Raw genomic sequence first — 112,079 nt, forward strand, 5'->3', positions numbered from 1 at the left:
ATCCGCTCCTCTCGGTCGCGGCCCTCGGCGGCACGGTCGCCGAGCAGGGCGGCCAGGCGCTCACGGCCGAAGACCTCGCGCGGCTCGCGATGGCTCCCGGATCGTCGTCGCTCGAGAAGCACGCCGACGGTACCGCGATCGACGCCGGCGGACTCGTGCCCGACGTGAACCGCACCAACAGCTGGGTGCAGTCCATCGAGCAGGTCGATCCGCTCGAGATGCTCGAGGTGCAGCTGGCCAACACGACGGCGCCGTTCCTGCTCATCAGTCGTCTGCGTGCGTCGATGGCGGCATCCGATTCGCACCGCAAGTATGTGGTGAACGTGTCGGCCATGGAGGGGCAGTTCTCCCGCCGCTACAAGGGTCCGGGGCACCCGCACACGAACATGGCCAAGGCCGCGCTCAACATGCTCACCCGCACCAGCGCCGGCGAGATGCTCGAGAAGGACGGCATCCTCATGACGGCCGTCGACACCGGATGGATCACCGACGAGCGCCCGCACCACACGAAGGTGCGCCTGGCCGAAGAGGGGTTCCACGCCCCGCTCGACCTCGTCGACGGTGCCGCCCGCGTGTACGACCCGATCGTGCGCGGCGAGGCCGGCGAAGATGTGCACGGCGTGTTCCTGAAGGACTACGAGCCCAGCCCCTGGTGAGGTGCGCGGCTCGCGTCTCGCGGGTCATCCGTCGGGAGTTCCCACGGATGTCGGGCGGAAACTCGGTCTTCCGACCTGCATCCGTAAATTTTCCCGACAAACGGTTCGACTGAGGGGCGGCGAAGCTGCGGCCCAGTGCGGATGCCGCGTCAGTGTGCGCGCTCGGCGAGGTTGGCGGATGCCCAGCGGCCGAGCTGGTCGAGGATGGGCAGCAGCCCCTCGCCGCTGGAGGTGAGGGCATACGACACCGTGATCGGCGGCCCGGCGTCGACCGTGCGTGCGACGAGACCGGCGTCGGAGAGTTCTGCCAGGCGGTCGGAGAGCACGGTGTCGCTGATGCCGGCGACGGAGCGGCGCAGGGCGACGAAGGTCGAAGGGCCGCCGCCGAGTGACGAGACGATCATGCCGTTCCACCGTTTGCCGAGCACGCTGAAGGCCAGTGTGACGGCGGCGTCGCACACCTGACGTTCTTCTTCGACCTCGGCCATGCACACATCCTACCCGTGCTACGTTAACCGGTGTCGCTAATAAAAACCTAGCGACTACGAAAACGAGAGGTAGGCCCATGTCCCTGTTCCGCCTGGATGCCAGCATCCTTCCCGCGTCGTCCGCCAGCCGCGCGCTCGCCGACCTCGTCGAGGCCGAGTGGACCGCGTCCCACCCCGACTCGACCGTCACCCGCCGCGACCTGGCGAGCGACCCCGTGCCCGCGACCGCCTGGGCGGATGCCGTCACCGGCGGCTTCGTCGACGAGGCCCAGCGCACCCCCGCGCAGAACGATGCCCGTGCGCTCGCGACCTCGTTCGCCGACGAGCTGATCGGCGCCGACGCCCTGCTGTTCGCCGTGCCGCTGTACAACTACGGCGTCTCGCAGCACTTCAAGACCTGGTTCGACCTGGCCTACACCGACCCGCGCATCGACCCGACGGGCACCGCGCTGAACGGCAAGCCCGCGACGCTCGTCACCGTGCTCGGCGGCAACTACGCAGAGGGCTCGCCCAAGGAGGGCTGGGACCACTCGACCGGCTGGCTGCGCCGCGTGCTCGAAGACGTCTGGGGCCTCGACCTGCGCGTCGTGCAGCGTCCCTTCACCCTCGTCGGCGTGAACCCGGCGCTCGACGCGTTCACCGACACGGCGCGCGAGCTCAAGGAGAACGCCGAGGCCGACGCCCGCACCTTCGGCCGCGAGCTCGCCGCGACGCGCGACCCCCGCGTGGCCTGACCCGGCCAGGGTCCGGCATCCGCCGGTCGCAGCATCCGTCCGGTCCGGCCCCCGTCCACTTGTCGGGAGAATGTCCGGATGTCGGACCGGAAACCGCGTTCCGGTCCGACATCCGTGAAAAGTCCCGACAGATGAACGGCGGGACGGCGGGGCGCCCGAACCGCCGGAACCGCCGTCGGTCAGGCGGGAGGCGCCGCCGGGTACGGATGCGGCAGCCACACCGTCACGATCAGACCGCCGTCCGGGCGCGGGGTGAGCACCAGGGTGCCTCCGTGCGCCTGGGTGATGCGGTCGACGATCGCGAGGCCCAGTCCCGCCCCGGCATGGTCATCGCCACGGGTGCGCTCGGCGCCGCGCTGGAACGGCTCGACGAGGGTCGCCACGAGAGGCGCCGGCAGCACCTCGCCGGTGTTCTCGACCACCAGCGCTACCGCCTGCGGCATCGAGTGCGTGCGCACGGCCACAGCCCCTCCGGCGGGCAGGTTGTGCACGATCGCGTTGAGCACGAGGTTCGTGACCAACTGCGGCAGCAGCGCCGCCGACCCGAGTACCGGCGCGGGTGCACCGCCCACCTCGACGGCCACTCCTCGGCGGTCGGCGAGCGGCAGCAGCGCCTCCACCGCCCCTTCGGCGAGCAGGGAGAGGTCGACGATCTCGCGCGGGAACGTCCTGCGGTCGGCGCGGCTCAGGAGCAACAGGGCCTCGGTGAGCTCGATCGCCCGGGTGTTCACCTCACGCAGGCGGGCGATCAGGGCGTCGACATCGCGGTCCGGGTCGGCTTCGGCGACCTCGAGCAGGGTCTGCGAGATCGCGAGCGGGGTCCGCAGCTCGTGCGAGGCGTTCGCGGCGAACCGCTGCTGCTCGGCGACGTGCGCCTCGAGCTGCTCGAGCATCGAGTCGAAGACGTCGGCCAGGTCGCGGAACTCGTCGCGGGGGCCGGCGAGCGACACGCGGTGTGACAGGGATCCCTGCGCGGCGAGCCGGGCGGCGTCGCCGATGCGGTCGAGCGGCGCCAGCATCCGTCCGGCCAGCAGCCACCCGGCGCCGAGGCCGAATGCGAGCAGCACCAGCATGACCATCGAGGCCACCGGCACGAACGCCCGGCTGAGGTCGCCGCGGTTGGGGAAGAAGTCGACGGTGTCCGGCACGTAGCGCAGCAGGAACAACCCGACCGCGGCGAGGAGCAGACCGCCGGACACCACCACGATCACCGCGTAGCTCAGCGTGAGCTTGAGGCGGGCGCTCATCCCGCGGCGCCTAGGCATCGGCATCCGTCCCGATCCGGTACCCGACACCCGGCACCGTGAGGATCAGCCACGGCTCGCCCAGGCGCTTGCGCAGCGACGACACCGTGATGCGCACGGCATTCGTGAACGGGTCGGCGTTCTCGTCCCAGGCCCGCTCCAGCAGCTCTTCGGCGCTGACCACCCCGCCCTCCGCGTCGACCAGCACCTCCAGCACGGCGAACTGCTTTCGGGTAAGCGCGACGTAGCGGTCGTCGCGGTACACCTCGCGGCGGAACGGGTCCAACCGCAGCCCGGCGACCTCGAGCACCGGCGGGCGGCTGCGCTGACGGCGGCGGTCGAGGGCGCGCAGGCGCAGCACCAGTTCCCGCAGCTCGAACGGCTTGGTGAGGTAGTCGTCGGCGCCGATCTCGAAGCCGCTCGCCTTGTCGTCGAGCCGGTCGGCGGCGGTGAGCATCAGGATCGGGATGCCGCTGCCGGAGGCCACGATCCACCGGGCGATGTCGTCGCCCGACGGGCCGGGCACGTCGCGGTCGAGCACGGCGATGTCGTAGGAGTTGATGCTCAGCAGCTCGAGCGCGGCGTCGCCGTCGCCGGCGATGTCGGCCGCGATCGCCTCCAGGCGCAGCCCATCACGGACCGCCTCGGCGAGGTAGGGCTCGTCCTCGACGATCAGCACACGCATGGCTGAGATCCTACGCAGTGCGGCATATCGGGAGCATATGGAAAAGCGCATACGCCCTCGCAACCGGCGTGCTTCTTCACTGGAAGCATGAACACCCGCACCACCTCCCGCTCCCCACGAATGCGCCGTCGTCGGCTCGCCGTCACCGCTGCCGCCCTCGCTCTCGCCGTGATCGTCGCGTTCGCTGTGCAGCAGTCGCTGTCCGTGGCCTTCGCCGATGCCGCCCGCCCCGGCACCCTCCCCGTGCCGACCGACCGGCCCGCCGAGGGCGGAACCGCCGGCACCGGCACCGGCTCGGTCATCACCCCGAGCGAGGCCGACGGCGTGATCCGCGACGGCGACCAGCCCACGGTGTTCGACGTCGACCGGGTCGCGGTCGGCAACCTCGACCCCGCCCTGCTCGCGGCTCTGCAGCGTGCCGCATCGGATGCCGAAGGCGACGGCGTCACGTTCCGTGTGAACAGCGGATGGCGCACCCCGGCGCTGCAGGAGCGGATGCTGCAGGACGCGATCGTCCAGTACGGCTCGGAGGCCGAGGCCCGGCGCTGGGTGGCCACGGCCGAGACCTCGGAGCATGTGACCGGTGATGCCGTCGACCTCGGCCCGCTGCCCGCGCTCGACTGGCTCACACAGCGGGGGTGGCGCTACGGGCTCTGCCAGATCTACGCCAACGAGACCTGGCACTACGAACTGCGTCCGGATGCCGTCGACGAGGGCTGCCCCGAGATGCTCGCCGACCCGACCGTCGACCCGAGGACGAAGCGATGACCACTCTGCTCACCCCCGAGCGCGTGACGCTCTCGCGCCTGCACGCGCCGACCCTGCAGACGATCCCGGATGCCGTCGCCGAGAACCTGCGGCGGGTACGGGCCGCGACGACCGCCCGCATCATGGCCGTGGTGAAGGCAGATGGCTACGGGCACGGAGCCGTCACCGTCGCGCGGGCCGCGGTCGATGCCGGTGCCGACTGGCTCGGGGTGACGGATGTGGCCGAGGCCGTCGCCCTCCGCGACGCCGGGCTCACGGTGCCGATCCTCTCCTGGTTGAACCCCTCCGGCGTCGACGCTGCCGCCGCAGCCGAGCACCGCGTCGACATCGCGGTCGGCTCGATCGAAGAGCTGCGGCAGCTGATCGCGGATGCCGCGGATCCGGTGCGCGTGCACCTGCAGCTCGACACGGGCATGGCTCGTGGGGGCTCGCCGCTGGAGGAGTGGCCGGAGTTGCTCCGGCTGGCGCGCACGGGGCGGGGGCGGGTGGAGGTCGTCGGGGTCATGGGGCATCTGCCGCGGGCGGACGAGGCCGATCCTGCAGCGAACGCGGCGGCGGTACTGCGTCTGCGGCAGGGGAGGGACGCCGTGCTGCGCGCGGGTTTCGGCCCGGTGCTCGTGCATCTCGCCGCGACCTCCGGTGCGCTGACCGATCCGGCGACGCACTTCGACCTGGTGCGGGTCGGCGCGGGGCTGGTCGGGGTCGACCCCTCCGAGACCACCGTCCTCGCCGGGGCGTCGCGGTGGACCGCGCCCGTGGTGCACAGCGCACTCGTGCCGGCGGGGACCGCGGTCGGCTACGGCGGTGCGCACACCACCGACCGCGAGACTCATCTGAGCGTGGTCGGGGTCGGGTACGCCGACGGCATTCCGCGCGAGCTGGCAGCCGGCGCCGGGGTGGAGATCGCGGGGACGCGGCATCCGATCGTGGGGAGGGTCTCGATGGACCAGATCGTCGTCGACACGGGAGCGGTGCTGTTCCCGCGCGGAGCGGTCGCGACCGTGTTCGGGCCCGAGGGCGGAGCCGTGCCGTCGGTGCAGGAGTGGGCGCGGTGGGCGGGCAGCATCCCGCACACGATCGTGACCGGCATCGGCGCACGAGTTCAGAGGAGCGTGGCATGACGACGAAGGTGCTGGTCATCGGGGGCGGACAGAACCCCGAGCACGAGGTCTCCCTGGCTTCCGCGGCGGCGGTGGCCGCGGCGCTGCGGATGGGCGATCACGACGTGACGACCGTGACGATCGACCGCGACGGGATCTGGCGCGTGGAGGGACGGCCGAACGGGGGATCGGCGGCCGAGTCGCTCGCGCTCGCACTGCCGCTGCTCACACGCACGGACGTGGTGTTCCCGGCCGTGCACGGCGCTCTCGGGGAGGACGGCGCGCTCGCGGCGCTGTGTGCGCTCGCCGGAGTGCGGGTGGTCGGATCGGGGCTGCGGGCGGGAGCCATCGGCATGGACAAGTGGACGACCAAGCTCGTCGCGGATGCCGTGGGTCTCGGCACCGCCCGCGGCCGACTCGTCGCCGCCGACGACATCGGTGACGTGGAGTTCGAGGGGGAGGTCGTCGTCAAGCCGGTGTCGGCCGGTTCGAGTCACGGTGTCGGCCTCGTCACGGAGGAGGGGCAGCTGCTCGCGGCGCTGCGGGAGGCGGCGCGCTTCGACCGGCGCGTCCTCGTCGAGGAGGTCGTGCGGGGGCGCGAGGTCGACGTGGCGGTGCTGCGCGAGAAGGGTGGCATCCGGTGGGCGGCGCCGCCGCTGGAGATCCACGCGACCGGGCTGTTCGACACGGCAACGAAGTACGACGGCAGCGCGCGGTTCACGGTGCCGGCGCAGCTGGATGCCGCCGAGACGGCCGCGCTCAAGCGGGCGGCGATCGCCGTGTTCGATGCCCTCGGGTGCGACGGCGTCGCGCGCATGGACTTCTTCCTCACCGAGCGGGGGCCGGTGCTGAACGAGGTCAACACGATGCCGGGGCTCACCGCCGCCTCGCAGGTGCCGCGGATGTTCGCCGCGGCGGGTGTGACCTACGTCGACCTGGTCTCGCGACTCGTGCGCGCGGCCTCGTGACCGCGCCCGCGCCCCGGGTCGGATGGCCGGATGTCGCGAAGGGCATCTGCATCCTGCTCGTCGTGCTCTGGCACGTGGTCACGAAGGTCGTGGTCGGCATCCCCGGCGCCGGAGCGGTGACGGATGCCTGGGTGATGCTCAACGCCCAGCTCCTGCCGCTGCGCATCCCGCTGTTCTTCCTGGTCTCCGGGATGTTCGCGGCGCGGGCGGTGCTCGCCGGGGACGGTGCCTCCTGGCGACGTCGGGCCGGCCGGCTCGCGCTGCTCTACCTCGTCTGGGTGCTGATCCAGACGGCCGTGCTCGCGCTCGCACCGGAGTTCGACACGGCGCGGGCGACCAGCGGGTGGGAGCTGCTCGCGCAGCTCACCATCAGTCCGACGAACCTCTGGTACCTGCTCGCGCTCGCCGTGTATCTCGCGGTCGGGCGGCTGACGCGCGGGCTCCCGACCGCCGCCGTGCTGTCGGTGGCGTTCGCGATCGCCGCCGTCGCCGGGGCGGGTCTCCTTCCCGATCTCGGCAACCTGTGGCAGCTGGTGCAGAACCTGTTCTTCTTCCTCATCGGGCTGCGGCTGCGGGCGATCATCGAACGCTTCGCGGCGAGGAGCGGGGTCGGTGTGCTGCTCGCGCTCGCCGCCGGGTACGCGGGGGCACTCGTCGTCGTCTCCGTGCTCGGCATCCGCCTCGTGCCCGGAACCTGGCCACTGCTCTGCCTCGTCGCGGTGGCATTCGGGGTGTCGCTCAGCGTGCTCATCGACCGGCATGTCGAGGTCGTCGCGCGGCCGCTGCGGTGGATCGGCCGACGGACCCTGCCGATCTATGTGCTGCACATGATGCCGCTCGCGCTGATCGATGCGGGGCTGGATGCTGCGGGGTGGCGGACGACGCCGGTGCTCGAGACCGTCGGACCTCTTGTGCTGACGGCGGTGGTGATCGCCGTGTGCCTGGCGGTTCACGCGCTGCTGGTGCGCATCGGACTCGGGGCACTGTTCGATCCGCTGCGGGTGACCGATCGGCTCACGACCCGCGTCCGGCGATGACCCCCTCGACAACCGCGGGGCGACGGCGGACCATGGAGTCATGGCGGCCTTCACAGCGGACAACGCATTCAGCGGTTTCAGCGTCGACGACATCGACGCGGCGAAAGAGTTCTACGGCACGACCCTCGGCCTCGACGTCGAGGTCAACGCGATGGGGTTCCTCGACCTGCGGCTGCCGAGCGGCGGGTCGATCCTCGTGTACGCGAAGCCGAACCACACGCCCGCGAGCTTCACGATCCTGAACTTCCCGGTCGCGGATGTCGACGCCGCGGTGGACGAGCTCATCGCGCGCGGCGTGCAGACCAAGATCTACAGCGACGAGGAGTTCCCCTCCGATGCGCGCGGCATCGTCCGCGGCAACGGACAGGGCCCGGACATCGCGTGGTTTCGCGACCCGGCCGGGAACGTGCTCGCGGTCATGCAGGCCTGACGCGGAGTCGGACGACGCGGGGCAGCCGCTCCAGCGTCTCCCTCCGATGCGAGGCGACGAGCAGTGTGCCGTCGAACTCCGCGAGCACGTCCGAGATCCGCGCCTCGGTGTCGGGGTCGAGGCTCGCGGTGACCTCATCGACGACGAGGATCCGCGGGTCCCGTACCAGCGCTCTGGCGAGGGCCAGCCGTGCACGCTGCCCCCCGGAGAGGCGGACTCCGTGCTCGCCGATCCGGTCGTCGAGCCCGATGCCGTCGTCGACGCCCACCCGCGCGAGGGCTTCCTGGAGAACGGTGTCCTCGCGGTACTCTGTGCCGCGGAGCAGATTGTCCCTGACTGTCCCGTAGAACAGTCGCGCATCCTGCTCCACGAAAGCGACGGCGCGGCGGAGATCCTCGTCGGCGATCTCGGGAAGCGGATGCCGACCGCCGTCGGTGTCGACCAGGGAGATGCTGCCGGACGAGGGATCCCAGAGGCGCGCGGCCAGGGCGATCACCGTGCTCTTACCGGCACCTGATGCTCCGGCGAGACCGACGTGCTCTCCCGGAGTGACCTCCATCGACCAGTCACGCAGCGCGTCCGTCTCGTCGTCGTACGAGAAGGAGACCGCGTCGAAGCGGATGCCGAGCGGACCGTGCGGGAGCGGGTGCGGCTCGAGGGCCATCGTCACGACGGCCGGACGGGTGAGCGCCGCTGTCACGCGCCGGGCACTCGCGGTGAGCGGGTGCAGCTCGGTGAGGGTGTGGCTCGCCTCGCCGATGGCGGCCACTCCCGCGATGCCGAGGGCGATGACGGCGGGAAGCATCCCGGCGATCTGCGGGCTCGGCGTGCGCGCATCGGCTCCTCCGCTCGCGACGACGGCCGCCAGCAGGATTCCGATGACGACCGCGGTGAGCACGAGTTCGCGGGCGCCGTCGACGGCCTCGCCGAGCAGCGCTCTGCGGAGCGAGGTGCGGGCGGCGCGACGCGTGCGGGCCACCGTGTCGCGCACGATCCTCGCCCGCAGTCCGTAGGCGAGGATCTCGCGCATCGCACCGAGTGCGTCGACCATACGCTCCGCCTGCTCTTCGCGCTCCGCCTGTTCCGCGGCCCCGAGTCGGCGTACCGGACGGGCGCCCCACAGCGCGGTGGACGCGACGAGCGCGCCGCCGAGCAGGACGACCGCCGACGCGGTGGGCATGACCCACGCGGTTCCGATCAGGGCGACGAGGAACAGCGTGAGCGAGGCGCCGATCTGGGCGATGGTGTGGGCATAGAAGAACTCCAGCTTCTCGATGTCGGTCATCGCCACGGAGGCCGCGCGACCGGAGTGCTCTCGCCGACGACCGGGGACACTCCGGGCGTACGCGTCGAAGAGCGCCCCGCGAAGCCGTGCGAGAACCCGGTACGCGAGCGCATGCGACACGTCCATCTCCCGCCACGTGAGCACGGCGCGCAGCAGCACCAGCACCACGAGCCCCGCCCACCATGCCGCGGTCGGCCAGACGCCGAGCGCGACGGCCTCGCCGACCCCGAGTGCCGACAGCACCGCGATGGCGGCCAGTGCCAACGTGCTCGTCGTGCTGAGCACGTAGATTCCGGCGATCCGCCGCCACTCGGGCCGCAGTGGGGGGAGGAGGGCGGTGAACACAGCCGTGGTCCCTGAAGCCGTCACGTCCGTACCTCCTGCAGCATCCCGGCATCGAGTCGGCGCACCGACGTCACGCGCTCGAGAGCTTCGGTCCGGTGGCTGATCATGAGGACGATCCGCTCCGCGGCGACCCGCTCCAGCGTCTCCGCGACCGTCTGCGCTCCGCGGTCGTCGAGTGCGCTCGTCGGCTCGTCGACCAGGAGCACGGGTCGCTGCGCCAGGAACGCCCTGGCCAGTGCCAGCCGCTGCCGCTGCCCGCCGGAGAGGCTCGTCCCGGCCTCGGAGACCGGAGCGTCGAAGCCACCGGGTATCGCGCGGATCTCGGCCAGGATGCCGGCGGCGGCGCACGCGGCCTCCACCTCGCGGTCGTCGGCTCCGACGAGGTTCACGTTCTGCCGGATGGTCCCCGAGAAGAGCACGGGCCGCTGCGAGACCACGGCGATGTCGCTCGCTCGCAGCGGGAGCCCGTCCAGGTCGATCGTGCCCGTGGTGGGCGTGAGGAATCCGAGCAGGAGATCGAACAGGGTCGACTTGCCCGATCCCGACGCACCGACGATCGCATGCACCGCGCCCACCTCCACCTGGAGGTCGATGCCGAGCAGCACGTCGTGGTCGGCGCCCGGGTAGCGATACGTGAGGTTCGACACCCGCAGCACCCGGGGGGTGGTTGCGACGCCGGAGACCTCGCTCATCGCGCCGGCGTCCGCATCCGCATCTGCATCTGCACGCGATCCGCGGGGGCCGAACGCGCCCAGTGCGACGAGACCCGGCACGGCGGTCAGGCCGAGGAACCCCGCGTGCCAGTGCCGCGAGAGGTCACGCACGGGTCGGAACGCCTCGGACGACAGCAGCAGGATCGCGTAGACCTCGCCCCGGGGCGCGGCGCCGGTCATCACATCCCAGACCGCCACGAAGACGGCCGCGAGGTACCCGGCCTGCACGGCGAAGTCGGTCACGGCGGTCGTCGCCAGAGACGATCGCATCACCCGCTCGGTCGCGCGCCGCAGGGCCTCCGACCGCTCGCGCAGCCGCTCGCGCGTCCCGGTGACATCGCCCAGGGTGCGTAGCGTGGCCATGCCGCGCAACGACTCGAGCAGGTCATCGCCGAGTGCCTCATAGGTGTCCCAGTGGTCTACGCCACGACCTGCGAGCATCCGCTGCCACGCCATCGGGCCGAGCACGGCCACGAGAATCCCGACCGTCACGCAGGCGGCCGCCGGCAGCGAGGCAGCAGCCAGCAGTCCGACAGCCGCCACGCTGCCGAGCGCCAGCAGCACGACCGCGGGGACGTACTTCGACACGTACGCGTCGGTGCCGTCGATCCCCTCTCCCAGAGTCGCCTGCACCGACCCGTCGCGCACCGCGGGGTCGTGCAGCCGGGCGGGCGTGAGCGCCGTGGTGATCGCCCGACCGCGAAGATGCTCACGCACTCGGCCGCCCAGCGCGGCGGCAGAGCCCGCCTTCGCCAGTGACAGGAGGATGCGGATGACGCTCACGGCGAGGATCACCGCCCCGCCGAGGAGCGCTGTGCGCACATCGCCGCCGACGAAAGCCGCCAGCGACACCGCCAGTGCTCCGGCCTGCACGAGATGGGTGGCGAAGACGAGAAGGAGCAGGACGGTGCTTGCGGCCAACTCGCGGGGGAAGGCTCGGGCCTCTCGCCACAGCTCGGGCACGATCATCACGGCGGGCCTCCGGCGGGTGGATGTTCAGGGACGACTTCGACCCTAGATGATAACGATTCTCAATATCTACTAGCATGCTGCTCATGCCTCCTTCGTCCTCCGCCGCGCTCGCCGGCGACCTCGACCGTGCATCACCGCCCGCGCCGGTCGCGCGGAGCAGCCGTCCTTCGCGGCAGTCGTGGTCGACCGTCGCGCCGACGACCCTGGTTCTCGCGCTGATCGCCGCGATCCTTCTCGTGCTCGTCGTCTCCGCCGCGACCGGGCCGGTCGCCGTGAGCGTGGACGAGGCCGCGCGCATCGTGATCGGACACCTCGTTCCTGGGATGCCGTGGATGTCGGACGGCAGTCTGTCGACGCTGCAGGACCAGGCGGTGTGGCAGTTCCGCCTGCCCCGTGCCCTCCTCGCCGGGCTCGCCGGTGCCGGACTCGCGCTGGCCGGGGCGATCATGCAGGTCGTCGTCCGCAACCCGCTCGCCGAGCCCTACATCCTCGGTGTCTCCTCGGGGGCGAGCGTCGGTGCCGTGCTCGTCATCGTCTCCGGAGGGGTCGCCCTCGCCGGACTCACGATGAGCGGTGCCGCCTTCCTCGGAGCCGTGGTCGCGTGCATCCTCGTGGCCCTCCTCGCCCGGCGCCGAGGGGAACTCTCCCCGACCAGGATGATCCTCGCCGGGGTGGCTCTCGGATCACTCCTGAGCGCGGTGACCAGCTACCTCACCATCACCACCGACGCGCAGAACGTCGTGAGCGTGATGTTCTTCCTGCTCGGAAGCGTGTCGGCGGCGACCATGTCGTCGCTGTTGATCCCGACGATCGCGCTCATCATCGCCGGCGTCGCGGTGTTCGGCCTCGCTCGGCAGATGAACGCGCTCCTCGCCGGCGACGAGTCGGCACTCGCGGTCGGCGTGCGCACGACGCGGCTGCGTGCGCTGCTCCTCGTCATCGCGTCGCTGCTCACCGGGGCGATCGTCGCTGTGAGCGGAGGGATCGGCTTCGTCGGGCTCGTCGTGCCGCACGTCGCTCGGATCCTCGTCGGCTCGGAACACCGTCGGATGCTCCCGATCACCGTTCTCGCGGGGATGCTCTTCCTGATGGTCGCTGACCTGCTGGCGCGCACGGTGGCGGCCCCGTCGGAGATCCCCCTCGGCATCCTGACCGCATTCGTCGGCGCACCGTTCTTCCTGTGGCTGATGCGCCGAGGCGGCGAGAAGGCAGGGATCGACCGATGACCATCGCCTTCCACGGCGTCGACGTCGCGCGCGGGAACCGAACGGTGCTCCACGGGGTCGACCTGACGATCGGCATCGGCAGGATCGTCGGTCTCGTCGGCCCCAACGGCAGCGGCAAGTCGACTCTGCTGCGGACGCTCTTCTCCGGACGACGGCCCCTGCGCGGACACGTCACCGTCGACGGCGCCGACGTGGCGGGGTTCGCTCCGAGGGCGCTGGCCCGGACCGTCTCGGTGATGCTGCAGGACGCGCCGTCCGAGTTCGACCTCACGGTGCGCGAGACCGTGCTCGTCGGCCGCGCCCCGCATCGTCCACCGTTCACGCGTGATTCGCCCGACGACCATCGCATCGTCGATGAGTCCCTCCGTGCGGCGGATGTCGCCGACCTCGGCGACCGGCTGATGCGTCAGCTCTCCGGCGGGCAGCGGCAGCGGGTGATGCTGGCGCGGGCTCTCGCGCAGGACGGCGAGATCCTCATCCTCGACGAGCCGACCAACCACCTCGACATCGCCCACCAGCTCGACCTGATGCGCGTCGTCTCCGGCCTGGGAAAAACGGTGGTCGCCGCGCTGCACGACCTGAACATCGCGGCGTCGTTCTGCGATGACATCGCCGTGCTCGACGAGGGGCGGCTGGTCGCCTTCGGGGCGGCGGACACCGTGCTGACCCCGGAGCTGGTGAGCGACGTGTTCCGCGTGACCGCCCGCGTTGCGCGCGAAGAGGGCACCGGCGCCCGTGCAATGACATTCCACCCCCGAACCCCCTTCGACGGGACCCGCCCGTCGGCATCACCGAGGAGAACCGAATGACATCCCGAAATCGATCCGCCCGCATTCTCGTGACGGCGCTCGGAGGGGCGACCCTCCTCGGCCTGACCGGCTGCGGCGCAGGCGTCACCGCGGCCGCGCCCACGCAATCGGCGGATACGGCCGTCACGATCGAGAACTGCGGACGGAGCGTCGTCGTGCCGGAGCCTCCGTCCGCCGTGGTCGGACTGCACCCGTCGCAGACCGAGCTGCTGCTGCGCCTCGGCCTGGCGGATCGTCTCGTCGGGCAGGCGCAGGCGACCGTGCAGGCCTTGCCGGACGACGTCGCCGCCCTCGCGGAAGGGATCCCGGTGCTCGGCGCCGACACCCCGCCGAACCGCGAGACCCTGCTCGCCGCCGAGCCCGACTTCGTGTACTCGCCGACGACCTACGAGTTCACCGCGGAGCAGGGCTTCGCGAGCCTCGAGCAGCTCGAAGAGGCGGGGGTCGCCGCCTACGTCGCCACCGGCGGCTGCTTCGATCGGCGCATGGAGGGAACCGTCGACGACCTCTTCGTCGACCTCGAGAACCTCGGCGCGATCTTCGACGTCGAGCAGGAGGCTGCGGCGCTCATCGAGGACGCGGAGGCCGACCTCGCCGAGGTCGATGCGGCTGTCGAGGAGGTCGACGAGCGGCTGCGCGTGGCGCAGGTGTACGTCGACGGCACGACTCTGACCGCGATCGGCGCGGGCATCGAGTACGACATCCTGCGGCGTGCGGGCGCCGAGGCCGTGTTCACCCCGGAGGACCCGGCCTTCGCCGACTTCTTCGCCGCCGAGATCACCCCGGAGGCGCTCGCGGCCGCGGCCCCGGACGCACTCGTCTTCGCCGCGACCGACCCCGCGCACGAGGCCGCCGCGCGCGCGTACCTCACTGCGACGTTCCCGGATATGCCGGCGGTGCAGGAGGAGCGGCTGATCGCCATCTCCACCTCGGACACCTTTCCCGGCACGCTCGGGAACATCTCGGTCGTCCACCGGATCGCGCAGGCGCTGTACCCCGACGCCTTCGCCTGAGCGCCGTGCGGGGGCCCGGACCTTGCGCGCGATGCGTGCGGTCCGGGCCATCGTGCGTCGGGGGCTCTTCGCCCTCGGGCGGGGAGTTCCGGATCGGGAGGAGATTCTCGCGCGAAGCATCCGCCCGCACAGGAGGTCTCCGCCCCAGGCGTTCGCGGGCCGCGGAGCGCTACAGCCGGTCGACGCCTGTCACGGTGACGACGGCCTGACCCGCTTCGTCGGATGCGGCGAGGTCGATCGTCGCGGTGATACCCCAGTCGTGGTCGCCGGCGGGGTCGTCGAAGATCTGTCGCGCGGTCCACGAGGTGGTGCTCTCGGTGAGGATCAGCAGCTTCGAGCTGCGTGCGTCTGCGCCGGTGAGGATCTCGTCGTGGTCGTCGTAGTAGCCGTCGAGCGCGTCCGACCAGGCATCGGCGCCGAAGCCGGGATCGAGTTCGGCGAGGGCGGTCACGTCTTCTCCCGCCGCGAGCTGCACGCGGCGGAACAGCTCGTTGCGCACCAGGATGCGGAAGGCGCGGATGTTGCTCGTGAGGCGCTTCGGCGCGGGCGGGACGATCGGCTCGTCGGGGGCGTGCGGATCGAAGCGGCCGTTGTCGACCCCGGCGATCAGCTCCTCCCACTCGTCGAGCAGGCTGGAGTCGACCTGGCGGACGAGCTCGCCGAGCCACTCGATGAGGTCGCGCAGGTCCTCGTCCTTGAACTCTTCCGGGATGGTCTGGGATGCCGCACGGTAGGCGTCGGAGAGGTAGCGCAGGACCACGCCCTCGGAGCGGGCGATCTTGTAGTAGGCGACATATTCCCCGAACGACATGGCCCGCTCGTACATGTCGCGTACGACCGACTTGGGGTGCAGTTCGAAGTCGCGGATCCACGGCTGAGCGGCGCTGAACGTCTCGAACGCGGCCGTCAGCAGCTCGTCGAGCGGCTTCGGATACGTGATCTGCTCGAGCAGCTCCATCCGCTCGTCGTACTCGATGCCCTCCGACTTCATCGCGGCGACCGCCTCACCGCGGGCGAGGAACTCCTGCTGACTGAGCACGGCACGCGGATCGTCGAGCGTGGCCTCGACGATCGAGATCATGTCGAGCGCGTAGGAGCGGGTGCCCGTGCCGGCGGCCGGATCGGGATCGAGCAGCTCGAACGCCGCGAGAGCGAACGGCGACAGCGGCTGGTTGAGCGCGAAGTTCGGCTGCAGGTCGACCGTCAGGCGGATGTCGCCCTCCGGAGTCTTCTCGACGATGCCGGATTCGCGGAGCGTGCGGTAGATGCCGATGGCTCGGAGCGCGAGCTCGCGCTGCCGTTTCCGCGGTTCGTGGTTGTCGTATACGAGCGCGCGCATATTCGCGAAGACGTCGCCACCACGGGCGATCACGTTCAGCATCATGGCGCTCGTGATCTGCATGTGCGAGGTCAGGGTCTCCGGCACCGCGTCGATAAGCTTGCGGAACGACGGCTCGCCCCACGAGACGAAGCCGTCTGGCGCCTTCTTGCGCACGATCTTGCGCTTCTTCTTCGGGTCGTCGCCGGCCTTCTTGACCGCGGCGACGTTCTCGCTCTCGTGCTCAGGGGCTTGGGCGACCACGGTGCCGGCGGTGTCGTATCCCGCTCGTCCTGCACGTCCGGCGATCTGATGGAACTCGCGGGCGTTCAGCTGCCGCATCCGCGTGCCGTCGAACTTGGTGAGCGCAGTGAGCAGCACCGTGCGGATCGGCACGTTGATGCCGACGCCGAGGGTGTCGGTGCCGCAGATCACGCGCAGCAGTCCGCGTTGGGCGAGCTGCTCGACCAGGCGACGGTACTTCGGCAGCATCCCCGCGTGGTGCACGCCGATCCCGGCGCGGAGGAAGCGTGAGAGTGTCTTGCCGAATGCGGTCGTGAAGCGGAACCCGGCGATCAGCGCCGCGATCTCGTCCCGCTGCTCGCGCGTGGCGACCTTCGTGCTCGACAGCGCCTGCGCACGCTCCATCGCCGCCGCCTGCGAGAAGTGCACGACGTAGATCGGCGCCTGCCCGGTGTTCAGCAGGTCGTCGATGGTCTCGTGGATCGGGCTCGTCTCGTAGAAGAAGTGCAGAGGGACAGGACGCTCGACGCCGGTCACGGTCGCCGTCTCACGACCGGTGCGGCGGGTGAGGTCGGCGGCGAGCTCGGTGACGTCGCCGAGGGTCGCCGACATCAGGATGAACTGCGCCTGGGGCAGCTCGAGCAGCGGAACCTGCCACGCCCACCCGCGGTCGGGGTCGGCGTAGAAGTGGAACTCGTCCATCACGACCTGCCCGACGTCGGCATCCGTGCCCTGACGCAACGAGAGGTTGGCGAGGATCTCGGCGGTGCAGCAGATGATCGGGGCATCGGCGTTGACCGAGGAATCACCCGTGACCATGCCGACGTTCTCGGCGCCGAACACATCGACCAGTGCGAAGAACTTCTCGCTCACCAGGGCTTTGATGGGAGCGGTGTAGTAGCTGCGGCGTCCGGCGACGAGGGCGGCGAAGTGCGCGCCGATCGCCACGAGCGACTTGCCGGTGCCCGTGGGCGTCGAGAGGATCAGGTTGTTGCCGGAGACGATCTCGATGACCGCCTCGTCCTGCGCGGGATAGAGGCTGATGCCGGTCGACTCCGCCCACTCGACGAAGGCGAGGTAGACGGCATCCGGATCCGCGGCGTCCGGAACGAGGGCGGGATCGAGCCGCGGAGAGGAAGTCATGGTCCCTCGATCATCCCATCCGCGAGGACGGGTCAGACCGGTTCAGACTGCGGTGGCGGCGCGCAGGGCGATGCGGATCATGTCGCCGAAGGTCTGCTCGCGCTCCTGCGCCGTGGTCTCCTCGCCCGTGACGATGTGGTCGCTGACCGTGCAGATGGCGAGTGCGCGCCGACCGTAGTAGGCCGCGAGGGTGTAGAGCCCGGCCGCCTCCATCTCGACGCCCAGGATGCCGTGCTGCACGAACGGCTCCGTGAGCTCGGGGCGGGTGCTGTAGAACTGGTCGCTCGAGAACAGCTGCCCGACGTGCACGGTCGACTCGAGGTCTTCCGCCTCGCTCGCCTCCACGGCCGCGCGCAGGAGCCCGAAGTCCGCGACCGCCGCGTAGTCGAGTCCGTGGAAGCGCACGCGGTTGATGCCTGAATCCGTGGATGCGCCGTTGGCGATGATGATGTCGCGCACCTTGACGCGCTCGGTCAGCGCCCCGCACGACCCGACCCGCACGATCGTCTGCACGTCGTAGGAGTCGAACAGCTCGTTGGCGTAGATCGCCATCGACGGCTGGCCCATGCCGGAACCCTGCACCGAGATGCGGTGCCCCTCCCACGTGCCGGTGAAGCCCAGCATGCCGCGCGTCTCGGTGTACAGCTCGGCGTTCTCGAGGAACGTCTCGGCGATCCACTTCGCTCGCAGCGGGTCGCCGGGAAACAGGACGATGGGGGCGATCTGGCCGGGCTCAGCGGCGATGTGCGTGCTCATCGCCCCAGCGTAGCCAGCGACCCCATGCCTCAGCCGGGGGTTCCGGCGAGCCCGAGCGCGGTGATGAGCTCGTACGCCGCCGAGCGCGCCTGCACGATCACGGTGCCGACCTGGACTCCGGCCGCCGACACCGACAGGAGCAACTGGCCGTAGGGCGCCAGGACGAAGCTGAGCAACGAGAGCTGGCTCTGACCGATCGACACCGACACGACGGCCGACAGGCTCGGTTCGGTTCCCCCGGAGATGATCTCGGCCTCGGCCCTGGCTACGCCGAACAGCGAACCGTTGATCGCCGCCAGCCGCTCTCCCGTCTCGTCCCGTGCGCCGACGGAGGCGATGTGCAGGCCGTCGGCGGTCGAGAGGACAGCCGTCGTCAGCTCCGGGAAGCGCTCTTGGAGATGACGCAGTCGGGTGAGAGCGGCCTGGCTCACCACGCTCGACCAGAGCTCCCAGTGCGCCGCGATCTCCGGATGCATGAGCACGGGGTCGCCACCGTAGGTCGCGTCGTGCCGATGTGCAGCGTCGTGGGAGAGAGGGGGGTGGTCTGTTCGGTTGTGTGTGTTCACGACTCTTCTTCCGGAAGATCAAGGGCCACGCAGGCGACTCGCATCACGCTGTCGCGATCGCGCGCGTCGGCGACATGAACGCGGTTCGGGGGGATGCCGTATCGCGCCAGGACCTCGGTGAGCTCCTGGCGCACCGTGGGCAGCGCCTCTTCCTCACAGTGGCTCACCGCGATGACCATTCGCTGGCCGTCGCCGGCGAACCGCGGAATCCATGTGGCGGCATCGGCGGCGAGGTGTGGCCGGTCGGCACGAAGCCAGAGCAGGATGCGCGTGTCTGCCGTCGAGGATCTGCGGCGGGCGGGAGCGAAGCGGTCTTGCCCGGGAACCCCGATGAGCGTGACGGCGATCTCGGGCGTGGGTTTCCACGCGCCGTAGTCGAGGCCCACCGTGGTGGTGGTCTTCTCGCCGTCGCCGCACTCCGCCGATCCGGCCGAGATGGGAACGTCGGTGTCGACCGGCGGGACGTCACTCAGTGCCCGGACAGCCGTCGTCTTCCCCGCCCCGACCGGCCCGGCGAAGATGAGCCGGTAACGGTTCGGCAGATTCACGTGCCGCCAGCGTGCCCGCCGCATCGGCGTCTCCGCCGACGCGGCACGCACCCACGAGATCTCCTCGAGGCCGTCGCTGCGCGCGGCCTCCCTGGTCAAGCGTTCAGAGCCGCCACATGGCGGTTCACGGCAGAACGGAGAAGGGCGAGGTTCGTCGCCTGGCGGTCGGCGGCGAGATAGATGAACATCTCGGGCGTGATCATCTTGAGCAGGTGGAGCTGCGTGTCGAGCGTGAGCAGCATGTCCTCGAAGGTCGCGTCGAGGCCGAGCGCCTCGATCGTGCGCATCTTGTTCTTGACGATCTCGCTGTTGTAGGCGCTCGCCACGTCGAGGTCGAAGTCCGGTCGGACCGAGCTCGAGGCGAGCGGCATCCCGGACTCCAGATCGACGACGGAGGCGCCGATGAAGCCGTTGATGTCGCGCGCGATGTCGGCGATGAGTGTGTTCAGTTCGTCTTGCGTGGTCATGATGCTCCCCAGGTCGTGTCGCGCGCGGCAGAGACCGCCCCATGCGATCACCCCAGAGCCCCCGCGACTCATAAAGTGTATAACGTTACTTGCTCAAATGCGGAATCGGGGCAAGACACGCCTGCCGTCACCGAGGCGGATGCCGGGTCAAGCGAGTTCCGAAGGAGATCTCGCGCAATGAAGGAGTGGATCCCGGATGCTCTCCTTCAGAGCGTGAGATCTCCTTCGCGCCAGGTGGGTGGCAGCACGCTGCAACCCTGAACGCGCTCAGCCCTCGCGGCGCCGCACGAGCTCGCCGATCCACAGTGGCGCGAACGGCGAGGTGCAGCCGGGCGCGGTGGGGTAGTCCGCGAGGACCTGCAGGCGCTCCCCGATCTCCAGCGCCCTCGCGCGGTACTCCGGGTGGAAGATGCCGATGTTGGCGAGGGTCTCGTTCATCGCCCACTGCAGACGCGACGGCGCATCCTTCATATCCCGCTCGATGAGGTCGAGCAGGTGCGGCAGGTCCAGGCCGTCCGCGTCCTTCATCACGCGCACGGTCGTGAGCGACCAGGCGGCCGCGGCCACCGTGGGGTCGGCGTCGTCGAACCAACGCAGCCGCAGCTCTTCCGCGAGCGGCGTCTTCTTGGCGACGTAGTTCACGAACCAGTCGTTGACCTTCGGCGGGCGGGTCTCGCGCAGCATGGCGTCGAGTTCGTCGGCGCTGAAGTCGCGGGGGCGGCAGATCAGCAGGGCCAGCAGTCGCGCCGGGGTCTCGCCGGTCGCCCAGAGCTCTTCCGCGAGCGGCTGGTCGGTCTTGATCCGCTTCGCGAGCGCGCGCATCCGGCTGAGGTTGATGCCGTGGTCGTCGCCGCGCTTCTCGTTGGCGGCGCGCATCTTCGGATCTTCCAGTGCGGCGAGCTCGCCCAGGGCCTCCGCGACGGTCATGTCGGACATGCCACCAGCGTAGGCGGAGTCGGTCAGTCCTCGTCGAGTAGTTCGCCCCGGATCCGGCGGAGGTCTTCCATGAGCGAGCCGATCAGGATCCAGTGCTGCGATGACGGCGGTCGGATCACGAGTGGGGCGGTGAGCGCGGGGATCGCGGACGTCATCGTGTCGGGTTCGGGCGACGCCTCGGCGACCTGCACGGCCAGGCGCACATCGTGCCCGGCGCGCCGCAGCTGCTCGGCGATCGCGGTGACGGCGGGCTCTTCGCCGATCGTGTCGTCGTAGTGGTCGAAGTATGCACGGGTCATGCCGATCGTCTGGGTCACGATGGGCGACAGACGCTCGAGCAGCTCCCGCATCTCCTGCAGCTCGGTGCGGTGGGTCGAGCGCCGCGGGTTCAGGGTGAGCGACTCCTCGCCCGCGGCGATGGAGGCGTCGGCGGCATCCTTCATCGGACGCAGCAGCCGCACCTCCAGCATCAGCTCCTGGAGCTGTGCGGCCGTCTGCGGCTCCGGCAGCGCGACGGCCAGGCGGTCGAGGCTGGCGGCGAGCTCCCGCCCGAGCAGTCCGACATCGCGCCGAGCGGGGGCGACCAGCACCGGAGGCACGATCAGCGCGTTCACGACGATGCCGATCGCCACCCCGATCAAGGTCTCCACGATGCGCGCGAACGCATACTCCGGGCTCGACGATCCGAGCGCCAGCACGAGCATCGCCGAGATCGCGACCTGGTTGCCGGTGCCGGGGGAGGCCCGGAAGATCCACGCGACCAGCATCGCGACGACGATCGCGAGCAGCACGATCCAGCTCGGCGACCCCAGCAGCAGGCCGAGTGCGACGGCGATCACGACGCCGGCGATCACACCGATGCTGCGCTCGAGCGCCTTCGACAGTGACTGGTTCACGCTGGGCTGCACGACCAGGAGCGCGGCGATCGCGGCGAACACCGGCAGCTGCGCGGGGAACACCCATCCGGCGATGAGCCACGCGGCGATCGTCGCCGCGGCCGACTTCACGACCTGCAGCAGCGGAGAGCGCTGGGAGGCGCGGATCGCGGCGGGGATGCGCATGCCCTCAACGGTAGTGCCGTGGTGTCGCGGATGATCGTCGTCCGGCGATGCGGATGTCAACCCCGTCGCCGATCCTCGCCGTTCCGGGCTGAATGGAGGAACACGAACGACGAGAAGTGAGGAGCATCACATGGTGCAGATCATCGAGACCATCGACGTCGACGTCCCCGTGCGCACGGCGTACAACCAGTGGACGCAGTTCGAGAGCTTCCCGAAGTTCCTCGACGAGGTCGAGTCGATCACTCAGATCGACGACACGCACACGCATTGGAAGGTGAAGGTCGGCGGCGCGACCCGCGAGTTCGACGCCGAGATCACCGAGCAGCACCCGGATGAGCGCGTCGCGTGGAACAGCACCGGCGGCGAGACCGAGCACGCCGGTGTGGTGACGTTCCACAAGCTCGACGACACGTCGACCCGCGTGACGGTGCAGTTGGACTGGGCGCCGGAGGGGCTGCTCGAGAAGCTCGGCTCCCTCGTCGGCGCCGGCGGTCACGCCGTCAAGAAGGACCTGCAGAACTTCAAGGAGTTCATCGAGGGCCGCGGCGTCGAGACCGGATCCTGGCGCGGCGACGTCGACGCCTGACGCGAATCCGACGCGAGGCCCGGATGCCGTTTCGGCATCCGGGCCTCGTCGCGTCCGAGGTCGGGTGCGCGGGATCTTCCGCGCGTCCGAGGTGCGTGCTTGCATGGGCTCATGGAGCAGGAAGAGAAGCTGCGCGGCGAGACGAGGGCCGTCTGGGCGACCGTGATCTGCTTCGTCGTCGGCACCGTCGCCGGTATCCTGCTCCTGCGTGGCGATGCGCGCCCGCTCACCGGTCCGGGGTCGTTGGCGGCGCCCGTCGCAACGATCGCCGGGATCGTCGCGGCCGCCGCATTCCTCGTGAGCACGCTGATGCACCGTCGCGCGGAGACCGGGCCGATGCCGCGCTGGCAGGCCGTGGTCTCCGGCCTCTCGACCGTCGCGCTCACCGTGGCCTTCGGCGCAGTCACGCTGATGGGTGTGCTGCTCACGGCCGAGATCCTCGCCGTCGGCCTTCAGGGGCTGCAGCTCGCGGCGGTCGGCGGTGGTCTGCTCGCAGGCGTCGCTTCGGCCGTCGGCGGTCGCTTCGCCTTCGGGGCCGGTATCGGGCTGCGCACCGCCGACCTTTCCGCGCTCCTGTTCGGATTCCTCGTGATCGGCACGCTCTTCGCCATGGTCACCTCGGCCGACCCGCGCTGGTGGGAGGAGAACTTCTCGCAGCTCGGGTCGGGATGGGCGTTCAACGGCACCCTCGTCGTGGCCGGCCTGCTGATCGCGACCGTCGGCTCGTACATCGGCCGCGACCTGCACCGGATGCTCGGCGACTCCGCTCTGCGCCGCATCGCCGTGGTGGTCGCGCTGTGGGCGGCGGCCGGTGTCGCGCTCGCGGCCGTCGGGCTGCTGCCCCTGCACCGGGTGCCCCTTCCGCACGACATCGCCGCCGTCGCGACGCTCGTCCTGTTCCTCGGGTCTGCGGCCGCGACCGTGGCCGCGATCCCGGCTCCTCCCCGCGCGCTGCTGATCACGTCTGTCGGCGTCGGCCTGCTCATCGTGGTGGCCGTCGTGCTGTGGGTCCCGTTCGGCCTGTACTCGGCCACTGCCCTCGAAGCCGTTGTCGTCGGGCTCGGACTGCTGTGGATGGCCACGCTCGTGCGGGTGCTGGCGATCCTCGTGCCGTCGCAGTCCCGCCCCTCGGCCCGGCGGTCGCCGCTGCGCGCCGAGTCGCCGCGGGCGTAGGCGTCGCGACCCCTCGCCGGCGGCATCCCTAGACGTCGGCGGCAGAAAGATAGGGAATCCGTCCGATGTCGGCGGGGTACCTCAGAGCGGAGTGTAGGGATACCGCACACCGCCGAGGAGATCCCCATGTTCGAGCACACGTTTTTCACCGAGCAGTACACCGGTTACCAGCAGGAGGAGATGGAACGCGCAGCCGCGCGGCGGCGCATGCTCATCGAGCACGCCGACCAGATCGTGCCCCGTCCCCCGGGAGCGGTGCGCCGGATGCTGACGCGCATCTTCCGGGCGGACGAGCGATCCGTGACGAGCCGCACCTCGAACCGGGCGACCACCGCGGCCACCGTCTGCGACCGGACGGCATCCCCCGCACGGTGAGCGACGCGGTCCTTCGCGCCGGGTCGCGCAGCGCCCCGAATGTCGGTCGGGGGTGGGACGATGAAACCATGCCTTCCTCCGCACCGAGCGCCGAGATGGTCGGTCGTGCAGCCGAGCTCTCCGAGGTGCGCCGCCTTTTCGAGGGCGTGCGCGAGGGCGTGCCGGCTGCCCTGCTCGTCGAGGGCGAGGCGGGGATCGGCAAGTCCCGGCTGCTGCGCGAGTTCGCTATCGAGATCGAGAACACCGCCGACGTCCATGTGGGCTGGTGCCTCGACCTCGGGGCCTCCCGCACGCCCTACGGCCCGCTCACCGGCATCCTCCGCTCGATCGTCACGCGCATGGGCATCGAACGGGTGCGCGAGTCGGTCGGTGTGGGCGTCGAGGCGCTGGGGATGTTGCTGCCTGAGCTCGTCGATGCTCCGACCGATCGCGAGCGCACCAGCCCTGAGCGGCTCCGCGACGCCATCGCCTCCCTCATCGAGGCGGCCGCCGAACGGGCTCCGCAGGTGCTCGTGGTGGAAGACCTGCACTGGGCCGACGAGTCGACGCTCGCGATCCTGTCGTTCCTCCTGCGCGCCCTCGGCCGCGGTCGCATCCTGCTGCTCCTCACCTGCCGGAGCGACGACGTGCGGCGTGGCGACGCCGTGAGCCGCTTCATCGGCGAGGCCACCCGTGCGCGCCTGCTCGAGCGCCTCACGCTCGCCCGGCTCGACGAAGCCGCGGTGCGGGAGCTGGCCGAGCAGATCACCGGTCGCCCGCTGTCCGAAGCCGCCTTCGACCGCATGCAGGAACGTGCCGAGGGCGTGCCGTTCTTCGTCGAGGAGATCGCGGGATGCGCGAACGGCTCTCTTCCCGATGGCCTCCGCGACCTGCTGCTGGCCCGGTTCGATCGTCTCGGCGACGATGCGCAGCACGTCGTCAAGGTCGCCTCCGGTGCGGAGCGCCCGCTGTCGCATCCGCTGATCACGCGCCTCGCCGATCGCCCCGAGCAGCAGCTCGACGAGGCGATCCGCGAGGCGACGCGCAGCGGCATCCTGGTCGTGGTCGACGACGACTATCGGTTCCGGCACGCCCTCCTTCGTGAAGCAGTGCACGACGATCTGCTCCCCGGTGAGCGCGCCCGGCTGCATCGCGCCTACGCCGAGTCGCTCGAGGCCCAAGGCGCGGGCAGTGACTCGGGGGATGCCGCCGCGCTCGCGTACCACTGGCAGCTCGCGCAAGACGACCGCAAGGCGCTCGTCGCCGCCGCCGATGCGATGCGCCACGCGAAGTCGCAGTACGCGTTCGCGACCGCCGCCCGCTTCGGCGAGCTCGTGCTGGAGCTGTGGCCGCTCGTCCCCGATGCTGCCGGGGCCGCGCGGATCGAGCGCCTCGATCTGCTTCTCGTCCTGGGCTCGATCCTCCGCAACGCGGGCGATGGTGAGCGGGCGCTCGCCGTCGCGAACCTCGCTCTCGCCGAGGTCGACCCCGAAACGGTGGATCCGCGTCTGCATGCGCGGCTGCTGCGCAACAAGGCGCTGTATCTGGTCAACCTCGGGCGCCTCGGGGCGATCCCGCTGCTGCAACAGGCCCTGGCCATCGCCGAGGAGCACATCGACGATGAGGCCTTCCGCGCCGAGCTGCTCAACCGTCTCGCCAGCCGCCGCATGATCGCGGGCGACCGTGAAGAGGCGATCCGTCTCGCGGACGAGGCCGAGCGCAGGGCGGCGGGCGCAGGCTCCTCCGATCAGCTGTCCGTCGCCGCGAATGTGCGCGGCGGCTCGCTCGCGCATCTGGGCGAGGTCGAGGCGGGCGTGCGCGAATACGAACGTGCACGGCAGCTCGCGACGGGCTCGGACGCCGAGATGCGCTACCGCGTCAACTACTCCGATCTGCTCACTCTGCTCGGCCGCTACCGCGAGGCCGTCGAGGTCGCCGAGGAGGGGCTGCGCCGGGCGCGCGAACTCCGCGTCGAACGCACATCGGGCTCGATCATGGCGCAGAACATGGTGGTGCCGCTGCTCGAGCTGGGGGAGATCGACCGGGTCGAAGACATGCTGTCGCGCGACTTCGTGCAGGGCACTCTGCGGGTGTTCCGCATGTACATGAGCATGACGCACGTGCGGGTGCTGGCCTGGCGCGGCCGGTCAGCCGAGGCGGCAGAGTTGCTGCAGACGTGGTTGCCCGCGTTCGAGGAGACCGGCATCTCGGAGCGGCAGATCTGGTACGACCGGGTGATGATGACGGTCGCGGTGGCCGAGAGCGCGGGCGACCTCCGCGGTGCTCTCGACACGATCCTCGAGATGCTCCGCGATGATCGGCCGGCCCTGCTGCACCAGCGGCGACTCATGCTGCAGGGCGGGGCGCTCCTCTCCGAGCTGCGGGCAGAGGGGTCCGCGGTCGCCGACGCAGCCGACGCGATTCGCACCGCCTGGCTCGCGCAGCCCGTGCAGCTGCAAGACGACGCCTGGTCGACGATCCTCCTGGCCCTGCTCGACCCGCATCCCGACTCGCTCGATGCGGCGCTGCGGTGTGCCGACGGCGATGACGTTCCGGTCACCTTCCGCGTCGTGCTCCGGCTCGAGCAGGCGCGGATGCGGGTGCAGGCGGGCGACCGCGCAACGGCGTCGACCGTGCTGGCCGAGGCGGCCGAGATCGCCGCGGCCCTGGGGCACGCGCAGCTGCAGGCCGCCGTCGCTCGTTTCGCGACCGATGCGGGGCTCGGGCTCCGCATCGATGCGGAGCCTTCCATCGGCACCGACCCGCTGACCGCGCGGGAGAAGCAGGTGCTCGAGCTCATCGCCGAGGGGCTGAGCAACCGCCAGATCGGTGAGCGACTGTTCATCAGCGTCAAGACCGTGAGCGTCCACGTGTCGGCGGTGCTGCGGAAACTCGGGGTGAGCACACGCACCGAGGCGGCACTTCTGCAGAAGAATCCGTCGCACAGTGCTGTTGGTCAGCCTGCCGTGGTAGCGTGACAATGCGCGCGTCTCGGATGTTCCGATTCGGCGTAGGCCGTGTAAACGGCTAAGTCAACAGAAAGTAGAAACACATGGCCACTGGCACTGTGAAATGGTTCAACGCGGAAAAGGGCTTCGGCTTCATCGCTCCCGATGACGGCTCGGACGACCTTTTCGCCCACTACTCGGCTATCGCCGGCTCCGGTTTCAAGGAGCTCCGCGAGAACCAGAAGGTCGAATTCGACGCTGAGCGTGGCCCCAAGGGCATGCAGGCGGCGAACATCCGCGCTCTCTGAGCGCGCGCTGACTTCCTGAAGCCGGCCGGATCCTCACGGATCCGGCCGGCTTTTTCTGTGCCCGCAACTGCGCGGGGTTCCAGGACTCGAAGTGAGGTCGCCCTAACCTCCGTGTTAGATTAGGCCAGGCTTACCAAAGGCTGGGCGCACCTCTCGCGCCGCCCCCTCACCCCGAACCCGAAGGGAACGCCTGTGCGCATCTCTCGAATCCTCGCCATCGGCGCGGCCGCTGCACTCGCCGTCGGCCTCTCCGCCTGCGCGTCCCCCGCGCCGGAATCGACCGGAACAGCCGGCGGTAACCCCGCCTCCGCGGATGCCTTCCCCGTCACGGTGGAGCACGCCTACGGCGAGACCACCATCTCGGAGAAGCCCGAGCGCATCGCGACGGTCGCCTGGGCGAATCACGAGGTGCCGCTGGCGCTCGGCATCGTCCCGGTCGGCATGAGCAAGGCCAGCTGGGGCGACGACGACGACAACGGCGTGCTGCCCTGGGTCGAGGAGAAGCTCGACGAGCTGGACGCCGAGACCCCGGTCCTGTTCGATGAGACCGACGGCATCGATTACGAGGCCGTGGCCGACACCGAGCCCGACGTGATCCTCGCGGCATACTCCGGCCTCACGCAGGAGGAGTACGACACCCTCTCCAAGATCGCTCCGGTCATCGCGTTCCCCGAGGTCGCCTGGGGCACCTCGGTCGACGACATGATCGAGATGAACTCGAAGGCACTCGGCCTCCAGGATGAGGGCGAAGCACTGATCGACGAGCTGCACGCCGACGCCGAGACCGCTCTCGAGGCGAACAGCATCCTGAAGGACAAGAAGGTCCTGTTCGCGTACCTCGACCCGGCCGACCTGAGCCAGATCGGCTATTACACGGCGATCGACACGCGTCCCGGATACCTCCACGACAACCTCGGCCTGCCGTTCCCGTCGATCGTGGAAGACACCGCAGACACCGAGAAGTTCGATCTGACGGTCAGCGCGGAAGAGGTCGCGAAGTTCGCCGACGTGGACTTGTTCGTCACCTACGGCGACGACGCGCTCATCCCTCAGCTCCAGGCCGACCCGCTGCTGTCGAAGATCCCGGCCATCGCCGAGGGGCGTATCGCGATCCTCCCCAACGCGACGCCGGTCGCCGCATCCGCGAACCCGTCGCCGCTGTCCATCCCGTGGGGCCTCAGCGACTACCTCGCACTGCTGGCTGCACCGCTCGCGAAGTAACCGTTCGATCCGCATCAGCGGAGTGAATCCTCAGTGACCTCAGCAACCGTCATCGCCCCCGCGCCGGGTGCCGCAGACCTGCGGCACCCGGCGCTGGTGCGCACCTTCTGGCTGCTCATCGGGGTCGTGGTGCTCGTCGTCCTCAGCATCCTGTCGATCTCGTTCGGCGTGCGCGCGGTCTCCTTCGACGACATCGTCGCGGCCCTCGGCGGCCACACCGACACGATCTCCCAGGCCGCGATCGTCAAGCGCATCCCGCGCACCGTGCTCGCCCTCCTCGTCGGTGCCGCGCTCGCCCTCTCCGGTGCGACCATGCAGGCTGTGACGCGCAACCCCATCGCCGACCCCGGCATCCTCGGCGTCTCGAACGGCGCCTCGCTCGCGGTCGTCTGCGGCATCGCCTTCTTCGGCCTCAGCAACCCCTACGGGCAGATGGGGTTCGCGATCGCCGGAGCCGGGATCGCCGCCGTGTTCGTCTACACGGTCGGCTCCCTCGGGCGCGGGGGTGCGACCCCCCTCAAGCTCGCGCTCGCGGGTGCCGCCACCTCGGCGGCCTTCGCCTCACTGATCAGCGCGGTCATGCTGCCCCGCGTCGACCTGCTCCAGACGTTCCAGTCCTGGCAGATCGGCGGCGTCGGCGGTGCGGAGTGGCCCCGCATCGCGCTCACCGCACCGGTGCTCGCGGTCGGCGCCCTCATCTGCTTCCTGAGCTCGCGCGGCATGAACTCCCTCGCCCTCGGCGACGACATGGCCAAGGGCCTCGGTGAGCACGTGTTCCGCACACGCCTGATATCGGCGCTCGGTGCGGTGATCCTCGCGGGAGCGGCGACGGCCATCGCCGGGCCCATCGGATTCGTCGGCCTCATCGTCCCGCACATGTGCCGGATGCTGGTGGGCACCGATCACCGCTGGCTGCTGCCGTTCTCGGCCATCGCCGGTGCTGCGCTGCTGACCGCGAGTGACATCATCGGCCGCGTGATCTCGCCCTCGTCGGAGGAGATCCAGGTCGGCATCATCACCGCCATCATCGGCGCTCCCTTCTTCATCTGGATCGTCCGTCGGCAGAAGGTGCGTGAGCTGTGAGCACGACCGAGCACACCGAGCACACCCTCGACCGCGCCGACGAGCCGGCATCCGCGCGGATCGCACGCATCGTCGCGGGACGTCGCTCGCGCCACCGCCGCCACGCGATCGCGACGATCGTGCTCGGCATCCTGCTGCTCGTGCTGTTCACGGTCGCCCTCATGGTGGGCAACACGTTCTACCCGCTCGACGAGGTCATCCGCGTGATCCTGGGCGAGACCGTGCCCGGAGCGTCTTTCACCGTCGGTGACCTGCGGCTGCCCCGGGCGATCCTGGCCGTGCTCACCGGGATCGGCTTCGGCATGGCGGGCGTCTGCTTCCAGACGATGCTGCGCAACCCGCTCGCCTCTCCCGACATCATCGGCATCTCGAACGGCGCCGGGGCGGCCGCGGTCTTCGGCATCGTGGTGCTGTCGGTGAACGGGCCGGTCGTGTCGCTACTCGCCCTCGGTGGCGCCGTCGTCACCGCCTTCGCGATCTACCTGCTCTCGATCAAGGGCGGCTTCGCCGGCACCCGCCTGATCCTGATCGGCATCGGCGTTGCCGCGATGCTGCAGAGCGTCATCTCGTACATGCTGTCGCGCGCCGCGAACTGGGACATCCAGACCGCGATGCAGTGGCTGACCGGAAGCCTCAACAACGCCTCCTGGGAGCGCGTGCTGCCGATGGCGATCGCCGCGGCCGTGATCGTGCCGCTGATGCTGTCGCAGGGCCGCGCGCTCGGCGCCCTGCAGCTCGGGGACGACTCGGCGGCCGGCCTCGGGATCCGGGTCAACGCCACGCGCCTGCTGCTCATCCTCGGAGCGGTCGCGCTGCTCGCCTTCGCGACGGCGGCCACCGGTCCTATCGCGTTCGTCGCGTTCATGGCCGGCCCGATCGCCGCCCGCATCACCGGGCCGGGCGCCAACCTGCTCCTTCCGTCGGCGTTCGTCGGGGCTGTGCTCGTGCTCGGCGGCGATCTGATCGGCCAGTTCGCCTTCGGTACCCGCTATCCGGTCGGCGTCATCACCGGCGTGGTCGGTGCGCCGTACCTGATCTACCTGCTCATCCGCACCAACCGTTCCGGGGGTTCGCTTTGACCGTCTCGCACAGCCTGTCCGCCGAAGGCGTGAGTCTGGCCTACGGCGACCGCACCGTCGTCGACGGCCTCGACCTGCAGATCGCCCCCGGCCGCATCACGACGATCGTCGGGGCCAACGGATGCGGCAAGTCGACGCTGCTGCGCTCGCTCGCCCGCCTGCTCTCGCCGACCGAGGGGCAGATCGTGCTCGACGGCAAGTCCGTGCACGCGCGGCCCACCAAGGAGGTCGCCCGGATCCTCGGCCTGCTGCCGCAGTCTCCGGTCGCGCCGGAGGGCATCGCGGTCGCCGACCTGGTCGGGCGGGGACGGCATCCGCACCAGAAGATGCTCGCGCGCTGGAGCACCCACGACTACGAGGTGGTGGCCGATGCCCTCGACGCGACCGGCATCACCGACCTGGCCGACCGCAGCGTCGACGAGCTCTCCGGCGGACAGCGGCAGCGCGTCTGGATCGCGATGGCCCTGGCGCAGGAGACCGACATCCTGCTGCTCGACGAGCCGACGACCTTCCTCGACGTCGCGCACCAGGTTGAGGTCCTCGACCTGCTCACCGACCTGAGCGTCTCGCGCGGCACCACCATCGTCATGGTGCTGCACGACCTCAACCTCGCGGCACGCTACGCCGATGAGCTGGTCGCGATGAAGGACGGCCGGGTGCACGCGACGGGCGCCCCGCAGGACATCGTCACCGCACAGCTCGTCGAAGAGGTCTTCGGCCTCGCCAATCAGATCACCATCGACCCGGTCTCCGGCAAGCCGATGGTCACACCCATCGGGAGGCACCATGTCCGCTGAGACGACCACCACCGAGCGTCCGACCTACATCCTCACCCGCGCCGAGGTGCGCGCCGTCGCCCGCGTCTCGCCCTCGTTCGTGCGCGTGACGTTCGGTGGCGACGACCTGAGTGAGTTCGGCACGCCCGGCGAGGTGTTCGACAGCCGCATCAAGCTGGTCTTCCCGCCGGCATCCGGCATCCTCCCCGAACTCGATCGGGCCTCGGACAACTGGTGGCAGTCTTTCCTCGCGGTGCCGGAGGAGGAGCGCGGCTCGATGCGCACCTACTCCGTGCGCGAGCTGCGGGTCGATCCCGCCGCGGGCACCGAGGTGGACGTCGACTTCGTGCTGCACCTCGAGCCGGGGCTCACCGGACCCGCATCGCTGTGGGCGAGCCAGGCGGCGGTCGGCCAGGAGCTCTACCTCGTCGGGCCCCGTCGCGGCGTCGACGTGGATGCCCACGGAGGGGCCGAGTTCGCGCCGGGCACCGCGGCGTCGGTCGTGCTCGCCGGCGACGAGACGGCGGCTCCCGCCATCGCCCGCATCCTGGAGGACGCGCCCCGCGACCTGCGCGGAGTGGCCTTCATCGAGGTGCCCTCTCCCGCCGACATCCTGCGCATCGACGTGCCGTCCGGCGTCGAGGTGCACTGGCTGCCGCGCGACGCCGGTGACCCGCACGGCCTGCGCCTGATCCCCGCCGTGCTCGGCTACCTCGGAGACGCCGACGCCGCGGAGGAGATCCGCGTGAAGGACATCGACGGCGAGGACCTGCTCTGGGAGACGCCGGACTACTCCGGCCTCGGGGAAGAGATCGACCGGGCGGATGCCCCGGCGGAGCGCTACTTCTGGATCGCGGGGGAGAGCGGCGTGGTCACCACCCTGCGCCGCCACCTCGTCAAGGACCTCGGCGTCGACCGCGGGCAGGTCGCGTTCATGGGCTACTGGCGACGCGGCGTCGCGATGCGGGGCTGACATGACGACGACAGCGCCCCACGCCCTGCAGGGCGAATCCCTCGTGCTCGGATACGGCCGAGCCCGGGTGGTGCACGACGTCTCGCTGCGCCTGGCACCCGGACGGGTCACCGCCCTCATCGGGCCGAACGGCAGCGGCAAGTCGACCGTCCTGCGCGCGCTCGCCCGCCTGCACCGCATCGAGGCGGGGAGCGTGCGCATCGGCGGCGACGAGACTCGCGATGCCGCGGCCCTCTCGGCGAAGGAGTTCGCCAAGGCCGTCGCGATGCTCTCGCAGTCGCGGCCGCATCCGTCCGGGATCGAGGTCTCCGACGTCGTGGCGTACGGCCGCCACCCGCATCGGGGCCGTTTCTCGGGCGTCAGCGACGCCGACCGCGCCGCCGTCGCGCGGGCGCTCGAACTGACCGGGCTCCGCACGATGGCCTCGCGCCCCGTCGACCAGCTCTCGGGCGGCGAACTGCAGCGCGTGTGGCTTGCGACCGCGCTGGCGCAGGAGACCGGGGTGCTTCTGCTCGACGAGCCGACCAACCACCTCGACCTGCGCTACCAGGTGGAGACGCTCGACCTGGTGCGCGAGCTCGCCGACGACCACGGCACCGCCCTGGGTGTCGTGCTGCACGACCTCGACCACGCGGCATCCGTCGCCGACGACGTGGTGCTGCTGCACGCCGGTCGAGTGCACGCGGCGGGCACCCCCGCCGAGGTGCTCACGGGCGAGAACCTCTCGCACGTGTACGGCCTGCGGATCGACACCGAGATCGACGAGGAGACCGGCCTCGTGCGGGTGCTCCCGCGCGGTCGTCACCACGGCCGGCACCGCGCCCGCGCAGCATCCTGAACCCCCCTCACCCCTCCCGGAGGAAGAACCGAATGAAGAAGAAGCCCCTCGCCCTGATCGCCCTCGGCGGCGCACTCGTGATGGCCCTCGCCGGCTGCGGCACCACCCAGGCCCCCGCCGCCTCCGACTCCGACGCCTCGGCCTCGACGAGCGCGGGTTGCGGCGACGACACCACCGCGACCTCGACGGGCGCCGTCTCCGTCACGGATGACCTCGGCCGCACGGTCGAACTCGACAAGCCCGCCGAGCGGATCGCGGTGCTCGAGTGGCAGCAGATCGAGGATGCGCTGTCGCTGTGCGTCACCCCGGTCGCGGTCGCCGACGCCGAGGGCTACAGCACGTGGGTCACCGCGGAGGAGCTCCCGGAGGGTGTGACCGACGTCGGCACCCGCCAGGAGCCGAACCTCGAGACGCTGTTCGGCACCGAGCCCGACCTCGTGATCGTCGAGGTCAGCGCCGCGGACGACCCCATCGTCGCCCAGCTCGAGGCCTACGACGTGCCGGTGCTCGCGACCATCGGTGCGGATGCCGCCGACCCCATCGCGAAGATGCTCGGCACGCTCGACCTCATCGCCCAGGTGACCGGCCGCGAGGAGCGCGCCGAGGTCGTCGCCGACGAGTTCCAGGCCCACTTGGACTCGGCATCGGCCGAACTCGCGGATCTCGACCTGCCCACGACGGAGTTCGTGTTCTTCGACGGCTGGGTCGACGGCGGCAACGTCGCGCTGCGTCCGTTCGGCCAGGGCTCGCTGGTCGGGGAGATCGGCGAGAAGCTCGGTCTGAAGAACGCCTGGACCGGCGAGGTCGACCCCACGTACGGCCTCGGCCAGACCGATGTCGAGGGCATGACCACGGTCGGCGACGCCAGCCTGTTCTACACCGGCACCGAAGACCCCGAGTCCGAGAGCTTCATCGACGCCCTGCAGGACAACCCGGCCTGGACCTCGCTGCCCGCCGTGGCCGATGACCGCCTCACCGCGTTCCCCGCCGGGATCTGGACGTTCGGCGGACCGCGCTCGACCCAGCAGATCATCGACGGCTATGTCGAGGTGCTCTCGAAGTGACGGGTGCCCTTCGCCTCGACGACGCGGCGGCCACGACGGAGCCGGCGCGCCCGGCTCCCGCCGTCGCGCCCGACGAGGCGGAGGGACGCCGGCCGGGTGCCCTGCTGACGGGCATCGGCGTGCTCGTCGCCCTTGCGATCGTGCTCGTCGCCGTGGCCTGCTGGCATCTCACGCAGGGCACGAGCGGTGCCGTGTTCGCTGACACCGAGGTGCTGTGGGGGTCGCGGGTGCCACGCCTCGCCGCGGGCATCGCCGTGGGGGTGGCGCTCGGCGTCGCCGGCATCCTGCTCCAGTCGCTCGCCCGCAACGCTCTGGCCTCGCCGGACACGCTGGGCGTGACCGCCGGTGTCTATCTCGCGGTGACGGCGCTCGCGGCGTTCGGCATCGCGGTGCCGGTGTGGGCGTCGGGCGCTGTCGCGTTCGCCGGGGGCCTCATCGCCGCGGGGATCGTGCTCGGCCTCGCCGGTGGTGCGGGGTCGTCGACCACGCGGCTGATCCTCGCGGGCACGGCCCTCGCGCTCGCATTCCAGGCCGGCACTTCGACCCTGCTCATCCTCTTCGACGAGGAGACCAAGGGGCTGCTGGCGTGGGGAAGCGGCAGCCTGTCGCAGCTCGGGCTGACCGCGTTCCTGCAGGCGGCACCCGTCGTGGTCGTGGTGACGGCGGCGGCCCTGCTGCTCGCGCGGCGGTTCGACATCCTGGCGCTCGGCGACGACACGGCATCCTCCCTGGGTGTGCCGATCCGCTCGACGAGGGCCATCGGCATCCTGCTCGCCGTCACGCTCACCGCGGTGTCGGTGACGCTCGCGGGGCCGATGGGCTTCGTCGGGCTGTGTGCGCCCGTGCTCGCCCGTCTGCTGACGCGGGTGGTGCCGAGTCTGAACCGCCATCTGCTCCTGATCCCGGCGGCCGGCCTCCTCGGCGCGATCGTCGTGATCCTCTCGGATGCTCTGCTGCGGGCGATCATCGGGGCCGAGGCGGCGATCCTCATCCCGACCGGCGTCGCGACCACGCTTCTCGGAGCCATCGTGCTCGTGCTCATGGCGCGGCGCCTGCGCGATGCCGGTCCGACGCGAGAGCCTCCGCGGGTGCGGTTCGGCGTGCGCAGCCGACTCCGGTTCCGCATCACCATGGTGGTCGTCGTGCTGGGCGTGATCGGGGTGCTGTTGCTCGGCCTGCTCGCCGGGCACACCTGGCTGCTGACCGGCGACATCGCGCTGTGGCTGCAGGGCGAAGCTCCCCCCGCGATCGCCTTCGCGCTGGACGAGCGGGCGCCGCGCATCGTGGCCGCGGTCGTCGCCGGTGGGGCGCTCGCGCTGTCCGGCGCCATCATCCAGGGGGTGAGCCGGAACCCGCTCGCCGACCCGAGCATCCTCGGCGTCACGGGCGGCGGCGGCCTCGGCGCGGTGCTCGTGATCACGAGTGCCGTCTCCTCCACCGCGGGCATGATCGCGGGTGCCATCGCCGGTGCGCTGTTGGCCTTCGCCCTCGTGTACCTGCTGTCGTGGCGCGGCGGCTTGAACGCCGACAGGTTCCTGTTGATCGGCATCGGCGTCTCGTACTTCACCGTGTCGCTCACGACCTTCTTCCTGCTGAGGTCGAACCCCTGGGACACCCCGAAGATCTACAGCTGGCTGTCGGGCACCACGTACGGCCGGGTGTGGGAGCAGGTGCTGCCGCTGGCGATCGTGCTGGCCATCGCGCTGCCGTTCGTGGTGATGAGCCGTCGTGAGCTCGACGTGCTGTCCCTCGACGAAGACACTCCGCGCCTCGTCGGCATCCGGCTCGAGCCCGTGCGGCTGACGCTGCTGGTCGTGGCGGCGGTGCTCGCGGCCCTCAGCGTGACGGCGATCGGTGTGATCGGCTTCGTCGGGCTCGTCGCTCCGCATGCGGCACGGGCGCTCGTCGGTGCCAGGCACGCCAGGGTGATCCCGGTCGCGGTGCTGCTGGGCGGTCTGCTCGTCGGAGTCGCCGACACCATCGGGCGTACGGTCATCGCCCCCGCCCAACTGCCCGCCGGACTCGTGGTCGCGCTGATCGGAGCCCCGTACTTCGTCTGGCTGCTCTGGCGCTCGCGCGACGCGTAGCTGTCGCTCCCTCCTTCGCCTTCGAGTAACACAAATGGTCCCGTTCCAGCAGGAACGGGACCATTTGCGCGATACGAACGGGGGTTACTTGGCGAGGAAGTCCTTCAGTGCCGCGTTGACCTCGTCGGCGTGGGTCCAGAGCAGGCCGTGCGGGGCGCCCTCGACCTCGACGTAGTCGGCATCCGGCACCGCCTGGTGGAAGCGGCGCGCGGTCGCGTCGATCGGGAGGATGTTGTCCTTCGTGCCGTGCAGGATCAGGGTGGGCTTGGCCGCGGCGCGCACGGCCTCGACGTCGCCACGGAAGTCCTCGATCCAGGCCGAGACGACCGCGTAGGCGGCCACGGGTGCGCTGCCGATGGCGACGTTCCAGCTGCCGGTCACGGCCTGCTCGCTGATGCGCGAGCCGAGGTTCTCGTCGAGGTTGTAGAAGTTCTTGTAGAAGTCGGTGAACCACGCGAAGCGGTCGCCCTTCGCCGCGGCCTCGATGCCGTCGAAGACCTCCTGCGGCACGCCCTCGGGGTTGTCGTCGCGCTGCACCAGGAAGGGCTCGAGCGAGGCGAGGAAGGCGAGCTTCGCGACGCGGTCGTGTCCGTACTTCGCGACGTAGCGGGCGAGCTCTCCGGTACCCATCGAGAAGCCGACGAGCACGACGTCGCGCAGGTCGAGGGTCTCGAGCACGGTGTTCAGGTCGGCGGCGAACGTGTCGTAGTCGTAGCCGGCGTTGACCTTGGAAGATCCGCCGAAGCCGCGGCGGTCGTAGGTGATGACGCGGTAGCCCTGGGCGAGGAGCTCGCGGGTCTGACGCTCCCAGCTGTGGCCGTCGAGCGGGTAGCCGTGGATCAGGACGACGGGCTGACCCGAACCCTGGTCTTCGTAGTAGAGCTCGATCGGAGTGCTGTTCTCGTTTCCGACGGTGATGTAGCCCATGATCCTGGTCCTTTCGGTTGCGGTGAGAACGCTCGTTCTCGCTCGATGTGTTCAATCTAGAGAACGTTCGTTCTCGTGTCAAGTAGACTTCTGGACATGACCGAAGACGAGGCCCGAGAGCGCATCCTGTCCGCCGCGGAGGAGCTCTACTACCGCAAGGGGTACGCGGCCGTCGGCATGGACGAGCTGCGCTCGGCCGCCGGCGTGTCGCTGCGTCGCCTCTACGCGCTGTTCCCCGCGAAGACCGACATCGTCACCGCTGTCCTCGCCCGCAAGCACGCCCAGTGGGAGTCCGGGCTCTCCGCGGCCGTGACGGATGCCGGTGATGATCCGCGCACCCGCCTGCTCGCGGTCTACGGATACCTCGAGAACTGGTTCTGCGCCGACGACTTCCGCGGCTGCGCCTTCATCAACGCGTTCGGCGAGCTCGGCGGGACGAACCCCGAGGTCGCCGAGATCGTGCGCACGCACAAGGCGTCGTTCCAGGAGTACATGGCGGGCCTGGTCGCCGACACGGGTGCCCCCGCAGCGCTCGCCGCACAGCTGTCGATCCTCGCCGAGGGGGCGCAGAGCACGGCCGCGATCTCGAAGGACCCCTCCGTGGCCGTGCAGGCGCGCGGCGCCGCGGAGGTCCTGATCGACGCGGCCTTCGCCCGGGCCTGAGTCCCGGCACCGTCGTCCGCCCACCCGTTCCGCGGCATCCATCCTGCCCTGCACGCATGTCGGGAGGATTCGCGGGTGTCGGGGCATTCGACGGCGTGTCTCCCGACGGATGGACTTTCTCCCGACGGATGCGCAGAGGAGGCGGGCGGCCCGGCCGTTTGGCTAACCTGGTTAGCGAAACGGCGGCCGGGTGTCAACCCCGATGCGCACCGGGCGCTCCACGCCGTATGGTCACGACCATGGACTCACGTACGAAGGGCATCGGCCGGCAGAGCCTGATCATCGCGGCGGCATCGTTCATGCTGATCGCGGCCGCCGTGGGCGCAGGAGCCTTCGGCGGAACATCCGTCGACGACCTGCAGGACGGCGCGCTCTCGGCACAGGGCTCGTATCTCGCGCCCGCCGGCCCCGCCTTCTCGATCTGGTCCCTCATCTACATCGGGCTCATCGCGTACACGGTGTGGCAGGCGCTTCCGGCACAGCGACAGGATGCTCGCCAGCAGGCTGTGGGTGGGTGGATCGCCGCCTCGATGGTGCTGAACGGGCTCTGGCTGGTCACCGCGCGGTATCTGACGCTGTGGCTCACGGTCGTCGTTATCGCCCTGCTGCTGGCCGTGCTCGCGCGGGTGATCGTCGTACTGGGGCGCTTCCCGGCGCGAAACCTCGCCGACCGCATCCTGACCGACGGCGCGAACGGCCTGCACTTCGGCTGGGTGACGATCGCGACGGTCGCGAACACGGCCGCGTGGCTGACGCAGATCGCACCCGAGAGTTGGGCGGAGGCCGCGGATGCCTGGGCGATCGCCGTGCTGGTCGTCGTCCTGGTGATCGGTGCCGCTGCCGCGTGGGCGACAGGTCGCATCGCCCCCGCCCTCGCGACGGCCTGGGGTCTGGCCTGGCTCGCGGTCGGCCGTCTCACCGGAGAGCCCGAGAGCACTCCGACGGCGATCACCGCGATCATCGTGGCCGTGCTGCTCGTCGTCGCCGGGGTCGTCGCGGTGCTGCGACGCCGTGCGCGCTCGGCTCAGAGCACGAGCCGGTAGCCCATCCCCGCCTCGGTGAGCAGGTGCACCGGCGCGGCCGGCTCCTGCTCGAGCTTCTTGCGCAGCTGCGACATGTACAGGCGCAGGTAGCCCGAGTCGGACACCTGCTCACTGCCCCAGATCTCCTTCAGCAGATCCTGTCGCGTGACCAGGGCACCCGGATGCCGTGCGAGGTGCTCCAGCATCCGCCACTCCGTCGGCGTCAGGTGCACGCGAGTTCCGGCGCGGGTGACGGTCTTGGTCGCGAGGTCGACCACGACGTCGCCGAACGCCACCGTCGACTCCCCGTTCGCCGGCATCGACCGGCGGGACAGCGCCCGCAGCCGCGCGAGCAGCTCGTCCACCTGGAAGGGCTTCGTCACGAAGTCGTCGGCACCGGCATCCAGAGCCTCGACCTTGTCGGCCGACCCGGTGCGGCCGGAGACCACGATGATCGGCACGTTCGTCCATCCGCGCAGCGCCTGGATGACCTCGATGCCGTCGAGCCGTGGCATCCCCAGGTCGAGCATGATGAGGTCGGGATGCGTCTGCGCGGCAGCAGCGACCGCGGCGGCACCGTCGGCCGCCACGACGACCTCGTATCCATGGGCGGCGAGCGTGATCCGCAGCGCCCGCACCATCTGCGGGTCGTCGTCGGCGATGAGGAGCTTCACTCCGTCTCCTCCGTGTCGTGATGCCCTGCGCCGAGTGGCAGGGAGATGACCATGGTGAGGCCCCCGCCGGGGGTGTCCTCGGGTGTCAGGGTACCGCCCATGCCCTCGGCGAACCCGCGCGACAGGGCGAGCCCGAGCCCGAGCCCCGTGGTGTTGTCGGTGTCGCCGAAGCGCTGGAACGGCTGGAAGATGCGGTCCCGTCGCTCGGGTGAGACCCCGTCGCCGCGATCGATCACCCGGATCTCGGCGCGATCGCCGAGGGCACTGGTCGAGACGATCACCCGGCTGCCCTCGGGCGCGTGGCGGTGCGCGTTGGCGAGCACGTTCACCAGCACGCGCTGCAGCAGGACGGGGTCGGCGAACACCGGCGGCAGCTCGGGGTCGAGGGCGAGCTCGACGTCGGCGGGGCCGAGCCCGAGCTCATCGATGGCGGCGAGCACGGTGCCGGCGGCATCCATCCGAGAGGAGGAGACCGCGAGCACCCCGGCCTGCACGCGGCTCACGTCGAGCAGGTCGGTGACCAGGGTCGACAGGGTGGCGAGGCTCTCGTCGGCGGTCGCGAGCAGCTCCTCGCGGTCGGATGCCGAGAGCTCGTGCGCGCCGCGCAGTCCGCCGATCGCCGCGACGGCCGAGGCCAGCGGGCGCCGCAGATCATGGCTCACGGCCGACAACAGCGCGCTGCGCACCTGGTCGGTCTCGGCCAGGGCCTCGGCCTCGCTCGCGGTCGCCCGCAGGTCGGTGTGCTCGATCGCGGCCGACAGCTGCGCCACGATCGCGTCGAGCAGTCGACGCTCCGGCCCCGCCAGCGGTTCGCCGTTCAGCTCCAGCATCGCGCGCGGGCCGCCACCGGGGCGGACGCCGACCGGGATGCTCGTGGCTCGTCCGTCGGCGACCGGCTCCCCGTCGCTGGCGAGCACATCGCCTTCGGGGGAGAGCACCCGCACGCCGCTGAGCCCGAACGCCTCCCGGGTGCGGCTGGCGAGGGCCCGCACCGCGTTGTCGCCCCGCAGCACGTTGCCGGCGACCGCGGCGAGCAGCTCGGCCTCGGCGGTGGCGCGCTGCGCGGTGCGGGCGCGTCGGGCGGCCTGGTCGACGATGATGCTCACCAGGATCGCGATGAGCACGTACAGCGCGAGCGCGAGCACGTGCAGCGGATGCGCGATCGTGATCGTGAACAGCGGGGCGACGAAGAGGAAGTCGAGCGTGACGCCGGAGAGCACCGCGGCGAACACGGCAGGACGGATGCCGCCGATGAGGGCGACCACGACCACGAGCAACTGGTACGCGAGCACCTCGGCCGTGATCGACTCGGGGCTGCGGAAGGTGAACATCACCCAGGACAGCAGCGGCCCGAACGCGAGGGCCACCGCGAAGCCGAGCAGCTGCCGCCGCCAGCCGAGCGCCCCGCCGGTCATCCGCGGCAGGGCGAGTCGCCCTCCGGCTGCGGCGTGGGTCACGATGTGCACGTCGATGTCACCCGAGCGGCGGATCACCTCCGAGCCGATGCCGGGACCGGTGAGCGCGGCGGCGAGTCGACTGCGACGGCTGACGCCGATGACGAGCTGTGTGGCATCCACCCCCTGCGCGAACTCGACCAGCGTGGCCGGGATGTCGTCGCCGACCACCTGGTGGTAGCTGCCGCCGAGCGATTCGACGAGGGTGCGCTGCGTGGCGAGGGCGCCGGGGGTCTCGTTGCGCAGTCCGTCCTGCGCCGAGATGTGCACCGCGAGCAGCTCTCCGCCGGCCGAGCGGGCGGCGATCCGTGCACCGCGACGCAGCAGGGTCTCGCCTTCGGGGCCGCCGGTGAGGGCGACGACGACCCGTTCCCTGGCCTGCCAGTTCCCTTCGATCCCCTGCTCCGCACGGTAGGTGCGCAGGGCGCTGTCGACCTCGTCGGCGAGCCAGAGCAGGGCGAGCTCGCGCAGCGCGGTGAGGTTGCCGAGGCGGAAGTAGTTCGACAGGGCGGCATCGATGCGCTCGGCCGGGTACACGAGCCCGGCGGAGAGCCGGTCCCGCAGCGACTGCGGCGCGAGGTCGACGACCTCGATCTCGTCCGCGGCGCGCACCACGGCATCCGGGATCGTCTCCTGCTGCGCGATGCCGGTGATCTTCTCGACCACGGCATTGAGCGACTCGATGTGCTGCACGTTGACGGTGGTGACGACGTCGATGCCGGCGTCCAGCAGCTCGTCCACGTCTTGCCAGCGCTTCGGATGCCGCGAACCGGGGGTGTTCGTGTGTGCGAGCTCGTCGACGAGCGCGATCTCGGGAGCCCGGGCGAGCACGGCGTCGAGGTCGAGTTCGGTCAGGGCGATGCCGCGATGGTCTTCGACGCGACGGGGCACCTCGGGCAGTCCGACCGTCTGCGCGAGCGTGGCCGCGCGGTCATGGGTCTCGACGATGGCGATGACGACGTCGTGTCCCTCCTCGCGGAGGCGGCGTCCTTCGGCGAGCATCTCGAACGTCTTGCCCACGCCGGGAGCGGCACCCAGCAGGACACGGAGGCGTCCACGACGAGACTGCTCCGACGTCGGGCGATGCGTCCGATCTGCGCTCATTCGCCCTCCTGGCCGTCCAGCGCGAGGTTGAGCTCGGCGACGTTGATGCGCTCCTCGCCGAGGAATCCCAGATCCCGCCCTTGAATCCTAGACTCCACGAGGTCCTCGACCTGCTGTTCCGGGAGCCCGCGCGCCTCGGCCACGCGCGGCACCTGCAGCAGGGCGTAGGCGACGCTGATGTGGGGGTCGAGGCCCGAACCCGAGGCGGTGACCGCGTCGGCCTGCACCTCGGACGCCTTCACGCCCTCGCGCTCCGCGATCGCGGCCTGGCGGTCGGCGATGGCCGCGACCAGGTCGGGGTTCTCCGGGCCGAGGTTGCTGCCGCTGGAGCCCGCCCCGTCATAGCCGTCGCCGGCCGCCGAGGGGCGGGACTGGAAGTACTCCGGCAGGGCCTCGCCGTCGGCATCCGTGAACGGCTGGCCGATCAGTGAGCTGCCTTTGTCGTCGGGGAGGGGTGAGCCGTTCGCCTGCCAGGGGAGAGCGAGCTGCCCGATGCCCGTGACGAGGAGCGTGTAGCCGACGCCGAGCACGAGGGTGAGGACGAGCATCGCGCGGATGGCGACCCCGGTGGTGCGGGCCGCGGTGCGAGTGGAGGACATGTCTGGGTTCCTTTTCCGAGCCGGGTCAGAAGCCCGGGATGAGGCTGACGACGAGGTCGATGAGCTTGATGCCGATGAACGGGGCGATCACGCCGCCGAGTCCGTAGATGAGCAGGTTGCGCTGCAGGATCTGCGAGGCGCTCGCCGGGCGGTACTTCACTCCGCGCAGGGCGAGCGGGATCAGGAACACGATCACGATCGCGTTGAAGATGATCGCGCTGGTCACGGCGGATGCCGGCGAGTGCAGCTGCATGATGTTGAGCGCGGCGAGTCCGGGGAAGACGCCCATGAACATCGCCGGGATGATCGCGAAGTACTTCGCCACGTCGTTCGCGAGCGAGAACGTGGTGAGGGCTCCGCGGGTGATGAGCAGCTGCTTGCCGATGCGCACGATGTCGATCAGCTTGGTCGGGTCGGAGTCGAGGTCGACCATGTTGCCGGCCTCCTTCGCAGCCGAGGTGCCGGTGTTCATGGCCACGCCGACGTCGGCCTGCGCGAGGGCGGGGGCATCGTTCGTGCCGTCGCCGGTCATGGCGACCAGGCGCCCGCCCTCCTGCTCGCGGCGGATGAGGGCGAGCTTGTCCTCGGGCGTCGCCTCGGCGAGGAAGTCATCGACCCCGGCCTCGGCGGCGATGGCCTTCGCGGTCAGCGGGTTGTCGCCCGTGATCATCACCGTGCGGATGCCCATGCTGCGCAGCTCGTCGAACCGCTCGCGCAGGCCGTCCTTGACGATGTCCTTGAGGTGCACGACGCCGAGGATGCGGCCCTCCGTCACCTGTTCGTCGGACACCTGTCGGGAGTTCGCACGGATGTCGGACCGTTCCGCGGCGATTCCTCCGACATCCGTCCGTTCTTCCGACAAGTGGGCAGGTGCGGATGCCGGGGCAGACGCGGATGCCGGGGCCGGGGCGGATGCCGGGGCAGACGCCGGGGTCCGCACGGCGACGACGAGGGGGGTCCCTCCACTTTCGGCGACGGTGTCGGTGCGGGTGGTGAGCTCCGCGTCCTCGGCGTCGAGCCCGAGCCACGCCCGCACCGCGGAACCTGCGCCCTTGCGGATCTGCGTGCCGTCGGCGAGGTCGAGTCCCGACATGCGGGTCTGCGCGGTGAACGGCACGACGACGGCATCCTCCGGAGCGGTGACGCGGATGCCGCGGGCGGCGGCGAGCTCGACGATCGAGGCACCCTCCGGCGTGGGGTCTGCGAGCGACGACAGGGCCGCGACCCGCAGCAGTTCGCCGGCGTCGATGCCCGGGAGGGGCAGGACCTCGTGCGCACGGCGGTTGCCGTAGGTGATGGTGCCGGTCTTGTCGAGCAGCAGCGTGGTGACGTCGCCCGCGGCCTCGACAGCGCGCCCCGACATGGCCAGCACGTTGCGCTGCACGAGCCGGTCCATCCCGGCGATGCCGATGGCCGAGAGCAGTGCGCCGATGGTGGTCGGGATCAGGCAGACGAGCAGGGCGATGAGCACCGGGATGCTGACGGGCGATGCCGCGTAGGAGGCGATCGGGTTCAGGGCGAGCACCACGACCACGAAGATGATCGACAGGCTGGCGAGCAGGATGTTCAGGGCGATCTCGTTCGGGGTGCGCTGGCGGCTGGCGCCTTCGACGAGGGCGATCATCCGGTCGACGAACGTCTCACCGGGCTTCGAGGTGATGCGCACCACGATCCGGTCGGACAGCACGCGGGTGCCGCCGGTGACGGCGCTGCGGTCGCCGCCCGACTCGCGGATCACCGGGGCGCTCTCGCCCGTGATGGCCGACTCGTCGACGGTCGCGATGCCCGCGATGATGTCGCCGTCGCCGGGGATCAGCTCGCCGGCGGTGACGATCACGACGTCGTCGCGCTGCAGTTCGGCGGACGAGACCTCCAGGGTCTCGGCACGTTCTGCGGCGGCATCCGAAGCCGCGTCGTATCCGACCACCCTGCGGGCCATCGTGCTGGTGCGGGTCTTGCGCAGGCTCGCGGCCTGGGCCTTGCCACGGCCTTCGGCGACGGACTCGGCGACGTTCGCGAACAGCACCGTCAGCCAGAGCCACACCGCGATGCCCCAGGTGAACGGCGCGGGGACCGGGGTGCCGCCCGAGTCGGCGGGTCCGCCGAGGAACGGTTCGGCGATCGCCAGCACGGTCGCGAACGCGGCGCCCACCCAGACCAGCAGCATCACGGGGTTGCGGACGAGGGCTGCGGGGTTCAGCTTGCGCAGGGCGCCGGGCAGGGCCTCGACGAGCTGTGACCAGCCGAAGGAACGCGTCGGCTGCGCGGGGGCGGATGCCGCAGCATCCTGCTGTTCAGAAGGGGATTCGGAAGGCGTGGTGATGAGAGTCATGGTCAGACGAGTCCTTCGGCGAGGGGTCCCAGTGCGAGCACGGGGAAGTAGGTGAGGGCGGTCACGACGACCGTCACGGTGAGGAGGAGGCCGACGAACTGCGGCCGGTGGGTGGGCAGCGTTCCCGAGGTGGCGGGCACACGCTCCTGCGCGGCGAACGAGCCGGCGAGGGCGAGCACGAGCACGATGGGGAGGAAGCGTCCGAGCAGCATCGCGATCCCGAGTGCGGTGTTGAACCACGGGGTGTTCGCGGTGAGTCCGGCGAAGGCGGAGCCGTTGTTGTTCGACGCCGAGGTGAACGCGTAGAGCACCTCGCTCATGCCGTGCACGCCCGGATTCAGGATGCTGGTGGACTCCACGTCTTCCCGGATGCCGGGGATCGCGAAGCTCAGCGCGGTGCCGCCGAGGACCAGTGCAGGGACGACGAGGATGTACAGGCTCGCGAGCTTGATCTCCCGCGGACCGATGCGCTTGCCGAGGTATTCGGGGGTGCGGCCGACGAGCAGCCCGCCGACGAACACGGCGATGATCGCGAGCACGAGCATGCCGTAGAGGCCCGAGCCGACGCCGCCGGGGGCGACCTCGCCGAGCATCATGTTCAGCATCGGCATCATGCCGCCGAGCGCCGTGTACGAGTCGTGCATCGAGTTGACCGCACCGGTCGAGGTGAGCGTGCTCGCGCTGCCGAACAGCGTGGATCCGAGGATGCCGAAGCGCACCTCCTTGCCTTCCATCGCGGCGCCGGCTAGCTCGGGTGCGCTGCCGCGGCCGGCCAGTTCGAGCGCCGAGAGCGCGAAGGTCGAGATCAGGAAGATCGTGCCCATGACCGCGGCGATGGCGTAGCCCTGGCGGTGGTCGCCGACCATGCGGCCGAACGTGCGGGGGAGGGAGAACGGGATCACGAGGATCAGCAGCACCTCCAGCAGGTTCGTGAACCCGGTCGGGTTCTCGAACGGGTGCGCGGAGTTGGCGTTGAAGAAGCCGCCGCCGTTCGTGCCGAGGAGCTTGATCGCCTCCTGCGAGGCGACCGGTCCGCCCGGAATGGTCTGGGTTCCGCCCGACACGGTGGTCACGTCGGTGAAGCCGGCGAAGTTCTGGATCACGCCACCGGCGAGGAGCGCCACCGCACCGATCAGGGCGATCGGGAGGAGGATGCGGCCGAGACCGCGGACCAGGTCGACCCAGAAGTTGCCGATGGTCGCCGAGCCCCGGCGTGCGAGGCCGCGGATCAGCGCGATCGCGATGGCGAGTCCGACCGCCGCGGAGACGAAGTTCTGCACCGTGAGGCCGGCGAGCTGCACGGTGTAGCCCACGGTCTGCTCGGGCGAGTACGACTGCCAGTTGGTGTTCGCGACGAAGGATGCCGCGGTGTTGAAAGCGAGCCCTTCGGGCACGGCCGGGAGACCGAGCGACTGCGGCAGGAACGCCTGCAGGCGCTGCAGCCCGTAGACGAGCAGCAGCCCGACGACCGAGAACGCGAGAACGCTGCGGGCATAGGCGCGCCAGGTCTGCTCGGACGACGAGTCGACGCCGATCAGCCGGTAGACGCCGCGCTCGACGCGCAGGTCCTTCGCCGAGGAGTACACCCGGGCGATGTAGTCGCCGAGGGGGCGGTAGACCAGAACGAGCACGACCACGACGGCCGTGAGCTGCAGGATGCCGAACCAGATCGCCGCACCCATCAGAATCGCTCCGGCGCGACGAGCGCGACGACGAGGTAGACGACGGCGGCGACGGCGAGGACGGCCGCGATGATCTCGAAGACGATCATGCGCGGTCCACCGCCTTGGCGACCAGGGACACGAGGGCGAACAGCGCGAGAGTCAGCGCGATGTAGATGATGTCGAGCACGGATCCGATACAACTCCCGCGCGCGGGCGTATCCGTCGATCCTCACGGTTCCCCTACGCCGCCACCGAGGATGCATGCGGGTTGCTCACACCCGGCTCAGCGGTTGGCCGTGTGGGTCTCGTCGGGATGCAACTGAGGACCTCCTGAGAGTGGGTATATTCTCGTTGATCAGAATATGCCCACTCTTTAGGGTTGATGTCATGAAGACACCGTCACCGTTGCAGTTCACGCTTCTCACTGCTCTCACCGGTCGCACACTCCACGGATACGCACTCGTCGAGGAAGTCTCGACGCTCACGGGGCAACGGCCAGGTGTCGCGACCGTGTACGCCGCACTCGAGAAGCTCCTCGCACTCGGGTGGATCGCCCAGACGCAGGATGAAATCGTCGGCGGGAGGTTGAGACGGTACTACGCGATCTCTGAGACGGGGCTTCACGTTCTCGATCTCGAGGCGAAGGCGCTCGCCCAACGGGCACGACGCGCACAGTTCAAACTGCAGCAGGTGCGGACCGCGGGAGCACAAGCATGAACACCGATCCCCTGCGACGAAGCCTCGAAGCCTATCCGCGACGCTGGAGAGAAGTGAACGCTCACGTGCTCTTCGGAATGCTCGAAGAGGCTCGTGACGCCCACCCCGAACTCGTTCCCCTCGAAGCACGAACAGCTGCTCGAAAGGGGCTTGCAATGAGAATCACACAGGTGCTGCCTTGGGTGCTCGGGGCGATCAGTGTTGCCTCAGCTGCTGTCGCTATGACCATCGTGGCCGTCGCATTCACCGAGCAGAACGAAGCCCTCGTCCACGTGCTTTGTTTCTTCATCACCCCTCTCGCCAGTCTGTGGGCGATCGTTGTGGGGCTGATATCCCGCCCCACAACGGTTCATCCTCGCTGGGGGGCGGCTGTACTGGGCAGCCTCGGGATTCTCGTCGCTGGGGGCGCACACGTCCTCTGGTACCTGGGCGTCGACACCGACATGACGAACCTCCCTCCCATATGGGGCGCGACCACCGCCACCGCGTTCATGCTTATCGGGATCGCACTCACCATCTCCCTGTTCCCCGCGTTCGCCCGCGCGACCTCACGCACCGTGGCCGTCATCGCCACCGCTCTCGTAGCCGCCTCCGGCGCGATCACGACGATCGTATTCTTGAGCCTGCCGTTCTCCGCGCCGATCATCGCCCTGACTGCGGTCGTCATCGTGCTGACCATTCGGCCCGGCCGCCAACGCACCGCATTGAACCCACCCGCAGCACCGTCTGAACGGCGCCGCCCCTAGCCCCCCGGTCCCTATCCTGCGGGGCGTGGACCCCTAGCCGCCTACTGACAAGACCTGCTCGGCAATAGGTGGATTGCGAACCCGTGGTGAGCGGGGAGAGGCTGGTGAGTCGGCCCGGATGACCGGGGTCGCGCGATTCGAAACCGGAGTTAGGGCGTCGCGAGCGAATCCAGGAACGCGCGGGTCTGTGCCGCCAGTTCGGGCGACTGCGTGTGGTGGAGGTAGTGGCCGCCCTCGATCCCGACGACCTCGCCGCGGTCGACACTCGCTGCCTGGGCCTCGTGCAGCTCCCGCCAGCCGGAGGCCTCGGGTCACGGCAGCTCGGCGTCGGCGCGGCCTGGCAGGATGTCGAGCATGAGTGTGATCTACGACTACTTCTCCGCCGCATCCGACGAAGAGGCCGTGCGGGTCCTCGACGTGGAGGCCGGGCCGACCGCGACGGACTCCGGTTTCGACGCCGGCACGCTCGGCGGCATCGATCCCGTCGTGCAGCTCGGCACGCTCGAGGCGCTGCTCACGGGCGCCCCGTACGACGACGTGACCGAAGACCCGCGTGCCGGACACAACCTCGCGATGAGCGAAGACTACGACCGGATCATCATCACGGTGACGGATGCTCTGGCATCTGCGCTCGCCGCAGCCGACGACGCGCGCCTGGCCGAGGTGGCCGAGCCGTGGTCGCAGACCGAGGAGCTCGAGGGTGCGGATCCGGCGCAGTTGGCTGCGTTCGCGCGCGACCTCGCCGCTCTCGCGCGTCGCGCCGCCGCATCCGGCCACCACGTGTACTGCTGGGCCTGCATCTAGAGGCCGATCACGGTCGCACCCCGTCGACCCGCCGCATCTCCGACGCGAGCGCGCTGTTCGTCTCGGCGAACCGCGCGGTGATGTTCTCGCGCACCTCGGGCGGCTTGTTCTGGCTGAGCTTGGCGCGCGCATCGAAGCGGGCGACGCGCATCCGCAGGCCGACCGTGCCCTTCGCCGCTCGGCGAGTGCCCGGCTCGTCCTCCGACAGATGCCGACCGTGGTCCTGCCCGTTCTCGAAGTGGTCGGTCAACTGCGTGAGCATGGCGTAGTTCTCCTCCTCGCTGAGGATCTCGGGGGTGCCGTAGAGGTGCGCGGTCACGTGGTTCCACGTGGGGACCAGGTCGCCCGGCGGATACAGGCTCGGTGAGACGTAATCGTGCGGCCCCTGGATGATCACGAGAACCTCGTGCCGACCGAGTTCGTGGAGCTCATCGTCGGGCCGTCCGAAGTGGCTGGCGATCACGATGCCCTCCTCGTCCTCGATGAGCAGCGCAGGGTAGTGCGAGGCGACGAGTCCGGTGCTCGCCGGGGAGACGAACGTCGCCCACGGGTTGCCGCGGATGAGGCGCTTGACCTCGTCGGGGTCAGTCATCAGGTAGCGGGGTGTGTGGCGCATCAGGACTCCTCTTCTCGGGGCGGCCGGTCGGTTCGGGGGCGGTCTTTCAGGCGCGTGCGCACCGCGAGCGCGGCGCAGGCGATGACGGCGAGACCTCCGACGGCGGTGGCCCAGCCGATCGGCTCGTGCAGCAGGAGGGCGGCCCACGCGATGCTCATCACGGGCTGGACGAGCTGGATCTGGCTCACCTGCGCCATCGGTCCGATCGCGAGTCCGCGGTACCAGGCGAAGAATCCGAGGAACATGCTCACCGCGGCAAGGTAGGCGAATGCGAGCCATTGCACGGGGCTCGCTGCGGGTGGCTGCTGGATCGCCGACACCACGGTGAGGACGACCATGAGGGGAGCGGCGACGATGAGTGCCCACGACACCGTCTGCCAGGAGCCGAGCTCGCGGGCGAGCAGACCGCCTTCCGCGTAGCCGATCGCCGCGGCCAACACGGCACCGAACAGCAGCAGGTCGGCAGCGGTGAGGGAGCCGAGTCCGCCGTTCTGCAGGGCGGCGAACACGACGGCGGCGACCGCGCCGACGATCGCGAAGACCCAGAAGGAGCGGTTCGGGCGCTCGCCGGTGCGGACCACCACGGCGACGGCGGTCGCGGCGGGCAGCAGGCCGACCACGACGGCGCCGTGACTGGCGGGGGTCGTGGTCATCGCGAAGGAGGTGAGCAGCGGGAATCCGGCCACGACTCCGCCGGCGACGATGGCCAATCGCCACCACTGCACTCGCGTCGGGATGCGCTGCCGTGTCGCGGCCAGGGCGATTCCGGCGAGGAGGGCGGCGACGACCGCGCGCCCTGCGCCGATGAACAGCGGGGAGAGGCCGTCGACGGCGATCCGTGTGAACGGGAGGGTGAACGAGAAGGCGGTGACGCCGAGTAGCCCCCACCAGAGGCCGGCGTGCGTCGATAGCACTGTCGATCGCGGAGCGATAACGCTACTCTCTAATTTCATGAGTCAGGATAGCAGTGACCGGATCGTCGCCGGTGTCCGCGCATGGGTCGCCTCGGCATCTCCGGGGGCGCGCGTGCCGTCGAACCGGGCGCTCATGGCGGAGTACGGGGCGAGCCCGGTGACCGTGCAGAAGGCGATGCAGCAGCTCGTCCGGCTCGGGCTGGTGGAGTCGCGTCCGGGCGCCGGCACGTTCGTCCGCGCGATCCGCCCCGCCCGCTCAGCCGACTACGGCTGGCAGACCGCAGCGCTCGGCACCGCGCCCGCCGGACTCGCGGGCCTGTCGTCCACGCAGCGCACAGTGTCCCCGGAGGCGATCGGGCTCCACTCCGGCTACCCCGCGGTCGAGCTGCTGCCGGAGCGGCTCGTACGGCAGGCGCTCGTGCGTGCCGCACGCACCGATGCGGCGCTGACCCGCTCGCCCGCCGCGGGGCTGCCGGAGCTGCAGGCCTGGTTCGCCGGAGAGCTCGCCGCCACCGCACCCGCCGGCGTCACACCCGCATCGGCGCGCGATGCTCTCGTCATCTCAGGCAGTCAGAGCGGGCTGAGCTCGATCTTCCGTGCGGTCGTGGGCCCTGGGCAGCCGCTGCTCGTCGAGTCGCCCACCTACTGGGGCGCGCTGCTCGCCGCCGCGCAGGCGGGTGTCGTGCTGGTGCCGATCCCCTCCGGCCCCCAGGGCCCCGATCCGGATGACGTGGAACGGGCGTTCGCGCAGACGGGGGCCCGAGCGTTCTACGCGCAGCCGACGTTCGCGAACCCGACCGGTGCCCAGTGGCCGGTCGCGAACGGGGAGGCCGTGCTCGAGACCGTGCGCCGGCACGGGGCTTTCCTGATCGAGGACGACTGGGCGCACGACCTGGGGATCGATGCCGAGCCGCGGCCGGTCGCCGCCTCCGACGATGACGGTCATGTCGTGTACCTGCGCTCACTCACCAAGAGCGCTTCGCCCGCCCTGCGCGTCGCGGCCGTGATCGCCCGGGGGCCTGCGCGAGAGCGGATCCTGGCCGACCGCGCGGCGGAGTCCATGTACGTGAGCGGGCTGCTGCAGGCCGCCGCGCTCGACGTGGTCACGCAGCCGGCATGGCGCACGCACCTGCGCGGGTTCCGCGAGCACCTGCGCGCGCGCCGCGACCTGCTGGTCTCGAGCCTGGCCGAGCACGCCCCGTCGGCGCAGGTCGAGGGCATCCCGGCAGGGGGCCTGAACCTGTGGGTGCGGCTCCCCGAAGGGACGGATGTCGTGCAGGTCGTCCGCGACTGCGAGGTGCGGGGCGTGATCATCGCCCCCGGGTCCGAGTGGTTCCCGGCGGAGCCCTCGGGCTCGTACGTGCGGCTCAACTACGCGAATGCCGACCCCGGCCGCTTCGCCGAGGCCGCCGGCATCCTCGGTTCGGTGCTCGCCGGGGCGTGACGAAAGCCGCGGCGACTACTCCTGCGGCGGACCGGCTGGTCGGTGCGCGCGGCGTCCGTTCACGACCACGGGCCGCCCGGCGCGCTCCTGGCCCGGCAGCGGACGGGAACGGCGGCCGTAGATGAGCTCCGACGAGTCGAGCAGCCAGGGCACGAGGGTGATCGACACCCCGTGCACGAGCATCAGCTGGTTGGCGAGGCGGCGGGCGCGACGGTTGTGCAGGAACGACTCCCACCAGTGCCCCACGATGTACTGCGGCAGGTAGACGGTCACGACGGACGAGCCGTGCTTCTCGCGATACTGCTTGATGAACTGGGTGACCGGCTGCGCGAACGAGCGGTACGGCGACTCGACGATCACGAGCGGGATGGGCACGAGGTGGTCGGCCCACTCCTGCTGCAGCGTGGCGGCGTCGTCGGAGGCGACGGCCACGTGCACCGCGAGCGTCTTGCCGTGCTTGGCCGCGATCGCATAGTCGATGGCCTTCACGACGGGCTTCTGCAGTCGGTTCACGAGCACGATCGCGAGGTCGCCGGTCGCGCCGAACTTGGTGGTGTCGTCGATCGCGATCTCGTGCTCGACGTCGCGGTAGTACCGCTTCACGCCCAGCATGAGGAACGCGAGGATCGGAATCGCGAAGAACACCAGGTAGGCGCCGTGCGTGAACTTGGTGATCGTCACGATGAGGAGCACGAGCACGGTCATCACTGCGCCGGCCGAGTTGATGATGAGCCCGATCTTCGCCGAACGACGATCGGAGGCGGATGCTCCGTCGATGCCGGATCCTGCCCTGCTTTCGACCGGTCCGCGCAGCACTCGTCGCCAGTGCCGGACCATGCCGATCTGCCCGAGCGAGAACGACACGAATACGCCGATGATGTACAGCTGGATCAGAGTGGTGAGCTTCGCCTGGAACACCACGAGCACGGCGATCGCGGCGATGCCGAGCAGGATCATGCCGTTCGAGAACACCAGGCGGTCGCCGCGGGTGTTGAGCGACTTCGGGGCGTAGCCGTCGCGGGCGAGCACGGCGCCCAGCAGGGGGAATCCGTTGAAGGCGGTGTTCGCGGCGAGCAGCAGCACACATGCGGTCGCGGCCTGCACGATGAAGAAGGCGATGCTGCCGCCGCCGAACGTCGCCGAGGCGATCTGGGCCATCAGGCTCGGCTGCGGGTTCGTGCAGTCGAACCCGATCAGGTCGCACGGGTTCTCGGCGTAGTGCACACCGGTGATGAGGGCGAGGGCGGTCAGCCCCGCGAACAGACAGGCGGCGATCGACCCCATCAGCACGAGCGTCGACTGGGCGTTGCGCGCCTTGGGCGCCCGGAACGCGGGAACCCCGTTCGACACGGCCTCGACGCCGGTGAGGGCGGAGCAACCGCTCGAGAACGCGCGCAGGATCAGCAGGATCACGGCGGCCTGACTGAGACTCTCGGCCTGCACGGAGAAGTCCGCACTCGAGGCGACGGGGGCGTCGCCCAGGAACGTGCGGATCAGGCCGGTGACGATCATGATGCCGACTGAGGCGATGAAGACGTACGTCGGGATCGCGAAGACGAGAGACGCCTCGCGGACCCCGCGCAGGTTCACGACGATGATGAGGATCACGAAGCCGACCGCGAGTTCCACGCGGAACGGGTCGAGCCCGGGCACCGCCGAGATGATGTTGTCGACGCCGGATGCGACCGACACGGCCACGGTCAGCACGTAGTCGACCAGGAGGGCTGCAGCGACGATCACGCCGGGGATCTCGCCCAGGTTCTTCGACGCGACCTCGTAGTCGCCGCCGCCCGAGGGGTAGGCCTTGATGAGCTGCCGGTAGCTGAGCACGACCACGATCAGCAGCACCACGACCGAGATCGCGACGAGCGGCGTGAAGGAGAGGAAGGTGAGTCCACCGATCAGCAGGATCATCACGAGCTCCTGTGGCGCGTAGGCCACGGAGCTCAGCGCGTCCGACGCGAAGATCGGCAGTGCCATGCGCTTGGGGAGCAGCTGGTCGTCGACCTGCTGGCTCGTCAGCGGTTCCCCGATGATGATGCGCTTCGCGCGCGGGGGCGCGTCCGCGCTCTCCCTGTTTTCGTTTGACACGTCCGGCGACACTACGCCTGCTGACAGCATCCTCACGCGATCCTCACGGAATCCCTACGGTCGGATACGGGTCCCTCACGGAATCCTTACGGCCGCGGCTACACTGGCACGCTGTGGAAGATCAGGTGCTGCTCGGGTTCATCGCCATCGCGATCGGAGTGGCTTTCGGCATCCTCCTGTTCGTGCCGTTCGTGGCGATCAGCTACCGTCGGCGCGGGCGGCTCGGCCTCGGGCGCACGCTGCTCTGGCTGTCGGCCCTCATCTACTTCTGGGCGATCTGGACGTACACCCTGCTTCCGCTGCCCGACCCGGACACGATCCGCTGCGTCGGGGCGATCACCGATCCGATGTCGGTCGTGCGCGACGTGCAGAAGGCGTTCGCGGCGCCGGGCAACCCGCTGCGGCAGCCCGCACTGCTGCAGTTGGTGTTCAACGTGCTGCTGTTCCTCCCGCTCGGCTTCTTCGTGCGGGTCCTCGCCGGTCGCGGCATCCTGGTGGCGCTCGCCGCCGGATTCGGACTGTCGCTGCTCATCGAGACGACGCAGTCGACAGGCGTGTGGGGTGTCTACCCCTGCGCGTATCGCTTCTTCGACGTGGGTGATCTGATGACGAACACCCTCGGCGCCGTTGTCGGCTGCACCGTGGCGCTGGTCGTCCCGCGGTCGCTGCGCGGCGCGGAGGTGCGCCCCGACGCCGACCTTCCGCGACCTGTGACCCGCGGTCGCCGCGCCCTCGTCATGCTGTGCGACTTCCTCGGCTACGGCTTCCTGAGCATGGGCGCCGGCGTGACCGTGCAGGTGTGGCTGGAGTTCGTCGTGAAGGACCGCGCCGCGGTGCTCGACGGCACTCTCTCGTCCGCGGCGGCCACGATCGTCCCGTCCGCACTGTTCCTGGTGCTGATCCTGATCGGCGGGCGTTCGATCGGTGACATCGCCGTGCAGCTCCGCTACACGGGATCGCGTCTGCCGGCACCGTTCGCGCGCCTCCTGCGCTGGGCGGGCGGCATCGGAGGGATCAGCGCTCTTCAGCTGCCCGGCGGGATCTTCGGGTTCGCGGCGGCCGTGCTGTTCCTCGTCGCGGTCGTCCTGTTGTTCACGACCCGCTCCGGGCGCGGCCTGCCCGGTGTCCTCTCCGGCCAGCACCTCGTCGACACGCGGGCGGACGTCGCAGGCCCGCGCCCCGGAGCCCGCCGCATGTGAGTCGTGAGGACATCGCGCATCCACAGCGGTTTCCGATCACGAACGCGTAACGTCGATGCCATGTCGACCGTTCACGTCACCGAGGACACGATCAACCAGGCCCGCGTGCTGCGTGACGAGCTGCAGCGGTTCCTGCGCGAGTACGAGTTCGGGATGCGCGAGGTCGAGACGAAGATCTCGATCCTCCGCGACGAGTTCACGCACGACCACGCGTACAACCCGATCGAGCATGTGAAGAGCCGGCTGAAGTCGCCGGACAGCATCGTCGAGAAGATCGCCCGCAAGGGAATCGACGAGCCCGACTTCGACCGCATCCGCGCCGAGATCACCGACATCGCCGGCGTGCGCGTGACCTGCAGTTTCGTCGCCGACGTGTACCGGCTGTTCGACCTCCTCACCGCGCAGGACGATGTCACGGTGCGCACCGTCAAGGACTACATCGCGCACCCGAAGGACAACGGCTACAAGAGCCTGCACGCGATCATCGAGGTGCCCGTGTTCCTGTCGACCGGCGCGCTGGCGGTGCCGGTCGAGGTGCAGTTCCGCACGATCGCGATGGACTTCTGGGCCAGTCTCGAGCACAAGATCTATTACAAGTTCTCGAACCAGGTGCCCTCGCACCTCGTCGACAGCCTGTCGGATGCCGCGGATGCCGCCTCCGAACTCGACAGCCGCATGGAGCGCCTGCACCGCGAGGCGCATGGCGTGCCTCAGCGCCAGCTCGCCCCGCCGCCGCCCCCGGCACCTCGCTCTGCTCCGCCCGCGCCTGTCGACCCGCGGGTCGTCGGGGTCTAGCCGACGGACACCGCCGCGACCCCGCTCTCGCCGAGAAGCGGGGCCGGGGCGCGGCTCAGATCGCGAAGACCGCCTGCAGACCCGGCCACGACGATGCACGGGCGAAAACCGGGATGCGGTCGCGCGGGGTGCGGGGCGTCACGACCGCGCCCCCCGGCACCGACTCGCCCGTCCACACGTCGACCCAGTCACCGGGCGGCAGATACACCGGCCACTCCACGGCGCCGGGCTCGAGGACCGGCGCGACGAGCAGTTCGTCCCCCAGCATCCACTGGAGTGGATACTCCCACACCTGCGCGTCGGCGGGGTGGTCGAAATAGAGCGGTCGCATCAGGGGCCGGCTCGTGCGGATCGACGCTCGCGCCTGCTCCGCCAGATACGGCACGAGGCGTTCGCGCAGGTGCACGAGCGCGCGCACCTCGGCGATCACCGAGTGGTCTCCGGTGCGCTCGGCGATGTTCCAGGGCGTGCGGTCGCGCGACGGGAGACGGTGGTGGTTGAACTCGGAGTGGTACTGCATGATCGGCACGAAGACGCTGGCCGACATCGCCCGCACGTACAGCTCGGGGTCCGGGATGTCGCCTGAGAACCCGGCGATGTCCCAGCCCCAGTAGAGGATGCCGCTGGCGGCGGCCGAGAGCCCGGCGAACATCGACCAGCGGAAGGCCTCCCAGGTGGAGTTCTCGTCGCCGGCCCAGAACGCGCCGTGCGCCTGGGACCCCGTGAAACCGGCACGGCTGAATGTCACCGGCGCCTTTCCGGCTGAGGTGAGCAGCCGCCCGTATGCCGCGGCGTACGCCACCGGGAAGAGGTTGTTCGACTCATCGCCGTGGCTGCCGTCGAGATAGCGCAGGTCCGCACCCCAGGCGTGCTCGCCGCCGTCGGTCTTGAACCCGTCGACGCCGACCTCTTCCACGAGGTAGCGGCGCTTCTCGGTCCACCAGTGCGCGGCGCGCTCATCGGTCAGGTCCGGCATGAGGCCGAGGGGGAACCACCAACCGCGGTTGCGGTACGGGCGCAGCGAGCCGTCAGGGGCGACCTCCTTGATCAGCACGTCCTCCCGGATCGCGGCGTCCGCGTCGGCGCGCGCCTGCCCCTGCGGGTGCGGGCGCATCTTCATGAGCGGGATCTGCCACAGGTGCACGCGGATGTCCTGCGCGTGCAGCCGGTCGACCATCCCCTTCGGGTCGGTCCACGCGCCCTCGGCAGGGAACGAGAAGTCCGCCAGACGGAGAGGCCCGCCGTCGGTGCGCACGTCGTACTGCGCGTCGCGGAACGCCGTGAACGTGCTCTCGTCGCTCCAGGCCTCGATCACGACCGAGCCGACCGGGATGTCGTGCTCGCGGTGCAGATCCATCTGCCGCTCGACCTCGGCCTGCGTGTTCCATTCGTTGCCGCTCGCCCACAGCCGGAACACCCAGTCCGGGAGCTCCGTGGGGTGTCCGACCTCGTCGAGGAATGCATCGAGCACCTGGGTCGGGGTGCCCGCGTACAGAGCGAGATCGAGAGCCTCGGTATCGGTGCGGGCGTCGGTCTCCGTCTCGATGACGAGTCGCGTCGCGTCCGATGCGCCGAGGTCGAACCACACTCGCCGCGAGGTGCGCACGTGCAGACCCCAGCCGCTGCCGCCCACGATGTGTGCGAACGGCATGGGCAGGTAGGTCCGACGGTGGGCGCCTTGGCTCTTGTACTGCTCGAAGACCATGGAGTCGAGGCGTTCGCCACGGTGGTCCAGGGCATCGAAGCGCTCGCCCAGACCGGTCACGTGCTCACCGGCGGTCAGCGGCAGGACGAAGCGCACGCGCAGGATCCGCTCGCCGTCGTCCAGAACCTCGATCTCCGACGGTCGCGCGGCGACGGACGGAGAGCCGCTCACGCGTACCGTGTCGGAGGCGCCGGGCCGCCAGGTCGCGACTCGGCAGTCGAACCAGCGCGTGGTCTCTGCGGAGTCACCGGGGCGCAGAGCGGTGAAACGGTAGCGCAGCGTCGTCCCGGGCGCGACGGCCGGCAGAGTCAGCTCCCACCCTCCGGCTGCTCGATCCTGTCGGGCCTGCGCAGACGCCAGGTGGCCGCCGTCGACGGCCTGTCCCCGCGACGAGCGGGCTACGGGCGAGAGGGGGTGCCGCTCGGAGCGCATGCCGTCGGCATCCCGGACCTCGAGCTCGACCTCGACCGATTCGGCGTCGGCGGAGGTCCGCACACCGAGGCGCAGGGGCGCGCCGGCGATCGGATGCACGGGGGAGCGCTGCTCGGTGTCGTCGGAGTACGGATGACCGGACCCGGCCGGGCGGTGGCGGATCATGCGACGACCTCCCCGAGCTCGACGGCGAGGCGCAGCAGCATCGCATGGCTCCACAGCAGCGGTGTCGCCACGGTTCCCCACCGGTCGATCCACTCCTGACGGAACGACGGGTCGAGCAGGTGGTCGTCGACCTGCTCCGGGAGCATCCGTGCGGCGGTCGCCGTGCTCGCCGCCCACTCGAGTGAGCGCCGCGCGCCGTCGCGGTCTCCGGTCGCGGCCTGCGCGAGCCCGAGGAAGCAGGTCAGCAGCGGCCACTGTCCGCCGCCGAAGAAGGTGTCGGCGCGGAAGCGGTGCACGCCGCCGTCGACCGAGAGCTCGCGCTCGATGGCCCCGACCGTGCCCGCCGCGAGGGGGTCAGCGGCCGGGATCACCCCGAGCGGGGCGATCAGCGAGCTGAGGCTGCCGTCGACCACGTCGTCCCCGATCCACTTCACCAGGTGCCCGTCGGCCGTTCCGTCATGGCGCAGCATCCGGTCGATCGCATCCCGCGCCTCGAGCGCGGACCGCAGGCGCTCGCCCTCGATCAGCCCGCCGGATGCCGCCGCGGAGAGCCCCGCCGCGATGCAGCCCAGCGTCGAGACGTGCACGTGCTCGGAGTGCTCCTCCCACCAGTCGAAGCAGGGCCGCTGCCAGGAGCTGACGAGGTAGTCGACCGTGAGCTCGGCCGCGCGGCGCCAGCGCTGCGCGTCGAGGCCGTGCCGCTGGGCGTGGGCCACAGCGGCCCAGAGCCAGGTTCCGTAGCCGTCGAGCTGGAAGTCCCACCAGTCGTCGTCGCCGAGGTCGCCGGCGATCGTGAAGCGAGCGGGCAGCATCCGGTCGTCGGGCAACGGCCGCCCGGATCGAGCCCCCGCGACGATCTCCTCGATCGTGCTCTCATGCCGGATCAGCACGTCCGAGCACCAGTCGAAGAACGCGGTCGCGGACTCGACCGCCCCCGCCGCCGAGACGCCGTCGGCGATGAACGCGCCGTCGCGGAACCAGCAGTATCCGCGGTATGCGGAGAAGTCCGGGCTGGCGGGATAGGCGCCGTTCGGCTCCTGCAGGGAGGTGATCACGGATCGCGAGTGCGCGAGGAGGGCACCGAGGTCGGTGTGCACGGGGGACGTCATCGGGGGAACTCCTGGGGTCAGAGGGGCGGGCCGGTCGGCCCGCCCCGGGGTGGTGTGGCGTCAGCCGAGCAGCGCGTTGACGCGCTCTTCCGCGGAGTCGAGTGCCTCCTGGACGCTCTTGCGCCCCGCGGCGGCCTCGGTGAGCTCTTCGCTCACGATGTCTTGCATCTCGGTCTGGCCCTCCCCGATCGACGGCGCGAGAGCGACCTGCTCCAGCGAGTCGAAGACGGCCTGACGGTTCGCCGGGTCGCCCTTGTCGAGGTAGGCGTCGAGCTGGCTCTCGTCGGCGATCGGCGGCAGCTCCCACCCGCTGTCCAGCCGCACGTCGACCATGGTCTTCGAGCTGGTCAGGAACTCCGCGAAGCGCTGGGCGGCATCCGCGTTCTTCGTGCCGGCCGACACCGCGACGCCGTTCGAGAACAGTGCGCTCGCGGCCGTGGTGTCACCCGGCTCGACCGCGATGTCCCACGCGAAGCCGGCGTCGGCGAGGCCGCCGAACATCCAGATTCCCGTGTGCCACATGGCGAGCTTGCCCTCGGCGAACAGTCCACTGTCGAAGTCGGGGGTGCCTGCACCCTGCTCGGCCGTCGGCATCGTGGTGCCGCTCTTGCCGACCAGCCACTCGGCGGCCGCGAGGCCCTCGGGTGAGTTGAACGCTGCGGCCGAGCCGTCCTCGTTCAGGAAGTCGCCACCGGCCTGAGCCACGGCCTTGTAGTACTCGTGGTAGCTGATCGGCTGGTAGTCGCCCCAGACGCCGGCTCCGGCATCCGTCAGCTTCTCCGCGGCGGCCTGCTCGTCTGCCCAGGTCCAGTCGGAGGTCGGATACTCGATGCCGGCGGCGTCGAACAGGTCGGCGTTGTAGAACAGCACGACGTTCGAGAACGAGCTCGGCAGAGCGTACTGCGTGCCGTCCGTGGCGTAGGCGTCGGCGAGGGATGCCTGGTACAGGTCGGTGTCGACGCCGTCCAGAGGAGCGAGCACGCCGTTGGCCTGGTAGGCCGCGTAGTTCGCGAACTCGATGTCGAAGACATCCGACACCGTGCCGCCGGCGAGGTCGGTCTGCAACGCCGTGAAGTAGTCCGCGTACGGGAGGGTCGTGACGTCGACCTTCACATCGGGGTTCTCCTTCTCGAACGCCTTCACGATGGTGGCGAGGTTCTCCTCGTTCCCGCCGTTGGAGATGAAGTTCGAGTAGGTGATGGTGACCTTGTCGCCGTCGCCGGAGGCTTCCGTGCCTCCGGACGAGCAACCGGCGAGCGTCAGTCCGACGACCGCGAGGGCGGCGACGGTGCCGACCGGGGTCCATGCTGTGCGTGACATGGTGGGTGTTCTCCTTCTCATCGGGTGGTGCGTGATCGGGTGGTGCAGATGGTGCAGGCGCTGCGGGTCACTTGATCCCGGAGCTGGCGACGCCCTGGATGACATATCGCTGGGCGAAGACGTAGATGGCGAGCATGGGGAGGATCGAGACGACCGAGCCCGCCATCATCACGTCCCACTGCGTCGTGTACTGGCCCTGGAGTCCGGCGAGCGCGAGGGGCAGCGTCTGCAGCTCGGCGGAGCGCAGGATGATCAGCGGCCAGAGGAAGCTGTTCCAGCTGCTCATGAACGCGAACACGGTGAGTGTGGCGATCGTCGGGCCGACGAGCGGCAGCACGATCGTGCCGAAGATGCGGAAGTGCCCGGCGCCGTCGAGCGTGGCGGCCTCGTCGAGTTCGCGCGGCACCGAGTTCATCGCCTGCCGGAGCAGGAACACCCCGAAGGCGCTCGCCACGCTCGGCAGCAGCACGCCGAGGTAGGTGTCGACGAGCTGGAGATCGCGCATCTGCACGAACAGGGGCACGATCAGCACCTGGATCGGGATCATCATGGTCGCGAGGTACACCGCGAAAACCGCGTCCCGCCCGGGGAAGGGCATCCGGCTGAACACGTAGGCGGCCATCGAGCTCGTCAGGAGCTGCAGCAGCGTGGTGACGACGGCGAGGACCAGTGAGTTGAGCACCACGCGAGCGAACGGCGTGTTCGCGAAGAGCTCGGTATAGGCCGAGAACGAGGGGTTCTCCGGGATCAGGGGAGGGGTGGAGGAGAGCCCGGCCCCGGGGGAGATCGAGGTCACGATCGTCCACAGGAACGGGAAGAACATGAGCAGTGCCCCGACTACGACGACGGCCGTCAGGGCGATCGTGCCCAGGCGCTTACGCATAGTTCACCCACTTCTTCTGGCCGCGGATCTGCACGATCGTGACGATCAGCACGAGGAGGAACAGCATCCAGGAGAGAGCGGATGCCTCCCCGGCACGCCCGTATCGGAAGGTGAGGTCGTAGATCTGCTGCACCACGACCGTGCTCGCGCCGGCCGGTCCACCTCCGGTCATCGCATACACCTGGTCGAACACCTGGAAGCCGTTGATGAGCGAGATCACGATGACGAAGAACGTCGACGGCGACAGCATCGGCATGGTGACGCTCACGAGCCGACGCCAAGGGCCGGCGCCATCGACGCGGGCGGCTTCGTAGAGGTCGGCGGGGATGGCCTGGAGTCCGGCGAGCAGGATGATCATCACGAAGCCGAGGTCCTTCCACGCCGACGCGATGATGATCGAGGGCATCGCCCACGCCGGGTCCGTCCACCATCCCGGTCCGTCGATGCCGACGAGGCCGAGGACGAAGTTCACGATGCCGATGTCGGGGTTGAGCAGCCAGCGCCAGACGAGCGCCACGACGATCCAGCTGGTCACGACGGGCAAGAAGTAGACGCCGCGGAGCAGGTTGCGTGCGGGGATGCGGCTGTTCAGGGCCAGTGCAAGGGCGAGGCCGCCGAAGTAGACGAGCGGCAGGTACCCGACCAGGTAGTAGAGCGTGTTGAGGAAGGCGCGGTGCGTCGCCGGATCCTGAACGAGCTTGACGTAGTTGTCGAAGCCGACCCACTGCATCGGCGACAGCAGGTTCCAGCTGTGCAGGCTCGTCCATAATGCGCCCACCATGGGGTAGAGCGTGAACATGACGAGCGGGAGGGCGCTGGGGAGCAGGAAGATCAGCACGGTGATCGCGTACCGCGCTCGCCGGGAGCGGCGTCCGCGTGCGGGAGGACGTGGTGTCGTCGGTGGGGCCTTCACGGCCGGAGGGGACTCGACCGCGGTCATCAGCGGGCTGCTCCCTGGGACCCGTCGCGCGGGGAGGGCTCGGTCAGGCGTTCGCGCACCAGTCGGCCCTGCTCGCCGGTGCGGCCGGCCGCGTCGAACGGTGTCGCGAGCACGAGGCTCGCCGCACCCTGCGCCCACCGGTCGTCCTGCCAGGTCTCGACGGCGACCGGAACGCCGCGCTTGCGGGGCATGAGGCCGGAACGGAGGGCGGGTTCGAAGCCGTAGGACCAGTGGTTCCACGCCTCGACGCCTTCGCCGAGGAGGATGACGATCTCGGGGTCGATCGTGTTGACGATGCCGGCGAGTGCCCGTCCCAGCAGGTGTCCGGCATGCGAGAACGCCTCCTGGGCGGCGGTGTCGCCCTCGTTCGCGCGGCCCTGCAGGGTACGCATGCCGGCGGCCTCGCCGATGATCCCCCGCTCGCGAGCGGCGGTCACCAGGGCGTCCTCGCCGATCAGCGACTCGAGGCAGCCGTCGGCGCCGCAGGCGCAGCGAGGACCGTCCTCCTGTGTCGGGAGGTGGCCGATCTCGCCGGCCCCTCCGCCATGGCCCCGCAGCACGGCGCCATCGGCGATGATGCCCGCGCCCACGCCCGTGCCGATGGTGACGACGAGCACGTTGTCGTGTCCTCGGGCCTGACCGTGGAGCAGTTCGGCCATCGCGAGCGCGTTGACGTTGTTCTCGACGAGCACGGGGAGCGACAACTCGCGGCGGAGCACGTCGCCGAGCGGTACGTGGCTCCAGCCCAGCTGCGTCGAGTCGACGTTGCCGAGACTCTGGTCGTCCACATCTCCCGGCACACCGACGCCGACTCCGAGGAGAGGGCGGTCGCTGCCGCCGGCGATGAAGGCGCGCAGCAGGGTGGCGAGGGTGGGAATCGCCGTCGCGGCCGCCGCATCGAAGGGCTCGGACGCCGAGCGGACGACGGTGCCGTCGATGCCGACCTCGACCACGGTGACGTGGTCCGCGGCGACCTTCACTCCGATGACGCGGCCGGCGTCGGCGACGAGTCCGAGCAGTCGTGCGGGACGCCCGCCCTGCGAGGGGCTGTGGTCGAGCTCGACGAGCAGCCCGTCGGCGATCAGCTGCTTGGTGATCTGGGTGACCAGTGCCGGCGACACGCTCAGCAGCCGCGCGAGGCTTGCTCGCGAGGTGGGGCCGAGCGCGCCGACCTGGGCGAGGACGGCGGAGCGCATGATGTCGGACCGTGCCGAGGACTGAGTCACTGGAACCCCTTTGTTTAGGACTAAATGAACTATAGAAACAAGTCCCGGGGTGTGTCAATGCCGACGTGTCCCGTTGACGCGCGCCGCGGCGGAGCGCGCCAGAACGGCGCGAAGCAGAACGGCGACCGCCAGGATCGCAGACCTCGCTCCGATTGCTGCCCGACGAGGTCGGACGCCTCAGTCTGCGCCGCTCAGCCGAGCTCGGACGGGTGGGTGAGCCGCCACCACTCGGACGGTGCGTCGACACTCCCCTTGATCGCGACCGGGGCGGTGACGGTGTGCGGTCCGGCGGTCCAGGTGACGCTGCCGACGACCGAGCCGTCGCGGTAGGTCGGCGGGGTCTCGATGTCCATCGTCGCGATGATCGGGGTGTCCGACCAGGTGAAGATCGCCGCATCCTCGCCGATGACCAGCTGTGCGGTGGAGCCCCAAGGCGTCGAGATCGTGCCGACCTCCTGTCCGGTTGTCGCGACCGGCACCTCATGGAAGCCGGTACGGATGCTGTCCAGGGTCGCGAGCACGCTGCCGTTCACGGACTCGCGCGTCGGTCCTCCGAGGATGACGCCGGTCACCGCGAGCGGTTCGGCGGTGCCCACGACGAGAGTCGCGGTGTACAGCAGGCTGTACGTGCCGTGGCCCAGGGTGCCCGTCTTCAGCCCCGTGATCCCGCTCGTTCCGAGCAGGCCGTTGGTGTTGTGCAGCTGGCCGGCGCCCGGGAGGGAGATCGATGAGGTCGCGACGATCTGAGCGATGGTCGGATTCGCCGCGGCCAGCTTCCCGATGGCCAGGAGGTCGGCAGTCGTGCTCGTATTGCGCGGGCTGATGCCGGTGGGCTCGGTGATCGTGGTGCCCGTCAAGCCGTGGGCGGAGAGCCAATCGCGAGTCGCGCCGAGGAACGCGTTCTGCGATCCGAAGATCCGGGAGGACAGCGCCTCGGCGTAGTTGCTCGCCGACGGGATCAGCATGGCGGCCAGGGCATCGTGCAGCGACATGGACGTGCCCGTGGGCATGGGGGCTATGGTCGCGCCCTGCACGTAGTACCTGTCGTAGAGGTCGTGGTCGGCCTTGCTGAAGGTGATCGTGGGCCCGGGGTCGTCGGCGGAGGCGAGTGGGACGGCGTCGAGGATGACCAGTGCGGTGATGAGCTTGGTGATGCTCGCGATGGGAAGCGGATCGCCGGTTCCGCTCGACGACCAGATTCCGCTCGCCCCCTCACCCAGGTACTCGTCCGCGCCGGAGATGCTGATCGCCGAGGCGGACGCGGGAACCGCGGCGAGGGCCGCAGCGCCGCCGACCGGGACCGGCGGTACCTGTGTGGTCACCGCCGGCGGGTTCACCGGCGCGGTGAGAGCCCACGCGACGTATCCTCCGGTCGCAGCCAGCAGGAGCACCACACAGACCGCGGTGATGATGAGTCCCCGGCGTCGGCGTCGCCTGTGGGCCTCCGGATCGAGAGCACGAGGGGAGGCGAACTCCTGCTCGCGGGTCATCAGATCCGCGAAGTCGGAGAGATCGTCCGTCGGTTGATTCGGCGCGGTCAACGACAGGGCCCGTCACCGAGGGCGTACGGCATGAGCACGAGGTACCTCCAGGAAAGTCCGCTCCGACCTCGAGGCAGAGCCCTTCCGAGGAACCATATGGTCATCATGGCCGACATCCGACACCCCCGCCATCGGCCATTCGGGGGACACGGCTCTCTCGCGCCGCACCGGCCGCGGAGATCCGCACTTCCGTCGGCCGTATTGCGGCAGAAGGGCCGACGGAAGCGCGTTTCTCCGACGGGGGCGCGACCCCGGCAGCCGAGCCGAGCCCGCGGTCTAGCCGAGGAACTCCCGCGCTGCGGCCGACAGCGCCGTCACGCCGACCTCGATCGTCGGGTGGATCTCCGGGGCGAAGAAGGGGGAGTGGTTGGTCGGGATGTCCTTCTCCAGGCGCCCGGCCGCGCTCGCCTCCGCGAAACGGACCGGGTCGATGCCGCCCCAGAACCAGAACACCAGCGGCGCCCCGGCATCCCGCGCGAACCACGAGACGTCCTCGCTGCCGGTGAACATGCCGGGGTCGATGACCGATGCCTCGCCGAGGGCACGCTGCAGAGCTGCGGTCACCCGCGCCGTGGCATCCTCGTCGTTGATCGTGGCCGGCAGGGTGTGGTCGGTGCGGATCTCGGGCTCCCGCTCGGCGCCGGATGCCGCGGCCTCGGCCCGCACGATGCGCTCGACGCTCGAGAGCACCTTCTCGCGCGCCTCTTCGTTCGGGTAGCGCAGGCTGAGTTCGAGCTTCGCCTCCGCGGGGATGATGTTGTTCTTGAGCCCGGCGTGGATCGAGCCGACCGTCACCACGGCGACGCCCTGCGGGTCGATCTCGCGTGAGGTGATGGTCTGCAGGCGCATCACGGTCGCCGCGGCCATGACCACCGGGTCGATCGTGGCGTGCGGGCGGGAACCGTGGCCGCCGCGCCCGTGCAGCGTCACGGTCAGGCCGTCGGATGCCGCCATCTGGGTGCCGCTGCGCACGCCGATGATGCCGGCGGGCAGCGGGGTCACGTGCTGTCCGAGCACGATGTCGGGCTTCGGGTAGCGGTCGAGGATGCCGGCGTCGAGCATCGCCCGTGCGCCAGCGCCGTACTCCTCGGCCGGTTGGATCGCCACGACGAGGGTGCCCGACCACTGGTCGCGCTCGGCGACGAGCTTCTCGACAGCGCCGATCATCGCGGTGACGTGCATGTCGTGGCCGCAGGCGTGCATGACGGGGACGGTCGTGCCCGCAGGGTCGACGCCGTGTGCGGTGCTGGCGTAGGCGAGCCCGGTCTGCTCCTCGACCGGCAGCGCGTCCATGTCGGCCCGCACCCACACGACCGGTCCGTCGCCGTTGCGTAGCACGCCGATGACGCCGGTGACGCCCACACCTTCTTCGACCTCGAGGCTGAGATCGCGCAGGTGCTGGGCGGCGATGCCGGCGGTGCGCGTCTCCTGGAACGAGAGCTCCGGATGCTGATGCAGGTCGATGTACAGCGCTTCGAGGTCGATCGTCATGGCCCGAGCCTAGCGGTGGCGCACGGTGGGATCAGGGGTGGCTGTAGGTCGAAAGCTCCGGCCCGGGACGCAGCACCGCGTTCACGATCGCCCGGATCGCGAACTCACTCGCCCCGCCCAGCTCGACGGTGCCGGGGTGCAGGAGCCACTGCAGCTGCAGCCCGTCCATCACGGCGAGGATCGCGGCCGCCGCGTCGGCGATCGTGTCGGGATCGCGCACGCCCTCCTGGGCGCACAGCTCGTGGAAGGCGGCGGTGACCTCGCGCCGAAGCGTCGTGTACCGGTCCTCGAAGTACTCGCGTCCGGGGTGGTCGTCGGTCACGGATTCCGACGAGAGCACGGTGTACGCCTGCACGATGCCGGGGCGCCGCTCGTTCGCGTACGCCGTGCGCACCAGGTGCAGGAAGAGCTCGGGGCCGCCGGGGATGTGCTTCTCGGCGAGTTCGGCGACGTCTGTCTGGTCGCGGTACGAGAGCACCTCGAGCAGCAGCTTCTGCTTCGACCCGAAGTGATGGAGCACCCCGGCATGGGTGATCCCGACCTGGTCGGCGACGTCGGCGAGGGTGCCGTTGGTCGAGCCCTTGTTGCCGAAGATCTCGACCGCCGCCTTGAGGATCTGCTCGCGTTTCGCGAGGGTCGCCGGGCGCACGCGGACGGTCTGGTCACTGTCTGCCATCGCGGCCTCCTCTCTCTCGCAAGCCGTGCTTGCGATCCAACTTACTCCTCGGTAACCTCACGGAAGCTTACTTTCTCGACAGTAAGCAAATCACGACGGCCGGCGGACCCCCATCCACCGGCGACACAGCACAACGACCGTGCCCAAGGAGAAGCAATGAAGCTCAGAAAGTCTCTGATCGCGGCGACCGCGATCACCGCCCTCGGTATCTCGGCCCTCGCCGGATGCTCCGCCGGAGGTAACGACGACTCCGGCAGTGCTGCCGGCGGCGCCGCCCTCACGATCGCGAAGCCCGACGGCGCGATCACCACCGAATCCAACAACCCGTTCGTGGGCGACTCGTCCGCCTCGAAGTACGGCTACGGCAAGGTGATCTTCGAGACCCTCGCCCTCGTGAACCAGACCGGCGACCGCGGAGTCACCCCCTGGCTCGCCGAGAGCATCGAGTGGAACGACGACTACACCGTCCTCACGGTCGTGCCGCGCAAGGATGTCACCTGGAGCGACGGCGAACCGTTCACCGCCGACGACATCGTCTACTCGTACGAGCTCGCCTCCACGCCCGCGCTCGACACGGCCGGCCTCCAGCTCGACAGCGCCGTCGTCGAGGGTGACAACGTCGTGCTGACCTTCGCCGCGTCGAAGTACGTCAACCAGGCCCGCGCCCTGCACGTGCCGATCGTCCCGAAGCACATCTGGGAGAACCTCGACGACCCGGCCACGAACCCCGTCAAGGGCGACGACCTGGTCGGCACCGGTCCCTACGTGCTGTCGAACTGGTCGACCGAGTCGGTCACCCTCGACGCCCGCGACGACTACTGGGGCGGCGACCTCTCGGTGCCCCAGCTGCACTACGTCTCGTACGGCGACAACACCGCGCTGACCACCGCTCTCGCAAACGGTGACGCCGACTGGGCGCAGGCGTTCATCCCACAGATCGAGGAGCAGTTCCTGTCGGTCGACCCCGAGCACAACAAGTTCTGGGCAGCTCCCACCACCGGCTCGGCGACGCTGTTCATGAACCTGCAGCAGAAGCCGTTCGACGACGCGGCCTTCCGTCAGGCGCTCGCCTGGGTGATCGACCGCGACGCCTACGTCGACATCGCCCGCGAGGGTGCCAGCGAGGCCGTCTGGTCGGTGACCGGACTGTCGTCGATCCTCGAAGACGAGATCCAGCCCGAATTCAAGGATGTGGACTACTCGGTCGATGCCGAGAAGGCCCGCGACCTGCTCGAGACCGCCGGCTACACCTGGAAGGACGACGCGCTGATCGACCCCGACGGTGCGCCCGTCTCGTTCACGCTCTCGGTCCCCTCGGGGTGGAGCGACTGGAACACCGCGCAGGAGCTCATCGCCGAAGACGTGACCGATGCCATCGGCGCCGAGGTCAAGATCGACATGCCCGACTGGGGCGGATGGGCGGACCCGCGCGACAACGGCACCTTCTCGGCGATCATCCACTGGCTCGAGGACAGCGGCACGGCCTACGGCCTCTACACCTCGACCATGGACCCGCGCTGGATCTCGGACGGCAAGGCCGGCTTCAACTTCGGTCGCTTCGACGACCCGGAGGCCACAGCGGCGCTGAACTCCTACGCGAACGCCTCATCGGATGAGGAGCGCACCGCGGCACTCGACACGCTGCAGACGATCTTCTCCGAGCAGGTGCCGGCCATCCCGCTGGGCGCGCACCCGCTGCTGGGCGAGTTCAACACCCGCAACTACGTGGGCTGGCCGTCGGAGGAGGACCCCTACGCCTCTGCCGACCCGACGCAGCAGAACATCGTGCAGATCCTCACGAAGCTGAAGCCCGCCGAGTAAGCACCATCCTGCGGCGCGTTTCGTCTCGCTTCGCTCGCTCAACGACCGGACACCCCATCGGTCGTTGAGCGAGGAGCGGAGCGACGAGACGAAACGCGCCGCGGGGACGCCCCACCCGAAGGACACCCCCCCCATGCCAGACCCCCTGCTCAGCGTGCGCGACTTCTCGGTCGTGTACGACGTCGATCCGCCCGTCGAGGCGGTGAAGAACGTGACCCTCGAACTGCAGCGCGGCGAGATCCTCGGTCTCGCCGGTGAGAGCGGATGCGGCAAGACCACGCTCGCCTACGGAGTGCAGCGCCTGCTGCGCGCGCCCGCCGTCATCACCAGCGGCAGCGTCACCTTCCACGATGCGACCGGCGTCGACATCGACATCAATGCGCTCGACGTCGATGCCATGCAGCGGTTCCGCTGGGACAAGGTGTCGATGGTGTTCCAGGGGGCGATGAACGCGCTGAACCCGGTCGCGACCATCGGCTCGCAGCTGGAGGACGTGTTCGAGATCCACCGCCCCGACATGAACCGCAAGCAGCGCCGGGCCGAGGCCGAGGAGCTGCTCGAGATCGTGAAGGTCGGCCGCCAGCGCATCCGCTCCTTCCCCCACGAGCTGTCCGGCGGCATGCGTCAGCGCGTGATGATCGCGATGGCCCTCGCCCTGCGGCCCCAGCTCATGGTGATGGACGAGCCGACCACCGCGCTCGACGTGCTGGTGCAGCGGGAGATCCTGAAGCAGATCTCGCAGCTGCGGCACGAGTTCGGCTTCTCGGTGATCTTCATCACCCACGACCTCCCGCTGCTTCTCGAGATCAGCGACCGGATCGCGATCATGCGCGAGGGCGAGATCATCGAGCTCGCCACCGCCGAGCGCATCTGGACGCAGCCCGAGCACGAGTACACGAAGACGCTGCTGTCGTCGTTTCCCCGGTTGACCGGGGAGAGAGGGGTGCTGGTGCGATGACCACCCTCGAATTCCGCAACGTCACGAAGGCGTACAACGTCCGCGGCGCGGGCCAGATCAAGGCGCTCGATGACGTGAGCTTCACCCTCACCTCGGGCCAGACGATCGGCCTGGTCGGCCAGTCCGGCAGCGGCAAGTCCACGATCGCGAAGATCCTCACCCAGCTCGAGACCCCGACCAGCGGCGAGGTGCTGCTCGACGGAAAGGCCATCCCCCGACGCGGCAAGGGGCTCCGGAAATACCGGCAGCAGCTGCGCATGGTGTTCCAGGACCCGTTCGCCTCCCTCAACCCGTACCACTCGATCCGGTACCACCTGGAGCGCCCGATCCGCCTCGACGACGTCGTGCCGAAGAAGGAGACGGAGGACGAAGTGCGCCGACTCCTCGACCGCGTGCGGCTGGATGCGGATGCCGTGATCGACCGCCGCCCGCACGAGCTCTCCGGCGGACAGCGGCAGCGCGTGGCGATCGCCCGCGCCCTCGCCTCCCGCCCCTCGCTCCTGGTCGCCGACGAGCCCGTCTCGATGCTCGACGTCTCCATCCGGCTCGGTGTGCTGAACCTGCTCGCCGACCTGCAGCGCGAGGAGGGACTCGGCGTGCTCTACATCACGCACGACCTGGCGACCGCCCGCCACTTCAGCGACGAGATCATGGTGCTCAACCAGGGCCGCGTCGTGGAGTACGGCGCCGCCGACGACGTGATCCTCAACCCGCAGGACCCGTACACGCGCGAACTGCGATCGGCTTCCCCCGACCCGGACAAGTTCTTCGCACAGGCAGCATCGACCGGAGGCGCACTGTGAGCACCGCGTTCCCCCAGCTCGACGACGACGACCTCGTCGCGCGCGACGCCCTCGAGGTCGGCACCACCGCGACCACGGCCGAGCGCGGAAGCCGCAAGGTCCCGTGGCGCTTCTTCGCCGGACGCGCGGGCTTCTACCTGTTCACCCTGTGGGCGGCCATCACGATCAACTTCTTCCTGCCGCGCCTCATGAAGGGCGACGCGGTCAGCTCCTACCTCGCGCGCAACCGCAGCGTGAGCCCCGAGGCCGAGGAAGCGCTGCGCATCCTGCTCGGCATCGACACCGACAAGTCGATCTGGCAGCAGTACATCGAGTACTGGGGGATGCTGCTGCGTGGCGACCTCGGCATCTCGACGCTGCACGGCCTGCGCCCGGTCGCCGAGGTGCTCGCCGCGGCCCTGCCGTGGACGCTGGGACTCGTCGGCATCGCGACGATCATCTCGTTCACGATCGGCACGGTCGCGGGTGCGATCGTGGGGTGGAAGCGCGGCAGCAGGCTCGACGCGATCATCCCCGTCACGACGTTCTTCAACACCATCCCGTACTTCTGGCTCGGGCTCATCGCGATCGCGATCTTCTCGTCGACCCTGAAGTGGTTCCCCTCCTCGCACGCCTACGACAAGGGGCAGTCCCCGGAGTGGAGCTTCGACTTCATCGGCCAGGTGATCATGCACGGCACTCTGCCGGCGCTGACCATCGTGGTCGCGTCGCTCGGCGGCTGGGTGCTCGGCATGCGCAACATGATGCTGACCGTGCTCGACGACGACTACATCACGGTCGCGCAGGCGAAGGGCATGCCCAACAAGCGGGTGCTCTGGGGTTATGCCGCCCGCAACGCGGTGCTGCCGCAGATCCAGAGCTTCGCGCTGTCGATCGGCTTCATCGTCGGCGGCACGATCGTGATGGAGATGGTGTTCAGCTATCCGGGTGTCGGCAAGCTGCTGCTCGATGCGACCAACGCCAAGGACTTCGCCCTCATGCAGGGCGTGTTCCTCGTGATCACGCTGTCGGTGCTCGTGGCCAACATCCTCGCGGATGTCGTCTACGCCTACCTCGACCCGCGCACGCGCCAGATGGAGTCCTGACATGACCGTTCCCACCACCGCAGCGAGCACCGCGCCCGACGGATCGGCCGTCGTCTCCGGCATGCCCGAGACCGCGACCCTGCGCACCCCGCCGGCCGGCGCACCGCCGCGCAAGACGTTCTGGTCGCAGCTCGCCCAGGCGTTCGCGATGTTCCGCAATCCCAAGTCGATCGCCGGGCTCATCATCCTCGGGGTGTTCGTTCTCGTCGCGATCCTCGCCCCCTGGATCGCGCCCTACGGGCCGACCCAGAAGGACCGCACCGCGCTCCGCCAGCCGCCCTCGTGGGAGCACTGGCTGGGCACGACCCACATGGGGGAGGACGTGCTGAGCCAGATCATCTACGGCACCCGCGGCGTGATCGTCGTCGGCTTCCTCGCCGCGTTCATCGCCACGATCATCGCCATCACGATCGGTGTGATCGCCGGCTACGTGCGCGGTTGGAAGAGCGAGTCGCTCTCGGCGCTGACCAACGTGTTCCTGGTGATCCCCGGCATCCCGCTGATCATCATCATCGCGTCGCAGTTCGAGAACCCGCCGCTGATCGTGATCGCCGCGGTGCTCGGGCTCACCGGGTGGGCGTGGGGTGCGCGTGTGCTGCGCGCCCAGACGATGTCGCTGCGCAACCGCGACTTCATCCAAGCTGCCCGGGCCAACGGAGAGCCGCTGCGCCGGATCATCACCGTCGAGATGCTGCCGAACCTCATGGCGCTCATCGCCTCGAGCTTCGTCGGCACCGTGACGGCGGCCATCCTCGGTCTCACGACCCTGGCCTTCATCGGGGTGATCCCGGTGAGCAACCTCAACTGGGGCACCATCCTGTTCTGGGCGCAGCAGAACGGCGCGTTCCCGCGGTTGTGGTGGTGGTACGTGCCCGCCGGGCTGTGCATCGCCATCATCGGCGTCGCCCTCTCGCTGATCAACTTCGGCATCGACGAGTACGTCAACCCGCGCCTGCGCTCCGCGGGCGAGCGGGCCAGGGCGATGAAGAAGAAGGGGCTGAACGTGAACGACGCCGTCACGGCCGTCCGCAGCGTGCCCCTGCCGCCGAAGAGCCCCGATCCCGTAACGTCGGCGGCCTCGCCCGACACCTCCGACTCCTCGAAGACCTCGACCCAGAACACGAAGTGATGACCTCTCAGACCCTGACCACCGTTCTTCCCTACCAGGACCCCGCGCTCTCGATCCCCGAGCGCGTGGCCGACCTCCTCAGCCGGATGACGCTCGAGGAGAAGGTCGGGCAGATGCTGCAGCTCGACGCGCGCGACGACCTCGACGACCACATCGCCCGGCGGCACGCCGGCTCGATCCTGCACACCTCTCCCGAACGCATCCTGCAGGCCAACGAGCTGACGGCGCAGACCCGGCTCCGCATCCCGCTGCTCGTGGCGGAGGACTGCATCCACGGGCACTCGTTCTGGCCGGGAGCCACGATCTACCCGACCCAGCTGGGCATGGCCGCGTCATGGGACGCCGACCTGCTCGAGCGCGTCGCCCGCGCGACGGCCGAGGAGGTGGCGATCACCGGCATCCACTGGACCTTCTCGCCCGTGCTGTGCATCGCCCGCGACCTGCGCTGGGGTCGCATCAGCGAGACCTTCGGCGAAGACCCGTTCCTGATCGGCGAGCTGGCATCGGCGATGGTGCGCGGTTACCAGGGCGACGGCCTCGATGATCCCACCGCGATCCTCGCGACCGCCAAGCACTTCGCCGGATACTCCGAGACCCAGGGCGGGCGCGATGCGAGCGAGGCCGACATCTCGCGGCGCAAGCTGCGCTCCTGGTTCCTGCCGCCGTTCGAGCGCGTCGCCCGCGAGGGATGCCGCACGTTCATGCTCGGCTACCAGACCACCGACGGCGTGCCGATCACGACGAACGACTGGCTGCTCAGCGACGTGCTGCGTGGCGAGTGGGGGTACACGGGCACGCTCATCACCGACTGGGACAACGTCGGACGCATGGTGTGGGAGCAGCGGGTCCAACCCGACATCACGCATGCGGCCGCTGCGGCGGTGCGGGCCGGCAACGACATGATCATGACGACGCCCGCCTTCTTTGAGGGGGCGTTGGATGCCGTGGCCCGCGGGATGCTCGCCGAAGACGCCTTCGACGCCGCCGCCGCCCGCATCCTCACGCTCAAGTTCGAGCTCGGACTCTTCGAGAACCCGCGGTTGCCGGGGACCGAGCTGGATGCCGTGGTGGGCAGCGCCGCGCATGCCGAGCTGAACCTCGAGACGGCTCGCCGCTCGCTCGTGCTGCTCGAGAACGACGGGGTGCTGCCGCTCGACCCCGTGGCGCCGCTGAAGGTCGCGGTCACCGGGCCGCTCGCCGACGACGCGCAGACGCAGCTCGGCGACTGGGCCGGCGGCTCGGGTCAGGCCGGGTGGCTCGACGGACAGCCGCGCGAGATGATCACGACCGTGCTCGACGGTCTGCAGGCGATCGACGGCTGGACCGTCACCCACGCTCGCGGTGCCGACATCCTCACGCTCGAGGAAGACCCCAAGGGCCCGTTCTTCCCCGACAAGCAGCCGCGGCCGCCGGTGGTCAAGGCCTGCGATCCGGATGCGGAGCTGATCGCGGAAGCCGTGGCGGCGGCATCCGACTCCGACGTGGTCGTGGCGGTCGTGGGTGATCGGATCGAGCTCGTCGGCGAAGGCCGCTCGACCGCGACGCTCGAGCTGATCGGCGGGCAGAACGCGCTGATCGACGCCCTCATCGCGACCGGGAAGCCCGTCGTCATCGTGCTGCTCGCCTCGAAGCCGCTCGTGCTGCCCGCATCCGCGTCCCGGGCTGCCGCCGTGATCTGGGCGGCCAACCCGGGCATGCAGGGTGGCCGTGCGCTCGCCGAGGTCATCTCGGGAGCCGTCGAGCCGTCGGGCCGCCTGCCGATCTCGTTCGCCCGCCACGTGGGCCAGCAGCCGACGTACTACAACCAGATCCGCGGACAGCACGGCGACCGCTATGCCGACCTCACGCAGTCGCCCGCCTGGGCGTTCGGTGAGGGGCTGTCGTACACCACGGTGGAGTACTCCGACCTGGAGCTGGAAGCGACCTCCCTGGGGGAGTCCGACACGATCGTCGGCCATGTCACGGTGGCGAACACCGGCACGCGGCCGGTGCGCGAGACCGTGCAGGTGTACGTGCGCGACTCCGTCACGAGTGTCAGCTGGACCGACAAGGAGCTGAAGACCTACCGCCAGGTCGACATCGCTCCGGGGGAGTCCGACCGCGTGCGCGTGGAGCTTCCCGTGGCCGACTGCTCGATCGTGGACGCTGCCGGCAACCGCATCGTCGAGGAGGGCGCGTTCGAGCTGCTGGTGGGTCCGAGCTCGCGCGACGAGGTGCTCCTCTTCGCCGACTTCGAGGTGCGCTGACCCTCGCCGTGCTCGTCTCCTGGGGCCGCCCCGAAGGTGCAGCCCCGTTCCGGTATGCAGGCCGAGCGCGCGGCATCGACACCTAACCTTGGACGATGGACTCGCTCGTGCTGCAGGCGTGGGGAGATGAGTCCTTTCGGACAGCGGGTGTGGAGCGTCCTTCCTACCTTCTCGGCGCTGCGGTTGCAGATGTCTCGCGCAGCGAAGACATGCGCGCCGAGCTGCAGCGTCTTCCGCGCCGCGGGCCGAAGCTCCACTGGCGAAACCAGGACAGACGCGCCAGGGATGCATCGATCGCGACGATCGCGGATTTCGACGCGTACCACGTCATCGTCATAGCAGCGCCGGTTGATTCCCGTCGGCAAGAACGCGCTCGCGCGCTATGTCTTGAGAGGCTCGCATGGCAGCTCGACGGGCAGGGCGTGCAACTACTCACGCTCGAAGCGCGTCCGCTCCAGCTGATGCAAAGAGATCTCCGAACCGTCGACGCGTTGCGGGGCAAGCGGGCTCTCCCTGAGGGGCTTCGGATCGATCACGCGCAGCCCAGCGAAGAGCCGATGGTCTGGATTGCCGATCAGGTACTCGGTGCGCTGGGGGAGAAGATATCCGGCGGCAGGAGCGACTGGTTCGATGCCGTGAGCTCATCGACGACCATCGACCAGATCGAGCTCTAGACGCGCGAAAGCCGGGTCCCGTCCAGAGGGGCGGGGGTCCCGGCTTCTACTTCCCTACCCCCAGCGGGGGCGGGCTGCGACCATTCTACGTCTTTCACAGGTGTAGTGCTCCGTCGATCTACGAAGCCTGCTCCTCAGTCCTGCAGTCGCTGCGGGCCCACGCCCTGGGTCGCGAGGGCGTCGTCGGGGTTGAGCAGTCCGCACGCCTTCATCGACAGGCAGCCGCAGCCGATGCATCCGGTGAGTTCGCGTTCGAGGCGCTCGATGCCCTCGCGGCGCTTCTCGAGTTCGCGCTTCCAGCGTCGTGAGGCCCGTTGCCAGTCGGCGTGGCTCGGGGTCTCGGTGAGCGGCACGTCGGCGAAGGCCGTCTGCACGTCGGACAGCGGGATGCCGAGGCGCTTGGCGACCGTGATGAGCGAGACCCGCCGCAGCATGTGCCGGGCGTAGCGGCGCTGATTGCCGGGCGTGCGGGTCGAGGCGATGAGGCCGAGGGTCTCGTAGAAGTGCAGGGCGGAGGCGGCGACCCCGGTGCGTCGGGTCATCTCGCCGATCGTCAGCGGCTCGTCGGGTGCGTGCGGGCTCATCCGGATGCCTCTCCCTCGATTTGACCTCAAGTGTACTTGAGGTTTTACGGTTGTCCTGTGGCCCCGAAATGGGCCGATCTACCCGAACGAGGACAGCGTGACCCGAACGAAGACCCCGCGATGACCTATGTGATCGCTCTGCCGTGCGTCGATGTGAAGGACAAGGCCTGCATCGACGAGTGCCCCGTCGACTGCATCTACGAGGGGGAACGGTCGTTGTACATCCACCCCGACGAGTGCGTGGACTGCGGCGCCTGCGAACCGGTGTGCCCGGTCGAGGCCATCTACTACGAAGACGACCTGCCCGACGAATGGCAGGACTACTACAAGGCCAACGTCGAGTTCTTCGACGAGATCGGCTCGCCCGGAGGTGCCGCCAAGACGGGGATGCTCGCCTTCGACCACCCGATCATCGCCGCGCTCGCACCCCAGGGGCAACACGCATGACCGTCGCCGAACCGCGCATCGCCATCGTCGGAGCAGGGCCGGCCGGCATCTACGCCGCCGACATCCTCCTCGGACTCGCACCGACCGCGTCGATCGACCTGTTCGAGAAGCTTCCCGCGCCCTACGGTCTGGTCCGTTACGGCGTCGCCCCGGATCATCCGCGCATCCGCAAGATCACCGACGCCCTGCACGACGTGCTCGTGAACCCGCGCATCCGGCTGCTGTGCAACGTCGAGATCGGCGTCGACGTCGAGATCGAAGACCTCCGCGCGGCCTACGACGGGGTGATCGTGGCGACGGGAGCCGACCTGGATGTGCAGCTCGACATTCCCGGCATCCACCTGCCCGGCTCCTTCGGCGCGGCCGATTTCGTGTTCTGGTACGACGGGCATCCGGATGCTCCGCGCACCTGGCCCCTGGAGGCGGAGTCGGTCGCCGTCCTCGGAGCGGGCAACGTCGCCCTCGACGTGACGCGCATCCTCGCGAAGCACGCCTCCGCGCTGACCCACACCGACACTCCGGACACCGTGCTCGACCAGCTCGCCGCCAGCCCGCTGCGCGACGTGCACCTGTTCGCCCGGCGCGGTCCTGCCGACGTGCGGTTCTCGGCGATGGAGCTGCGCGAGCTGGCTGAGCAGGACGACGTCGACGTGATCGTCGACCCGGATGAGCTCGTCCTGGACGAGCACGCCGAGCGGATGGTCGCGCAGTTCTCCCAGCGCCGCATCATCGTGCGCACCATGACCGAGTGGGCCGCGCTCGACCCGGCGGGCCGCACGGCTTCACGCCGCATCCACCTGCACCTGCGACAGCGTCCCGTGCGCCTCCTCGGCACGGATCGCGTGACCGGCATCGAGATGGAGCGCACCGCATCCGACGAGCTGGGCCGGATGGTCGGTACCGGTGAGCTGCTGCGCTACGACGTCGGAGCCGTGTACCGGGCCGTGGGCTACCGTTCGACGCCCGTTCCCGGGATGCCGTTCGACGCCGATCTCGGAGTGGTTCCGCACGCCGAGGGACGCGTCGTGGATGCGGCGGGCGCACCGATCCCGCGGCTGTACGCGACCGGCTGGATCAAGCGCGGGCCGGTCGGGCTCATCGGCTCGACCAAGTCGGATGCCGCGCAGACCGTGCGTCACCTCGTCGACGACCTCGCCGACGCGGAGCCGATCGCGCCCGAGGGGGACCCGCTCGCCCACGTCGACCACGCCGTCGACCTGGACGGCTGGCTTCGCATCGATGCTGCCGAGCGCGGTGCCGGTGCGGAACGCGGACGGGAGCGGACGAAGGTCGTCGACCGCGCGGAGATGCTCGCGCACGCGAAACTGGAGCAGATGACGGAGGCCGTCCGATGACCATGACACCCGTATCCACCCCGGTCGGCGAAGGCCTCAAGGCCGCGTTCCGCACGCACCCGGCCGGCGTCGCGATCATCACGGCATCCACTCCGGAGGGTCCGGTCGGGCTCACGGCGTCGAGCGTGGCGTCCGTGGCGGTCGACCCCGCCGCGATCGTGTTCTCGGTCACGAGGGCCACAGGCTCGGCCGGTGCGATCCTGGGCGCTGACACGTTCGTCGTCCACCTCATCGACGATGAGCACTCCGACCTGGCGCAGAGCTTCGCCGTCAGCGGCTCCGAGCGCTTCACGCCTGAGCAGGGCTGGTCGGCGCTCGAGACCGGTGAGCCGCACCTCGCCGCGGCACGGGCCGCGCTGCGCTGCCGCACCCTGCAGACCGTGGCCGTCGGTTCGTCGACGGTCGTGATCGCCGAGGTCCTCGAAGTGCTCACCGGGCCGCAGGGCCGTCCGCTCGTCTACCTCGACCGCCGCTTCCACGCCCTCCCGCACGACCCCCACCACTGACCATCATCGAAAGGAAGACGCCATGTCCACTCTCTACACACTCCCCGAGCTGCCCTACGACTACTCGGCCCTCGAGCCGCACATCTCCGGCAAGATCATGGAGCTGCACCACTCCAAGCACCACCAGGCCTATGTGACCGGTGCGAACACCGCACTCGAGCAGCTCGCCACGGCGCGCAGCGCGGGCGACCTCGCGAACGTCAACAAGCTCGAGAAGGACCTCGCGTTCAACCTCGGCGGCCACATCAACCACTCGGTGTTCTGGCAGAACCTCTCGCCCGAGGGTGGCGGCGCTCCCGAGGGTGAGCTCGAGGCCGCGCTCGTCGACGCGTTCGGATCGATCGACGCCTTCCGCGCGCACTTCACCGCGACGGCACTCGGTGTGCAGGGGTCGGGCTGGGCCGTGCTCGCCTGGGACAGCGTGGGCGCTCGCCCCGTCATCTTCCAGCTGTTCGACCAGCAGGGCAACGCACCCCTCGGTGTCACGCCGCTGCTGCAGCTCGACGTCTGGGAGCACGCCTACTACCTCGACTACCTCAACGTGCGCGCCGACTACGTCAAGGCGTTCTGGAACCTCGTGAACTGGCCCGACGTGCAGCGCCGCTTCGAGGCAGCGCGCACGGCGACGAAGGGGCTCATCGTCGCCGACTGACCGGCGACGGCGCGGTTCACGCGAGAGTGAGGAAGAGTTTCTCGAGTTCGGCCATCGACACACCGTCCGTGTCGGTGGCCGTCTCCGTCTCCGACCCGGGGTCCGTCAGGCAGTCCTTCATGGCCGAGGCGATGATCTGGAATCCGGCTTTGTCGAGCGCCGAGGTGACGGCGGCGAGCTGCGTGACGACGGCTCGACAGTCACCTCCGTTCTCCACCGCCGCGATCACAGCCCCGAGCTGACCTTGCGCGCGCTTGAGGCGGTTGGCGATCTTGCGCTGGGTCTCGGCGTCTGCGGATGACATGTTCGCTCCCTGAGTGTCGACTGAACTGATCACTATACCCCCTGGGGTATAGTGATCCCTCGTATACCCATGGGGGTATCGGTGAGGAGTCGAGAAACGATGTGTCGAGCAGTCCGTTGCAAGACCTGTGGCAAGACGACCTGGGCGGGGTGCGGTCAGCACGTCGACGCCGTGCGCCGCACGGTGCCCGCGGCGCAGTGGTGTTCCGGGCACCCGAAGGAGCCGGCGCAGGGCGGATTCTTCTCGAGGATGTTCCAGCGATGACGTCGACCGAACCGCGTACCGTCGTCATCGTCGGCGGGGTCGCCGGGGGGATGTCCGCCGCCGCACGCCTGCGCCGGCTCGACGAGCACGCGCAGATCGTGATCTTCGAACGTGGGCCCGAGGTCTCGTACGCGAACTGCGGCCTGCCCTACTACGTCGGAGGTGTGATCGCCGATCGCGAATCGCTGCTGCTGCAGACACCCGTATCCCTGCGCAGCCGTTTCGGACTCGATGTGCGCGTGCGGCATGATGTCGTGCGGATCGACACCGCGCAGAAGCTCGTCGAGGTGGTGGATCTCGAGACGGGGCACCACCTCGTGCAGCGCTACGACGCATTGGTCCTCGCCACCGGGGCGAGGCCCCGGCGGGACGAGCCCGCCTCGGACATCCCCACACGCAGCCTGCGGACGGTCGAAGACGCGGATGCGATCGACGTCGCGCTCTCCCGCGCGGGCATTCCCGTCGTGGTCGTCGGCGGCGGATACACGGGCCTCGAGGCGGTCGAGAACCTCGTCGCGCGAGGCGCATCCGTGACGCTCGTCCAGCGCGGCCCTCAGCTGCTCGCCCCTCTCGACACGGAGATGGCCGCCCCCATCGCGGCCGAGATCCGTGCGCACGGCGTCGACGTGCGTCTCGGCGTGGAGGTCGTTCGAGCCGGTTCCGGAAGTGTCACGCTGAGCGACGGCGCCATCGTCCCCGCAGAGCTCGTCGTCGACGCCTCCGGGGTGGTGCCGGAGACCTCGCTCGCGGCCGACGCCGGAATCCTGCTCGGCGAGACCGGAGGGATCCGGGTCGATGCTTCCTGCCGCACCAGCGCTCCCGACGTCTACGCCGTGGGAGACGGAGTCGAGAAGCTCGACCTCGTCGGCGGAGACGCGGCACTGATCACCATGGCCGGTCTCGCGAACCGGCACGGGCGAATGGTGGCAGACCTCATCGCGGGGCGCGCGGAGTCGGCGCGACCCGCACTCGGCACCGGGATCGTCCGCGTGTTCGGGATCGTCGCAGCGAAGACGGGGTGGAGCGAACGGCAGCTTCGATCGGCGGGACGCGAGTTCTACGTCGTGCACGTGCACCCGGGATCCCACGCCGGCTACTACCCCGGAGCCGAGACCCTGTCGATGAAGATGCTCGCCGACCCGGACTCCGATGCCATCCTCGGTGTGCAGATCGTCGGACGCGACGGTGTCGACAAGCGCATCGACGTGGTGGCGACCGCCATGCAGGCCGGCATACCGGCCGCCGAGCTCGCGCATCTCGAACTCGCCTACGCGCCGCAGTTCGGCTCGGCGAAGGATGCGGTGAACATCCTCGGCTACGTCGCGGAGAACACTCGCACCGGAACGACTCCGACGGTCCAATGGCATGAACTCGAAGCCGCGCGGAGGGCGGGAGCGACGCTGATCGATGTCCGCGCGCCGTCGGAGTTCGCTGCCGGCGCGATCCCCGGTGCGATCAACATGCCGCTGGATGAGATCCGTGACCGGCTCGGCGAACTCCCCGGCGGTCCGATCGTGGTCCACTGCCAGGTGGGCCTGCGCGGGCACATCGCCACCAGACTGCTCCGGCAGCGCGGGGTCGACGCGCGCAACCTCGATGGAGGTTACCGGACCTGGAGCGATGGCGTGCAGGGTCGCGACTAGATCAGGCGGGCGGTGGTTCCGCGCACGTTCAGCTCGTACGGCAGTGCCGACGGGATGTGCACCTCGTCCGGGGTGGTGAGCTTCGCCAGCACCGCATCCGCGGCCCGCTCGCCCTGCCCGAGCGGGAACTGGTCGACGGTGGTCAGGCGGAAGAATTCGCCGAGCTCGTGCCCGTCGATGCCGACGATCGACAGCTCATCCGGCACGCTGAAACCCAGGTCGCGGGCCGCGAGCAGCGCCCCGATCGCCATCTCATCGGATGCCGCGAACACCGCCGTCGGTCGGGGGCCCGGCCGTCCGAGCAGCTGCTTCGCCGCGCGGTAGCCGCCCTCGACCGTGAAGTCCGCCGGCTCGAGGAAGGCGTGGTTCAGAGGGATCCCGGCCTTCGCCAGGGCCTTCTCGAACCCGAGGCGTCGGTTGGTGGGGATGTGAAAGTCGATGTCGAACTCGGGGTTGGCGCCGATGTGCGCGATGTCGGTGTGGCCGAGGCCGATCAGGTGCTCGGTGGCGAGCTGGGCGACCGCCACGTCGTCGACCGTGAGGGTGTCGAGCTTCGGGTTCGGGCCGCCGATCGCGATGACCGGCAGGCCGAGGTCGAGCAAATGCTGTGTCTCGTCGGCGTCGAGTTCGATCGACACCGCGATCACGGCATCCACACGCTGCCGACGCAGGAACGTGTCGAACACGTGCCGACGCACGTCCTTGTCGGCGGTGATGTTGTAGAGCGTGATGTCGTAACCGGCGCGCATCAGCGCGGCCGAGACGCCCGACAGCACCGTGCTGAAGAACCACCGGTCGAGGAACGGGACGACCACCCCGATGTTGCGGGTGCGCCCCGATGCGAGGCTCGACGCGCGCGAGGAGACGACGTAGCCGAGCGACTGCGCCGCGGCCTGCACCCGCTCCCTGGCGGACTCGGACACGTGGCCGCGGCCGCTGAGCGCGCGCGAGACGGTCGCGGTGGAGACCCCGGCGAGCCGGGCGACCTCATCGATGCTGGCCATGTGTTCCTCTGAGAAATCGTTCCGGTCGCGGCTCCCGTTATCTCACGACGTGGCGAGCGACGGGATCCGCGACCGGAACGGGGTGTGGGGCGGGTCAGACCGTGGTGTACCAGACGGCGGTGTCGACCGGGATCGACGAGCCGTCGAACGGCTGGCTCTTCAGCATCACGCTCGCGTCGGCCGGCAGCTCGATCGGTGCGGTGCCGAGGTTCGCGACCACGTGCACGTCGCCGCGGCGGAAGGCCACCGTGTCAGCGCCGGCATCCTCCCAGACCAGGGAACCTGCGCCGAAGCCGTGCTCGCGACGAGACGCGAGCAGACGCTTGTACAGGGCGAGCGTCGAGCCGGGGTCGACCTCTTCGACGTCGCGGGCGTACGTCGCCCACTCGGTCGGCTGCGGGAGCCACGACAGTCCGGTCTCGTTGAAGCCGAAGGCCGGAGACTCCGCCTCCCAGGGCAGCGGCACGCGGCATCCGTCGCGTCCGTAGCGCTTGCCCTCGGTGCGGAACCAGGTCGGGTCCTGACGGAACTCGTCGGGGATCTCCATCGCCTCGGGGAGCCCGAGCTCTTCGCCCTGGTACAGGTAGGCCGAGCCGGGGAGCGCGAGCATGAGGGTGGTCGCCGCGCGGGCGCGGGCCAGGCCGATCGCGGTGTCGGGCTTGTTCGGGGTGTTCGGTCCGATGCCCTCACCCTGGGGGTTGTCGGCCGTGAGCGCGAGGCGCGACGCGTGCCGCACGACGTCGTGGTTCGAGAGCACCCAGGTGCTGGGCGCTCCGACGCCGCCGAACTCGTCGAGCGACTCGCGGATGACATCCCCCAACGACTTCGCATCCCACGGCGTCATCAGGTACGGGAAGTTGAAGGTCTGGTGCATCTCGTCCGGACGCACCCAGAGCGCGGTCTGCTTGAGCGTCGGCATCCAGGCCTCGCCGCACAGCGCACGGTCGCCGTCGTACTCGGCGAGCACCTTGTGCCAGTCGCGGTAGATCTCGTGGACGCCGTCCTGGCCCCAGTACGGCACGTTCGATTCGCCGCCGCCCATGGAGTCGGCGTCGGTCGGCGGGGTGTAGTCCGGAAGGCCCTCGGTCTTGATCATGCCGTGGGCGACGTCGACCCGGAAGCCGTCGACACCGCGGTCGAGCCAGAAGCGCAGGATGGAGCGGAACTCCTCCTGCACCTCTTCGTTGTTCCAGTCGAAGTCGGGCTGCGTGGCGTCGAAGATGTGCAGGTACCACTGGCCGGGGGTGCCGTCGGCCTCGGTCACGCGCTGCCACATGCCGCCGCCGAACACCGACTCCCAGTTGTTCGGCGGGAGCTCGCCGTTCTCGCCCTTGCCGTCGCGGAAGATGTACCGCGCGCGCTCCGGGCTGCCCGGCGCCGCCTTGAGTGCTTCCTGGAACCACACGTGCTGGTCGGACGAGTGGTTCGGGACCAGGTCGACGATCACGCGGATGCCGCGGTCATGGGCCTGGGTGAGCATCTCGTCGAAGTCGGCGAGCGTGCCGAACAGGGGGTCGACGTCGCGGTAGTCCGCCACGTCGTAGCCGGCGTCGCGCTGCGGGCTGGTCATGAAGGGGCTGAGCCAGATCGCGTCGACGCCGAGTTCCTGCAGCGAGTCGAGGCGGCTGGTGATGCCCGGGAGGTCGCCGATGCCGTCGCCGGAGGCGTCCGCGAAGGATCGGGGATAGATCTGGTAGATGACGGCGCTGCGCCACCACTCGGAACCGGGGGCTGCGATCTGCTCAAGCTGTGCCATGCGAACAGGCTACTGCAAACGCTTACAGTCGTGCCAGAGCGGGTATCGAATCGGTTCGAAGACCTTGTCGGCGCGGGCGAGGAGTAGCCTGACGGCATCCGATGAGTGGAGGCTGTCATGGTTCCCGAGATCAACTACTGGGCGGTGCTGCTGGCCACCGCGTCGAGCATGATCGTCGGCTCGATCTGGTACGCCCCGAAGGTGTTCGGCACCCGCTGGTCGAAGCTGGCGAACGTCGACATGGACCGTCCGGCGGCCACGGCGATGTGGCCCATCATCACCACGGTCATCGTCAGCTTCATCACGGCATGGGTGCTCGCCGGGGCATCCGCCATCGCCTGGCATTTCTACGGCGGCGCGTTCTTCTGGGGCACCATCGTCACGGCGGTCACGCTGTGGGCGGGCTTCACCGCCGCACGTTTCATCACCCACGATGCGTTCGAGGGTCGCTCGACGAGGCTGACCACGCTGAACATCGCGCACGAGCTGGTCACGGTCGTGGTGATGGCCGTGATCATCGGCGTCTGGCCGCCGGCACTCGGCTAGGTCGTGCGGGGGCGTCGGCGGGGAGCCCGTCGACGACCCCGCGCGGTCACGGCGTCGGCATGCCGCCGTTGACGTTCAGCGTCTCGCCGGCGACATAGCTCGACTCCGCCGACGCCAGGAACACGTATGCCGGGGCGAGCTCGGCGGGCTGTCCCATCCGGCCGAGCGGGGTGTCCTCGCCGAAGCTGTCCAGCTTCTCCTGCGGCTGACCGTCGCTCGGCTGCAGCGGTGTCCAGATCGGGCCGGGCGCCACCGCGTTCACACGGATGCCCTTCGGGGCGAGCTGCTCGGCAAGCCCCTTCGTGAACGCGTTGATGGTCGCCTTGGTCGAGGCGTAGTCGACGAGGATGCCGGACGGCGAGTACGCCTGGATCGACGTGGTGTTGATGATCGTCGAACCGGCGGGGAGGTGCGGCAGCGCCGCCTTCGTGATCCAGAACATCGCGTACACGTTGGTCTTGAACGTGTCGTCGAACTGCTCGTCCGTGATGTCGATCAGCGACTCCTGGTAGACCTGCTTCCCGCCATTGTTGACGAGGATGTCGAGCCCGCCCAGGGCGGCCACCGCATCGGCGACGAGTGTCCGGCAGTACTCGGGGTCGCGGAGGTCGCCCGGCAGAGCGGCGACCTTCACGCCGGCCTCGCGGAGGATCCCGGCGATGCGGCTCGCATCCTCCTCCTCTTCGGGCAGGTACGAGATCGCGACGTCGGCACCCTCTCGGGCGAACGCGATCGCTGTGGCCGCGCCGATACCGGAGTCGCCGCCGGTGATCAGCGCCTTGCGGCCGGTGAGCCGTCCGGTGCCGCGGTAGCTCTCCTCGCCGAGGTCGGCCTTCGGGGCCAGGTCGGCGTCGAGGCCGGGCTCCGGCATGTGCTGCTTCTCGGGTTCGATGTCCGCGTAGAGCTCGGCAGGGTTGGTGAAGGTGTACTGGTCGCGGGGCATGATGCGTCCTTTCGACAGCGGCTGATCGTCTCCGCCCCCCCGTGCTCTGCGTGTGAGACGCGGGCACGGGTCCCGGCGGCGAGTGGTCTCCCAGCGTGCGGCCGACCTCCCCCTCGGGGCAAAAGCCTTGCGCACCTCGGCCCCGGTTGCTATGCGGACGCCGTCGCGAGGCATCTCCGCCGGACGGAGAACTAGACCTTCGCCACTTCTGCGGGGATGTTCGATGTGCGAATGTTCCTATCGTGGCCGTCCGGCCGCCCACGGACCGCGAGCGGACCGTGTTCCTGCCAGAGGGGTTCCGATGCCCGGTTCGTCGCGTCGAAGGATGCCGTCGGTGGTCACCGCCGCGCTCGTCGCCGCGGTTCTCGCGGCCGCCGTGCCCGCCGTCTCGGGGGCCTTCGCCGCTGCCGACGGCTCCACGTCGGGGGACGGCGCGCCCGACCCTTCGCGCTCGGTCGCCCTGGCCTACGAGTTCCTCGACGCGCGCGTGGATCAGTTCTGCGACGGCGCAGGCCGGTGCCTGCCGCGCAGCTATGAGGGCGGATTCTTCACCACGCCGAGCTGGGACTTCACGCCGTCGTTCGTCTACGACGACGCCTTGGTGATCATGGCGTACACCGCCCGCGGTCTGCCGGACGACATCCGACGAGCGCGGACGATCGGCGACGCCCTCCTCTTCGTGCAGGAGAACGACCCGATCGGTGATGGGCGCACCCGCGCATCGTACGAGCCGCACGGCATCCGGCAGGGGCGAGTGGAGATCACCGGTCCAGGAAGCTTCACCGGCAACCAGGCCTGGGTCGGGATGGCGTTCACGCGGCTCGCGCACACGACCGGAGATCCGCGGTACCTCGACGGGGCGCTGCGCGTCGGTCAATGGATCCACGACAACACGGCCGACATGGCCCGGGCACCGCACGGCTACACCGGCGGGCAGCTCGAGGACGGCACGTCACTGACCTGGAAGTCGACGGAGCACAACAGCGACGTGGCCGGGTTCTTCACCCAGCTGGCGCAGCTCACCGGCGATGCGGTGTGGGCGGATCGGGCGGCCGTCGCCGCGGGTTTCGTCGCGGCGATGCAGAGCGCCGACGGCCACGTGAACACCGGCACCGGCCTCGACGGCTCGACGATCAACACCCGGCCGATCCCTCTCGACGCGCAGACGTGGAGTGCGCTCGCCACCGGCGACCCGCGTTACGGGTCAGCACTGGATTGGACCCTGGAGAACCTGATCGCCACCGACGGCCCCTACACCGGGCCCTCGATCAGCGAGGTCGACGTGTCGAAGGCCTGGTTCGAGGGCAGCGGACACCTGGCACTGGCCCTCCGGTTGCGCGACGGTGCCGGCGACGCCGAGACGGCGGAGACGCTGCTGGACAGCATCCGTCTGGCCCAACGCGATGCCCCGAACGGCGACGGCAAGGGGATCGTCGCGACGTCGAACGACGGTCTCGATTCGGGCTTCGGCGACCTCTACTACGCGAGCCTGCACACCGGCGCGACGGCGTGGTATCTGCTCGCGTCGGCGGAGGACAACCCGTTCGTGCTACCGGTCGACCCGGCCTCTTGAGGACGAGCCGCCCCCGTGCGTGCAGACGCAAGGGGCTGGTTCGAACCGAAGGGGGTGGGTCGGGTTATGCGGCGACGCGGGCGACGGCGGCGATGGCGCTGGTGAAGAAGTCGAGTCCGTCGACGCCGCTGCGCATGGCGGCTGCGGTGTCGGGGCCGAAGCCGGCTTCGGTGGCGTGCTCGGGGTGCGGCATGAGGCCGACCACGTTGCCCGCTTCGTTCGTGACACCGGCGATGTCGCGGAGCGACCCGTTCGGGTTCACGCCGGCGTAGCGGAACGCCACGAGACCCTCACCCTCGATGCGGTCGAGGGTCTGCTCGTCGGCGATGTAGCCGCCGTCGGCGTTCTTCAGCGGGATCACGATCTCCTGGCCGTTGCGGAACGCGTTCGTCCAGGCGGTGTCGGAGTTCTCGACCGTGAGGCGCTGGTCGCGGCGCACGAAGTGCTGGTGGTTGTTGCGGATCAGTCCGCCGGGCAGCAGGTGCGCCTCGACGAGCATCTGGAAGCCGTTGCAGATGCCGAGCACGGGCATGCCCTTGGCGGCGGCATCCTTCACCTCGGACATGATCGGCGAGAGCGCGGCGATCGCGCCGGCGCGCAGGTAGTCGCCGTAGCTGAAGCCGCCCGGGAGGACGAGTGCGTCGACGCCCTCGAGGTCGTGCGAGCCGTGCCACAGAGCGACGGGCTCGGCGCCGGCGATGCGGACGGCGCGCTGCGCGTCGCGGTCGTCGAGCGAGCCGGGGAAGGTGATGACCCCGATGCGGATGGTCACTCCGCGACCTCGATGCCGACGACGTCTTCGATCACGGAGTTGGAGAGCACGTCGTCGGCGATCCGACGGGCCTCGGCGAGGACCTCGTCGGTGACCTCGCCCTCGACGGTGAGCTCGAAGCGCTTGCCGATGCGGACGTCGGTGAAGCCCTCGACGCCGAGACGGGCGAAGGCGCCGGAGACGGCCTTGCCCTGCGGGTCGAGCAGTTCGGGCTTGGGCATGACGTCGACGACGATGGTGGGCATGACGGCTCCAAGAGTCGCGGGCGGACGGGCGCACCCAGTCTACCGTCCCCGCCCGTCGACTCTCCTCCGCCGAGTGCACGGCTTGCTGCCGAGTGCGCGGCTTGTTCGCGTGAGGAGGCCGTGCGCTCGGCGAGAAGCCGTGCACTCGGCGATGGGGCGGAGTGGGGGGGAGTGGGTGGAGCGGGGGAGCTGCCTACGCGGAGTGGAAGACGGTGTGCAGGTCACCGACGGCCTCGCGACCGCCGAGGCCGTCGATCTCGAACAGCACCGAGATGCCGACGACGTGGCTGCCGAGGCGCTCGACGAGTTCGCGTCCGGCGGCGAGCGTGCCACCCGTGGCGAGCACATCGTCGATGAGCAGCACCCGGGAGCCGGCGGGCAGGTCGTCGTGCATCTCGATCGTGGCGGTGCCGTACTCGAGGGCGTAGTCGACGGATGCCGCGGGGCGGGGCAGCTTGCCCGCCTTGCGGATCGGGATGAGGCCGACGCCCGCGGCGATCGCGGCGGCGCTGGCGAGGATGAAGCCGCGCGCCTCGATGCCGGCGATCACGTCGAACTGGCCGGCGAAGGGCTCGATGATCGCCTCGGTCGTGACCCGCAGCGCCTCGGCGTCGGCGAGGAGCGGCGTGATGTCGCGGAAAATGATACCCGGCTGCGGATAGTCCGGCACGTTGCGGATCAGGGTTTCGGCGCGGACGAGGGCAGGAGACAGGGCGGCTTCGGGCACCGGACAAGGGTACGCCGCTCGACCTGATCTGGACGATTCGCCGACCGGGCGACGATCAGCCGAGGTTTCCGCGGCATCCCTCCGGTGGATCGTCACCCCCTCGGCCGATCGTCACCAACCTCGGACGATCGTCGCAACCGGCACGGCTTGACACCGTGGGAGCGCTCCCATAGAGTGACTGCTCAGTTCGTGGGAGCGCTCCCACGACGTCCCGAAAGCAGCAAGACCGCACGACCCCCCACCACAAAGGAGTGAACCGTGAACACACGTGCCCGCCACCGGATCCTCGCGATTGCCGCCCTGGCATCCGTCTCCGCCCTCGCCCTCGCCGGTTGCGCCGGCAATGCCGACGGCGCCCCCGAAGGCAGTGCCGACGAGGATGTCACGCTGACCGTCACCACGTTCGGCACCTTCGGCTACGACGACCTCTACAAGGAGTACGAGAAGGCGCACCCGAACGTCAAGATCGAGGCGACCAACATCGACACCGGCGGCAACGCCCGCACCGATGCCTTCACCAAGATCGCCGCCGGCTCCGGCCTCAGCGACGTCGTCGCGATCGAAGAGGGCTGGCTCGGCGCCATCATGGACGTCTCCGACACCTTCGTCGACCTGCGCGACTACGGCATCGAAGACCGCAAGGCCGACTGGGTCGACTGGAAGTACGGCCAGGCGACGGATGCCGAAGGCCGCGTCATCGGCTACGGCACCGACATCGGCCCGAGCGGCATCTGCTACAACGGTGCCGCATTCGAAGCCGCCGGCCTGCCGAGCGACCGCGAGTCCGTCGCCGAGTTGCTCAACGGCGACTGGGAGAACTACTTCAAGGTCGGTGCCGACTACACGGCCAAGACCGGCAAGGCCTGGTACGACCACTCCGGCTTCGTCTGGAACGCCATGGTCAACCAGCTCGATGAGGGCTACTACACGACCGACGGCAAGCTGAACGTCGAGGACAACGCCGAGCTCAAGGAGCGCTTCGAGCTGCTGGGTGCGGCGACCGAGGGCGGCCAGTCCGCTGCGCAGACGGCCTGGGACTGGAACGGCGGCAAGTCGTTCGTCGACGGAACCTTCGCGACCTTCGTGTGCCCGGGCTGGATGCTCGGCGTCGTGCAGGGTCAGGTCGAGGCCGGCGGCGGCGACGCCTCCACCGGCTGGGACTTCGCCGACGTGTTCCCCGGCGGCGCAGCCAACTGGGGCGGCGCCTTCCTGTCGATCCCGGAGTCCTCGCAGCACAAGGAGGCGGCCGCTGAGCTCGCCGACTGGCTGACGCAGCCGGAGCAGCAGGTGAAGCAGTCCGCCGCCGCGGGCAACTTCCCCTCGACGATCAAGGCGCAGGAGACCCTGGCCGCCGACGCGACGCCGAACGAGTTCTTCAACGACGCTCCGACCGGGGCGATCCTCGCCGAGCGTGCCAAGGGTGTCGTCGCCCAGTTCAAGGGTGCCGATGACTCGGTGATCCAGGAGAACGTCTTCGGCCCGGCTCTCAGCAGCCTCGACCGCGGCGAGACCGACACGCAGGGTTCCTGGGACCAGGCGATCAAGCTCCTGAACGAGCTCGTCGACTGACCCATCCTTCCGATTCGACAGGCTCAGCGGCCCGCGCCGGGTCGCTGAGCCTGTCGGAGCACCGCCCGGTCGGACCGTTCGACGGGCTCAGAGCCCCGGTTCGTGGACAAGGAAACGCACATGACTCTCACCGCCCCGCCTGCGGAGCAGCAGCGCACGGCATCCGGTTCGGCACCGGCCGCGCCGCCGAAGCGCCCCTGGCGCCACCGCGTCTCGCGGTTCGACCAGAACGCCTCCCCGTACTTCTACATCTCGCCGTTCTTCCTGCTGTTCGGGCTGGTCGGCCTGTTCCCGCTGCTCTACACCGTGTGGGTGGCCGTGCACGAGTGGGACCTGCTCAAGGGCGAGGGCGACTTCGTCGGCGTGGGCAACTTCGTCGAGATCCTCGGCGACGCCATGTTCTGGAACTCGATCGGCAACACCCTGAGCATCTTCCTGCTCTCCGCGATCCCGCAACTGGCGGTCGCGCTCGTGATCGCCTACCTCCTCGACCGGGGGCTCCGCGCCCCGACCTTCTGGCGGATGAGCGTGCTGATCCCGTTCGTCGTCACCCCTGTCGCGGTCGCCATCATCTTCTCGAGCATCTTCAACGAGGCCGACGGCCTGGCCAACAACCTGCTCAACCTCATCGGCATCGCCGACCAGGAATGGAAGCACAACACCGCCCTGTCGCACATCGCGATCGCCGTGATGGTGAACTTCCGCTGGACCGGGTACAACGCCCTGATCCTCCTCGCCGCCATGCAGGCGGTGCCGCGCGACCTGTACGAGTCGGCCGCCCTCGACGGCGCAGGGGCCGCCCGCCGCTTCTTCTCGATCACGATCCCCACGATCCGTCCGACCCTGATCTTCGTGATCATCACCGCGACGATCGGCGGGCTGCAGATCTTCGCCGAGCCCCGCCTGTTCGACGTCTCGACGGCCGGCGGCATCGGCGGCAGTGACCGGCAGTTCCAGACCACGGTGCTCTTCCTCTGGGAGCTGGCGTTCTTCCGCCGCGACCTCGGCGAGGCCTCCGCCGTCGCCATCCTGCTGTTCCTGCTGATCGTCGGCATCGGAGTGATCAACTTCCTCATCTCCCGGCGCATCTCCACCGGCGACGGCCCGAAGAACCGCGCCGAGCGCCGGCGCACACGCACAGCTGCCGCGGCCGCCGCCACGGCTGCCGCGTCCACGACGATCGCCACCACCACCGAGGAGAACGCGCGATGACCGCCACCCAGGCGCTGAGCGTCCCCGAGAAGATCCGCCGGCGTCGTGCCGTCGGGGGCAACGCCGGCATCGGCAGCCGCCCCGGATTCCTGACCTACGGGCTCCTCGCCGCGTTCATCATCGGCAGCGTCTACCCGCTGTGGTGGTCGGTGGTGGTGGCCAGCGGCACGAACGCCACCCGCGGCGAGACCCTCCCGCTGATCCCCGGCGGCAACTTCCTGGCCAACGCGGCCAAGGTCTTCGATGCCATCCCGTTCTGGCTCGCGCTGGGCAACTCGTTCCTGATCTCGGGCATCATCACGATCTCGGTCGTCACGTTCTCCACCCTCGCCGGCTACGCCTTCGCGAAGCTGAAGTTCAAGGGCCGCGACGGAATGATGATCTTCGTGATCGCGACCATGGCGATCCCGACGCAGCTGGGCATCATCCCGCTGTTCATGCTCATGCGGGAGCTCGGGTGGACCGGCTCGATCGGCGCCGTCATCGTGCCGACCCTCGTCACCGCGTTCGGGGTGTTCTTCATGCGGCAGTACCTCGTCGACGTCATCCCGGACGAGCTGATCGAAGCCGCCCGCATGGACGGCGCGAACCAGTTCCGCACGTTCCTGACCGTCGGGCTCCCCGCGGCCCGACCGGCCATGGCCATCCTCGGACTCTTCACCTTCATGACGGCGTGGACCGACTACCTGTGGCCGCTGATCGTGCTCTCCCCGCAGAACCCGACCCTGCAGACGGCGCTCAGCCAGCTGCAGTCGGGCTACTACATCGACTACTCGATCGTGCTCGCCGGTGCGGTGCTCGCGACCCTTCCGCTGCTCGTGCTCTTCGTGGTCGCGGGTCGGCAGCTGGTCAGTGGCATCATGGCGGGCGCGGTGAAAGGATGACCCCTATGACCCGCTCCTTCCCCGAGAACTTCCTCTTCGGCGCTGCGACCGCGGCGTACCAGATCGAAGGGGCGGCGTTCGAGGATGGACGCACGGCATCGATCTGGGACGCGTTCGCCCGCGTGCCCGGCGCCGTGATCGGCGGCGACAACGGCGACGTGGCCTGCGACCACTATCACCGGTACCGCGACGACGTCGCGCTGATGACCGAGCTCGGGCTGCAGACGTACCGCTTCTCGACGTCGTGGTCACGGGTGCGGCCGGACGGCGGTGCCGTGAACCCGGCGGGCGTCGACTTCTACGAGCGCCTGGTCGATGAGCTGCTCGCCGCCGACATCCTGCCCTGGCTGACGCTGTACCACTGGGACATGCCGCAGGCGCTGCAGGATGCCGGTGGCTGGACGAACCGCGACACGGTCGACCGGTTCCTCGAGTACGCCGGCACCATGCACGACGCGCTCGGCGATCGGGTGAACGTGTGGACGACGCTCAACGAGCCCTGGTGCTCGTCCTTCCTCTCTTACACCGGAGGGGAGCACGCTCCGGGGCACACCAGCGTCGCCGAGGGGCTGATCGCCTCGCATCACCTGCTGCTCGCGCACGGCAAGACCGTGCAGGAGCTGCGCGGACGCGACGCCTCGCTCAACCTCGGCATCACCCTGAACCACACGGTCGCCGACCCCGCCGACCCGCAGAACTCCGCCGACGTCGACGCCGCCCGCCGCGTGGACGGGCAGTTCAACCGCTGGTTCCTCGACCCGATCTACCGCGGCAGCTACCCCGCCGACATCGTCGAGGACATCCGCGCGGTGGATGCCGACGCCGTCGCGCAGTTCGAGGCCGCGGTCCACGACGGCGACCTCGACACCATCTCCCAGCCCATCGATACACAGGGCGTGAACTACTACCACGGCGACTTCCTGTCGGGCACGGCTCCCGCCGAGGCGCCGGTCTCCGGAGGTCCCGCCACCGAGCGGCCCGGCCGCAGCCCCTACCCGTCGAGCGACGGCATCCATTCGGTCGAGCGCGGTCTGCCGCGCACGGCGCAGAACTGGGAGGTGCAGCCCGAGGGCCTCACCCGGGTGTTGCAGCGGGTCTGGAGTGAATACGCCGAGCCCGCGGGCACCGTGCTCTACATGACCGAGAACGGCGCCGCCTACGACGACGTCGTGGTGGTCGAAGACGGCGAGACGCGCGTGCACGATGCCGACCGCACGGAGTTCCTGCGCCTGCATCTCGGTGCGGTGCTCGATGCCGCGGAGTCGGGTGTCGACGTGCGGGGCTACTTCTACTGGTCGATGTTCGACAACTACGAATGGGCCTGGGGTTACGACAAGCGCTTCGGCATCGTGCGCGTCGATTACGACACCCAGGAGCGGAGCCTCAAGGACTCCGGTCGGGAGTACGCGCGCATCATCGCGGCCCGCTCGCTCTAGCCGCAGGGCGTTCGAATCGGGTTAATGGTCCCATCCGGGGCCCGGATGGGACCGTGTGCGCGATTCGAAGCGTGAACGTCGGTGAGAATAGGGCGATGGAAGAGTGCGTACGTTGATGTCGCCACGAGCGACCATCGAAGAGGTGGCCGCGGCAGCCGGTGTCTCCCGGTCGACCGTGTCGCGGGTCGTGAACGGGTCGACGGCGGTGAGCCCGGAGGCGCTGGCCGCGGTGCGCGCCGCGATCGACGAGCTGAACTACGTGCCCAACCGCGCTGCCCGCTCTCTCGCCTCGAGGCAGACGCACGCGATCGCGCTGATCGTGCCCGAAGACACGAACCGATTCTTCGGCGACCCGTTCTTCGCCGCGATCGTCGCCGGCATCACCGGGGCCCTCGGCGGATCCGACTACCTGCTCAATCTTCTGATCGCGAGTGACGACCCGGGCGACAAGATGACCGGCTTCGTGCGCAACGGCGGCGTCGACGGCGCACTGATCGTCTCGCATCACACCAGCGACGCGTTCATCGACCGGGTCGCGGATGCCGTGCCTGTCGTCTACGGCGGTCGGCCCGTGCGTCGGCTCGAGGGCGACTACGTCGTCGACGTCGACAACGTCGCCGGTGCCCGCACCGCGACCCGTCGACTGATCGACATCGGACGCACGCGGATCGCGACGATCTCGGGCCCGCTGACCATGGTCTCCTCCGGCGACCGCATCCAGGGTTTCCGGGCCGCCCTCGCCGAGGCCGGGCTGACGCCGTTCGCCGAGGAGCAGGGCGACTACAGCGAGGCCAGCGGAGCCGATGCCGCACGGCGCATCCTCGAAACAGGTCGACCGGACGCGATCTTCGTCGCCAGCGACCTGATGGCGCGTGGCGCGCTGACGGTGCTGCGCGCCGCCGGTGTGCGCGTCCCCGAGGACATCGCCCTGGTCGGGTTCGACGACTCGTCCGTCGCGATCACGACCGATCCGCAGCTCACGACGATGCGTCAGCCGATGTACGCGCAGGGCGAGACCATGGCCCGCGTGCTGCTGTCCCGTCTCGCCGGGCAGGATCCGCCGCAGACGACGATCCTGCCGACCGAGCTCGTGGTCCGCGCCTCGGCCTGAGGTCGGTCTTCGGTCATCCGGCGAGACACGGGCGCGCCCCTGACGCCCCCTCCTGGCCAGGGACGCACCCGTGCGTTTGTGTTGCACGACGTCGTGATCGGCGGCGAATCGCCCCCCCGAAGGATGGATGCCGCGGCGTGGCGCCTCGGATCTCCGAAGTCGTGCTCGGCTGAGCGAGCCAGCCGAAGATCGAATCCATTCATAGGTTGAACGGACATTCAGTGATTAATCTATACGGCAGGGGGAGCATTCGGGAAAATCAGGCCGGCTGAACTCAGGAGGTGGATGCCGCGTGGCACGCTCCGACGAGCAGAACCGGCTGGCCCGAGAACGCGCCAGGGAGGCCATCCTGGAGGCCGCCATCGAGGTCTTCAGCGAACGAGGTGTCGCGGGCGCGAGCATCGCCGCGATCACGACGCGGGCGGGGGTCGCCCAGGGCCTCGTGAACTACCACTTCGGCGGCAAGGAGCAGCTCGTCGCCGCCGTCATCGACCGATGGTTCGAGACGGTGCTCGGCTTCGCCCGCGTGGAGGGCACCCCGGACGAGATGCTCGCCGCCGTGATCGACGGCGCCCTCACGGCCACCGCCTACGCGATCCCTCTGCAGCGAGCGGTGCTGGCGATGCAGCAGCAGCCGGCCACGCATCGACTGTTCGCTGAGTCCGAGGCTCGGCACGAAGTGCGCGCAACCGCGGCGGAGGATGCCGTGCGACAGCTGTTCCGCGCGCGCGGCGCCGAGGATCCCGCACTCGAAGAGGTCATGCTCCGCAGCACCCTCGAGGGTGTCTTCGTGAAGTTCGCCGTGTTCGGCGACACCTACCCGCTCGAGGAGGCCCGGCGCTGGGTGCACCGCCGCTACGGGCTGCCCGAGCCGACGACGCCCATCGCTCCGCCGGTTCCGCTTCGCGACGGCGAACCGCGCCCGCGTGCGACGGCGGCTCTGCGGGCGGAACCGCAGGGGTGATCGCATGACGTCGATCGACCTGAACTCGGACCTCGGCGAGAACGTCGCCGACCGGATCGTCAGCGATGACGCGAGCATGCTCCGCCTCGTCACGAGCGCGAACGTGTCGTGCGGGTTCCATGCCGGTAGCCCGGAGGGCATCCGACAGACGCTCGCCGCCGCCGTGGAGGGCGGCGTCGTGATCGGGGCGCATCCCGGCTATCGCGACTACGAGAACTTCGGTCGCACCCGCCTCGACCTCGACTCGGCCACGCTCCAGGCGCACGTCGAGTACCAGCTCGGAGCTCTCATGGGGCTCGCCGCCGCGGTGGGCGGGACGGTCTCCTACGTCAAGCCGCATGGCGCGCTCTACAACGCCATCGCCCGCGACGAGAGGCAGTCGAAGGATGTGGTGGCGGCGATCCGCGCGATCGACCCGAGCCTGGTGCTGCTGGGACTCTCCGGGGGTGTCGTGCTCGACGTCGCCGAGCGGGCCGGGCTCGCCGTCGCCGCCGAGGCCTTCGCCGATCGGGCCTATCAGCCTGACGGGCAGCTCGTGTCGCGCACCGAGGCGGGTGCCGTGCTGCACGACCCGGCCGCGGTGGCGGAGCGGATGGTTCGCCTCGCCGCCGACGGTGTGATCCGGGCGATCGACGGCACGGACGTGCCCGTGGTGGCGCATTCGATCTGCGTGCACGGCGACAGCCCCGGCTCAGTGGCGATGGCCACCGAGACCAAGCGGATGCTGCAGGACGCGGGCATCACGATCGCACCGTTCGCGGGCTCCCGATGAGGCGACCGGCGCAGGTCGGCTGATGCGCATCCTCACGGCATCCGATCGCGCTCTGCTCGTCGAGGCGGCCGACCTCGACGAGGCGATGCGCCTGAACCTCGCGTGGGAAGGGCTGCCCGGCGTCGTCGAGCGCGTCCCCGGAGCTCGCACGGTGCTCGTGCGGTTCGACCCGCTGCGCGTTTCGGCCACCGAGCTCGCGCACACGCTGGCGGCGACCGAGGTCGACGCCACGCGCCCGCCCAGCACCGGGGAGGTCACGATCCCCGTGCAGTACGACGGTGAAGACCTCGACGAAGCGGCATCCGCGCTCGGCGTCTCGGTGGAGGAGCTCGTGAACCGGCATCTCGCCGCGGACTGGCGAGTCGCGTTCTCGGGGTTCGCTCCCGGATTCGGATACGTGGTGAGCAGTGATCCGCTCTTCGACGTGCCGCGCCACTCGTCTCCGCGCACCCGTGTGCCCGCCGGATCGGTCGCACTCGCCGGAGCGTTCACCGGCGTCTATCCACGAGAGAGCCCCGGTGGCTGGCAGCTGATCGGCCGCACGGATGCCGTGATGTGGGACATCGACCGCGATCCGCCGGCCCTGCTGGCCCCGGGAACCCTGGTGCGGTTCGAACGGGTGCGGGACGCGGCTCGGCTGGGCGCGGCTCACGTGGGCCGAAACGGGGACGGTCCGGCCCGCGCCCGGCGCGTCGCGGAGCAACACGCCGCAGCGGATGCGGATGGTCCGGGTTTCGGCACGGCATCCGCGGTCGAGGTCGTCCGGCCTTCGCTGCAGTTGCTGGTGCAGGATGCCGGGCGCCCCGGGTTCGCGGCGCTCGGAGTCTCGGCATCCGGAGCCGCCGACCGGCGCGCGATGCGGGATGCGAACCGTGCCGTGGGGAACGCGGAGGTGGCCGCGGTGCTCGAGAGCGTCGGGGGAGCGGTGCTCCGGTTCCACGGGGCGGGTGTCGCGGCGGTCACGGGGGCGATCGGCGCGCTCACCCTGACCGGAGGTGATGGCGTCGTCCGCGCGGTCCGCCACGGCGAGCCCTTCGCCACGTTCGACGGCGACGAGCTCACCCTCGGGTATCCGGACCGCGGTCTGCGCTACGTCATCGGGGTCCGCGGCGGAGTCGATGCGGCGCCCGCGCTGGGCAGCCGTGCGACCGACACCCTCGCAGGACTCGGCCCGGAGCCGCTCTCGGCCGGAGTCGTGCTCCCGATCGGTGATGCCGCGTCGCACCCCGTCGAGCCTGGTGCCGTGCCGCGCGACCTCCCGGCCTCCGGTGACCTCGTCGAGCTCGAGATCACGCTCGGGCCTCGTGACGACTGGTTCACGGCGGAGGCACTCCAGGTGCTCACGACCCAGGAGTGGACGGTCACGCCGCGCTCCGACCGCGTCGGCATCCGTCTTCGGGGCGAGGTGGCGCTGGAGCGTTCCGTCGGCGGCGAGCTGCCCAGCGAGGGAGCGGTCACCGGCGCGATCCAGGTGCCGCCCGACGGGCAGCCGGTGCTCTTCCTCCCCGACCACCCGCTCACCGGCGGGTACCCGATCATCGGCGCCCTCACCGACCGCAGTCTCGACCTCGCGGGTCAACTGCCGCCGGGCGCGCGCCTTCGATTCGCCGTGCAGGTGCGCTCGGCCGGCTGAGTGCCGCCGCCGATCGGTTCACAACTCAGGAAGAACCGAGTGAATCCGACGAGAACCGCCCTCACGGGTGAGTCTCGGCGGGTTTCTCCTGAGCTGCGAACGCGATGCGCGTCCCGCTAGGCGGGGTCGCCGCCGAGCGGACCGACCGCCTCGAGCGGCTTCGGGTCGTCGGCGCCGGTCTTGCGCAGACGGGCGATCAGGTTGCCCAGGTGGTAGATGAGGATCGCCGCGACCGTGGCGATGACGATGCCGCCGAGTTCGAAGCCGGATCCCTCGTCCTTGATCATGAACCCGCCGACGGCCATGATCAGGGCGACGGCTGCCGTGTACTGGTTGACCGGGCGCGAGAAGTCGACGCGGTTGTCGACCCAGATCTTGATGCCGATGACGCCGATGAGGCCGTACAGCGCCGTGGTCACGCCGCCGAGCACGCCGGCGGGCACCGAGTTGATGACCTCGCCGAACTTGGGCGAGAGGCTGAGCAGGATCGCGGCGATGCCGGCGACCCAGTAGGCGGCCGTGGAGTACACGCGGGTGGAGGCCATCACGCCGATGTTCTCGCCGTAGGTCGTGGTGCCCGAACCGCCGAAGAAGCCGGCGAGGGTGGTCGAGACGCCGTCGGCGATCAGCGCCTTGCCGGTCTGCTGGTTCACGCTCGCGTCGCCCGTCATGGTCGCGACGCCGCGCACGTGTCCGACGTTCTCGGCGATCAGCACGAGCACGACCGGGAGGAACATGGCGAGGGCGGTGAGGGTGCCGGGCTCGGTGAAGTTCGGGAAGGTGAAGGTGGGGAGGCCGACCCAGTCGGCCTTCTCCACGGCCGAGAAGTCGAGCTCGCCGCGGAACGCCGCGAAGATGTAGCCCGCGATGACGCCGAGGAAGATCGAGATGCGGCCGAGGAATCCGCGGAACACGACGGCGAAGAGGATCGTGATGGCGAGCGTGAACGTCGCGGTCACGGGTGCTGCAGCGTAATTGTTGTGAGCGGCGCCGGCGAGGTTGAATCCGATGAGGGCGACGATCGTCCCCGCGAGCACCGGCGGCAGGAAGCGGTCGACCCACTTGACGCCGACCGTGTGCACCACGACGCCGATGATCGCGAGCAGCACGCCGACGGCGACGATGCCGGCCAGGGCGGTGCCCATGTTCGCGGAGGCGGTGGCCGCCGTGACCGGCGCGATGAACGCGAACGACGAGCCCAGGTAGCTGGGCAGCTTGTTGCGCGTGACCAGCAGGAACAGGATCGTGCCGACGCCGCTGAACAGCAGGGTCGTCGCGACCGGGAAGCCGGTGATGATCGGCACGAGGAACGTCGCGCCGAACATCGCGACGACGTGCTGGAGTCCGATCGCGATCGTCGCAGGCCAGTTCAGGCGCTCGTCGGGACGGACGACGGCGCCGGGCTCGACCGTGCGGCCGTTTCCGTGCAGCTTCCACAGGGCCATGCGGGCTCCTCAAGGTTCGGGGGATGGCTGGAGTGCCGGAGCAACACTATCGATTCCTGAGTTTTCCCTGAGCGCTTCTACCATGGTAGACGCAGAGGTAGAATGGTAGACATGAGCCTCAATATCAAGAATGAGACCACGCATGAGCTCGTGCGTCGGCTCGCGGCGTTGACCGGTCAGAGTCAGACGAGTGCCGTCGAGGATGCGGTGCGGCGCCGTCTCGCCGAGTTGGAGCAGCAGCAATCGGCCGACGAAGAGGAGCGTCGTCGCCGCATCCGTGCGGTGATCCGCCGGGCGCAGCAGCTTCCCTCCACCGGGCGCACGACCGAGGAGATCATGGATGAGCTTTACGACGAGACGGGGATGCCGCGATGATCGTCGACTCCTCGGCGTTGGTCGCGGTGCTGATGGCTGAGCCGGAAGCCGAAGAGATGAGCGACCTGTTGGAGTCGCGGCCCTTCGCCTTGTCCGCGGCCGCGCTCACGGAGTGCACGATCGTCCTCCGCAGCAGGGGCGGCGAAGCGAAGGCGCTTGCGCTCGACGAGCTTCTGGAGGTGACGCGATCGGAGGTCGTTCCCGTCGATGAGGTGCAGGCGCGCCTGGCGAGCAGGGCATACGCCCGCTACGGCCGAGGGTCAGGGAGCCGCGCTCGCCTCAACTACGGCGACTGCTTCTCCTATGCGCTCGCGATCACCCGCGACGAGCCGCTGCTCTTCAAGGGAGACGACTTCGTCCACACAGACGTGCGACTCGTCGAACCGGTCTGACGGGTCAGGCGCCGAGGCGGTCGATCAGCTCGCGGTAGCGGTCGGCGGTGCGCTCGACGACATCGGCGGGAAGCGCCGGCGGCTCGCCCTGCTTGTCCCAGTTCGCGGCCATCCAGTCGCGCACGATCTGCTTGTCGAAGCTCGCCATGCGTGCGCTCGGGGTGCTGCCGGTGCGCCAGGCCTCGGCGTCCCAATAGCGCGAGGAGTCGCTCGTGAGCACCTCGTCGGCCAGGCGCAGGGTGCCGTCGGCATCCGTCCCGAACTCGAACTTGGTGTCGGCGAGGATCAGGCCCTTCGCCTCGGCGATCTCGGCGGCACGGGCGTAGATCGCGAGCGAGGTGTCGCGCAGCTCGGCCGCGCGCTCCGTCCCGACCAGTTCGACGGTGCGCTCGAACGTGATGTTCTCGTCGTGCTCGCCCATCGGCGCCTTGTAGGCCGGGGTGAACAGGGGCTCCGGCAGCCGGTCGCCGTTCTGCAGGCCGGCGGGCAGCGGGATGCCGCACACGGTGCCGCTCTCCTGGTACTCGGCCCAGCCGGAACCGGTGATGTAGCCGCGCACGACGCACTCGATCGGCAGCATCTCCAGCGACTGCGCGAGCATGGCGCGGTCGGCGACTTCCTCGGGTAGCTCGCCCTCGGCGATGTGGTTGGGGAAGTCGGAGAGCTGAGCGAACCACCAGCGGCTCAGTCGCGTCAGCAGAGCGCCCTTGTCGGTGATGCCGGGGGAGAGCACGAAGTCGAAGGCGCTCACGCGGTCGGAGGCCACGACGAGGATGCGCGTGTCTGCCGGATCCTCGGAGGCGTAGAGGTCGCGGACCTTGCCCGAGTAGATGTGCCGCCAGCCGGGGATGCTCTGTGCCGTGCCTTCTGAAGGAGTGCTCACCCGCCCATTATCCCGGTTCCGTCGGGGCCCACCCGCCGAGAAGCCGCGGACCGTGGGTCGCGTCGACGGGTGTCGGAACGGTTGTCTAGCGTGGAGGGGTGGCTGACGACATCTTCACCGACCGGCTCCATCTGTCGCGGGCGGTGGCCGCCGACCTCGACGCGATCTTCGCGATTCAGAACGATCCGCGGGTCTGGGCGCACTATCCGAGTCTTCGGCACACCGACCCCGCGACGACTCTCCACATGATGGAGCGCTGGTCTCGCAGCTGGGAGCAGGCGGGACTCGGATCGTGGGTCGCGCGGCTCCGGGAGACGGGCGAGATCATCGGCAACGGCGGGTGCACGCTGCTACGCGAGGAGGTGTGGAACGTCGGCTATCGGATCGCGGCCGATCATCACGGAAACGGGTATGCGACCGAGCTGGCGCGTGCGGGCATCGAGCAGGCGCGGATCATCGCCCCCGATCGCCCGGTGATCGCCTTCCTCGTGGAGCACAACCGCGTGTCGGCGCACGTCGCGGAGAAGCTGGGCCTGGAGCTCGTGCACCGCGCACCGGATGTCGGCAACCCCGATCCCGCGGTGATGCGGCTCGTGTACGCGGATCGACCGCTCACCCCGGCGCAGCTCGCGGCCGCACTCGGCTGATCCGCCCCGGTCACCGGTCTTGTCGCTGTCGGCGGTCCGGCGTATAGTCCACATGGACTATTTGAGCGCGACGCCCGGGGAGGGGCCATGCAACGACTGACCCCGATGGGGGCGATGATCCTCTCCCTGCTGCGCGAGGGCGACATGCACCCCTACGAGATGGTGCGTCTCATGCGGGTTCGCCGCGACGATCGGCTGCTGACCCTCACGAACGGCACGCTCTATCACACGGTCGCCCGGCTCCAGCGGGCCGGGCTCATCGACGAGGTCGGCAGCGACCGCGAGGGGAACCGCCCCGAGCGCACGACGTACTCCCTGACGGACGCCGGTCGAGACATCCTCATCGCCTGGCTGCGGCGCGAGCTGTCGACGATCGATCGTCCCGCCGAGTTCCGGATCGCGCTCGCCGAGGCCCACAACCTCGAACGCGGAGATGTGCTCCAGAGCCTGCGCTCGCGTCGCGTCGCCCTCGACGAGGAGCACATCGCGTATCGCGATGGACTGATCGACGCGAGACGCGATGGCGTGCCCGAGCAGGTGCTCGTGGAATACGAACGGCAGGAGGCGCTGCTCGAGGCCGAGTTGCGCTGGCTCGATGCCCTGATCGCCCGCCTCGAAGCCGAAGACCTGCCGTGGGGACCCGCGGCATTCCCGAACTCAGAACGCTACCGCGCTCAGCGAAAGGCTGCACAGCAATGACAGACACTCCCCGCGACGGAGACCGCCCGCCGGTGTCCGTGCCCTCCACCTCCGGTCCCTCGACCGGAACCTACTCCGTGGGGCACAAGCCCACCAGCCCCTGGCCCGCCCTCTGGGCACTGGTCATCGGCTTCTTCATGATCCTCGTCGACACCACGATCGTGTCTGTCGCGAACCCGGCGATCAAGGCGGCGCTCGACCCGAACACGAACAACCTCGACAACGTCGTGTGGGTCACGAGCGCGTACCTGCTCGCCTATGCGGTGCCGCTGCTGATCACCGGACGCCTCGGCGACCGCTTCGGGCCGAAGAACATCTATCTGATCGGCCTCGCGATCTTCACCCTCGCCTCGCTGTGGTGCGGACTGTCGAACTCGCTCGAGGGCCTGATCGTCGCGCGTGCCGTGCAGGGGCTGGGCGCGGCGTTCATGACGCCGCAGACCATGGCCGTGATCACGCGCACCTTCCCGCCGGAGCGCCGCGGTGCCGCCATGGGCCTCTGGGGTGCGACGGCCGGTGTCGCGACGCTCGTCGGTCCGCTCGTCGGCGGCCTGCTCGTCGACGGTTTCGGCTGGGAGTGGATCTTCTTCGTGAACATCCCGGTCGGCATCGTCGCGTTCGTGCTCGCCTGGCGCCTGGTGCCGAAGCTCGCGACCCATCCCCACCGTTTCGACATCGTCGGCGTCGTGTTGAGCGCCGTGGCGCTCTTCCTCATCGTCTTCGGCCTCCAGGAGGGCGAGAAGTTCGACTGGGGTGTGATCTGGGGTCCCATCTCGGTGTGGGGTCTGATCATCGTCGGACTCATCGTTCTCGGGCTGTTCATCCTGCAGCAGGCCAAGACACGCAGCGAACCGCTGGTACCGCTCGAGCTGTTCCGCGACCGCAACTTCTCGGGAGCGAACGTCGCCATCGCCGCTGTCGGCTTCACGGTGACGAGCATGTCGCTGCCGATGATGTTCTTCCTGCAGACCGCGCGCGGGCTCACCCCCACGGAGGCGGCGCTGCTGCTGATCCCGATGGCGGTGCTCTCGGGTGCGCTCGCCCCGGCGGCGGGCAAGCTGCTCGACCGGGTGGATCCGCGCATCATCCTCATCCCGGGTCTGCTCTGCGTCGCCGGTGCGCTGATCTGGTATTCGGCCCTGATCAACATGGACACCCCGATCTGGATGTTCCTGCTCCCGTCGGCGCTGATGGGCATCGGCAACGCGGGCATGTGGGGCCCTCTCGCCACAACCGCGACGCGCAAGCTGCCGCCGCGCCAGGCGGGTGCCGGCGCCGGCATCTACAACACCACCCGGACGATCGGGTCGGTCATCGGCTCGGCATCCATCGCTGCGTTCATGCAGTCCCGCCTCGAGGCGAACCTGCCCGGTCTCGCCGATGCGCCGGCCGGCATCTCGACCGGGGGAACGCTGCCGCCGCAGGTGGCCGACGGTTTCGCGGCGGGCATGTCGCAGGCGATCCTGCTGCCGGCGTGCGTCATGGTGATCGCGCTCGTCGCCTCGCTGTTCCTCGGTCGCTACGACAAGGCGGATGCCGCGGCTCCCGCGGCCGCGCGTCCCGAGTAGTCGAGGTCGGGAGGGTGCCGTGTCCGGCAGTTTGCGGATACGGCGCCTTTCTGCTGTCATCGGGCGATGACGATCGCTCTCGTTCGACCGACCATCGACCTCTTCGACTCCTGGGCCGCTGCTGTGGCCGAGTTCGACGGCGGACACATCGACGGAGGCGGTTACGAGCAGGGGATCGTGCCCGACCGGGCGGCGTGCGAGGCGTTCGTCGCGAAGGCCGAGCTGTACGCCACCCCGGGTGCAGTCCTTCCTGCGGGGCTCGTGCCGTGCGACTTCTTCTGGATCACCGAGGGCGACCGCGTCGTGGGGTTCATCGCGTTCCGTCGTGAGCTCAACGACTGGCTGCGTCGCTTCGGCGGCCACATCGGCTACGCGACCGTTCCCTCCCGGCGTCGGGAGGGGATCGTGCGCGAGGCCCTCCGGCTCGTGCTCCGCTTCGCGAAGTCCGAGGGATATGACCGCGTGATGCTCACCTGTGACGACGACAACGTCGGCTCCATCCGCACGATCGAGGGCGCCGGTGGAGAGCTCGAAGACGTGGTCGATGCTTCGGAGCCGGGACAGCCGCGCGTGCGGCGGTACTGGATCGAGTTGTCGCCGTCCTGAGCGCGGATCAGCCCTTCCTCACGGTTCGAGCAGACCGGTCGAGGCGGGGGTACGCCGAGGCGGCGGCTAAGGTGGATCCTCGGCGATCGTCCGGTCGCCTCATCCGATCCCGAGGAGCACACGTCGTGATCCGAAATCCCTCCGCCGTGACCGGCCGTCTGCGTCGATCCGCGCGCCGTCTCGGCGCGGCAGCGCTCGTCGCCTTCGTCGCCGTCGGAGCCCTCCTGGCCGGAGCCGCCCCCGCCACCGCCGCGGACGACGGTGAGAAGTACGTCATCGGAACCGACACGACGTTCGCGCCGTTCGAGTTCACGAACGCGGACGGCGACCTCGTCGGCATCGACATGGACCTGCTCCGTGCGATCGCGAAAGACCAGGGCTTCGAGGTCGAGATCCGCCAGCTCGGATTCGACGCCGCCGTGCAGGCGCTGCAGTCGAACCAGGTCGACGCCGTCATGGCCGGCATGTCGATCACCGAGGCGCGCCAGGAGACGTTCGACTTCAGCGAGCCGTACTTCACCAGCGGCATCCAGCTCGGCGTACTCGAGGCGAGTGACATCCAGTCGCTCGACGACCTCGACGGCAAGGCCGTCGCCGTCAAGACCGGTACGCAGGGTCAGACCTTCGCCGACGAGAACAAGGATGAGTACGGCTTCACGGTCACCCCGTACCAGGACACGACCGACATGGTGGATGCCGTGAAGGCCGGCCAGGCGGTCGGCTACTTCGAGGACTTCCCGGTGCTGGCCTACGGCATCCAGCAGGGGTCCGGCTTCCGTCTGATCGGCAAGCCCGAGCTGGGCGGCGAGTACGGCTTCGCGGTCAACAAGGGCGAGAACCCCGAACTGATCGAGATGTTCAACGCGGGACTCGCGAACCTCCAGTCCTCGGGCGAGTACGACGAGATCGTCGACACCTACCTCTCCGGTGGTGAGGAGTCCGCGCAGCCGACGGACATCATCTCGGTGGCCGTCGAATATTGGCCTGCGCTCATGCAGGGGCTCTGGCTCACCATCCTCGCGACTCTCGTCGCGGTCGTGGCCGCCTTCATCCTCGGCATCATCTTCGGCTTCGGACGTCTCGCGAAGTTCGCTCCCCTGCGGTGGATCTCCACCGCGTACGTCTACGTATTCCGTGGCACCCCGATCCTCATCCAGGCGTTCTTCGTGTTCTTCGCGATCCCGCAGCTGATCCCCGATCTGAAGTTCGATCCCTTCGTCGCCGGTGCGATCACGCTCTCGCTCAACACGGGCGCGTACATGACCGAGATCATCCGCGGCGGCATCCAGGCGGTCGATCCCGGTCAGAACGAGGCCTCACGTTCGTTGGGGCTCAGTCACTGGAAGACGATGCAGAAGGTCGTGCTCCCGCAGGCGTTCCGCATCATGATCCCGTCGTTCGTGAACCAGGGCATCATCACCCTCAAGGACACGTCGCTGATCAGCGTCATCGGCCTCGCGGAGCTGACGTTCGTGTCCCGCCAGATCATCGCGTCGACGTACCTGTCAGCGCAGGTGCTGACCATCGTCGCCATCATCTACTTCATCGTGATCACGCTGCTGACGTTGCTCGCGAACCGCCTGGAGAGGACGTTCAACGCATGAGCAAGATCGTGGTGCAGGACCTGCACAAGTCGTTCGGCGACAACGAGGTGCTCAAGGGCATCAACCTGGCGGTGGAAGACGGCGAGGTCGTCGCCGTCATCGGCCCGTCGGGTTCGGGCAAGTCCACCCTGCTGCGCTGCCTCAACAAGCTCGAGGAGCCGACCTCGGGACACGTCATCATCGACGGCGTCGACCTGACAGACAAGAGTGTGAAGCTCGATGAGGTGCGTCAGCGCATCGGCATGGTGTTCCAGCACTTCAACCTGTTCCCCCACATGACCGTGCTCGAGAACATCACCCTCGCGCCGGTCGAGTGCGGCAAGATGACGAAGGCTCAGGCGCGTGAGCGGGCGCTGGCTCTTCTGAAGCGGGTCGGCCTGTCGGAGAAGGCCGACGCGAAGCCGGCATCCCTCTCCGGTGGACAGAAGCAGCGCGTGGCGATCGCCCGCGCGCTCGCGATGGACCCCGAGATCATGCTGTTCGACGAGGCGACGAGCGCCCTCGACCCCGAGATGGTCGGTGAGGTGCTCCAGGTGATCCGCGACCTGGCCTCGGGCGGCATGACCATGGTGCTGGTGACGCACGAGATGGGCTTCGCCCGCGAGGTCTCCGGCCGCACGGTCTTCATGGACGGCGGCGTCGTGGTCGAAGAGGCCGCGCCCGCCGAGTTGTTCGGCGCCCCGAAGAACGAGCGACTGAAGGACTTCCTCTCGAAGGTGCTCTGACCCGCATCGTCGTCGCGGAGAGAAATCTTCGCGCTGCTGCATCCGAAACGGCGTCTCGCACGGAATCACTCCCTGAAGGGTGGCACAGGGCCACCCCCGTTCAAGGAGGAATACAGTGCGCAAGACAGCAGCCGCCGGCCTCGCCGTCGGAATGATCGCCGCCCTCGGGATGGCGATGCCCGCCGGAGCGGCCACCGACGACTCCGCTCAGCTCTCGGTTCTCCACGGCATCCCCGATACGCCGGTGGACGTCTATGTGAACGGCGAGCTCACGCTCGATGACTTCCAGCCCGGCGATCTCGCCGGCCCGCTCTCGCTCCCCGCGGGCGACTACGAGGTCGCGCTCACCGCCACGGACGCGGCCGATGCCAGCGCCCCCGTGCTCGGACCGGCCACCCTCACCCTCGCAGCCGGGATGAACTACACCGCGGTCGCGCACCTCACCGAGGCGGGAGAGCCCGGACTCAACCTGTTCGAGAACGACACGTCGCCCACGGCCGCGGGTCAGGGTCGGTTGACCGTTCGCCACGTCGCCGCGGCACCGGCGGTCGATGTGCTCGCGGGCGGATCGCCGGTGATCGATGGTCTGAGCAACCCGGACGAGGCGTCCCTCGACCTCGCGGCCGGCACTGTCTCGGCATCAGTCGCGCTGGCCGGGACCACCGACCCGGTCATCGGACCGACAGACGTGGCCGTGCAGGACGGCGTGCTGACGATCCTGTACGCGTGGGGCAGCGCCGAAGACGGCAACCTCGCGATCGCCGCGCAGACGATCGAAGGACTGCACTCGAACCCGGGCGGCGTTCCGTCCGGCACCGCCGGATACCTCGCTGCGAGCGACACCGCGGCGACGACGACCGGAATCGCGGCGGTGGGCGGCCTCGCCATCCTCTTCGCGATCGGCATCGGCCTGTCGGCACGTCGCCGTCGGGTCTCGCAGGAGGTGCGCCGCTGATGGGTCGGGGCACGTCATCCCGCACCGGACGGTGGGCGGCCCCTGCGCTCGCCTTCCTGGTGGGGATGGCGTGCCTCGTCGCCTGCGCTCCCGTGGGGGCGGGAGGCCCCTCCTCGGCGCCGTCTCCCTTCGTCGCGTCCGAGCGACCGTCTCCCGCTCCCACGTCCACCCTCCGCCCCGAGGTCAGGTCCGGCGCCCTCCCCACGGCGGCGCCGGCCCTGGCGCCCCAAAGGCTGCGCATTCCGGCGCTCGGCGTCGACATGACCGTGACGGATGTCGGCATCGAACCCTCCGGTCAGATGGAACTGCCGGTCGACCCCGCCACCGCGGGCTGGTACCGCTACGGCCCCGACGCCGACAGCACGCAGGGCAACGTGATGCTCGCTGCGCACGTCGATGCCGTCGGCTACCGGATCGGCCCCCTCGCTCAGCTGCGCAGCCTCGCGGGCGGCGAGACCGTCGAGGTGCAGGCTGCAGACGGCTCGACCAGGACCTACGTCGTCGAATCGCTGACGTTCTACGAGAAAGCCGCCCTCCCGACTGCCGAACTCTTTGCGCGAGAGGGGGCACCGGCGCTCGTGATCATCACCTGCGGCGGTCCGTTCGATGCCGCTTCCGGTCACTATCGCGACAATGTCGTCGCGGTCGCGAGGCCGGCATGAGACCCTCGGAGCATCCACGAACGCGGTGGGTGCTGCGTGAGGAAGGAGGCGACCGTGGAGCATGACGCGGATGCCGACGCCGACGCGCAGTGGGGCGTCCGATTCGTCGCGGGGGACGAAGCCGCGCTGGCCGAGATCTACCGCCGGTGGTCTCCCGTGATCTTCACGCTCGCGCTCCGTTCGCTCGGCGACCGCCGCGATGCGGAGGACGTCACTCAGCGCACGTTCGTCTCCGCGTGGACCTCGCGGGCGAGCTACGACTCGGCGAAGGCGAAACTATCGACATGGCTGGTCGTGATCGCCCGCCGACGGATCGCCGACATGCACGAATCGCGCGCACGGATCAGGCGACTGCACGAGGAGATGAAGCGCCTGACCTCGCCGGACGACATGGTGAGCGCCCCGGTCGACCTCTCCGAGACGCTGCTGCTGGCCAACGAGATGCAACAGCTCCAGCCGGATGCGCGGAATGTGATGCGCCTCGCGTTCTACGACGATCTGACGCACGAGGAGATCTCCCAGAGACTCGACATGCCGCTCGGTACGGTGAAGAGCCACATCCGCCGAAGCCTCACTCGTTTGCGCGACCGATTGGAGGTCAGCCATGTCGCACCTCGACCCTGAGCAGCTTGCCCTTCTCGCGCTCGGCGAGCCGGTCGCGTCGGCGGAGGAGAGCGCCCACATCGCCGCCTGTGCGGTGTGCGCGGCCGAAGTGGAGCAGATGGCCCACGCCGCGATGGTGGCCAGGACCACCATGGCCGAGGGCGAGCTCGAGCAGCCGGGAGCCGACGTCTGGGACCGTATCCACGACGAGCTCTCGCTGAGCGCAGCCGTCGCGGCCGACCCGCTCGCCGCTTCTCAGGATCGGGCGGGCACCACCGCCGAGCACGCCGCCGATTCGTCCACCGCCGACCCGGACACTGCTCCGGCAGCTGTCTTCGCTGTCTCCGAGGACCCGGCCCCGGCTCCTGAGGTGCGTGACGTCAGCGCCGCCGGTCGCGTCCCCGCATCATCCCGGGTGCGCCGACGCCGTTCATCGGCCCGGCTCTGGATCCTCGCGGCGTCGCTCGCGCTCGTGGTGGCCGGCGGGTCCGTCACGTGGGCCCTCGTCTCCTCGAACCTCACGCCCGTGCCGGTGGCCACCGCCGAGCTCGACCCCTTCCCCGATCATCCCGGTGCGGCCGGCTCGGCAGAGGTCAGCGAGGACGACGAGGGTGGGCGTGCGCTCACGGTGACGCTCGACGGAGAGGCGCGCGCGGACGAGTATCGCGAGGTGTGGCTCATCCGCAACGACGGAGCCGCACTGATCAGCCTGGGTGTGCTCGAGTCGTCGTCGGGCACGTTCGCGATCCCGGCCGGCGTCGACCTCGCGGAGTACGACCTCGTCGACATCTCGTTCGAGCCGGTGGACGGCGACCCCGCGCACTCCGGCGACTCGATCGTCCGCGGTCAGCTCGAGAGAAGTTGACCGGCGGAACGGCCGTCCCGCCGGCTAGTCCGCGACGCGGGCGGCGATGTCGGTGCGGTAGTGCGAGCCGTCGAGACGGATACGGGCGATGGCCTCGTACGCACGGTCGCGCGCGGTGCGGAAGTCGGAGGCCACGGCCACCACGTTCAGCACTCGGCCGCCGGTCGCGATCAGCGATCCGCCGGGAGCATCCGGGCTCGCGGTCGCGGCGTGCACGAGGCGCACGCCCTCGACGGCCGCGGCATCCGCGAGGCCCTCGATCGGGCGTCCGGTCTGCGGTGCCTCGGGGTAGCCTTCGCTCGCCAGCACGACCGTGATCGCCACGTCGTCGCTGAACTCGGGCTCCGGCTGGTCCTCGAGGGTGCCGGATGCCGCGGCGAACAGCAGCTGAGACAGGGGAGTGACCAGTCGGGGCAGCACGATCTGCGTCTCGGGGTCGCCGAAGCGCGCATTGAACTCGATCACGCGCACACCTGCCGGGGTCAGGATCAGCCCCGCGTAGAGGAGCCCGATGAACGGCGTGCCCTCGGCGTCGAGCTGCCGCACCACGGGGAGAGCCACGTCGCGCGTGACCTCTTCGACGAAGGCCTGCTCGCTGCCGAACTGCTCGGCGAGCCACGGCAGCGGCGAATACGCGCCCATGCCGCCGGTGTTGGGCCCGGCGTCGCCGTCGAGCGCGCGCTTGAAGTCTTGCGCGGGGCTGAGCGCCCGCACGGTGTCGCCGTCGCTCAGGAAGAACAGGGAGACCTCGGGGCCGGAGAGGAACTCCTCGATGAGCACCGGGCCCGCGGGGAGGTACTGCTGGGCGTGGGCGAGAGCCTCGGCGCGGTCGGACGTGACGATGACACCCTTGCCGGCCGCGAGGCCATCGGCCTTGACCACGTACGGGGCGCCGAGATCGTCGAACGCGGCCTCGACCTCGATGGTGCTGGCGGCACGGACAGCGCGTCCGGTCGGTACGCCGGCGGCATCCATCACCCGCTTCGCGAACGACTTCGAGCCCTCGAGCTGGGCCGCAGCCTTGCCCGGTCCGAACACCGGGATCCCACGGACGCGCAGGGCGTCGGCGACTCCGGCGACGAGTGGGGCCTCCGGCCCGACGACGACCAGGTCGATCGCGTGCTCGTGGGCGAACGCGGTGACCGCTCCGCCGTCGAGAGGGTCGACCGAGACGGGGG

General features: G+C 69.6%; 107 protein-coding genes (2 of these 107 only partly in view). 65 read left to right on the top strand and 42 right to left on the bottom strand.

All coding sequences use genetic code 11. The features are described 5' to 3' along the window. On the top strand, window positions 1-656 hold the final stretch of the coding sequence (locus tag ACCO44_RS01905; RefSeq protein ID WP_372468075.1) for an SDR family NAD(P)-dependent oxidoreductase. Its footprint begins 865 nt before the window's first position; 656 of the gene's 1,521 nt are visible here — the last part of the coding sequence; the start codon falls outside the window, past its left edge; its stop codon occupies window positions 654-656. Window positions 657-805: 149 nt separating this feature from the next. Here ACCO44_RS01905 and ACCO44_RS01910 read toward each other — a convergent pair whose 3' ends face one another. Further along, a complete protein-coding gene (locus tag ACCO44_RS01910; protein ID WP_029261403.1) occupies window positions 806-1,144 on the bottom strand; it encodes a helix-turn-helix domain-containing protein in 339 nt (112 codons plus the stop codon). A 77-nt stretch (window positions 1,145-1,221) separates the two neighbouring features. Between ACCO44_RS01910 and ACCO44_RS01915 the strand changes: the two genes are divergently transcribed. Further along, window positions 1,222-1,878 (top strand): FMN-dependent NADH-azoreductase, encoded by a 657-nt coding sequence (locus ACCO44_RS01915; protein WP_372468077.1) that lies wholly within the window; start codon window positions 1,222-1,224, stop codon window positions 1,876-1,878. A 179-nt stretch (window positions 1,879-2,057) separates the two neighbouring features. Here the strand turns inward: ACCO44_RS01915 and ACCO44_RS01920 are convergent, their stop codons facing one another. Both ACCO44_RS01920 and ACCO44_RS01925 read right to left on the bottom strand, forming a co-directional pair. After that, window positions 2,058-3,125, bottom strand: coding sequence for a HAMP domain-containing sensor histidine kinase (locus ACCO44_RS01920; protein ID WP_105710662.1), 1,068 nt, complete (start codon window positions 3,123-3,125; stop codon window positions 2,058-2,060). Window positions 3,126-3,135: 10 nt separating this feature from the next. Then, a complete protein-coding gene (locus tag ACCO44_RS01925) occupies window positions 3,136-3,807 on the bottom strand; it encodes a response regulator transcription factor (protein ID WP_372468079.1) in 672 nt (223 codons plus the stop codon). Window positions 3,808-3,894: 87 nt separating this feature from the next. On the opposite strand from ACCO44_RS01925, the gene ACCO44_RS01930 reads away from it, so the two are divergent. From ACCO44_RS01930 to ACCO44_RS01950, 5 genes are read left to right on the top strand one after another with little or no spacing between them, the layout of a single operon-like run. After that, window positions 3,895-4,575 (top strand): M15 family metallopeptidase, encoded by a 681-nt coding sequence (locus tag ACCO44_RS01930; RefSeq protein ID WP_372468080.1) that lies wholly within the window; start codon window positions 3,895-3,897, stop codon window positions 4,573-4,575. Then, window positions 4,572-5,696, top strand: a complete 1,125-nt coding sequence (gene alr / locus ACCO44_RS01935; RefSeq protein WP_372468081.1) for an alanine racemase — start codon at window positions 4,572-4,574, stop codon at window positions 5,694-5,696. Before ACCO44_RS01930 ends, alr begins: the two co-directional genes overlap by 4 nt. Further along, a complete protein-coding gene (locus ACCO44_RS01940; protein WP_372468082.1) occupies window positions 5,693-6,643 on the top strand; it encodes a D-alanine--D-alanine ligase in 951 nt (316 codons plus the stop codon). Before alr ends, ACCO44_RS01940 begins: the two co-directional genes overlap by 4 nt. Beyond that, a complete protein-coding gene (locus ACCO44_RS01945; RefSeq protein WP_372468083.1) occupies window positions 6,640-7,680 on the top strand; it encodes an acyltransferase family protein in 1,041 nt (346 codons plus the stop codon). Before ACCO44_RS01940 ends, ACCO44_RS01945 begins: the two co-directional genes overlap by 4 nt. 40 nt (window positions 7,681-7,720) lie before the next feature. After that, window positions 7,721-8,110, top strand: a complete 390-nt coding sequence (locus ACCO44_RS01950; protein WP_029261411.1) for a VOC family protein — start codon at window positions 7,721-7,723, stop codon at window positions 8,108-8,110. Here ACCO44_RS01950 and ACCO44_RS01955 read toward each other — a convergent pair. Beyond that, a complete protein-coding gene (locus ACCO44_RS01955; protein WP_372468084.1) occupies window positions 8,097-9,764 on the bottom strand; it encodes an ATP-binding cassette domain-containing protein in 1,668 nt (555 codons plus the stop codon). The two genes, ACCO44_RS01950 and ACCO44_RS01955, sit on opposite strands and share 14 nt — an antisense overlap. Beyond that, the gene (locus ACCO44_RS01960) at window positions 9,761-11,422 is read right to left on the bottom strand and encodes an ABC transporter ATP-binding protein/permease (RefSeq protein WP_372469437.1); all 1,662 of its coding nucleotides are present in this window, start codon (window positions 11,420-11,422) and stop codon (window positions 9,761-9,763) included. Before ACCO44_RS01960 ends, ACCO44_RS01955 begins: the two co-directional genes overlap by 4 nt. 86 nt (window positions 11,423-11,508) lie before the next feature. Here ACCO44_RS01960 and ACCO44_RS01965 point away from each other — a divergent pair, with 86 nt between their 5' ends. From ACCO44_RS01965 to ACCO44_RS01975, 3 genes are read left to right on the top strand one after another with little or no spacing between them, the layout of a single operon-like run. Beyond that, complete coding sequence (locus ACCO44_RS01965; protein WP_372468086.1) at window positions 11,509-12,651, top strand: FecCD family ABC transporter permease; 1,143 nt, start codon at window positions 11,509-11,511, stop codon at window positions 12,649-12,651. Next, the gene (locus ACCO44_RS01970) at window positions 12,648-13,460 is read left to right on the top strand and encodes an ABC transporter ATP-binding protein (RefSeq protein ID WP_029261415.1); all 813 of its coding nucleotides are present in this window, start codon (window positions 12,648-12,650) and stop codon (window positions 13,458-13,460) included. Before ACCO44_RS01965 ends, ACCO44_RS01970 begins: the two co-directional genes overlap by 4 nt. After that, complete coding sequence (locus ACCO44_RS01975; RefSeq protein WP_372468087.1) at window positions 13,457-14,473, top strand: ABC transporter substrate-binding protein; 1,017 nt, start codon at window positions 13,457-13,459, stop codon at window positions 14,471-14,473. Before ACCO44_RS01970 ends, ACCO44_RS01975 begins: the two co-directional genes overlap by 4 nt. Window positions 14,474-14,642: 169 nt before the next feature. Here ACCO44_RS01975 and ACCO44_RS01980 read toward each other — a convergent pair whose 3' ends face one another. The 7 genes from ACCO44_RS01980 to ACCO44_RS02010 all read right to left on the bottom strand — a co-directional run bounded on the left by ACCO44_RS01980 (window position 14,643) and on the right by ACCO44_RS02010 (window position 21,511). Next, window positions 14,643-17,177, bottom strand: coding sequence for a DEAD/DEAH box helicase (locus ACCO44_RS01980; RefSeq protein ID WP_372468089.1), 2,535 nt, complete (start codon window positions 17,175-17,177; stop codon window positions 14,643-14,645). Between the two features lie 42 nt (window positions 17,178-17,219). Beyond that, window positions 17,220-17,933 (bottom strand): purine-nucleoside phosphorylase, encoded by a 714-nt coding sequence (deoD, locus tag ACCO44_RS01985; RefSeq protein ID WP_372468090.1) that lies wholly within the window; start codon window positions 17,931-17,933, stop codon window positions 17,220-17,222. Window positions 17,934-17,962: 29 nt separating this feature from the next. Next, window positions 17,963-18,499, bottom strand: coding sequence for a roadblock/LC7 domain-containing protein (locus ACCO44_RS01990; RefSeq protein ID WP_051662392.1), 537 nt, complete (start codon window positions 18,497-18,499; stop codon window positions 17,963-17,965). Then, complete coding sequence (locus tag ACCO44_RS01995) at window positions 18,496-19,146, bottom strand: hypothetical protein (RefSeq protein ID WP_372468091.1); 651 nt, start codon at window positions 19,144-19,146, stop codon at window positions 18,496-18,498. The genes ACCO44_RS01990 and ACCO44_RS01995 overlap by 4 nt, the downstream gene beginning before the upstream one ends. Then, window positions 19,143-19,514 (bottom strand): hypothetical protein, encoded by a 372-nt coding sequence (locus ACCO44_RS02000; protein WP_029261430.1) that lies wholly within the window; start codon window positions 19,512-19,514, stop codon window positions 19,143-19,145. The genes ACCO44_RS01995 and ACCO44_RS02000 overlap by 4 nt, the downstream gene beginning before the upstream one ends. A 267-nt stretch (window positions 19,515-19,781) precedes the next feature. After that, window positions 19,782-20,450, bottom strand: a complete 669-nt coding sequence (locus ACCO44_RS02005) for a DNA alkylation repair protein (RefSeq protein WP_372468093.1) — start codon at window positions 20,448-20,450, stop codon at window positions 19,782-19,784. A 23-nt stretch (window positions 20,451-20,473) separates the two neighbouring features. Continuing rightward, window positions 20,474-21,511, bottom strand: a complete 1,038-nt coding sequence (locus tag ACCO44_RS02010) for an aromatic acid exporter family protein (RefSeq protein ID WP_372468094.1) — start codon at window positions 21,509-21,511, stop codon at window positions 20,474-20,476. Window positions 21,512-21,641: 130 nt separating this feature from the next. On the opposite strand from ACCO44_RS02010, the gene ACCO44_RS02015 reads away from it, so the two are divergent. The 13 genes from ACCO44_RS02015 (at window position 21,642) to ACCO44_RS02075 (ending at window position 36,001) form a co-directional block, all read left to right on the top strand. After that, on the top strand, window positions 21,642-22,097 hold the full coding sequence (locus tag ACCO44_RS02015; protein ID WP_029261433.1) for an SRPBCC family protein: 456 nt from the start codon (window positions 21,642-21,644) through the stop codon (window positions 22,095-22,097). 111 nt (window positions 22,098-22,208) lie between these two features. Continuing rightward, a complete protein-coding gene (locus ACCO44_RS02020; RefSeq protein ID WP_372468095.1) occupies window positions 22,209-23,270 on the top strand; it encodes a DUF998 domain-containing protein in 1,062 nt (353 codons plus the stop codon). 126 nt (window positions 23,271-23,396) lie between these two features. Next, window positions 23,397-23,645, top strand: a complete 249-nt coding sequence (locus ACCO44_RS02025) for a hypothetical protein (protein WP_372468097.1) — start codon at window positions 23,397-23,399, stop codon at window positions 23,643-23,645. Between the two features lie 68 nt (window positions 23,646-23,713). Then, window positions 23,714-26,602 carry an AAA family ATPase gene (locus ACCO44_RS02030; protein ID WP_372468098.1) on the top strand — a complete coding sequence of 963 codons (2,889 nt, stop codon included), beginning with the start codon at window positions 23,714-23,716 and terminating at the stop codon, window positions 26,600-26,602. Between the two features lie 74 nt (window positions 26,603-26,676). Continuing rightward, entirely contained in the window at window positions 26,677-26,880 is a 204-nt protein-coding gene (locus tag ACCO44_RS02035; protein ID WP_017831237.1) for a cold-shock protein, read from the top strand. A 192-nt stretch (window positions 26,881-27,072) separates the two neighbouring features. Continuing rightward, on the top strand, window positions 27,073-28,101 hold the full coding sequence (locus ACCO44_RS02040) for an iron-siderophore ABC transporter substrate-binding protein (protein WP_372468099.1): 1,029 nt from the start codon (window positions 27,073-27,075) through the stop codon (window positions 28,099-28,101). A 33-nt stretch (window positions 28,102-28,134) separates the two neighbouring features. Further along, window positions 28,135-29,184 carry a FecCD family ABC transporter permease gene (locus ACCO44_RS02045; protein ID WP_372468100.1) on the top strand — a complete coding sequence of 350 codons (1,050 nt, stop codon included), beginning with the start codon at window positions 28,135-28,137 and terminating at the stop codon, window positions 29,182-29,184. Continuing rightward, window positions 29,181-30,263 carry an iron chelate uptake ABC transporter family permease subunit gene (locus ACCO44_RS02050; RefSeq protein ID WP_215068374.1) on the top strand — a complete coding sequence of 361 codons (1,083 nt, stop codon included), beginning with the start codon at window positions 29,181-29,183 and terminating at the stop codon, window positions 30,261-30,263. Before ACCO44_RS02045 ends, ACCO44_RS02050 begins: the two co-directional genes overlap by 4 nt. Beyond that, window positions 30,260-31,060 carry an ABC transporter ATP-binding protein gene (locus ACCO44_RS02055; RefSeq protein ID WP_091032774.1) on the top strand — a complete coding sequence of 267 codons (801 nt, stop codon included), beginning with the start codon at window positions 30,260-30,262 and terminating at the stop codon, window positions 31,058-31,060. Before ACCO44_RS02050 ends, ACCO44_RS02055 begins: the two co-directional genes overlap by 4 nt. Next, a complete protein-coding gene (locus tag ACCO44_RS02060) occupies window positions 31,050-32,012 on the top strand; it encodes a siderophore-interacting protein (protein ID WP_262002932.1) in 963 nt (320 codons plus the stop codon). Before ACCO44_RS02055 ends, ACCO44_RS02060 begins: the two co-directional genes overlap by 11 nt. 1 nt (window position 32,013) lies before the next feature. Next, the gene (locus tag ACCO44_RS02065) at window positions 32,014-32,850 is read left to right on the top strand and encodes an ABC transporter ATP-binding protein (protein ID WP_372468101.1); all 837 of its coding nucleotides are present in this window, start codon (window positions 32,014-32,016) and stop codon (window positions 32,848-32,850) included. Between the two features lie 32 nt (window positions 32,851-32,882). After that, entirely contained in the window at window positions 32,883-33,914 is a 1,032-nt protein-coding gene (locus ACCO44_RS02070; protein ID WP_029261442.1) for an iron-siderophore ABC transporter substrate-binding protein, read from the top strand. Then, entirely contained in the window at window positions 33,911-36,001 is a 2,091-nt protein-coding gene (locus tag ACCO44_RS02075; protein ID WP_372468102.1) for an iron ABC transporter permease, read from the top strand. Before ACCO44_RS02070 ends, ACCO44_RS02075 begins: the two co-directional genes overlap by 4 nt. An 84-nt stretch (window positions 36,002-36,085) precedes the next feature. Here ACCO44_RS02075 and ACCO44_RS02080 read toward each other — a convergent pair whose 3' ends face one another. Beyond that, window positions 36,086-36,928, bottom strand: coding sequence for an alpha/beta fold hydrolase (locus ACCO44_RS02080; RefSeq protein WP_167632805.1), 843 nt, complete (start codon window positions 36,926-36,928; stop codon window positions 36,086-36,088). A gap of 96 nt (window positions 36,929-37,024) precedes the next feature. On the opposite strand from ACCO44_RS02080, the gene ACCO44_RS02085 reads away from it, so the two are divergent. Next, window positions 37,025-37,591, top strand: a complete 567-nt coding sequence (locus ACCO44_RS02085; RefSeq protein WP_029261445.1) for a TetR/AcrR family transcriptional regulator — start codon at window positions 37,025-37,027, stop codon at window positions 37,589-37,591. A 239-nt stretch (window positions 37,592-37,830) separates the two neighbouring features. Continuing rightward, the gene (locus ACCO44_RS02090; RefSeq protein ID WP_372468103.1) at window positions 37,831-38,634 is read left to right on the top strand and encodes a TspO/MBR family protein; all 804 of its coding nucleotides are present in this window, start codon (window positions 37,831-37,833) and stop codon (window positions 38,632-38,634) included. On the opposite strand, the gene ACCO44_RS02095 is transcribed toward ACCO44_RS02090, so the two are convergent. Genes ACCO44_RS02095 through ACCO44_RS02120 form a run of 6 tightly spaced genes read right to left on the bottom strand, consistent with a single transcriptional unit; the run spans window position 38,616 to window position 46,547 of the window. Then, the gene (locus ACCO44_RS02095; RefSeq protein WP_262002916.1) at window positions 38,616-39,287 is read right to left on the bottom strand and encodes a response regulator; all 672 of its coding nucleotides are present in this window, start codon (window positions 39,285-39,287) and stop codon (window positions 38,616-38,618) included. The genes ACCO44_RS02090 and ACCO44_RS02095 overlap by 19 nt on opposite strands. After that, window positions 39,284-41,845, bottom strand: coding sequence for an ATP-binding protein (locus ACCO44_RS02100; protein ID WP_372468104.1), 2,562 nt, complete (start codon window positions 41,843-41,845; stop codon window positions 39,284-39,286). The genes ACCO44_RS02095 and ACCO44_RS02100 overlap by 4 nt, the downstream gene beginning before the upstream one ends. Next, complete coding sequence (gene kdpC, locus ACCO44_RS02105; RefSeq protein ID WP_372468105.1) at window positions 41,842-42,444, bottom strand: potassium-transporting ATPase subunit KdpC; 603 nt, start codon at window positions 42,442-42,444, stop codon at window positions 41,842-41,844. The genes ACCO44_RS02100 and kdpC overlap by 4 nt, the downstream gene beginning before the upstream one ends. Before the next feature lie 25 nt (window positions 42,445-42,469). Beyond that, window positions 42,470-44,776 carry a potassium-transporting ATPase subunit KdpB gene (gene kdpB, locus ACCO44_RS02110; RefSeq protein ID WP_372468106.1) on the bottom strand — a complete coding sequence of 769 codons (2,307 nt, stop codon included), beginning with the start codon at window positions 44,774-44,776 and terminating at the stop codon, window positions 42,470-42,472. Between the two features lie 2 nt (window positions 44,777-44,778). Then, window positions 44,779-46,458, bottom strand: coding sequence for a potassium-transporting ATPase subunit KdpA (gene kdpA, locus ACCO44_RS02115; RefSeq protein WP_372468108.1), 1,680 nt, complete (start codon window positions 46,456-46,458; stop codon window positions 44,779-44,781). Then, window positions 46,458-46,547, bottom strand: coding sequence for a potassium-transporting ATPase subunit F (locus ACCO44_RS02120; RefSeq protein WP_036303189.1), 90 nt, complete (start codon window positions 46,545-46,547; stop codon window positions 46,458-46,460). The genes kdpA and ACCO44_RS02120 overlap by 1 nt, the downstream gene beginning before the upstream one ends. Window positions 46,548-46,827: 280 nt before the next feature. Between ACCO44_RS02120 and ACCO44_RS02125 the strand changes: the two genes are divergently transcribed. The 3 genes from ACCO44_RS02125 (at window position 46,828) to ACCO44_RS02135 (ending at window position 48,707) form a co-directional block, all read left to right on the top strand. Beyond that, on the top strand, window positions 46,828-47,157 hold the full coding sequence (locus ACCO44_RS02125) for a PadR family transcriptional regulator (RefSeq protein ID WP_181156257.1): 330 nt from the start codon (window positions 46,828-46,830) through the stop codon (window positions 47,155-47,157). Continuing rightward, window positions 47,154-47,903 (top strand): hypothetical protein, encoded by a 750-nt coding sequence (locus ACCO44_RS02130; RefSeq protein ID WP_372468110.1) that lies wholly within the window; start codon window positions 47,154-47,156, stop codon window positions 47,901-47,903. The genes ACCO44_RS02125 and ACCO44_RS02130 overlap by 4 nt, the downstream gene beginning before the upstream one ends. Window positions 47,904-48,257: 354 nt before the next feature. Then, entirely contained in the window at window positions 48,258-48,707 is a 450-nt protein-coding gene (locus ACCO44_RS02135) for a hypothetical protein (protein WP_372468111.1), read from the top strand. Between the two features lie 7 nt (window positions 48,708-48,714). On the opposite strand, the gene ACCO44_RS02140 is transcribed toward ACCO44_RS02135, so the two are convergent. After that, a complete protein-coding gene (locus ACCO44_RS02140) occupies window positions 48,715-49,323 on the bottom strand; it encodes an FMN-binding negative transcriptional regulator (RefSeq protein ID WP_029261455.1) in 609 nt (202 codons plus the stop codon). After that, window positions 49,323-50,276: a DMT family transporter gene (locus tag ACCO44_RS02145; protein WP_372468113.1), complete on the bottom strand. Its 954-nt coding sequence runs from the start codon at window positions 50,274-50,276 to the stop codon at window positions 49,323-49,325. Before ACCO44_RS02145 ends, ACCO44_RS02140 begins: the two co-directional genes overlap by 1 nt. Between ACCO44_RS02145 and ACCO44_RS02150 the strand changes: the two genes are divergently transcribed. After that, window positions 50,275-51,681: a PLP-dependent aminotransferase family protein gene (locus tag ACCO44_RS02150; protein ID WP_372468114.1), complete on the top strand. Its 1,407-nt coding sequence runs from the start codon at window positions 50,275-50,277 to the stop codon at window positions 51,679-51,681. The genes ACCO44_RS02145 and ACCO44_RS02150 overlap by 2 nt on opposite strands. 15 nt (window positions 51,682-51,696) lie before the next feature. Here ACCO44_RS02150 and ACCO44_RS02155 read toward each other — a convergent pair whose 3' ends face one another. Next, a complete protein-coding gene (locus ACCO44_RS02155; protein WP_372468115.1) occupies window positions 51,697-53,802 on the bottom strand; it encodes an APC family permease in 2,106 nt (701 codons plus the stop codon). Between the two features lie 83 nt (window positions 53,803-53,885). Here ACCO44_RS02155 and ACCO44_RS02160 point away from each other — a divergent pair, with 83 nt between their 5' ends. Both ACCO44_RS02160 and ACCO44_RS02165 read left to right on the top strand, forming a co-directional pair. After that, window positions 53,886-54,971 (top strand): VanZ family protein, encoded by a 1,086-nt coding sequence (locus tag ACCO44_RS02160; protein ID WP_372468116.1) that lies wholly within the window; start codon window positions 53,886-53,888, stop codon window positions 54,969-54,971. Between the two features lie 60 nt (window positions 54,972-55,031). Then, on the top strand, window positions 55,032-55,766 hold the full coding sequence (locus tag ACCO44_RS02165; protein WP_036303193.1) for a GTP pyrophosphokinase family protein: 735 nt from the start codon (window positions 55,032-55,034) through the stop codon (window positions 55,764-55,766). A 55-nt stretch (window positions 55,767-55,821) separates the two neighbouring features. Here the strand turns inward: ACCO44_RS02165 and ACCO44_RS02170 are convergent, their stop codons facing one another. The 9 genes from ACCO44_RS02170 to ACCO44_RS02210 all read right to left on the bottom strand — a co-directional run bounded on the left by ACCO44_RS02170 (window position 55,822) and on the right by ACCO44_RS02210 (window position 67,254). Then, window positions 55,822-58,068: a TIM-barrel domain-containing protein gene (locus ACCO44_RS02170; protein ID WP_372468117.1), complete on the bottom strand. Its 2,247-nt coding sequence runs from the start codon at window positions 58,066-58,068 to the stop codon at window positions 55,822-55,824. Further along, entirely contained in the window at window positions 58,065-59,177 is a 1,113-nt protein-coding gene (locus ACCO44_RS02175; protein ID WP_029261462.1) for a glycoside hydrolase family 15 protein, read from the bottom strand. The genes ACCO44_RS02170 and ACCO44_RS02175 overlap by 4 nt, the downstream gene beginning before the upstream one ends. Before the next feature lie 60 nt (window positions 59,178-59,237). Continuing rightward, window positions 59,238-60,497, bottom strand: coding sequence for a sugar ABC transporter substrate-binding protein (locus ACCO44_RS02180; protein WP_372468118.1), 1,260 nt, complete (start codon window positions 60,495-60,497; stop codon window positions 59,238-59,240). 67 nt (window positions 60,498-60,564) lie between these two features. Further along, window positions 60,565-61,380 (bottom strand): carbohydrate ABC transporter permease, encoded by an 816-nt coding sequence (locus ACCO44_RS02185; protein ID WP_372468119.1) that lies wholly within the window; start codon window positions 61,378-61,380, stop codon window positions 60,565-60,567. Continuing rightward, complete coding sequence (locus tag ACCO44_RS02190; RefSeq protein WP_081859913.1) at window positions 61,373-62,320, bottom strand: carbohydrate ABC transporter permease; 948 nt, start codon at window positions 62,318-62,320, stop codon at window positions 61,373-61,375. The genes ACCO44_RS02185 and ACCO44_RS02190 overlap by 8 nt, the downstream gene beginning before the upstream one ends. Continuing rightward, entirely contained in the window at window positions 62,320-63,546 is a 1,227-nt protein-coding gene (locus tag ACCO44_RS02195) for an ROK family transcriptional regulator (RefSeq protein WP_197021031.1), read from the bottom strand. The genes ACCO44_RS02190 and ACCO44_RS02195 overlap by 1 nt, the downstream gene beginning before the upstream one ends. A 191-nt stretch (window positions 63,547-63,737) precedes the next feature. Beyond that, window positions 63,738-65,036, bottom strand: a complete 1,299-nt coding sequence (locus ACCO44_RS02200; RefSeq protein WP_372468120.1) for a D-alanyl-D-alanine carboxypeptidase family protein — start codon at window positions 65,034-65,036, stop codon at window positions 63,738-63,740. A 327-nt stretch (window positions 65,037-65,363) separates the two neighbouring features. After that, on the bottom strand, window positions 65,364-66,578 hold the full coding sequence (locus tag ACCO44_RS02205; RefSeq protein ID WP_372468122.1) for an amidohydrolase: 1,215 nt from the start codon (window positions 66,576-66,578) through the stop codon (window positions 65,364-65,366). A 31-nt stretch (window positions 66,579-66,609) separates the two neighbouring features. Then, a complete protein-coding gene (locus ACCO44_RS02210) occupies window positions 66,610-67,254 on the bottom strand; it encodes a TetR/AcrR family transcriptional regulator (RefSeq protein ID WP_029261469.1) in 645 nt (214 codons plus the stop codon). A gap of 156 nt (window positions 67,255-67,410) precedes the next feature. Here ACCO44_RS02210 and ACCO44_RS02215 point away from each other — a divergent pair, with 156 nt between their 5' ends. The 7 genes from ACCO44_RS02215 to ACCO44_RS02245 all read left to right on the top strand — a co-directional run bounded on the left by ACCO44_RS02215 (window position 67,411) and on the right by ACCO44_RS02245 (window position 75,970). Then, window positions 67,411-69,075: an ABC transporter substrate-binding protein gene (locus tag ACCO44_RS02215; protein ID WP_372468124.1), complete on the top strand. Its 1,665-nt coding sequence runs from the start codon at window positions 67,411-67,413 to the stop codon at window positions 69,073-69,075. A 133-nt stretch (window positions 69,076-69,208) separates the two neighbouring features. Next, complete coding sequence (locus tag ACCO44_RS02220) at window positions 69,209-70,033, top strand: ABC transporter ATP-binding protein (RefSeq protein WP_029261471.1); 825 nt, start codon at window positions 69,209-69,211, stop codon at window positions 70,031-70,033. Beyond that, window positions 70,030-70,836, top strand: a complete 807-nt coding sequence (locus ACCO44_RS02225) for an ABC transporter ATP-binding protein (RefSeq protein ID WP_372468126.1) — start codon at window positions 70,030-70,032, stop codon at window positions 70,834-70,836. Before ACCO44_RS02220 ends, ACCO44_RS02225 begins: the two co-directional genes overlap by 4 nt. Further along, window positions 70,833-71,921, top strand: a complete 1,089-nt coding sequence (locus tag ACCO44_RS02230) for an ABC transporter permease (RefSeq protein WP_029261473.1) — start codon at window positions 70,833-70,835, stop codon at window positions 71,919-71,921. The genes ACCO44_RS02225 and ACCO44_RS02230 overlap by 4 nt, the downstream gene beginning before the upstream one ends. Window position 71,922: 1 nt before the next feature. Further along, complete coding sequence (locus ACCO44_RS02235) at window positions 71,923-73,050, top strand: ABC transporter permease (protein WP_372468129.1); 1,128 nt, start codon at window positions 71,923-71,925, stop codon at window positions 73,048-73,050. Then, window positions 73,050-75,296, top strand: coding sequence for a glycoside hydrolase family 3 N-terminal domain-containing protein (locus ACCO44_RS02240; RefSeq protein ID WP_372468131.1), 2,247 nt, complete (start codon window positions 73,050-73,052; stop codon window positions 75,294-75,296). The genes ACCO44_RS02235 and ACCO44_RS02240 overlap by 1 nt, the downstream gene beginning before the upstream one ends. A 95-nt stretch (window positions 75,297-75,391) precedes the next feature. Next, window positions 75,392-75,970: a hypothetical protein gene (locus ACCO44_RS02245; RefSeq protein WP_372468133.1), complete on the top strand. Its 579-nt coding sequence runs from the start codon at window positions 75,392-75,394 to the stop codon at window positions 75,968-75,970. Between the two features lie 134 nt (window positions 75,971-76,104). Here ACCO44_RS02245 and soxR read toward each other — a convergent pair whose 3' ends face one another. Further along, window positions 76,105-76,554 carry a redox-sensitive transcriptional activator SoxR gene (gene soxR / locus ACCO44_RS02250; protein WP_262002869.1) on the bottom strand — a complete coding sequence of 150 codons (450 nt, stop codon included), beginning with the start codon at window positions 76,552-76,554 and terminating at the stop codon, window positions 76,105-76,107. A gap of 120 nt (window positions 76,555-76,674) precedes the next feature. Between soxR and fdxA the strand changes: the two genes are divergently transcribed. From fdxA to ACCO44_RS02270, 4 genes are read left to right on the top strand one after another with little or no spacing between them, the layout of a single operon-like run. Further along, on the top strand, window positions 76,675-77,001 hold the full coding sequence (gene fdxA / locus ACCO44_RS02255) for a ferredoxin (RefSeq protein WP_372469438.1): 327 nt from the start codon (window positions 76,675-76,677) through the stop codon (window positions 76,999-77,001). After that, window positions 76,998-78,356, top strand: a complete 1,359-nt coding sequence (locus ACCO44_RS02260) for an FAD-dependent oxidoreductase (RefSeq protein WP_262002867.1) — start codon at window positions 76,998-77,000, stop codon at window positions 78,354-78,356. Before fdxA ends, ACCO44_RS02260 begins: the two co-directional genes overlap by 4 nt. Beyond that, window positions 78,353-78,862, top strand: a complete 510-nt coding sequence (locus ACCO44_RS02265) for a flavin reductase family protein (RefSeq protein WP_262002864.1) — start codon at window positions 78,353-78,355, stop codon at window positions 78,860-78,862. Before ACCO44_RS02260 ends, ACCO44_RS02265 begins: the two co-directional genes overlap by 4 nt. Window positions 78,863-78,884: 22 nt before the next feature. Continuing rightward, window positions 78,885-79,514 (top strand): superoxide dismutase, encoded by a 630-nt coding sequence (locus ACCO44_RS02270; RefSeq protein WP_372468135.1) that lies wholly within the window; start codon window positions 78,885-78,887, stop codon window positions 79,512-79,514. A gap of 16 nt (window positions 79,515-79,530) precedes the next feature. Here ACCO44_RS02270 and ACCO44_RS02275 read toward each other — a convergent pair whose 3' ends face one another. Beyond that, window positions 79,531-79,818, bottom strand: a complete 288-nt coding sequence (locus ACCO44_RS02275) for a metal-sensitive transcriptional regulator (protein WP_029263059.1) — start codon at window positions 79,816-79,818, stop codon at window positions 79,531-79,533. 260 nt (window positions 79,819-80,078) lie between these two features. On the opposite strand from ACCO44_RS02275, the gene ACCO44_RS02280 reads away from it, so the two are divergent. Then, window positions 80,079-81,725: an FAD-dependent oxidoreductase gene (locus ACCO44_RS02280; RefSeq protein WP_372468136.1), complete on the top strand. Its 1,647-nt coding sequence runs from the start codon at window positions 80,079-80,081 to the stop codon at window positions 81,723-81,725. Here the strand turns inward: ACCO44_RS02280 and ACCO44_RS02285 are convergent. Next, a complete protein-coding gene (locus tag ACCO44_RS02285) occupies window positions 81,722-82,729 on the bottom strand; it encodes a LacI family DNA-binding transcriptional regulator (protein WP_262002859.1) in 1,008 nt (335 codons plus the stop codon). The two genes, ACCO44_RS02280 and ACCO44_RS02285, sit on opposite strands and share 4 nt — an antisense overlap. Window positions 82,730-82,823: 94 nt before the next feature. Further along, on the bottom strand, window positions 82,824-84,485 hold the full coding sequence (locus ACCO44_RS02290) for a glycoside hydrolase family 13 protein (RefSeq protein WP_372468138.1): 1,662 nt from the start codon (window positions 84,483-84,485) through the stop codon (window positions 82,824-82,826). 117 nt (window positions 84,486-84,602) lie between these two features. On the opposite strand from ACCO44_RS02290, the gene ACCO44_RS02295 reads away from it, so the two are divergent. Further along, on the top strand, window positions 84,603-85,031 hold the full coding sequence (locus ACCO44_RS02295; RefSeq protein ID WP_029263063.1) for a DUF1761 domain-containing protein: 429 nt from the start codon (window positions 84,603-84,605) through the stop codon (window positions 85,029-85,031). A gap of 46 nt (window positions 85,032-85,077) precedes the next feature. Here the strand turns inward: ACCO44_RS02295 and ACCO44_RS02300 are convergent, their stop codons facing one another. Continuing rightward, window positions 85,078-85,974: an SDR family oxidoreductase gene (locus ACCO44_RS02300; RefSeq protein ID WP_262002855.1), complete on the bottom strand. Its 897-nt coding sequence runs from the start codon at window positions 85,972-85,974 to the stop codon at window positions 85,078-85,080. 325 nt (window positions 85,975-86,299) lie between these two features. Between ACCO44_RS02300 and ACCO44_RS02305 the strand changes: the two genes are divergently transcribed. Further along, window positions 86,300-87,547 (top strand): hypothetical protein, encoded by a 1,248-nt coding sequence (locus ACCO44_RS02305; RefSeq protein ID WP_372469439.1) that lies wholly within the window; start codon window positions 86,300-86,302, stop codon window positions 87,545-87,547. A gap of 64 nt (window positions 87,548-87,611) precedes the next feature. Here the strand turns inward: ACCO44_RS02305 and purQ are convergent, their stop codons facing one another. The 3 genes from purQ to ACCO44_RS02320 all read right to left on the bottom strand — a co-directional run bounded on the left by purQ (window position 87,612) and on the right by ACCO44_RS02320 (window position 89,291). Beyond that, entirely contained in the window at window positions 87,612-88,319 is a 708-nt protein-coding gene (gene purQ, locus ACCO44_RS02310; protein WP_105710725.1) for a phosphoribosylformylglycinamidine synthase subunit PurQ, read from the bottom strand. Beyond that, the gene (purS, locus tag ACCO44_RS02315; RefSeq protein ID WP_372468141.1) at window positions 88,316-88,564 is read right to left on the bottom strand and encodes a phosphoribosylformylglycinamidine synthase subunit PurS; all 249 of its coding nucleotides are present in this window, start codon (window positions 88,562-88,564) and stop codon (window positions 88,316-88,318) included. The genes purQ and purS overlap by 4 nt, the downstream gene beginning before the upstream one ends. A gap of 193 nt (window positions 88,565-88,757) precedes the next feature. After that, window positions 88,758-89,291 (bottom strand): adenine phosphoribosyltransferase, encoded by a 534-nt coding sequence (locus tag ACCO44_RS02320; protein ID WP_029263067.1) that lies wholly within the window; start codon window positions 89,289-89,291, stop codon window positions 88,758-88,760. Between the two features lie 258 nt (window positions 89,292-89,549). Here ACCO44_RS02320 and ACCO44_RS02325 point away from each other — a divergent pair, with 258 nt between their 5' ends. The 8 genes from ACCO44_RS02325 (at window position 89,550) to ACCO44_RS02360 (ending at window position 98,872) form a co-directional block, all read left to right on the top strand. Beyond that, window positions 89,550-90,860 carry an ABC transporter substrate-binding protein gene (locus tag ACCO44_RS02325; RefSeq protein ID WP_372468143.1) on the top strand — a complete coding sequence of 437 codons (1,311 nt, stop codon included), beginning with the start codon at window positions 89,550-89,552 and terminating at the stop codon, window positions 90,858-90,860. Window positions 90,861-90,980: 120 nt separating this feature from the next. After that, a complete protein-coding gene (locus ACCO44_RS02330; RefSeq protein ID WP_167632839.1) occupies window positions 90,981-92,072 on the top strand; it encodes a carbohydrate ABC transporter permease in 1,092 nt (363 codons plus the stop codon). Then, complete coding sequence (locus ACCO44_RS02335) at window positions 92,069-92,956, top strand: carbohydrate ABC transporter permease (RefSeq protein ID WP_091032633.1); 888 nt, start codon at window positions 92,069-92,071, stop codon at window positions 92,954-92,956. Before ACCO44_RS02330 ends, ACCO44_RS02335 begins: the two co-directional genes overlap by 4 nt. 5 nt (window positions 92,957-92,961) lie before the next feature. Continuing rightward, a complete protein-coding gene (locus tag ACCO44_RS02340) occupies window positions 92,962-94,392 on the top strand; it encodes a glycoside hydrolase family 1 protein (RefSeq protein WP_372468145.1) in 1,431 nt (476 codons plus the stop codon). 115 nt (window positions 94,393-94,507) lie between these two features. Continuing rightward, window positions 94,508-95,503 (top strand): LacI family DNA-binding transcriptional regulator, encoded by a 996-nt coding sequence (locus tag ACCO44_RS02345; RefSeq protein ID WP_029263072.1) that lies wholly within the window; start codon window positions 94,508-94,510, stop codon window positions 95,501-95,503. Between the two features lie 292 nt (window positions 95,504-95,795). Next, complete coding sequence (locus ACCO44_RS02350) at window positions 95,796-96,467, top strand: TetR/AcrR family transcriptional regulator (RefSeq protein WP_372468147.1); 672 nt, start codon at window positions 95,796-95,798, stop codon at window positions 96,465-96,467. Between the two features lie 4 nt (window positions 96,468-96,471). After that, window positions 96,472-97,239 carry a LamB/YcsF family protein gene (locus ACCO44_RS02355; protein WP_105710729.1) on the top strand — a complete coding sequence of 256 codons (768 nt, stop codon included), beginning with the start codon at window positions 96,472-96,474 and terminating at the stop codon, window positions 97,237-97,239. A gap of 22 nt (window positions 97,240-97,261) precedes the next feature. Then, on the top strand, window positions 97,262-98,872 hold the full coding sequence (locus ACCO44_RS02360; protein WP_372468150.1) for a carboxyltransferase domain-containing protein: 1,611 nt from the start codon (window positions 97,262-97,264) through the stop codon (window positions 98,870-98,872). Between the two features lie 116 nt (window positions 98,873-98,988). Here ACCO44_RS02360 and ACCO44_RS02365 read toward each other — a convergent pair whose 3' ends face one another. Beyond that, window positions 98,989-100,317, bottom strand: coding sequence for a uracil-xanthine permease family protein (locus ACCO44_RS02365; protein WP_105710731.1), 1,329 nt, complete (start codon window positions 100,315-100,317; stop codon window positions 98,989-98,991). 111 nt (window positions 100,318-100,428) lie between these two features. Between ACCO44_RS02365 and ACCO44_RS02370 the strand changes: the two genes are divergently transcribed. Both ACCO44_RS02370 and ACCO44_RS02375 read left to right on the top strand, forming a co-directional pair. Beyond that, window positions 100,429-100,692, top strand: coding sequence for a type II toxin-antitoxin system VapB family antitoxin (locus ACCO44_RS02370; protein ID WP_105710732.1), 264 nt, complete (start codon window positions 100,429-100,431; stop codon window positions 100,690-100,692). Beyond that, the gene (locus ACCO44_RS02375) at window positions 100,689-101,084 is read left to right on the top strand and encodes a type II toxin-antitoxin system VapC family toxin (RefSeq protein WP_372468151.1); all 396 of its coding nucleotides are present in this window, start codon (window positions 100,689-100,691) and stop codon (window positions 101,082-101,084) included. The genes ACCO44_RS02370 and ACCO44_RS02375 overlap by 4 nt, the downstream gene beginning before the upstream one ends. Window positions 101,085-101,088: 4 nt before the next feature. On the opposite strand, the gene ACCO44_RS02380 is transcribed toward ACCO44_RS02375, so the two are convergent. Continuing rightward, window positions 101,089-101,967 (bottom strand): phosphoribosylaminoimidazolesuccinocarboxamide synthase, encoded by an 879-nt coding sequence (locus ACCO44_RS02380; protein ID WP_262002836.1) that lies wholly within the window; start codon window positions 101,965-101,967, stop codon window positions 101,089-101,091. A 98-nt stretch (window positions 101,968-102,065) separates the two neighbouring features. Here ACCO44_RS02380 and ACCO44_RS02385 point away from each other — a divergent pair, with 98 nt between their 5' ends. The 10 genes from ACCO44_RS02385 (at window position 102,066) to ACCO44_RS02430 (ending at window position 110,901) form a co-directional block, all read left to right on the top strand. After that, the gene (locus ACCO44_RS02385) at window positions 102,066-102,614 is read left to right on the top strand and encodes a GNAT family N-acetyltransferase (protein ID WP_372468152.1); all 549 of its coding nucleotides are present in this window, start codon (window positions 102,066-102,068) and stop codon (window positions 102,612-102,614) included. A gap of 87 nt (window positions 102,615-102,701) precedes the next feature. Further along, window positions 102,702-103,313, top strand: a complete 612-nt coding sequence (locus ACCO44_RS02390) for a PadR family transcriptional regulator (protein WP_105710735.1) — start codon at window positions 102,702-102,704, stop codon at window positions 103,311-103,313. Then, window positions 103,310-104,881: an MFS transporter gene (locus ACCO44_RS02395; protein ID WP_262002833.1), complete on the top strand. Its 1,572-nt coding sequence runs from the start codon at window positions 103,310-103,312 to the stop codon at window positions 104,879-104,881. The genes ACCO44_RS02390 and ACCO44_RS02395 overlap by 4 nt, the downstream gene beginning before the upstream one ends. Before the next feature lie 66 nt (window positions 104,882-104,947). Beyond that, the gene (locus tag ACCO44_RS02400) at window positions 104,948-105,487 is read left to right on the top strand and encodes a GNAT family N-acetyltransferase (protein WP_372468153.1); all 540 of its coding nucleotides are present in this window, start codon (window positions 104,948-104,950) and stop codon (window positions 105,485-105,487) included. Window positions 105,488-105,612: 125 nt separating this feature from the next. Next, a complete protein-coding gene (locus ACCO44_RS02405; protein WP_029263083.1) occupies window positions 105,613-107,091 on the top strand; it encodes an amino acid ABC transporter substrate-binding protein/permease in 1,479 nt (492 codons plus the stop codon). Continuing rightward, window positions 107,088-107,816 (top strand): amino acid ABC transporter ATP-binding protein, encoded by a 729-nt coding sequence (locus ACCO44_RS02410; RefSeq protein ID WP_372468154.1) that lies wholly within the window; start codon window positions 107,088-107,090, stop codon window positions 107,814-107,816. The genes ACCO44_RS02405 and ACCO44_RS02410 overlap by 4 nt, the downstream gene beginning before the upstream one ends. 115 nt (window positions 107,817-107,931) lie before the next feature. Beyond that, window positions 107,932-108,771 carry a DUF4397 domain-containing protein gene (locus tag ACCO44_RS02415; RefSeq protein WP_105710737.1) on the top strand — a complete coding sequence of 280 codons (840 nt, stop codon included), beginning with the start codon at window positions 107,932-107,934 and terminating at the stop codon, window positions 108,769-108,771. Between the two features lie 233 nt (window positions 108,772-109,004). Next, a complete protein-coding gene (locus ACCO44_RS02420; RefSeq protein ID WP_372469440.1) occupies window positions 109,005-109,433 on the top strand; it encodes a class F sortase in 429 nt (142 codons plus the stop codon). A gap of 54 nt (window positions 109,434-109,487) precedes the next feature. Next, window positions 109,488-110,057: an RNA polymerase sigma factor gene (locus ACCO44_RS02425; protein WP_258134151.1), complete on the top strand. Its 570-nt coding sequence runs from the start codon at window positions 109,488-109,490 to the stop codon at window positions 110,055-110,057. Further along, entirely contained in the window at window positions 110,038-110,901 is an 864-nt protein-coding gene (locus tag ACCO44_RS02430) for an anti-sigma factor (protein WP_372468156.1), read from the top strand. The genes ACCO44_RS02425 and ACCO44_RS02430 overlap by 20 nt, the downstream gene beginning before the upstream one ends. A 24-nt stretch (window positions 110,902-110,925) precedes the next feature. On the opposite strand, the gene purD is transcribed toward ACCO44_RS02430, so the two are convergent. After that, window positions 110,926-112,079 carry the 3' portion of a phosphoribosylamine--glycine ligase gene (gene purD / locus ACCO44_RS02435; RefSeq protein ID WP_372468158.1) on the bottom strand. The gene runs 124 nt beyond the window's last position, so the window shows 1,154 of its 1,278 coding nt (coding positions 125-1,278); its start codon lies beyond the right edge, outside the window; the stop codon is at window positions 110,926-110,928.

The organism is Microbacterium maritypicum (assembly GCF_041529975.1).
Classification (GTDB): domain Bacteria; phylum Actinomycetota; class Actinomycetes; order Actinomycetales; family Microbacteriaceae; genus Microbacterium.

Bases quoted from the DNA above. Each gene is read 5' to 3' on its own strand.
- ACCO44_RS02330 (WP_167632839.1), top strand. From the start codon at position 90,981: ATGACTCTCACCGCCCCGCCTGCGGAGCAGCAGCGCACGGCATCCGGT.
- ACCO44_RS01930 (WP_372468080.1), top strand. From the start codon at position 3,895: ATGAACACCCGCACCACCTCCCGCTCCCCACGAATGCGCCGTCGTCGG.
- ACCO44_RS02215 (WP_372468124.1), top strand. From the start codon at position 67,411: ATGAAGCTCAGAAAGTCTCTGATCGCGGCGACCGCGATCACCGCCCTC.
- ACCO44_RS02150 (WP_372468114.1), top strand. From the start codon at position 50,275: ATGAGTCAGGATAGCAGTGACCGGATCGTCGCCGGTGTCCGCGCATGG.
- alr (WP_372468081.1), top strand. From the start codon at position 4,572: ATGACCACTCTGCTCACCCCCGAGCGCGTGACGCTCTCGCGCCTGCAC.
- ACCO44_RS02290 (WP_372468138.1), bottom strand. From the start codon at position 84,485: ATGGCACAGCTTGAGCAGATCGCAGCCCCCGGTTCCGAGTGGTGGCGC.
- ACCO44_RS02020 (WP_372468095.1), top strand. From the start codon at position 22,209: ATGGAGCAGGAAGAGAAGCTGCGCGGCGAGACGAGGGCCGTCTGGGCG.
- ACCO44_RS01925 (WP_372468079.1), bottom strand. From the start codon at position 3,807: ATGCGTGTGCTGATCGTCGAGGACGAGCCCTACCTCGCCGAGGCGGTC.
- ACCO44_RS02260 (WP_262002867.1), top strand. From the start codon at position 76,998: ATGACCGTCGCCGAACCGCGCATCGCCATCGTCGGAGCAGGGCCGGCC.
- deoD (WP_372468090.1), bottom strand. From the start codon at position 17,933: ATGAGCACGCACATCGCCGCTGAGCCCGGCCAGATCGCCCCCATCGTC.
- kdpC (WP_372468105.1), bottom strand. From the start codon at position 42,444: ATGTCCTCCACTCGCACCGCGGCCCGCACCACCGGGGTCGCCATCCGC.
- ACCO44_RS01910 (WP_029261403.1), bottom strand. From the start codon at position 1,144: ATGGCCGAGGTCGAAGAAGAACGTCAGGTGTGCGACGCCGCCGTCACA.
- ACCO44_RS02400 (WP_372468153.1), top strand. From the start codon at position 104,948: ATGACGATCGCTCTCGTTCGACCGACCATCGACCTCTTCGACTCCTGG.
- ACCO44_RS01980 (WP_372468089.1), bottom strand. From the start codon at position 17,177: ATGACTTCCTCTCCGCGGCTCGATCCCGCCCTCGTTCCGGACGCCGCG.
- ACCO44_RS02245 (WP_372468133.1), top strand. From the start codon at position 75,392: ATGGACTCGCTCGTGCTGCAGGCGTGGGGAGATGAGTCCTTTCGGACA.
- ACCO44_RS02140 (WP_029261455.1), bottom strand. From the start codon at position 49,323: ATGCGCCACACACCCCGCTACCTGATGACTGACCCCGACGAGGTCAAG.
- ACCO44_RS02430 (WP_372468156.1), top strand. From the start codon at position 110,038: ATGTCGCACCTCGACCCTGAGCAGCTTGCCCTTCTCGCGCTCGGCGAG.
- ACCO44_RS01965 (WP_372468086.1), top strand. From the start codon at position 11,509: ATGCCTCCTTCGTCCTCCGCCGCGCTCGCCGGCGACCTCGACCGTGCA.
- ACCO44_RS02240 (WP_372468131.1), top strand. From the start codon at position 73,050: ATGACCTCTCAGACCCTGACCACCGTTCTTCCCTACCAGGACCCCGCG.
- ACCO44_RS02035 (WP_017831237.1), top strand. From the start codon at position 26,677: ATGGCCACTGGCACTGTGAAATGGTTCAACGCGGAAAAGGGCTTCGGC.
- ACCO44_RS02175 (WP_029261462.1), bottom strand. From the start codon at position 59,177: ATGACGTCCCCCGTGCACACCGACCTCGGTGCCCTCCTCGCGCACTCG.
- ACCO44_RS02010 (WP_372468094.1), bottom strand. From the start codon at position 21,511: ATGCGCATCCCCGCCGCGATCCGCGCCTCCCAGCGCTCTCCGCTGCTG.
- ACCO44_RS02015 (WP_029261433.1), top strand. From the start codon at position 21,642: ATGGTGCAGATCATCGAGACCATCGACGTCGACGTCCCCGTGCGCACG.
- soxR (WP_262002869.1), bottom strand. From the start codon at position 76,554: ATGAGCCCGCACGCACCCGACGAGCCGCTGACGATCGGCGAGATGACC.
- ACCO44_RS02265 (WP_262002864.1), top strand. From the start codon at position 78,353: ATGACCATGACACCCGTATCCACCCCGGTCGGCGAAGGCCTCAAGGCC.
- ACCO44_RS02070 (WP_029261442.1), top strand. From the start codon at position 32,883: ATGAAGAAGAAGCCCCTCGCCCTGATCGCCCTCGGCGGCGCACTCGTG.
- ACCO44_RS02155 (WP_372468115.1), bottom strand. From the start codon at position 53,802: ATGCTGTCAGCAGGCGTAGTGTCGCCGGACGTGTCAAACGAAAACAGG.
- ACCO44_RS02085 (WP_029261445.1), top strand. From the start codon at position 37,025: ATGACCGAAGACGAGGCCCGAGAGCGCATCCTGTCCGCCGCGGAGGAG.
- ACCO44_RS02165 (WP_036303193.1), top strand. From the start codon at position 55,032: ATGTCGACCGTTCACGTCACCGAGGACACGATCAACCAGGCCCGCGTG.
- ACCO44_RS02130 (WP_372468110.1), top strand. From the start codon at position 47,154: ATGAACACCGATCCCCTGCGACGAAGCCTCGAAGCCTATCCGCGACGC.
- ACCO44_RS02270 (WP_372468135.1), top strand. From the start codon at position 78,885: ATGTCCACTCTCTACACACTCCCCGAGCTGCCCTACGACTACTCGGCC.
- ACCO44_RS02170 (WP_372468117.1), bottom strand. From the start codon at position 58,068: ATGATCCGCCACCGCCCGGCCGGGTCCGGTCATCCGTACTCCGACGAC.
- ACCO44_RS02145 (WP_372468113.1), bottom strand. From the start codon at position 50,276: ATGAAATTAGAGAGTAGCGTTATCGCTCCGCGATCGACAGTGCTATCG.
- ACCO44_RS02000 (WP_029261430.1), bottom strand. From the start codon at position 19,514: ATGACCACGCAAGACGAACTGAACACACTCATCGCCGACATCGCGCGC.
- ACCO44_RS01915 (WP_372468077.1), top strand. From the start codon at position 1,222: ATGTCCCTGTTCCGCCTGGATGCCAGCATCCTTCCCGCGTCGTCCGCC.
- ACCO44_RS01975 (WP_372468087.1), top strand. From the start codon at position 13,457: ATGACATCCCGAAATCGATCCGCCCGCATTCTCGTGACGGCGCTCGGA.
- ACCO44_RS02295 (WP_029263063.1), top strand. From the start codon at position 84,603: ATGGTTCCCGAGATCAACTACTGGGCGGTGCTGCTGGCCACCGCGTCG.
- ACCO44_RS02025 (WP_372468097.1), top strand. From the start codon at position 23,397: ATGTTCGAGCACACGTTTTTCACCGAGCAGTACACCGGTTACCAGCAG.
- ACCO44_RS02305 (WP_372469439.1), top strand. From the start codon at position 86,300: ATGCCGTCGGTGGTCACCGCCGCGCTCGTCGCCGCGGTTCTCGCGGCC.
- ACCO44_RS02395 (WP_262002833.1), top strand. From the start codon at position 103,310: ATGACAGACACTCCCCGCGACGGAGACCGCCCGCCGGTGTCCGTGCCC.
- ACCO44_RS02120 (WP_036303189.1), bottom strand. From the start codon at position 46,547: ATGATCGTCTTCGAGATCATCGCGGCCGTCCTCGCCGTCGCCGCCGTC.
- purS (WP_372468141.1), bottom strand. From the start codon at position 88,564: ATGCCCACCATCGTCGTCGACGTCATGCCCAAGCCCGAACTGCTCGAC.
- ACCO44_RS02280 (WP_372468136.1), top strand. From the start codon at position 80,079: ATGACGTCGACCGAACCGCGTACCGTCGTCATCGTCGGCGGGGTCGCC.
- ACCO44_RS02080 (WP_167632805.1), bottom strand. From the start codon at position 36,928: ATGGGCTACATCACCGTCGGAAACGAGAACAGCACTCCGATCGAGCTC.
- fdxA (WP_372469438.1), top strand. From the start codon at position 76,675: ATGACCTATGTGATCGCTCTGCCGTGCGTCGATGTGAAGGACAAGGCC.
- ACCO44_RS02100 (WP_372468104.1), bottom strand. From the start codon at position 41,845: ATGAGCGCAGATCGGACGCATCGCCCGACGTCGGAGCAGTCTCGTCGT.
- ACCO44_RS02365 (WP_105710731.1), bottom strand. From the start codon at position 100,317: ATGGCCCTGTGGAAGCTGCACGGAAACGGCCGCACGGTCGAGCCCGGC.
- ACCO44_RS01970 (WP_029261415.1), top strand. From the start codon at position 12,648: ATGACCATCGCCTTCCACGGCGTCGACGTCGCGCGCGGGAACCGAACG.
- ACCO44_RS02180 (WP_372468118.1), bottom strand. From the start codon at position 60,497: ATGTCACGCACAGCATGGACCCCGGTCGGCACCGTCGCCGCCCTCGCG.
- ACCO44_RS02210 (WP_029261469.1), bottom strand. From the start codon at position 67,254: ATGGCAGACAGTGACCAGACCGTCCGCGTGCGCCCGGCGACCCTCGCG.
- ACCO44_RS02235 (WP_372468129.1), top strand. From the start codon at position 71,923: ATGACCGTTCCCACCACCGCAGCGAGCACCGCGCCCGACGGATCGGCC.
- ACCO44_RS02005 (WP_372468093.1), bottom strand. From the start codon at position 20,450: ATGTCCGACATGACCGTCGCGGAGGCCCTGGGCGAGCTCGCCGCACTG.
- ACCO44_RS01960 (WP_372469437.1), bottom strand. From the start codon at position 11,422: ATGATCGTGCCCGAGCTGTGGCGAGAGGCCCGAGCCTTCCCCCGCGAG.
- ACCO44_RS02340 (WP_372468145.1), top strand. From the start codon at position 92,962: ATGACCCGCTCCTTCCCCGAGAACTTCCTCTTCGGCGCTGCGACCGCG.
- ACCO44_RS02135 (WP_372468111.1), top strand. From the start codon at position 48,258: ATGAGTGTGATCTACGACTACTTCTCCGCCGCATCCGACGAAGAGGCC.
- ACCO44_RS02370 (WP_105710732.1), top strand. From the start codon at position 100,429: ATGAGCCTCAATATCAAGAATGAGACCACGCATGAGCTCGTGCGTCGG.
- ACCO44_RS02300 (WP_262002855.1), bottom strand. From the start codon at position 85,974: ATGCCCCGCGACCAGTACACCTTCACCAACCCTGCCGAGCTCTACGCG.
- ACCO44_RS02060 (WP_262002932.1), top strand. From the start codon at position 31,050: ATGTCCGCTGAGACGACCACCACCGAGCGTCCGACCTACATCCTCACC.
- ACCO44_RS02390 (WP_105710735.1), top strand. From the start codon at position 102,702: ATGCAACGACTGACCCCGATGGGGGCGATGATCCTCTCCCTGCTGCGC.
- ACCO44_RS02205 (WP_372468122.1), bottom strand. From the start codon at position 66,578: ATGACGATCGACCTCGAAGCGCTGTACATCGACCTGCATCAGCATCCG.
- ACCO44_RS02275 (WP_029263059.1), bottom strand. From the start codon at position 79,818: ATGTCATCCGCAGACGCCGAGACCCAGCGCAAGATCGCCAACCGCCTC.
- ACCO44_RS02225 (WP_372468126.1), top strand. From the start codon at position 70,030: ATGACCACCCTCGAATTCCGCAACGTCACGAAGGCGTACAACGTCCGC.
- ACCO44_RS02355 (WP_105710729.1), top strand. From the start codon at position 96,472: ATGACGTCGATCGACCTGAACTCGGACCTCGGCGAGAACGTCGCCGAC.
- ACCO44_RS02345 (WP_029263072.1), top strand. From the start codon at position 94,508: ATGTCGCCACGAGCGACCATCGAAGAGGTGGCCGCGGCAGCCGGTGTC.
- ACCO44_RS02375 (WP_372468151.1), top strand. From the start codon at position 100,689: ATGATCGTCGACTCCTCGGCGTTGGTCGCGGTGCTGATGGCTGAGCCG.
- ACCO44_RS02090 (WP_372468103.1), top strand. From the start codon at position 37,831: ATGGACTCACGTACGAAGGGCATCGGCCGGCAGAGCCTGATCATCGCG.
- kdpA (WP_372468108.1), bottom strand. From the start codon at position 46,458: ATGGGTGCGGCGATCTGGTTCGGCATCCTGCAGCTCACGGCCGTCGTG.
- ACCO44_RS02030 (WP_372468098.1), top strand. From the start codon at position 23,714: ATGCCTTCCTCCGCACCGAGCGCCGAGATGGTCGGTCGTGCAGCCGAG.
- ACCO44_RS02285 (WP_262002859.1), bottom strand. From the start codon at position 82,729: ATGGCCAGCATCGATGAGGTCGCCCGGCTCGCCGGGGTCTCCACCGCG.
- ACCO44_RS02220 (WP_029261471.1), top strand. From the start codon at position 69,209: ATGCCAGACCCCCTGCTCAGCGTGCGCGACTTCTCGGTCGTGTACGAC.
- ACCO44_RS02410 (WP_372468154.1), top strand. From the start codon at position 107,088: ATGAGCAAGATCGTGGTGCAGGACCTGCACAAGTCGTTCGGCGACAAC.
- ACCO44_RS02065 (WP_372468101.1), top strand. From the start codon at position 32,014: ATGACGACGACAGCGCCCCACGCCCTGCAGGGCGAATCCCTCGTGCTC.
- ACCO44_RS02335 (WP_091032633.1), top strand. From the start codon at position 92,069: ATGACCGCCACCCAGGCGCTGAGCGTCCCCGAGAAGATCCGCCGGCGT.
- ACCO44_RS02190 (WP_081859913.1), bottom strand. From the start codon at position 62,320: ATGACCGCGGTCGAGTCCCCTCCGGCCGTGAAGGCCCCACCGACGACA.
- ACCO44_RS02125 (WP_181156257.1), top strand. From the start codon at position 46,828: ATGAAGACACCGTCACCGTTGCAGTTCACGCTTCTCACTGCTCTCACC.
- kdpB (WP_372468106.1), bottom strand. From the start codon at position 44,776: ATGACTCTCATCACCACGCCTTCCGAATCCCCTTCTGAACAGCAGGAT.
- ACCO44_RS01940 (WP_372468082.1), top strand. From the start codon at position 5,693: ATGACGACGAAGGTGCTGGTCATCGGGGGCGGACAGAACCCCGAGCAC.
- ACCO44_RS02360 (WP_372468150.1), top strand. From the start codon at position 97,262: ATGCGCATCCTCACGGCATCCGATCGCGCTCTGCTCGTCGAGGCGGCC.
- ACCO44_RS02200 (WP_372468120.1), bottom strand. From the start codon at position 65,036: ATGACCCGCGAGCAGGAGTTCGCCTCCCCTCGTGCTCTCGATCCGGAG.
- ACCO44_RS02185 (WP_372468119.1), bottom strand. From the start codon at position 61,380: ATGCGTAAGCGCCTGGGCACGATCGCCCTGACGGCCGTCGTCGTAGTC.
- ACCO44_RS01920 (WP_105710662.1), bottom strand. From the start codon at position 3,125: ATGAGCGCCCGCCTCAAGCTCACGCTGAGCTACGCGGTGATCGTGGTG.
- ACCO44_RS01950 (WP_029261411.1), top strand. From the start codon at position 7,721: ATGGCGGCCTTCACAGCGGACAACGCATTCAGCGGTTTCAGCGTCGAC.